The organism is Chryseobacterium sp. RR2-3-20 (assembly GCF_017808115.1).
Taxonomy (GTDB): domain Bacteria; phylum Bacteroidota; class Bacteroidia; order Flavobacteriales; family Weeksellaceae; genus Chryseobacterium; species Chryseobacterium oryzae.
Genome location: NZ_JADQBD010000008.1, coordinates 1 through 81,736 on the forward strand (window position 1 = coordinate 1; position 81,736 = coordinate 81,736).

The window sequence follows — 81,736 nt, forward strand, 5'->3', positions numbered from 1 at the left end:
TCATCTACAAGCTAAATCGAAGATATTTTGGAGATAGCCTCTTTGAAAGGCTTATTATTGCTAACATTACAGGGTTATGATTAAAAACGGATAATCAAAATTAATTTAAAACATCAATAAATTTCTTTCCTGCTTTGTTCATTTTTAGTAAATTTGTCAACCTTTAAACTTTTAAAAAATTAAATACTAAAAATAATATGAATCTTCACGAGTATCAATCAAAAGAGATTTTATCAAAGTATGGAGTAGCTATCCAACGTGGTTTCGTTGCAAACAACGTAGATGAAGCTGTAGCAGCTGCTGAAAAATTAACTGCTGAAACCGGAGCACAAGGATGGGTTGTAAAAGCTCAGATCCACGCAGGAGGTCGTGGTAAAGGTGGTGGTGTTAAGTTTTCTCCGAATATGGATAAACTTAAAGAAAACGCTCAAAACATCATCGGAATGCAGTTGGTAACACCGCAAACTTCTGCTGAAGGTAAAAAAGTAAATTCTGTTTTGGTTGCAGAAGATGTATATTATCCTGGAGAAACAGAAACTAAAGAATTTTACGTTTCTATCCTTTTAGATAGAGCTGAAGGTAAAAATACAATCGTATATTCTACTGAAGGAGGTATGGATATTGAGCATGTTGCGGAAGTAACTCCTCATTTAATTCACAAAGAAATTATTGATCCGGCATTGGGGCTTCAAGGTTTCCAAGCTAGAAAAATTGCTTTCAACTTAGGTCTTGAAGGGAATGCTTTTAAAGAATTTACAAAATTCATCTCTAATCTTTACGCTGCTTATACAGGAATTGATGCTTCTCTTTTCGAAATTAACCCTGTTTTGAAAACTTCAGACAATAAAATTATTGCTGTAGATGCTAAAGTAACTTTGGATGATAATTCATTGTTCCGTCACAAAGATTTAGCAGAACTTAGAGATACAAGAGAAGAAGATCCAATGGATGTTGAAGCTGGTGAAGCTGGTCTTAACTTCGTGAAATTGGATGGTAACGTTGCTTGTATGGTAAACGGAGCTGGTCTTGCAATGGCAACAATGGATATCATTAAATTATCTGGAGGTAACCCTGCAAACTTCCTAGACGTTGGAGGAACTGCAGATGCACAGAGAGTACAGACTGCTTTCGGAATTATCTTAAGAGATCCAAACGTAAAAGCTATTTTAATTAACATTTTCGGAGGTATTGTAAGATGTGATAGAGTTGCTCAGGGAGTTGTAGATGCTTACAAAGCTATGGGTAGCCTTCCTGTTCCGTTGATCGTAAGATTACAAGGAACTAACGCTGTGGAAGCTAAAAAATTAATTGATGAGTCTGGTCTTCCGGTTCACTCTGCAATTACTTTAGAAGAAGCTGCTAATAAGGTAAAAGAAGTTTTGGCGTAAGAACCGAAATTTTAACAATATTACAAACCGTTTCAATTTTGAAACGGTTTTTTTATGTGAAATCTTTTAATTGTTCAATTATTTACAAGGTTAAAAACACTGCGTATAAAAGCAATTATCATACGAATGAAACATTTAATGAGAAACAGAATCCGGAAACACTCATTAAAAATGCTTATTTTTGCAAAAATTTTGGAACATTATCCGAATTTAAATTTTTAAAACTTCCCTATGGAATTGATACACAGAAACCTCGCAATCGGAATTCACGATGCTTTGCAGGAAACTTTTTTTGAGAAAAATAAATATGCAGATAAAGTTATAGAAAGACTTTTAAAAGCCCATAAAAAATGGGGAAGTCAGGATAGAGCTGTTGTTTCTGAAATCTTTTACAATATCATCCGTTGGAAAAAACGTTTAGAATATTACATGGGAGAAGGAGTGAAGCCAAACAATGTTTATAAGCTGATGTTGGCTTATCTCTTGTGGAGTAAAACCAATTATAAAAAGTTTGAGGAATTCGACGGAATAAAAATCGCAGATATTCTTACCAAACTCAAAAAAGGAACTGTTCCTACCAAAGCTATAGAGCATTCTATTCCCGAATGGCTTGCAGAAACTCTGGAAAAGGAGCTGGGTTCTAAGTGGGAAAAAGAAATGATGGCATTAAATGAACAGGCTCCTACTGTTTTAAGAGCCAATTCTTTAAAAACAACTACAAAAGAATTAATTTCTGACTTATCTGATGAAAACGTAGTTTCTTATCCCGTAAGAAATTATCCAGATGCCGTTCAGCTTGAAGAAAAAAAGAATGTGTTTCTTACCACAGCTTTTAAAGAAGGTTTGTTTGAGGTTCAGGATGCGTCATCACAGAAAATCGCCTATTTTTTAGATGTTAAAGAAGGTCAGCGTGTTGTTGATGCTTGTGCTGGAGCAGGAGGGAAAACGCTTCATTTGGCTGCGTTAATGGGAAATAAAGGTCAGATTATCGCTTTGGATATTTTCGATTGGAAGCTTGCAGAGCTTAAACGCCGAGCAAAAAGAGCGGGTGCTCATAATATTGAGACAAGAACGATTACAGATAACAAAGTAATTAAACGTCTTCATGAAAAAGCAGACCGTTTATTAATAGATGCACCTTGTTCTGGTTTGGGTGTTCTTAAAAGAAATCCGGACAGTAAATGGAAAATAGATCAGGATTTTATAGACAGAATAAAAAAAGAACAGCAGCAGATAATTCAAGATTATTCTAAAATGCTTAAAGTTGGGGGTAAAATGGTGTATGCAACCTGTTCTGTACTGCCTTCCGAAAATAACGAACAGGTAGCGGAATTCATTTCGAAAAATCCTAATTTTAAACTCATAAAAGACGAAAAAGTAATGCCAAGTGAAGGTTACGACGGGTTTTATATGGCGTTAATAGAAAGGGTTTCTTAATTTTAACAATACAAAGACAAACTGCTTTATCGTTGGTAAAGTAGTTTTCTGTTTTAATAAGGATGATACTCTTTCGTGATTTCCTGTTTCGCGAAATCCTGAGAATAAAAAACTTCATTATAAAATTATTATTTATCTTTGCCTTAATATTAAAGTATTTTAAAATATGCTTAAATCACTTTTCAACTGGAAAGTTTTACTCAATTTACTTCTTGCTATCGGTGTTTTTGTAGGTCTTGTTTACCTTACTTTCCGATGGTTAGAATATCACACCAATCACGGACAAGAGGTTCCTGTTCCTAACGTGATGAATAAATCGGTGCACGATGCTGTAAAAATATTAGAAGATGCCGGGTTAGATTATGAAGTAGACAGTGCTGCTTACGATCCTAAATACAAACCGCTTCAGGTTTTAAAAGTATATCCGTCTCCGGGATCCCGCGTAAAAGACGGAAGAGCAATTCAGCTTATGGTAAATCCTAAAAGCTGGGCTCCTGTTGCAATTCCGGATGTTATCAATAAATATTCTGGTCTTGCATTCCAAAGATTAGAACAGGTTGGTCTGAAGGTTTCGGATACTATCTATGAGCCAAGCATTCAGAAAGATGCTGTTTTAAGGATTTTGTTTAAAGGAAATCCTGTGAACCCTGGTACAAAAATCCCAAGATTTTCTTTGGTAGACGTTGTAGTAGGTTCTGGTCCTCTAAGAAATATTGGTGTGCCTAATGTGGTAGGTTTAACGGTAAAAGAAGCTAAAATGGTTATTGCCAAAAATCTTTTCGAACTGGGTGCTGTAAACCATGAAGACGGAGGTAATAGTGATTCTGATATCGTTTATTATCAAGATCCTGCATCGGGAGATATTCGTGATCAGGGAATGCAGATAGATTTGTGGGCAAGTAAAAAAACGCCTGCCGAACTTCGCAGTAAGATTGATGAGCTTAATTCTATGTATCGTATGAAAGTAGATACCACACTTCCGCCCATCCGATATGAAGAAGTTTCGGAAGTAGAAGAACCAAAAATAAAGGAACCTGCACCTGTGGTTCATCAGAAAAAAGAAGCTCCAAAAACAGAAAATACAAAACCTTCGGGCGGAACTTCAGGAAAAAGCAATACACCGGCTGAAAAACCTAAAGCATCAGCTACGCCTTCTTCGGGAACTGAGGAGAAACCCAAGGCGAAAAAACCAATTATTAATTAATATAATTTCAAATATAAATACAGCTTCAACTGAAATAATGTTGAAGCTTTTTATATAAATTAATATGATGACAGAAGATAACGAAGAATTTTTGGAAGAAGAATTTTCAGATTCTCAAACATCCGATTTTGATGACGAAAACAAAGGCCTTTATGAGCACTTCAATATTACGGTGGATAGTAAGCAGGAGCCTTTAAGAATTGATAAATACCTGCAGATTTTCAGACAAAACTCTTCAAGAAATAAAATTTCTCAAACCTGCAGAGCAGGAAATGTTGTCGTAAACAATATTCCGGTAAAGCAAAATTACCGAGTGAAACCGGGTGACCAAATTTCTGTGTTACTCGCTCATCCTCCAAGAGAAAACGTTATTATTCCGCAAGATATTCCCATTAATATTGTATATGAAGATGATGATTTGGTGGTGGTCGATAAAGAAGCCGGAATGGTTGTGCATCCCGGATTTGGAAACTGGGATAGGACTTTAGTAAATGCCTTAGCTTTCCACTTTCAAAATAATGGCGAAAAATCTGATCTGGATAGAGTAGGTTTGGTGCACAGAATCGATAAAGACACTTCCGGACTTCTCGTAATTGCTAAAAATGAATATGCTTTAAGTTTTCTAGCTAAACAATTTTTTGAAAGAAAAACAAAACGGCTGTATTGGGCATTTGTCTGGGGAAATGTTCAGGAAGATCAGGGGACAATTACGGGGCATATTGGAAGACATCCGAAGAACAGAATGCAGATGTATACTTACGTAGACGGAAGCCAAGGAAAACATGCGGTAACGCATTACAAAGTGTTAGAGAGATTTAAATACATGACTTGGGTAGAATGTAAACTCGAAACCGGAAGAACACATCAGATACGGGCTCATTTTAAGCACATCGGTCATACATTATTCAATGATGAGAGATATGAAGGAAATGTAGCTTTAAGAGGGGTTAATCTCCCAAAGTATAAACAGTTCATTAAAAATGTTTTTGAAGTTTTACCAAGACATGCTTTGCACGCACATACACTTGGTTTTATACATCCCACAACAAAAAAGGAATTGTATTTTGAAAGCCCTATGCCTAAAGATATGGCGGATGCCGTAAAAAAATGGAGAAATTATTTAGAAAACTAAAAATATATTGAGATTTTTTTTATATTTGTTGAATTGAAATCAAGATTTGTTATGAGAAAACTATATGCTATCGTATGTTTAGCTCTTTTGTCGAATGCATACAAAGCACAAGAATCATTACCATACTATCAGCAATATCTTTTAGATGGTGAGTTCCTGTTCAACCCTGCACAATACGGTAAAACTGACTATGTACAGCTTAATCTAAATTATCAGCAACAATTTTCAAAATTCAGCGAGTCTCCAAACGTACAGTCTGTGGGGATTAACGCTAATATTTTTGATAGAGTTGGAGCTGGTATTTCTGTTTTTAGAGACAGCAACGGTCCTATTTCTGCCGGTGGTATTACTGCGGGAGCTTCTTATTTTATCCCATTAAGCAGTGAAGGGGAAAGAAAAGATCAGTTTTCTTTTGGTACAAGTGTTAATTTTTATAATATGAATTTCGATTATTCTAAAATTAATACTCAAGATGGTTACGATCCTTTGTTACAAGGTAATGAAAGTAATATCTTTATGGTGTATGCTAACTTCGGTTTGGCTGCTACATACAGAGGGATTTATGGAGGTGTTTCGGTAAATGATATCGCTTTAAGCAACGATCAGGCTATTGTAAACAATTACGAGCCTTCTCCAATTAAATTCTTCCTGAATTTAGGATACGATTGGAAATTGGCAGACAACATCGCTCTTACACCATCTGTTTTGGTTAATTTGAATACCAATTCTACGAGAATGACAGATTTCAACTTGATGGCAACTTTTTCTAACGACATCAACGCTTTCTCAATCGGTGCAAGTTACAGAACAGTACAAAACAGATTCGATAATCAGCAGTTAAGCATTTCACCAATTGTTAAAGTAAGATTCAACAAGTTTATGGTGGGAGCAACTTATAACCTTGGGATGTCCGATATTCAGACTTACGGAGGAAATAGCTTCATGATTGGTCTTGGTTATAACTTCGACAACTTTATCAATCATAGAGGATTTAGATATTAATATCAATTTAATTTGAATACATTTGAGCTCTGAAATTTTCAGAGCTTTTTTATTTATGATTTACCTTCACATTCCCTTTTGCAAACAGAAGTGCAGCTACTGTAATTTTCATTTTTCTACTTCTTTACAATTTAAAGATGAAATGATTTCTGCAATGAAAAAGGAAATCTTTCTCCGCAAAGAAGAACTGAAAAACAATAGCTTAAAATCTCTTTATTTTGGAGGTGGAACACCTTCCATTCTTACAGCCGATGAAATTCATTCTTTAATTGATGAGGTTTTAAAATATTTCAGCTTCGAAAAAGATATTGAGATCACCTTAGAAGCCAATCCTGATGATCTTAATAAAACTTTTTTGAAAGATCTTTCAAAATCTCCGGTAAACCGTCTATCCATCGGAACACAAAGTTTTTTTGAAGAAGATTTAAAACTCATGAACCGTGCACATAACGCTTCGGAAGCAGAAAGCTCTATTAAAAGAGCTCAGGATTTTGGGTTTGATAATTTAAGTATCGATTTAATTTATGGTTCACCAAGTTCTAATTTGGAAATTTGGAAAGAAAATCTCAATAAAACGATTGCCCTGGAAATTCCTCATATTTCTTCTTATGCTTTAACGGTAGAACCTAAAACAGCCTTAGAAAACTGGGTTTCTAAAGGTAAAATTTCTACTCCGAAAGAAGAAGATCAGAATCTGGAATTCTATTACATGACCGATTTTTTAAAAGATTATGGTTTTGAACATTATGAAGTTTCCAATTTTGCAAAACCTGGATTTCATTCCAGGCATAATTCTGCCTATTGGAAGTATAAAGAATATCTGGGAATTGGCCCTTCCGCACATTCTTATAACGGAACAGATGTAAGAAGCTGGAATGTTGCCAATAATCAGCAATATATAAAGAAACTGAATTCTAATATTTTAGCCAAAGAAACCGAAATTCTTTCAGAGCAGGATCAGTTCAACGAAATGATGATGATTGGTTTAAGAACAATTTGGGGGGTAGATTTAGAAAATTTAAATCAGAAATTCTCAGAAAACATTTTGAATTATTTTAATAAAGAAATTCAGAATAAAATAGAAGAAGGAATTCTGGAAATTGAAAATAATCACCTCAAAATTCCTGAAAAACATTGGTTTATGGCAGACGGAATTGCAGCGGATTTATTTCAGGTCTAAAAATCTTTAATCCCGAATCTCAGATTTAAAATCTTTAAGTATTTTTGCATTAAATTTCAAAGCATTTGAAAACTAAAAAACAAGATTATTCGCATCTTTCGTCTAAACAGCCCATCGGTATTTTCGATAGTGGAGTGGGTGGACTTACTGTGGCTAAAGAGATTAAAAGACTGCTTCCAAACGAAGATTTAATATATTTTGGAGATACAAAACATCTTCCTTACGGTGAGAAATCCAAAGAAGCAATTATAGGATATTCTACAAAAATTGCTAATTTTCTTCTAGAACAAAACTGTAAAGCGATTGTAATTGCATGTAATACAGCAACAGCAAATGCTTTGAATGAAGTGATGGAATCTGTAGCCGGAAAAGTTCCTGTTATTGACGTTATTAACCCTGTAGCCGAAAAGGTTTCATACGAAATTCATAATAATGTGGGCGTAATTGCGACGAAGGCAACGGTAAATTCTGGTTTGTACAAGAAAAGTATAAGAAAGCACAATAAATTTATTAAAGTAGATGAACTGGCAACTCCTCTTTTGGTTCCTGCCATAGAAGAAGGCTTTAAAAATCATCCTATTACTCATGCGATAATTTATAATTATCTAAGCAACAGTAAATTAAAGAATATTGAAACCTTGATTTTAGGCTGTACTCACTATCCGTTATTAATTGATGAAATTAAACAGTATTACGGAAACCGCGTACGAGTGATAGATTCTCCGAATATTGTTGCAAGTCATCTCAAGATTATTTTAGATAAATATCATCTGCTGAATGAAAACAATTCACATCCGGTATACCAATTCTATCTTTCGGATATCACGAAAAATTTCGAAAAAATCTCTAAAAAATTCTTCGGTAAAACAATAGATTTAGAGCTGAAAGTATTATAAAAAATCGGGATTCAAAAAAAATGAATCCCGATTTTTTTATTCTGCGGAAAGTTCTGGTTCAGTTTCTTCTGCATTAGGTTCATAAAAACTGAAGCTCACATTTCCGTATTTCCTTGTATATTTATAGTTGGGATGGTCTAGTTTCAGTCTGCTTTGGTGTTCTACAATTAGCACGCCGTTGGGTTTAAGGTATTTGTTATTCAGCACTAATGAAATAAGTTCCTGATACTTTTTTTCTTCCGTTTCAAAGGGAGCATCGGCAAAAACAATCTCAAAAGATTTCTTATTTCTGAATTTTTTCAGCCAATCGTACACATCACCACGTTGTGTACTTATTTGAAGGCTCATATCCAATTCTGATGCTGTAGAATTAATAAAAGAAGTGTGTTTGGGATTCATCTCCACAGAGGTTATGTCTTGGCAACCTCTAGATGCAAATTCAAGACTTATGGAGCCGATTCCTGCAAACAAATCGAGTACAGAAACAGACTGCATATCGTAGGTGTTTTCCAGAATACTGAAGAGTGCCTCTTTGGCGAAATCTGTGGTAGGTCTTACATCAAAATGTTTTGGTGCGGCTATTTTCTTTGCTTTCCATTTTCCGGAAATGATTCTGTACATTGTAATGGGTTTTTGAATTGTAATAGGTAATAGATAACAGGAAATCTGAGATTAATCTGTATTCTAAGCCTAATTTAGGATAAAATTCTTATTCGGAATATTATCGTAAACTACTTTAAGATTTTTTACAAACTTCTGAAGTTCAGATATAAATGTTTCGTTCTCGGTAGTTTCTCCGTAAACATAAAAGTTGGTTTCTTTTATCCCGAACCCAATTTTACTAAGTGTGAACATCACAAAGTAAAGAAAATCTACTTCAGAATTTACATCTAAGTTGTTGTAGAGAATTACTTTCTTATTCAGAATAGCAAAAAACTCGCATTGGTTATGGTAGAGATTGATGTGGATTTCTTTGCTGTTTTTATTGCTGATTGAGTTCAGAAACTTTTCTCCCGAAAAATTAAACTTTACAGGAATAGAAAGATCTTTTATTTTTTTGTAAAAATTTCTCGGAAAAGTATAATAAAACTGAACTTTGAATTTTTTATTCACAGAAAGCATCAGCTCCTCATTTTCTTTGTCTACTGGTGCGTTAAAGGCAATTAAATCATATCCAGAGTCATGATTTTCAAAACCTTCAGGCATCAAGGTAAAATGGTTGAGGGCAGAAATAACAGAAACCTCGTCATATCTCTGCTTCAGTAAGACTTCTTCCAGTTTGCCGAGAATATAATTTTCTGGAGATTCTTCGTTCACGAAAAAAGAATTTTCTTCCAGAATGCTTTTATTTTTAGCAATTTGGTAAATAAGTCCGTCTTTTGTAAAAAGTAAATGTAGTACGTTCATATTGCAATTGTTGCAAATTTAGTGAAATTCTACCATTACCGCACCCGATTGATGATGCAGAATGTCTTTATTATAAAAATCCAGACCAGTCTGGCTTTCGAGAACGTCTAATACCATTTTCTGCAAAACGCCATCACCGATTCCGTGTATAATTTCGAGCTTTTTCAAATGGTTTTTTCTGCAAAAACTAATGGTTTCCAGCAGTTTTTCTTTTTGAATAAAAAGTCTTTCAAAACTATCGTATTCATTAGTGTTTTTCACTAAATAATGAAAATGAAGATCCAAAACAAATGGATTTTTGTCGTGCTTTTTAGAACTTATTTTTCGGGGTTCTGCTTTTTTAACGATCTCAATGTTATCGTAGATTGAAGCGTTTTTCGGGACCAGTTTTTGTTTCGGATAAGAATGTGTAAAGCCATATTCATCTTTAAAAACAACAGTATTCCCATTCACCGAAGTAATTACCCCGCCTAAATCTTCATCTACCACAGAAACTTTATCTCCAATTTTCACACGATATTATTTTTTTTAGGAGCCGGGAACCTGCTTTCCGCTCATACTCCTCACTCCATTGCATTTGCCATTTCCAGTTGCGGGGTAACCGCTACAATCAGGGCTAAAATATTTCACACCAATCAAATGACGTTCAATACTACTTTGGGTAAAACTGAACTCTGCAAAAATAAGAATTCAAACTTTTTTACCCAATTCAATCACGGCTAAATCTTTTATTTCTTCACCATCTATTACAAACTGTAACATTGTTCTCATGGTATGCCATCCTTGTTTTCCGCAAGCTCCGGGATTCAGATGAAGAAGTTTGTTTTTTTCATCATACATAACCTTCAGAATATGAGAATGCCCCGAAATAAATAATTTCGGACTGTTTTCTGAAATTTCTTTCTTAGCTAAAGGTGAATATTTCCCGGGATAACCACCGATATGAATCATCATTACTTCTACCTTTTCACACATAAAACGATTTACTTCCGGGAATTCAGAACGGATTTTTGCTCCGTCTATATTTCCGTAAACACCTCGTAAAGGCTTTGTTTTTTCGAGTTGTTCTATAATTTCAAAACTTCCGAAATCTCCGCAATGCCAAATTTCATCAGCCTGCTTCGCATAATCTAAAATTCTGTCATCAATATAAGAGTGTGTGTCGGAAAGAAGCAGAATTTTAGTCATAGAATAGTAGCTTTTAAATGGAAAACTCAGATTTAGAACAATGTAAATTCAAAAATTAATTTAATGATCTATTTCTGGTTTTAATCTAAAAACAAATTTACTCAATAATACTGAATTGATTAAATTTGAGAAAATTTAAAAAAAATATGAAGCGATATTTATCTTTCTTCTTTATTGTCTTTTCTTTAATCTCTTTTGCACAAGTTGAAGAAAAAAAACTGGACGAGTTAATTCAGAATACCTTGAAAACATTTGATGTTCCGGGAATGTCTGTAGGAATTATTAAAGATGGAAAAACGGTATTTTCCAAAGGTTTTGGGGTTCGTTCTTTAACTACAAAACTTCCGATGGACGACAATACTTTGGTGGGAATAGCTTCCAATTCAAAGGCTTTTACCTGTGTTGCACTTGCCATTTTATCCGACGAAGGAAAACTGAATTGGGATGATAAAGTTTCTAAATACATTCCCGAATTTCAGATGTATGATCCTTATGTTTCTCAAAATGTGACGATTAAAGATTTGGTAACACACAGGACTGGTTTAGGTCTTGGGCAGGGAGATTTAATGTTTTTTCCTGAAGGTGGAAATTTAACGGTAAAAGATATTGTGCACAATGTGAGGTATTTAAAACCTGAAAATTCTTTCAGAACAACTTTAGATTATAATAATATCATGTTTATCGTTGCAGGAGAGGTGATTACCAGAATTTCCGGACTAAGTTGGGCAGAATTTATCGAACAGAGAATAATGAAACCAGTTGGGATGAATGCAAGCTTCGGAAGTTATAACAGAGCAAAAGCGATTGCCAATAAAATTGATGCACACGCACCGGTAGATGGTAAAGCGGTAGCCATTCCTCACGATTGGAATGAAACTGCCAACGCAGCCGGAGGAATTATGAGTAATATTAAAGACATGACAACCTGGGCACAATTTCTTCTGAATAATTTTACAACAAAAGATGGTAAAAAACTGGTTTCAGATAAAAATATCCAACAGCTCTGGAGTTTACAAATATCCAGTCCGGTTTCACTAAAAAATCCTTATGATACCAATTTTTATGGTTACGGATTGGGCTGGTTTTTAAGCGATGTAAAAGGTCATAAACAAGTTCAGCACACAGGAGGTTTAAATGGAACTGTAACGCAGTTTACATTAATCCCCGATATGAAGCTGGGAATTGTTGTTTTAACCAATCAGCAGTCGGGTGCAGCTTTCAACACGATTACCAATACTGTGAAAGATTCTTATCTTGGTATTGCAGACAGAAACTGGCTGAAAACTTACAGCGAAAGAATGAAGAAAGCAGACGGAGAATACAGTAAGCAGAAAAAGGAAGCATTTGCTAAGTCGGAAGCATTCAGAAAAGAGAAAAATCTACATCCGAAACCTGAGCAGTTTGTAGGAACGTATAATGACCAGTGGTTTGGCGATATAGAGATTTCTTCAATAGAAAATACATACAGAATTTCATGTAAAAATTCGCCAAGATTAAAAGGAGAACTGCTTCCTTTTTCCAATAATTCTTTCATCATTAAATGGGATGACAGAAGTTATGATGCCGATGCTTATCTTATATTTAATTATGATGAAAACGGCAAGGCAGAATCTGCAAAGATGAAAGCTATTTCAGATGTTACCGATTTTAGCTTCGATTTTGATGATTTGGATCTAAAAAGAAAATAAATTTTATAAATGAAAAACGGACTTTCGAGAGTCCGTTTTTTTTATGAATGAATTAAATTTTAGCAGGTTCGTAAAAGAAAAGAAGTTTTTTTCTTGCTCCTTCGAATTGAGACCACGAATCGCAGTCGATTTCAAATCCGGCAACACCACAGGTCGGAAAATGAAAAATATGATCTGTAATGGAGTTGGCAAAATTTGAAATTCCATTATTATGCGAGAAAATAGCAACAGAATTTACATCATCATGAAGATCGTAAATAACAGAATGAAAGTTATTTTCTGAAGGATTGTAAAGTTTATCATTGGTTACCAAATCTAAATGATAAGCCTCATTAAAGATTTTCCCGGTATTCAATGCTCTTACCGCAGGACTCGAAACCAAATAATCTATGTTAATACTGCTGTTTTTTAGATGTTTAGACATTTTTAAAGCATCCTGAAGACCTTTGTCTGCTAAAGGTCTGTCGAAGTCATCTGTTTCTTCCGGCCAGTCGCTTTTTGCATGTCTTACGAGTATTAGTTTTTTCATAGCATTGATTTTGAGCAACATAAAATTAAAGAAAAATTAATTAATAAATGTGATTTTATAAAAAAAACTGTGTTACAGATAAAATCAGTAAATTTTATTAAATTTGCAGACTTATGGGACAAATCCTTGCAATAGACTATGGAAAAGCTCGTTGCGGCATTGCAACAACAGATGATATGCAGATTATTGCAAGCGGATTAGATACTGTGGAAACACATTTTTTGATGAGTTTTTTATCGCAGTATTTCAGTAAGAATAGAGTAGATGCAATTGTGGTAGGACTTCCCATAGATTTAAAAGGACAGATTTCCGAGGTAGAAACCGATATTTTAAGTTTTATCGAAAAGTTTAAAAGTGAGTTTCCGGATATTAAGGTTGAAAGATTAGACGAGCGTTTTACTTCTAAAATGGCATCGTTTTTTATATCTCAAAGTGGAAAATCTAAAAAGCAGAGACAGCAGAAGGGATTAATAGATAAAGTAAGTGCAACCATTATATTGCAGAATTTTTTAGAACAGAAAATAAGATGATTTTACCGATAAGAGCTTTTGGAGACCCGGTTCTGAGAAAAACCGGAAAAGAAATAGATAAAAATTACCCTGATCTTCAGGAGCTGATTGATAATATGTTTGAAACCATGTACAGCGCAAACGGAATAGGGCTTGCTGCACCGCAAATTGGGTTAGACATCAGATTATTTGTTATAGATGTAACTCCTTTGGCTGAAGACGAAGATTATGAAGATATTGCCGAGGAACTTAAAGAATTTAAAAAAGTTTTTATCAACGCAACAATTCTAGAAGAGTCGGGCGAAGAATGGAAATTCAATGAAGGATGTCTTTCTATTCCGGATGTAAGAGAAGATGTAAAAAGAAAAAGCACCATTTTAATCGAATATTTTGATGAAAATTTTGTAAAGCATACAGAAACTTTTTCCGATATTAGAGCCCGCGTAATTCAGCATGAGTACGACCATATCGAGGGTACTCTCTTTACGGATCATCTAAGTGCACTGAAGAAAAAACTTGTAAAAGGCAAACTTGCCAAGATTACTCAGGGAGATGTCTCTATCAGTTATAAAATGAGATTCCCAAAATAGATTAACATAAACAAAGTAAATAATAAATAGAAAGCCGAAAGCTTTTGTTGAAATTAAAAAAATAAAAATTATGCTGTTAGAAAAAATAATTTCGATTTCGGGAAAACCAGGTCTTTATAAACTGGTATCGCAGTTGAGAAACGGTTTTATCATTGAAGATGTTACTTCAAAGAAAAAAGTAAGCATCGGAAACTCCAGTCAGGTAAGTCTTTTGGATAATATTGCGATGTTTACATTCGACAAAGAAGTTCCTTTGTTTGAAGTATTCGAAAACATTGCAAAAAATACAGAATATAAAGAAACTATTTCTCACAAATCTTCAGATGCAGAACTTACTGAGTTTATGACTGTATCGCTTCCGAATTACGATACAGACAGAGTATATACTTCTGATATTAAAAAACTGGCTCAGTGGTACAATATTCTTCATAAAGCAGGATACATCACACCGGAAAGTTTTGTAAAAGCAGAACCGGAAACTTTAGATGGAGAAAAAGCAGAAGAAATAAGTTTAGACAAAGATGCTCCAAAAAAAGCAGCACCAAAAGCTGAAAAACCAGCAGCACCAAAAGTAAAAGCAAATACAGGTGCAAAAGCAGCTGCGAAAAGTACACACAGAAAAATGGGATAATTTAATCCTGAAATTTACCATATTAACCTTATCAGTAATGATAAGGTTTTTTGTTTTATAATGGCTATAGGAAATGATGTAAACAGAGTAATAAGAAATTTAAAATAAGTAACTTTTTTAAAAGGTTTACAAACTCTGAACTTTTGGTTCTTTATTTAAAGATAAAAAAACTAAAGATTTACCTTAAATTTGCATTAGTTTCAAGCTTAATTATGAATACCAAACAAGAAAAACTGGACGCTTTCGGAAGATTACTCGATATTATGGATGATCTTCGGGAAAAATGTCCGTGGGATAAAAAACAGACTTTAGAATCTTTAAGACATTTAACTCTGGAGGAAACCTACGAACTTTCTGATGCGATTCTGAAAAACGATTTGCAGGAGATTAAAAAAGAACTCGGAGATGTGCTTCTTCATCTTGTTTTTTATGCTAAAATAGGTTCAGAAAAACAGAGTTTTGACATTGCAGATGTAATTAATTCCTTAAATGAAAAATTAATTTTCAGACATCCTCATATTTATGGAGATACAACTGTGAAAGATGAAGAAGAAGTAAAACAAAACTGGGAAAAACTGAAGTTGAAAGAAGGTAACACATCTATTTTAGGCGGAGTTCCTAAGAGTCTTCCGAGTTTGGTAAAAGCATACAGAATTCAGGATAAAGTAAAAGGAATTGGTTTTGAATTTCATGATGCCGAAGATGCCTGGAAAAAAGTAGATGAGGAAATACAAGAATTTCATCAGGAAACAGATCCCGAAAAAAAAGAAACAGAATTAGGTGATGTATTTTTTTCGTTGATTAATTATGCAAGGATTTCGGGCATCAATCCAGATTCTGCACTGGAGAAAACCAATAATAAGTTTATTTCGAGATTTCAAAAAATGGAAACATTAGCGGTTGAAAATAATATGAATCTTGCAGAATTATCGTTAGAAGAAAAGGATGTTTTGTGGGAAAAAGCTAAACTTTTGCAATAAATGAAAGTTCAGAATCCCGCTCATCATAGATTTCAATATTTATTGGAATTCAAACAGACAGAAAGAAAATGGCATTTTCCTTTTTTGGCAGCATTATGCATAGGAAGCTGTCTGTTTATAGGATATTTTTTAGATAAGCCCAATTATGGTGCTCTTTCAAGTTTGGGAGCATTAACCATTTTATACTTTACATCTGCACCTATCACGCAGAGAATGATTCATCTTGCCGTTTGTGCTTTCGGAATTATTTTATCGTTTGCAGTAAGCTCTTTTTTCGGATTTAATATTTATTTTGCAGCTCTTTCTGTAGGAATTGTTGCTTTTCTTGCCCATTTTATTACCTCTTACTTTAAAATTCCCCCTCCCGGAAATTTTTTCTTCATCATGATGGCTTCAATGGCAAGTACCTATAAATTCGATTTGGAGATGATTCCCACAAGGGTAGGATTGGTAGCAATGGGAGCTATTCTTTCCTGTTCGCTTGCATTTATCTATTCTGTTTTTATCGCAAAAAGTAAGGTGGTAATGGTTCCGAGGAGAAGTTTTAATAAAAGAAGATATACAAAATTTGTAGAAAGCGCCATCATCGGTTTTTTTATGGCCCTTACACTGGTGGTAGGGCATCTTCTCGAATTTAAAAATACTTACTGGATTTCTATTGCAACGGTTGCCATCATTCAGGGACGAAATTTCGAGCATGTAAGACAAAGAAATATGCACAGGATTTTGGGAACATTTGTTGGAATTGGTTTTACATGGCTGATACTTTTTTTTAATCCTGAAAAAATATTTATTATTCTCATAATTACGGTTTTGCAGTTCTTAATCGAGTTTTTTGTAATAAGAAATTATGGTTTGGCAGTTATTTTTATTACTCCGCTAACGATTCTTCTGGTAGAAGCAGCAAGTGAAGTTCATCACGATGTAGAAACGCTAATGTATGCAAGACTTCTGGATACCATTATCGGAAGTTTATTAGGTTTAACCGCCGGTTTTTTTCTCCATCATCAGAAAATAATTAACAGCATTGAGAAAAATGTGAGGTATTCTTACTTTCAGTTTAAAAAATTAAAAAAATAGATATGTTGCGCATAATCATTTTAGGAGTGTTTTTATTATGGAGTTGCAACCCGAAATCTCAGAACTCATCCAGTTCGGATGTTTTAAAGACAGAGTTTTCGTTGCCTAAAAAGCTTAAAGAAGTTTCAGGAATTGCACTTTCTCCAGATAAGAAAATAATTTGGGCGATAGAAGATGCCGGTAATAAAAATATGGTGTATGGTTTGGATCGGGGAGGAAAGCAAGTTGCCGATGTTTTGGTAGAAAACACAGAAAATAACGACTGGGAAGATATTACATCCGATAAAAATGGTAATCTGTATATTGGAGATTTTGGTAATAACGATAACGACCGGCAAAATCTTTCAATTATTAAAATTGATTTGAAAAGTGAAAATCAAAAATCGACAAAAGTTATCCAAAAGACAACATTTCATTATGAAAGTCAGACAGATTTTCCTCCAAAAAAATCGAACTGGCTGTATGATTGTGAAGCTTTTGTAGAAAAAGACGGATATTTTTATTTATTTACAAAAAACAGAAGCAAAGGATTTGACGGTACTTTTTTGGTATTCAAAATTCCTAATAAGGCAGGTGATTTTGAGGCAAAACTTATCGGCAGACTTAAGTTGGAAGGAACTTATGACGATGCTGCAATTACTTCTGCAGCGATCAATTCTAAAAATCAGATTGTACTTCTAACTCATAAAAATATTCATATTGTATCCGGCTTTGGAAATGATAATTTTAATTCAGCCAAAATTCTCAAGATTTCTTTAAATCACAATTCACAAAAAGAAGCTGTTGTTTTTCTTGATGATAAAACATTGCTAATTGCCGATGAAAGAAGCAAGAAAGAAGGCGGAAATGTATATAAATATTCCTTACAATAAGAAACTGTAAAATCTCGAAATAGCTTGAAATTATTTTTACGAAAAAAGCATCTCAATTAATCATTTTTGAGATGCTTTTTTAATGTTTTTTATCACTTAATAATCTTTTGGGTTTAGAAATTCATTCCCAGACCACCGGAAACTCTTCCACCATCTTCTCCTACAAAATACTGTATTTTTGCTGAGAAAGATTCGAGGATATTCAGCCAAAAACCTGCACCAGCACCTTGATGCCATTTGCGGGAATATTCATTATCAATCCAGACTCTTCCAACATCATAACCTACCAAGATTCCCATGTTTACCGGGACAATACTGTTCTTTATTCTGCCGAAATCCCATCGTATCTCCGAATTATTGGCGAGATAAGACTTTCCGGCAAATCTTTCATTTCGGTAAGCTCTCATGGCATTATTTCCTCCAATTGCAGCCGCCTGAAAAAATTCAAAATGATTATTATTAATCATCATCGCATAAGTAGAATTTGCGAAAACAAATTTTCCTTTCTTATCTATTCTATGGAAAATGCTCATTTTTCCTGAAAGTGATGCGAAATTCCTGTTAAGCTCCTGAAGATTGGTTTTCCAACCTGCGTTAACTAGAAATTCCATTCCCAAAGTAGGAAAAGCATTATTATCCATATTTTTGAAGCTGAATGTATAATTAACTCCTGCGAACTGCTGATTATAAAAAACTTCCGGTCTTACATCTGAAGAAACAGCAATAAAACGGTCGTTATTTCTTTGCACTTTACTGTTTTCGAAGCTAAGCTGAAACTGATGTTTTAAATTCAGCCAGTTAGTTGTAGAAATAGAAGGAGCAAATCTGAACTGTGAAATTCTTGCACGGTTAAAATTTTTGTCGTCTTCTCCGGCATCATTTACGCTGTTATTCCCCAAACCGAAGAAAGTTCGTGCGAAATAAGGCGTGGTATATGAAGCATCTATTGCAGCATCCCATCCCATAATGGCTTTTTTGAAAATTCCGTTATATTTTAGGTTGAATCCGCCTGTTGCAGTATAAAAATTGGCACTCAAACTGTGCTTTTGGGTAAAAGGATTTCGGATAAAATTGTTTACGGTATAATTGGCTAAAAACCCTAAAATTACACCGTCATCCGGATTGAAATTAGCATTTGGATATCCGGCTACAAAATTATACTTCGGATGTTTCCAATTATATGTATTCACATCATAATCATCTGTTATTCTTTTGATTGTGTTTTTTGCATTGTACGTATTTTTTTGTGATTTAAAATCGTAAATTTTTACTTTACCGCCATCCGAAACGTTATAAGTGTCGTGATTGTAGCCGCCAATAAGACGAATATTGGTTTTTGGATTTCCAGTTCCGGAAACTTCAAAAATATCATCACCTTCCAATCCGTAAATCCAGAGTTCTTTTGTTTTTTCAGATGAATAATTTTTTTCGAAAACAAGTTCTTCCGATTGGTCTTTGTTAATTTTAAATTGTTTTACATCAACAGAGTCATGATGTTTGATAATGACAAATTTATCTCGGTTAACGGTACCTGCTAAAGGAACTTTTTCCTGTAAAATCTGGTAATATTGGCTTGCGTAATGCGTTACTTTCTGCTTTCTGAGTTTTAGTTTCCTTTTAATATCCGATAGGGTCTCATCCTGTACTTCTTTTGGGAGATTTTGGAAAGCTTCATCAATATCTTTGTCGGTAAGATGTTCCTGAATGTATTTTGCCTGAATTTCCCAGTCTTTAATATCCGAAGATTTTAAAAGAATTAAATCTAATGGATAAGGTTCCATATTTATCCAACGAACATTTTTAAGATCATCTTTAAAAGATTTCATGTGGCGGATTGCAGGGATATTCATAATAATCTTAAAAGCTGCTCCGTCATAATTGCTGAAAGCCTGATCTCTGTCCCTCGGAATAGGTTTGTAAACCACTTTGTTTCCGGTTTTGTATTCTGCCCATTTCCATTGGTCTTCGTGGCGATCCCAATCACCAATCAGCATATCGAAAATTCTCGCCCGAATATATGTTTCTTTGTCTACCGAATATTTGCTGTCTTTCAGCATGTTTTTCAATAAATCCGAAGTTGAAATTATATCTGATGCATTATCCAAAGACTGAAGCGTTTTTTTATCCGAAGAAAATCTTTCTTCAATAATGTAAAGTTCATCCCCGTAGTTTTCATTGTATTTTCCTAAAGCTTTTTGTTTAGGAATAAAATAGAGTTCTGGATTGCTGTGGAAAAGATGAATTTTATCTGCCATATTATTTACAGCTAAACCTGTAAAAGGATGACTTGTAGTATAAAAATCCAGTAAGAATCTTTCCGGAAAAGTATTGGTAAGTTCATTGCCCAGATTATTTTTCTTGAATGCCTGTGCGTTAAGAAAACGAACGGCACTTTTTTTAATTCCGCGCATCACAAATTCCTGTCCGTTGTCGGCTTTCAGACGAAGACTGTTAGATTGGTTGCCTCCACCTTCTCTAAAAGGAGAATAGCCAGGATCCATATCCGAAAGATTTCGCACTTTCGCCTCAATCGGTAATGCATAATATTGTCTGTAATGATCTCCCCAAAGCCAGCGGTATATTTTTCCTTTCTGAGTAAGTTTTTCTGAATAAATGGTTGAAATCTGGGTTTTAGGCAGGTTTTCTGTGAAATTATATTCAACAGTTTTGGGCTTTTCGATCACTGAGATTTCCGTAAGCTTTTCGAGCTTATTGTTTTTCGTAGAAAAAAATTCTACCTGAGAACTTTGGTCTTTTTTTAAATTTAAAACAGCAAATCCGCTACCGCCGTAAGAGAAATCTGTATTGTTTACAATGGTAGATGGATCGGTTTTAGAACCGGCTCCGCTAATGATCTGCCGGATGTTTTTATCTTGATGATATTGGAGGTTATGATCGTGACCGGAAACCAAAATAACATTCTCTTTATCCTGAATAATGCTTTTTATCCTGTTGGCAAAATCGGTGTAATGGCTGTTGCTGAGGTCTTCCATACTCGCACCGGAAGAACTTCGCAGAATATTGATAAGTGAAGCAACTCCCGGAACAGGTATTTTACTCTTCAAAGGAAAAAGATGAGATTTTGCCGAGTTGAAACCTGCATGAACTCCCGAACTCATTACAGGATGATGTACTGCAACAATAATCCTTTTATCCTGATTTTTTATGATTAACTCTTTAAACTCTGTGAAAAAATCGTCACGGGTAGTAATATCACAATTTTTATTGATTCCCGGATATTTGTCCCAGTCTATTAATGCCCATTCTGAATCTATTACAATAAGCTTAATATCTTTAGACAGACTGATATCGTCTATTGGACATGAGTTTTTGGGAAGAAAAGATTTTTTATCTTTCAAATAGCTTTTTACGAAGTCTTCCTGTGCTTTCAGTCCTTCCAAACCATGGTACCAATCGTGATTTCCGGGAATTACTAGAGTTTTTCCTTTGAAGTTTTTGGTAATGGCAAGTTGGTTTTCCATTTTTTGTTTTGCCAACGGATATTCTTTATCGGTTTCTTTCGGCATTCCGAGTGGATAAATATTGTCTCCCAGAAAAATAACCATCGAGTTTTCGTCTGCAGAATCTAATTTGTTTTTTAAAAAATTTAAAGTCTGCTGTGCCTGTATTTCTTCTGCATTTCCTGCATCACCAATCAGAAAAATCTGGTAGTCGTTTTCCTTTTCTTCTTTTCCTTTTTGTACTTCGGGAAGATTTTTTCCTTTATTTACGGTGTAGGTTGGACAAGATAGCATGGCTGCTGAAAAAAGAATGATCTGAAATATTGCAGAAAAATATTTGGGAGTATATTTAGAAGATAAATTCATACATTTACAGTTAGAAAAATTTAGTGATGAACATATTAGACAAGGCTAAAGTGTATGTTGAAAACTTATTCAAAGATAAGTTATCTTCTGTATATTTTTATCACAATTTTATTCATACCACAAGTGCTGTAAACAAAGCCGAAGAAATAATAAAGCACTCGGATATTTCTGAAGCAGATAGAGAAAAAGTAATCCTTGCCATTTGGTTTCATGATGTGGGATTTACCGACTGCAATGCTGAAGGCCACGAAAAAAGAAGTGCTGAGATTATGAAAGAGTTTCTGCATAAAGAAAATTATCCGCAGGAGTATATAAATGATGTTTATCAGCTCATTTTATCTACTGAAAAATGTTATCAGCCGAAAAATTTATCTGAGAAAATTATAAAAGATGCAGATTTCAGTCATTTTGCAAGCCCTACTTATCACGATATTTCTGAAGCTTTGCGTAAAGAGTGGGAGCTTACCGGCGGAACCTGCTTTTCTAATGAAGAATGGGATAAACTGAATGTAGATTTCCTAAAAAACAAGCATCGGTATTTCACCAATTATGCTCAAGAAAACTGGGAACCTTTGAAGATGAAAAATGTAAAAAAGCTTGAGAAAAAACTCAATAAAGAAGATAAACAGAATAAAGATGATTCGGATAAAAAAGATTCTAAATCTGACCGAAGCGTAGATACTTTATTTCGTGTTACCTTGAATAATCATACAAGATTAAGCGATATTGCCGACAGTAAGGCTAATATTTTGCTTTCTGTAAATGCAATTATTATTTCGGTATGCCTTTCTGTTTTGGTGCCAAAATTAGATACTCCGAAAAATGTACATTTAATAATTCCTACGTTTTTACTTCTTTTATCGAGTGTTCTTACGATTGTTTTTGCAATATTGTCTACCAAGCCTAATGTTACTAAAACTCATTTTACCCAAGAAGACGTTGCCAAAAGAAAAGTAAACTTATTGTTTTTTGGTAACTTTCACCAGATGCTTTTTGATGATTTTCATTTGGCTATGCGAGATTTGCTGAAAGACCGAGATTATATTTATGATTCTATGATTAAAGATTTGTATTTTCTCGGAAAAGTTTTAGACAGAAAATATAAACTTCTTTCTACAACGTACACCATTTTCATGGCAGGAATTATTATTTCTGTTTTGGCATTTGCCTACGCATTTTTAACCCTTTAATGAAGCGAAACCCTTAAAGCCAGCAAACCGGAAATTCCCTGTAAATCTTCTACTTTCAATAATTCGACATCGTTTTTCAGAATGTTTTGTTTTTGAAGGGTATTAATGTATTGAAGATATTCTTTTTGGTTTTCCATTCCGAAATAAACAATGACGATTTTTCCCGGTGAGGTTATTCTTTCCTCACGATCTTTTATACGGGCTTTATCCAGCCTTTTTTTGATGATTTCATAGTAAGAATTATAGGCTCCGTCTACATCGAAACGTTTTTCGTCCATTCGGAAACGGATGTCTATTTTTTCATTATAAACAAAAATTAAAGAAGCAATATCCAGCGGAATAGGAAGGCTTGGCTGAAATTTTCTGAATTTAGTTTCCATTTTGCAAATGGTTTCAAGCTGCCAGAAACGCAGTTGGTTCAGATGTTTTTGAGAATATTCTAGATTCGGAGCAATCGTTTGTCCCACATACAGATTATGTTCAATTCCGTCTGATTTAAAACGTTCATAATAGTGAGGGAAAATCTGTTGGGCAATGTTCTGTCTGCTGTCTAAAATATCGGCAAGCATACGGTTAACCAACGTTATCGATTCGTCCAGATTTTTTCTTTGATGATAAAATAGCTGATTTTGAGTATTTATCTTCCGGAAATAGGATTTTATTTTTTCTTTAGCCTGAATATTGTCTGCAGTTTCCAGTTTTGCCTGTAAAAAAGGATGTATTTCAGTCTGAATCATTCGCTGAAATCTTTGTTCGGTATCTGCTTTTATTTCGTTATTAATTTCTTTTTTTAGAATTTCAACAGCCAAAATATATTTTTCTGAGTCTGAATTGAATTCGCTGAAAACGTCCAAAAGAACATCTAACTGCTCGTTGAGATCTTCTTTCATCAACATAAAACGTTTTTCCGAAGAAGAACGGATGTCCGAAAAACCGAATAGGGGAGTGAGATTTTTAAAAGATATTTCTTTAAGCGTATAAATTTTTCTGGTGAGTGATGCATTGAAATACTTTTCGGCTTCATTCCTGAATTTCCAAAATACACTATCGTGAATAGAAGTGTACTCGCGCTGAATAATCGCTTCAATATGGTTGTCTCTTTCCGAGTTGAAGCGGGAAACCGAGAAAAGAATCATTTCGGTGAAAAATTCCATTTTCTTAAGTTTTAAACCGTTCAAACTGTTGGGTAAAGAAGAAGTAAATTCCATAATGGCCATCAATTCCCCATTTTTCATCACCGGAATAATAATGAAACTCTTTATATTGGCTTCTTTGATAAGCTGAAAAGAAGGTATTTTTTTTATTTCCTCATCCAGTTTATTTACGTTTCCAACCACAATGGGCTGAGAATTATAAGTAATGTTTTCGAGCGTTGCTTTTCTTACTTCTTCATTAAAGGTTTTGAGCCAGAAATCTAAAATATAGCTTGTAAAAACATTCTCGTAAATAGGCAGATTTTCAAGTTTTTTATATTTCTTGTTGTAAATCATCAAGCCAAAATTCAAATCGGGTACATCAAAATAAGATTTGAAAATTTCAAGAAGATCTTCATTGGAAACAGGGTTTTCAGGATCAATTTCAATAATGGTTGATTTTAAATCTGAAAGTGCAATTTCCGTTGTACAGTCTACCAGACTAATGATGGTAAAACCACGCAATATCCAGGATTTTGGCGGAAAATGTTTTTTCCACAGAGAAATGTCGTCAATATTTCCCAAAAGCATTTCTGCCGTTTCCAAACTGGGGATTTTAGTTCCTTTTTCAGGATAGATATCAATAAAATCTGAATTAAATGTAATTTTATAGTGTTTTAGAATTCCGTTTTTATTTGGAATATCGTAATAGAGTGGAAAATTGGCTCTAAAATCTGTGTTGTAGTGAAGCTGCAAAATAAGACAACAGCAGAAGATGTAAAATTCGTCCGGATTAATATCTCTCAATTTAATTTCAAAATCGGTTCCGGCATCCGAAAGAATGTTTTTAAATCTTTCGGTATAGTTGAAAGTAATACTTGCCAAAGGAACACTGGCGGCTTTAATTTCGTTGTAAGTAAGTCCTTTAGGAAATAAATCTGCAAGCAGCAGTTTAATAAGTTCTGAATGTTTTTCCAGCAGTGATAGATCCTGAAATCCATCTCTTAATTCAGGGATTTTTTTAACTTTTTCGATAAGAGATTCTGCATAGTTGGCTCTGTATTCCAAACGGTCGTTATAGCGGATATGCTCCAATACATCCAAATATTTTTTGAACGAAACGAAAACCTGAAATGGATTGTCTTCTGAGAGAAACACTATCTAAAACCTCTAAAAATTCTTCGGCAAAGTTAAAGAAAACATCAGTTTGGTTTTAAGTTTTTTAATATGATTACTTTGAAAAAAAATAAACCCTTGAATATTAGTGTATTCAAGGGTTTGGTTGTGGTCCCACCTGGGCTCGAACCAGGGACCACCTGATTATGAGTCATTTAATTTCTTTTTTATTATACTTTACATTGTTTTATTATACTTTATTTTTAACTGATTATCAGTGTTTTACAAAATAAAGTTTCTTATTCTAATTTACTTTTCTTTATATTTGTAGAGCAAATGTTCGTCAAATGTTCGTCAAAAAAAAGTATAAAAAATGACCACTTTTCAGTTTACTTTAAAGAATAACGCTAAATCAAATGGTGAAAAAAGTATCATCATGTCGTTTATCAAAGACAGAAAAAATACAAGTTTGTCACTTCGACATTCATGTACTGACCAACAATGGAGCGCAGAAACGGAACGTGTAAAAAAAAGCCACCCTGATTACGAAAAACTTAATAAGTTTATTGATAAATACAAAGGAATTGCTTCAAAGATTATTGAAGATCTTGAAGATGATAATATTCCCTATACGCTGCAGGATGTAATTTATGAGATTAAGAATTATAAGGGAGACTTGAAAACAATGTCCTACACCAAGTTTCAAGAAATCGTTATTGAAAACCTAAAAAAATCAGATAAAATTGGTTCTGCGCAAGTTGACCAAGATGCATTAAACTCTCTTCAAAAATTTTTTGACAAAAAAGACATCGGTTTTAACGAGATTAAATATCTAACCCTCAAAAAATATGAGGCACATTGTATTGAAAAAGGAAATACACCTGCAACTATCGGAATCCGAATGAGGGCGATTAGAAGCGTTTTTAATCAGGCAATCAAGGCTAAAGTAATCAAGGAAAAACAATACCCTTTCAAGGATTACAAAATTTCCCAAATCAAGAGTAACAGCAAAAAAGAATTCTTGAGCGTGAGCGAAATCGACCTATTAAAAAAATATAAACCAAAGGATCAGTACGAACAATTTGCCAAAGATATGTTTCTGTTCAGTTATTACTCAAGGGGAATTAATTTCATCGATATGATGCAACTCGAAAAGAATGCACTAATTGATAAGAATATTTCTTACTACCGAGAAAAAACAGGGGTTGCCGTTAAATTCAAATTAAATGACATCACAGAAAAAATTCTAACGAAATATAAATCAGAACCCGACTCTAAATTTCTATTATCCATAGTAAAAAACAACAATCCTACAAAAACTTACTTGAAGAATAAGTCTCAAAAGTATTTGACGATTTATGTCAATAAATATTTGAAGGATATAATGAGCAATCTTAAAATCAATAAAAATATCACCTTTTATTGCGCAAGACATTCCTTTGCTACTGCACTAAAGTTTGAAAATGTTTCAATTGAAATTATTCGAGAAGCATTAGGCCACAAGGATATCAATTCGACAATGTCCTATTTGAATTCTCTTCCAGATGCAAAATTGGATAAAATTATTGAGGATATTATTAAATAATATTTTCTTCTTCACTTACAAATTTTACTAATGTGAAATTAGTAAAAGATAATCGGAAACATTCTGATTATCAATTGAATGAATTAAAGGTTATGCATAATTTGCATAATACAATTCACTAATGTTTAAGACGCATTTTTTTGAAATCTCTAATTGCTTCCTGCTCAATCTCATATTTTGACTTAGAACGACATCTTTTTAACCATTCATCAACATCTTTTCGCTTAAACATAAGGATTTTACCTGTTTTAAAAGAAGGAATTTCGCGAGTAGATTTGAGTTTGTAAATTGTTGATTTACTTAAGCGTAAATACTTTGCAAGCTCATCAATTGACATCAATTCATTATCGTGATTAACTTCGTGAACTAATGGGTTTTTTTGCACTAATTCCTGCAGTAAATCTTCGATTTTTTTGCAATCGCTCATTAATTAACTCAAATGGATTCTCCATAATTTATCATGATTTTTTTGATTATTATATTTAAAGGTACGATTAAGTAAACAGAAAAAGCAATAACCTCTAGTAGTGTTCAATGAAAATGAACATGAGAATTCATTGAACAACAACAAAACAGAATGTCTGAATTTTCAAAAAAACTCATTATGGCTCAAATTATTTCGATGGGGATAAAACTCATCCGCATTTCAAAATGCAATCCTTTTTTGCTCGAAATTTCTGATAACGCAGGGATTTCTTGGCAAATCAGATTTAATGGCTCGACCGAAGTAGGAGAATTTTGGGATATTTTCCGAAGAGGCGAAACAATTTATGCAACGACTTCAAAAGGAAGGTTTCGGTCGGTGGATTCTGGTTCGTATTGGATGCAGATTTAATATGGGAATGTTCCTTCTCCAAAGATAAGTTCGTGGCATCTTTTATGAAAGTTTTTGCTTCTTTCTTCTTTCGTCAAAGATGGTGAAAAAGGAATTTTGTTTCCTTCAGAATCTGCAACAAAACACAAATCATCATCATCCAAATCAGGATTTTCCCAATAATTTTTTATGATTCTCGCTCGACCATTTTTGGGATTGAATTCTCGAACTGGTGAATCAGAAACAAAAGGGAAAAGGATATTCTTATGGATGTCGATGATTCCAAACTTTATTTTCTGAAAATCTTTGTTAAAATACTTGAAATAATTACTATAGTGAACACCTTCTAATTCCAATTTTTCTCTGTCAAAGAATACATCGACAGTTTTTCCTGCACAAAAATTGTCACCGATAAACTCCAAATGATCCCATTCAAAATCCATGATAACATTTTGATCAAAATCAATTATCCCAAACTTATCGTCTTTACCAACAATTATCAAATCTTCGTTGAAACTATAAAAATCATCAAAATTCAAATGCAGAATCAGGTTTCCATCGATATCGATGATTTTCCACTTTCCATTAAAACAAAGTGCAACTCGTGGACTTTCGGATGAAAGGTCAGCAAAAATATTATCATAAATAAACGGTACTACAGGATTATTTTGACGGTCGAAAATTCCATATTTTCCATTTTTTCGCGCAATACAATAATCGTTTTGGAAAAAAGGATAATTAATGGTTTCGTATTCATCGGGAATCACCAAATATCCTTCTCTGTTTACAAATCCAAAACCATCATCGGTACAGACCCATCCATAACCTTCTTCATCAAAATCAGTTACTTCTTCCCAATCAGTTGGATGGAAACCTTTTTCTTCATAATCTCCTGCTAAATCATTGGCTTGCCAAGGGTGGATTTTTTTCATTTTCTGTTTTTATTAATTTCTTCTGCGAAATTTATTATTTCATTGCTTATATCACTGTTTTCTGTAAAAAAATGAGAAGGGAATTTTTTCATAAAAGCCCAAGAATTTTTATTTTCTATTATAATATTAGAAAAAAAGCTTTTATAAAAATCAACATGTTTTAAAGCATAGAAATCTTTTCCTGATGCATTTCTAACGCCTATATTTTTTTCGATATAATTTACTCTAATTAATAATTTGTCGTCCTCTATTCCATCCAGTAAAATATCTGTAAACTTTTGGTGCATATTATCTGTAATTAAAGAATGAAGAGTTTCATCTATTTCATGTCGAGATAATTTTGGCATGTTGTGTAAAGAAATAAAACCTGATTGTTTTTGCTTCAAATTAATCTGTCTTAAATTTAGGTCAATTGAACATAATTCATCATCTGAAAGCCAGGAAGGATGAGGAATTGCAAAAACTTTATGATTCCCAATTTTTCCTCTGATAATTAATCTCTTATTATCATTTCCGACAAGCAAAACTTCACCATCAATTTCAAATTCATCCATTCCCGAACTTGTTCCTAATAAAATGATGTTTTCTGGTTGAAGGATATTGATAAATTCTAAGGTTAAATCTTTACAAGTTTCTAAAATATTTACTTCCTTGATTTTCTTTATGTCAATAAATTTTTTAGAAGGGAAATAAACATAATTCATATAGTTAAAATCAAGTTCCATATCATAAATTATCTTCATTTTCATCAGTTGACGAAGTACTTTCCAATTAGTTTGATATCCATTCCATTTGGAATTTCCTTGCAAAAACTTTTGTGAATCCAATGTGCTTTCTATTCTCTTATCAACTTTTTTTGATGGAAATGCATAATTTGAAAACGGATTTAGCGCAAGAATTAAGTTCTTACTTTTTAGGTTGCAAGGTTTTTGAAAAGCATAATAATCTAAATGATAATCTTCGGCAATTGTTTTGCAGATATTTATCGCTTTCTCCGCCCAATTAACAAGTTCTGAAGCATATGTGTTTTCCATGAAATTCTAATTTCAGACAAATTTAACCCATTAAACCGCCAAAACAAGTCCCTCAAAAATATTTTTCACAGTCGCCGTTTGTCTTCATCAGCACTTATCTTTGAATAAAAAAGATATGAACATTTTAATAAAACTTAGAAATCATTTCTTCGAAGAAGTAACAGAAGAAATTGAAAAGAAACATTCTGAAGAAAGAAAAATAATTTTGAAGCAAGTAGGTTTTGTTTTGCTATTTTCAATTGCAATTTTTATCGTCGCTTATCCTATCACTTGATATTCAAGTTGGATTAAATTAGTAAGAATCATCCGTTTAACGATTGTCAAAATGGAAAAAAACGAAATCTTGTCGCAAATATCTACTAATTTTGCGACAAAATTTTCATCTTTTAATGATTCTGATTTTTTAAACTGTTAAAATTATCAAGCAATTTCTCAATATTCTCTTTTCCCACAGGATTTTGGCTATGGACTTGAAAATTGATGTCCGAAACTCCATTGTCCAAACAGAATTCAACCAAAAACTTCGCACAATCGAAACCTGTTTTTCCTTCTCCTAAATCATGATCGAAACTGATGAACTCAGGAACACCATTTTTGTTGATGAAGTTTACAAATTCATCATAGTCATAAACTCTTTCAAAATTTTCAGGAGTAGAACGAAGGTCATCCAGATATAGATTCATAATTTTCTTGCTCAAAATTTCTTATCTTTTTCATTCATTTCCAGCGCCACAGAAAGAAATTTCAAATATTCTTCCCTAACACTTTTCGGTTCCATAATTCGCAATCTTTCCGCATGTGTAAGCAATTCCTGATAGAAATCGTAGGTGGGAACTAATGTTAATTCAATTCGAAATTCTTCGTCGTTTTCAACCAATGTTTTTTGTGAATGATGGATTGGCAGCGACTTTACAAATTTTCCTTGCCACGGATCAAATGAAAGAACAATTTTCCTTGGTGTTTCACAAGGTGTAGAAACAATTCCGAATGAGTTAACAAAGAGTTTTTCAATATCTGTTTCAATATTTTTGAAAGTTTTATTATGAATTTCCAAATCGGTGAGTCGATCTAAACCGTGGGTTTTTATGAAAAAACCTTTTCCTTCATTTTCATTCGCCAACAAATACCAGCGATTTCGGAATTCTTTCACTGCATAAGATTCTACGACTTTTCTTTGAGGAATTCCATCCCAATATTTGGTGTAATTAAAACTGATGAGTTTCGAGTTCTTAATCGCATAAATAAGTCCCTCGAGATTGTGTAATCCAGATGCTTGACGCTTTTCAAAAAGCATTATTTTAGAATGATCAGCGGTTTGTCGGTAAGCGTTTACTAACAGTAAATTATCGAAAACACCTTTGGATTGCTCCAAGTTTTCATCTTCAACAATTTGGTAAGTCATGGTCGATCGCTTGAATTGGATTTCAATTCCGAAAAGTTCCCAAAGTAAATCCCTATCACGCTTGAATGTTTTTTCACTGAACGCCAAATCATTATCGAAACCATTTGAATAATGTTTTTCTTCCAAGTAATTAAGTACTTCATCATAAGTCGCACCTACATTTTTCTTGGATTGTAGCAAGTTTGAAATATGAATCAAACGCAACATTTGATCTCTTTTTGCCATTGTTTAAATTTTATAGGTCAAAGATAAACAAGCAAACGGACAAATTATGACTATTTAATTGATGTGATAGTAAATTTTCATACTAACAATTATCTAAAATATTACAAAACGTTTTTCAATCAGCTCAATATTTTCTTTCTTGACACCATATCCCTTTGCCAAGCTTTTCCAATTTCCCAATGCCGCACTTGTCTTTTGAATGATTTCATCTATAACTGCTTTTGAAAGTTTTGCTTCCAAACCTAACTTTTCAAGGTGAGTTCGAGTAATATTTCGCCCTTCTCCCATCACCATCGTGCTTTGTTCTCCACCTGGTCCATTTGAAAATGTGAGATCGTACGCGGGTGACAATTTCCATTCGCCAGATTCATCCATTAAGAAGCTGAAATTTTTAGCATGGTCGTCTCGATTGTGTGCCATGACATTGAAAACTGCTAGTCGGAACATTTTTTCAACCTCTCGAATATCTTTGGTAAGAAAATTCGTTAAAGCCAACAAATCCTCATAATCATGAGATGGAAACCGAAAGTTACTATGAATCAATCCGCTTACAGTGTGCATGTGGAAGCGCTTATTTTTATCTCTGTCAAATCTTTTTACGGCAAAATAACCACTTCCTTTTTGTGAAGGAAATAAATGTGTTGTAGGCATTTCTAATCCTGCATTTGCCGCCATAATCGAGTAAACATACTCAATAGCTCCTGAATCGTTTCCATCTTGGGTGTTCGGAAATTTCACAATCCAATGTTCAAAACCTTCGCTCAATTCACCTGTACCGTGAGAAATGTTTTTCCTTTCTGAATCAACCCCAATTAATGCTTTTGGTCTCGCTCCAGCAGAAGATCCATTTAAAGCTAATAGTTCATTTATGACTTCTCCAGATTCGCCTTCCAAAACTTGCTCAGTTTGCGATGCTAAAACATCGAGGTCAATTTTTTCATCGTAATGGTTAAGACTTTCATCAGGTTCATAAACCAAAGCTCCCATTCCGTTTAATCCAACGTAAGATAAACGATCAAGTGGTGTAACTTCATTCGGCAAAATTCCTTCAGCTCTCAGCATTCTATCAAAAAGTAGCCTTCCCCAACCGTCGGGCAAGCTGTCATTGAAAACACCTGCCAAACCTTCAAAAGGTGTTCTAGGAAGTTCAATTAATCCACGTTGTAGTGGAAGTTTTATTGGTGAAATTTCCAAATTACTTTTAAGGAAAGAATTGTCATATTCAAAATAGATGATTTCATCACGAATTACTAATCGTCCTACTGGTTGAATCTCTTGTCCAAAATTCAATCCTACTTTTAATTCTTTGATTGATGTTCTCATTTCTTACTTCCTCTTTTTTTAACAGATTTTTCATCACTCTTTAAGACTTCGTCTATAGATTTAAAAGCAGGTGTAATTGGCTTTAAACCTTCAATCATCTCTTCTAAACCACCAACAATAGAAAGAATTTTCAAAAAAGATTCTAAAGAAATCATTCCAGTTTGTTCAAACTTTCTCAAAGTTGATAATGGAACACCGGACCTTTCTGCTAAACCTTCTTGAGTAAGATCCATCTGCAATCTTCTTTCACGAACATTTTGAACTAAATTTTTTTGGGCTTTTGAAAGAGATATAAATAACATTATAAGGGTATTTATATTGACTTAGTGAATATAACTAATATCATTGTATTACAAATATACGAAAATACATTTGATAATATTGTAAATAAAAACAAGGATGAACGGAAATGAACCGATTATCAATGCAATATTTTACAAATTAGAATATCGAAGTAAAGCCTTGAAGTAAATAAAGTTTTAGAGTAAATATGAGTTAATCACAATCGTTCTTTCAATTCTCAAGAATGCATTATAATTAAAGAAAATGCTATATACCATGGGATCTTGCAAGGTGCGAGATTGAAGGTATTCTTAGGAAAACCATAGAAAATACACGAAAACAAATATTTTTTAGTTTTTTCGTAATTTTAAAAAATGGAAAAATTTTTGCAAGCGTTTCTTTCTCTTCTCCACTTTTGGTTGCAGAAGCCCACACCTTTCAAGTCTCTTTTCCGTAATGAATAAATATATAACAAATGGCAGGATATAATATTGAAGGTAAAAAGGTTATTATCTCAGATGATAAATACAAAGAAGTTTATTGGATTGAATTATCTAACTTAGTAAAAGAGAAATACTTTACAGAAAACAGAGAAATTAGAGACCCTACCGTTGTACAAGAAATATTTAAGTTTTGCTTTTCTTTTTTTTGCAATAAACTTGAAGAAAAAATTCAATCTGAAAAGAGATTTTCTTTTTATTTATTTTGCCATTTGCTTCATGAAGATTCAATTGATATTTTTTTAATGCAAACTCAAGGTTATAAACTAAGTATAAATGAAGAAAAGTTTGCGGCTTCTCGAAAAATTTTAAAAATTATCTTAGAACAATCTGTAAAATATGATTTAAATGGAGCACCACACTTCGCAAAAGAAATGTTTGACAATATTACTGAATATGCAACTTATTTGGAAGAGATGTTATATATTGGAGAATGGGCTTTTATTTCAAGTGAATATCTAGCAAAATGTCAATTGTTTCCCAAAGCAATCGGTGTTAATTATTGTGATGATTTAAATGAAATTGCGTTTTTAACTTATCAACCATATCCAATATTTTTTTCTCATATTTTTAAAGACTTACCGAATCATGAAAGCAAGGTTGCACTTTCTGACTGCATTGACGACTTTAAAAATTTAATTGAAGAAAAGTATAAAGTTAAATATGATGACTTATGCTACTTCATTGCTGAAATTATTCAAAAACCAGAACATAAATTTGGAGTTACTTTGCTTTCAGAAATAATAAAGAATATAAAAGCAAACACAACTGTAGACCATAACTTCATTGATAGCTTTTATAAAGGATTGACTTTAAATAAAGATGTAGCTTTATCAATTGAAGAATGTTTTTATAAAAATCAAGATATAAGAAGACATATCTACAGACCAATTTTAGAATATAAAATAGATGGTAAAATTTTTAATATAGTTGGAGCAAATAAATGGGGAGAAAGTATGGTTCTTCTAACTACAAATTGTTTCCCTTTTGGTATTTTTCCAGAAGAATGGAAAGAAAATATTGATTTAAAAAAATTTATAGAAAAAATTGATAATACTCATGATAAAATATTACAACTTCCCATTACTAATATTTTATTAGCTAAAAATCATCCTTATGAAATTGACATAAAAAGTTTTGCTACATATAATAAACAAAATATTAATATTGACAATACAATTGGAGACATTGACATTTTATTTTTAGACATTCAAAATAAAAGGATTTATGTATGTGAATGCAAACACAATAGGTCAAGATTTGATTATAATAATTGGAAAAGAGATTATAGTAATTTTAAATCTAAATATGAAAGCCAATTAAATAGAAAAGTTGAGTGGGTTAAACAAAACATTGAAGTAATAAGAAATCACTTTAAATTCAGAGGAAACAACCCTATAGATTTAGACATTAATCATTTCGAAGTTATTGGTATTTTTCTTATAAACGCACCCACTCTTTATATGTATAATAGCACTTACAAGTGTTATACAATAAATGATTTTGAGAGAGTTTTAAACAATGAAAATCCTTTTAATGAATTTGTAGTATATGCAGAGGATAGGAAAAAGACATACAAATTCAATCATCCATATTTTGAAGATGTAGAAAGACAATTATAACTACGGATATGTTTCGCAAGAGGTCATTTTATCATTTCCATTGCTTATGTTGAAATTCTAGTTAATTTCTGCAAGAATTAAGTTGTGATCGGATATCCGTTTCTCAATTGGCTTTTCTGTAATTTTCACTGACTTTCCAAGCAATAATTTTTTGCTCAAAACAATATGAAGTACAGAATTAGAAATGTCTTGAGTAATAATTTCAAGATTTTCAGCTTCACAAAAATCTCTAAAATCTTTCTGAACAGCTTTACTTGGATATGGATAACCAGAAAATGAAATATTCAAATCACCAGCAAAACAAAGATTTCCATTCTGAGCAATTCTTTGTAAATCTAATTTTTGCATTTTCAAATCTTCAGTAAAGTGTTTATTTCTTCCACCTGTAAAACCAATTATGCTTCCATAAAGAATTAATTTACCAATTTCTGTGTCCATTTCTACACATACACTAGAAAACCCATCATAAGTATCAATACTTTTTGATAATTGAGTTTTACTGTAAATTGAAGTTTTTGTTTCTCCTGCGTGGAATTCTATTCCGTTATAATGTGATGGAAGTTCAATTGTTGAAATTTTGAGGTATTCAGGAAACTCAATGTTTGTATTTGTTTCTGTCAGAAAAATTATATCTGCACTGAAATAGGAAATGATTTCAGTGATTTCATGGATTCGCTTTTCGTTGGTTTTTGGTCGTCTGATATTCCAAGTTAAAACTTTCATATCGATGATAAAATTAATTCAGGATAGAAGATTAAGGTTTGCAAATATGTTATATAATTTATTAAATTTTCCAAAGTTTTAGGGCAATATCCGCAAATTCATCTCCACGCTTATCTACATTAGAGAATTTAAAGTTCCCATAATCGGACAGTTCTCTTGTTATGTGAATATTTGATTTTTTATAGAATGCTTTCTTTCTAGAAAAAGGATTGTTTGAAGCCTTAATATTTAATTCACTTGCCAGTAGAGTCATATTTCCAATCCTATTAACATACTTTTTATGCTTTACAATTGATTTGTCTCCTAAGTAACTTTCCCAATCTCCAAATTTATTTTTTGAAGCTTTAGAGATAATATTCTGAGGAATAATATGTTCAAGGTGTAAATCTCTGCCAGAATTTAAGGTATATTCGTTATAATTTCCAATTTTATGATATTCTAATTGTGATAAAATATACTTCGCTCTTGTCTCCAATATACCTTTAAGTTGTTGAGTTGGAAATCTGTCAGAAAATTCATCATCATCGGGATAATCTTCTAAAAGAGATTCTTTTATCTCCTCTAAATAATTATCAGTTTCTTTGATCTTTAGCAACTTTGCAAAAATATCATCATTTTCACTAGTTCTTCTTTCACAAACGTGTCTTCTTAGCATTATTGCACCAACCATATCAAGCATTCTAAATTGTTCAGATTCCGAAAATGATTTTTGCATAAAGTGCATAAGAAATATGTAAGATGGAAAGCTCCTAATTGCAGCTAAATCTCTCAACTTAGCATTAATTTTGTCAGAGGGAAATTTTTTGTTGAATATTTTTGAATACGTTAATGCACAATTGACGATTTTTTTTAAATAATCTGCAAGGTCAATTCTATCTTCTTCATTAGATGCTTGCTCAACATTTCCAATGATAACCTTAGTGCTATTATCTGTGTTGATAGTTTCTTCGTCAATTTCGTCTTCGTTAATTTCCGTAGAATCTTTTTCTTCTTCATTATATAGATACTCCCCCAACAAATGAACATTCTTAACTTTTTTAAAATAATCTTTCTTAAAAGCGTCAATAAGATTTGTTTTGGTAATTTTTCTGTTGTAAACAGATGAAATATACTGCCTGAAAAAATCATCCGTTGAAATTCCATCTAGCGATACTATTACCTGTGACCAAAGCTCTTTAACTTCTTCCAACTTTTCTACACCCATTTTAGCAGCGTGTCCTAAAATAAAGTTTTTTAGAATATCTGTCGCAGACAACGGAAGTCCACGATTGTTGATAGTCTCAAAAAGTTTATATGCATCTTGTGCTTGCTGAACATCAAGACGTATTATTTTTGCAGTATGAACTAATTTTCGGTAAAAATCAGTCAACCAGCTTTCACCATCTTGACTTATCCTAATATTAATGAGATTTTCGAACAAGGTATATGCACCCAAAATGTTTTTATTAAAGATGTCATGAGTTTTACCTTTCATAATCTTGATCAAATCAGCATTATCGAGTTCGCCAAGGACCAATTTAGGAGAATCAAGATTTGTCCCATCAACGCATCTAAGCATAGATGTGATTTCATTAACAAAATGATCCTTTTGTTGAAGTTTAAAAAACTCTCTCAAAACTGATAATAAGATTACAACCGTTGTCAATCTTTGCTGACCATCAACAACATCAACTTTATTTAACCCACCATTATAAAGTCCAGTATGAATAATCAACATACCAAACAAGTGACCTTCATTTGATTGAAGCATATCAATATCTTCAAAAAGGAATGCGGTTTGTTTATCTTCCCATGCATATCTTCTCTGATATGAAGGAACAATTAATTGTTCAATTGGGTTATTTAGCAACATATGTATTGTTCGATCGTGGGGAATGATATTCATAATGTAAAGTTTATTTTTTTTGCCTTAAATCATATGAAAAAGCAATTTTTAAATGTAAGTAAAATGGAGAAATAATAAAAGTATCTATGGTATTTAATTCGCTAATTGTTAAATGATAATTTAGAGGCACTTGCCAAAACGATTTACGATTATTGGTTCGTTCAGTTTGATTTTCCTGATGAAAATGGGAAACCTTATAAATCTTCGGGTGGGAAAATGGTTTATAATGAAGTTTTGAAAAGAGAAATTCCTAATTGTTGGGAAGTGAAAAGCTTAGAAGATTCATTTAAGATTAAAAAAGGAACATTAATAACAGAAAAAACAGCAAATAAAGATGGAAAAATAAAAGTTGTTTCGGCAGGTGTTGATTTCTCATATTTTCATGACAGAAGCAACTTTGCAGAGAACACAATTACAATTAGTGCTTCTGGAGCAAATGCTGGACTAATAAACTTTTGGCGAGAACCCATTTTTGCTTGTGATTGCACAACCGTTAGAGGAAAAAATTTAAGCGAGACTCTTTTCGCTCTAGAATTTCTAAAATCAGTACAGGATCATATATTTAATCAAGCAAAAGGTTCTGCTCAGCCACACGTTTATCCAAAGGATATTGAAATATTAAAATATGCTGAGCCAAGCTATGTACTATTAAATGACTACGGTAAATTAGTAACTCCGCTAAATCAACAAATCTCAAATAATCTTAAAGAAAATCAGGAACTTACACAGCTTCGCGACTGGCTACTTCCAATGTTGATGAATGGTCAAGTTTCAGTAAAATAATGTTTTTTCTTTGCGGTAAATTATCATTTATCTATATTTGTTGATAACTAATCTTTATCTGAAAGCTGTTTTCCAAAGCAATTGGAGAAATTGCGCGGTTTTAACTTAACCCCAATTTCATGAATAACAATTTTATCAACGAGATTAAGATGTCAATGCAAATGATTATCAACGAACAACAGATGGAATTTCTTAATCAAACTCTTTTAAATTCTCTGCAAAATAAGATTATTAGCGACTTTCAGCCAGAGTATAACGATGATATTTTAGACAATTCTAAACTATTGTCTCTTTTTATTTCATCAAAAAAAGTTGAAGGATGTTCTGAAAAATCTTTGAAATATTATACTTCGACGATTAATCATCTTTTTACTGAAATTAAAAAAACTGTTGTAGAGATTTCTACGAATGATTTGAGATTTTATCTCTCGAATTATCAAGATATTAAAAAGTCTAGCAAAATTACAATTGACAATATCCGAAGAATTTTTTCTTCTTTTTTTGGCTGGTTGGAAGACGAGGATTATATACTGAAAAGTCCTGTGAGAAGGATTCACAAAGTAAAATCGGGAAGACAGGTAAAAGAAATCCTTACCGATGAGCAAATTGAAACTTTACGTGATAATTGCTCCGAAATAAGAGACCTTGCAATGGTTGAACTGCTTTCATCTACAGGAATGAGAGTTGGCGAATTGGTGAGATTAAATATTGCAGATATTGATTTTCACGAAAGAGAATGTGTTGTACTTGGAAAAGGAAATTCGCAACGAATGGTCTATTTTGATGCACGGACAAAAATACACCTCAAAAAGTACCTCGAAAGCCGTTTGGATAAGAATAACGCTTTATTTGTTTCTTTAGCACAACCAAATTCTAGATTGACAATTGGAGCCATCGAAACACGAATTAAAAATTTGGGTAAAAAGTGCAACATTGATAAGGTTCATCCTCACAAATTTCGGCGCACTTTGGCAACTTTAGCGATTGATAAAGGAATGCCTATTGAACAAGTTCAAAAACTATTGGGACATGTAAAGATTGACACAACTTTACATTATGCTATGGTAAACCAAGGAAATGTAAAAATTGCCCACAGAAAATTTATAGGATGATGAGGAGTAATTTTAAGTTGAGTGATTTGTTGAAAATCAAAAACGGAAAAGATCATAAATCTTTATCTGAAGGTAATATTCCTGTTTATGGAAGTGGTGGTTTGATGCGGTTGGTAGATGAATACATTTACGATAAGCCAAGTATTTTACTTCCCCGAAAAGGCTCTCTGCAAAATATCCAATACGCAAATCAACCATTTTGGACAGTTGATACGCTTTATTATACCGAAATCAATGAAAAATTAACCGCTCCGTATTTCCTTTATTATTATTTGAAAAGTTTGAATCTGGAAAACCTGAACACGGGAACAGGTGTACCAAGTATGACATTTTCAAGTTATTACGATTTAGAAATTAACTTACCGCCCTTAGAATTGCAAAAAATTGTTGCGAAATTTCTTGAAAATATTGACCGAAAAATCCATGTAAACAATCAAATAAATGATAATTTAGAGGCTCTGGCTAAAACGATTTACGATTATTGGTTCGTACAGTTTGATTTTCCAGATGAAAATGGGAAACCTTATAAATCATCAGGTGGAAAAATGGTTTATAACGAAGTTTTGAAGAGTGATATGCCGAAAGATTGGGAAGTGAAGAAATTGAAAAATTTTGCAACGACTGGTTCTGGAGGGACACCAAAATCTACTGAAGATTCATATTATGTAAATGGGAAAATCCCTTGGATTAATAGTGGAGAATTGAACAATCCAATTATTGTAAATACAAATAATTACATAACAGAAACAGGCTTACAAAATTCGTCCGCTAAATTATTTCCAGCTGAAACAATACTTATCGCAATGTATGGAGCAACTGCAGGAAAAACCAGCTTGATTACTTTTGAAGCAACTACTAATCAGGCAATCTGTGCAATAATACCAAATCAAAAAGAACTTTTATATTATTCAAAATTTACATTGGATAATCTTTACAATTATTTAGTTTCGTTGAGTTCAGGGTCTGCTAGAGATAACTTGTCCCAAGATAAAATAAAAGAACTTGAAGTAGTGAATCCTTTACATGAAATATTAAGTAAACACTATCATCTAAATTTGTCTTTCTTTGAGAAAATAAAAGTAAATTTAGTTGAAAATCAAAAACTTATGCAACTGCGTGACTGGTTGCTTCCAATGTTAATGAATGGTCAAGTTTCAGTAAAATAATGTTTTTTCTTTGCGGTAAATTATCATTTATCCTATTATTAATTTCGATTTTTTTTTCCAATTTGGAAAGAATGGAAGAAATCCTCTTCTGAATTTCAATTTCAGGCAAATGGACAGGAATAGATTTTATGATATCTATCGGTAAAGTACATCTTTGTCCACTTCCGCCTGCATTATTTTCAAAATATGTTTTTGCTAATTGCGTATTGAACCAATAATGAAGAAATCTACCATCTAAATGGTTTTCATTCGGTGTGATTAGTGATAAATGATATCCCAAAACCACATCTTCAAAGTCTTCAGAAATATAAGTTGAAATTCCAATATCATCTCGCTTTTCACTATCCTTGGTAATTGCAACTTGACCTTTTCTTAAAATAAATTTTTCGAATTCATTATCGTTGCAAGATGCAACCATGAAAGTTTCCGCTTTATGGGCGTTTATAAAATCATTCTTATAAACATCGGTATAATTACAAAGTCTGACTGAAATTTCGTCTGAATTCGTTTTCTTATCAACATTACTTAGTTTGACATCAGCAATTTCACCAAGTTTACAAATTTTCCAATCACTCATACTTCAACCCCTTCAATTGTTTCATAATCTCTAAATCCAATGCATTTCCTTCTGCAAAAAGTTCATGCAACTTACTTTCAAAACCATTTAATTTCACTTCAAATTCCTCGGCAGTAATGTCCACATATTCAATCTTCACTTCAAAATATTGACCTGCGGAAAAACTGAAATTTTTGTCTTCAATTTCTTTTGCAGTAAGAACAACAGAGAAGTCTTCCTCGGCTTGTTTTTCATTCATCGCCCGAATGATGCGTTCTTCTTCGGTCTTGGTCAAAACAGTTTTTTGATTTTTGCCATCTTTTACCGTTTCCCCTAATTTGGAAGCGTCCACCAAAACGATTTTTTCATTGTCTGCTTTTTTATCAAAAAACAAAATTGATACGTTCGTTCCTGTACTTGCAAAAATATTACTTGGCATACTTACAACACCTCGAAGCCAACCACGTTCAACCAATGCTTGACGAATCTTTTTTTCGATTCCGCTTTGTGCCGTAATAAATCCTGTAGGAACTACAATAGCCGCTTTTCCTTTCTCTGACATGCTGTGCATGATATGCTGAATGAAAAGAAGATAAATTGCCATGCTTTCCTTCTTCGTTTTTGGAATATTAGGAACTCCTGCAAAAAATCTTTCTTTGTATGCATCGGCTGAAATATCTTTCTGATAATCGGAGAAATCAAGTTTAAATGGCGGATTTGAAACGATGTAATCAAATTTTTCTCCCAAATAACTTGGATTAAGAATGGTGTTCCCTTTTACAATATTGGGAATGGAATGCGAAAGACTGTTGATAATGAGATTTAAACGCAGCATATTTGCCGATTTCTGCGAAATATCTTCGGAATAAATGGTGCAATTTCGCTCACCAATTGCGTGTGCAATATTCATCAACAAAGTTCCAGATCCTGCACTTGGATCGTAAACTTTAACCCCATTTACTTTATAGTTTACCATAATTGCCGCCATAATTCTAGCGACTGCATGTGGCGTATAATACTCAGCGTATTTTCCACCACTGTCGCTGTTGTAATCTTTGATTAAATATTCAAAAATCGTCGCGAAGAAATCATATTTCTCCGAGAACATTTTCTGAAAATTTACGTTCACCAACTTATTTACAATGGCTCTACAAAATGCATCACGCTGCGAAGCATCACGGATAAAAAGACTGATGTCGTCAAACATTTTATCTTTTACCCCTGTCGAAGATTTTACAGAATAGATGTTTACATTATCATTACTGATGTTTCTCAACGTTCCATCAAAATAAGTTTCAGCGAAATTATCTCTGTTTGAATTATTGAAAAGATATGCAATCGTTTGTTCCGGTTGAAGTTTTGCTGCTTTGTTTCCAATTCTCGCCAGCAAGAACTTTCGCTGATCTTCAGGGAGACTTTCATAAGCTTCCTGAAAGTTTTCCGCTTCGTCAAGTTTTGGATTGGCTTTTTTGGCTTCGTAAATGAACTTGTCGTTCAAATATTTGAACAGGAAAACCTGTGTGATGATATTAAATTCGCTTGCATCATTTCCAAGACCGTAGTTTGCACAAACGCTTTTCAGGTCGTCAATTAGTTGCATCGTTTTCGATACAAACTCTCTATCTGTCATAGTTTAGGCGTAGTTATAGTTGTATTGATGTAAATACTCGTTTACAATGAGATGGTTGATCTTTGAAGTAGTATCGAAATCAAGGTTTAATTTTTGCGTATCGATAAATTGATTCACCACAATGCTCATTACTTCATCTTTAAAGTATTCGTCATTTTGGAAAAGGTTCACATTGTTTAGAAAAATGCTATCGATTTTATTTTTCGTTTCCATCAAAGCATCGTGAACTTTAGATTCTTTTTCTGAAATCCCTTTTGATTCCATCAGTCTTTTATGGATTCTTGCATACTTTTCGTCGGAATCATATTTATCTTTAAGAGCTGCGTTGTAGCGATTCATTTCTTTTACTTCATCATAAATTCGGCTCAAAATTACGATATTATCACGCATATCTTCCTGCGAAACTTCGTCTAGATTTTTATTTTTAAAAATCCTTTCCAATTCTTCTCTCAATGAAACAAATTCGGGAGCGGTTTGATCAAAATTACGTCGCAGTTCTTCTCTAGTTTTTCTTAATTGATCACGTAATTGATCAGCGAGTATCATTTCTTCTTCCGATATTTTTTTGAAGTCGAAATAGATGTCCTCCAATGCTACATTGAGCAAATTTGATGTATCGGAATCTGAGTTAAGATCATCAATGAAATTCATCATATCCAATTTGCGCTGCACTTCTCCTAACATCAAATTCATTTTGTGGAAATCTAGAGAATGTAACATGTCATTCAAATCCTGAAAACGAATAATGTTGCGAAGTTCCCTTACATTGGTCAAAAGTTTAATAAGTTCGACAAGTTTTTTCTTGTCTTTAATCTCACCAATTTGTGTAGAAAAATTTTCAATATTTTTCGTGTCATACAGAAAAAGTTTCTCCTTAATTTCCGAAATATCTTTTTCGATTTCTTCTCTTGATTTGAAGAGATCGCTGTAATTTTTCATTTCGTCACCAAGTTCTTCCTGCAGTTCTTCAAAATATTGTTGGTTCGTTTCCTTAAACTCCTTTGTAATATCTGCGAAATCAACAACATGTCCAAATCGATAATTCTTATAAGGTCTATTAACACGTGTCAATGTCTGTAAAAGATTGTGATTTTTTACAACTCTTGCGAGATATAATTTTTTCAATCTCTTCGCATCAAAACCCGTCAATAGCATATTGTAAACGAAAAGCAAATCAATTTTTCCTTGCTTAAATGCGGTGATCAAATCTTTTCGAATTTCTTTATCGTTTTCGTCGTGTAGAATTAGTGCCGCTTTAAGTTTTCGGTCTTTTATCTTACTATAAGGAGCGCGTTCTTCTGCAACAAGTCTTGAAGCGTCTATTTCCTGTTCACCAAATTGATATTCAAAATGTCTGAAAAGTTCCTTCGCTTGCGCGGAAGTATCGCAAACAACCATCCCTCCGAGCGAAATATCTTGAAAATTATCTCTGAAATTTTTTAGATCATCAACAATATACTTCAGCATAGGTTCTACAAACTTCGGATGTGCAAAAATGTCGCTTTTTGAAATATCACCTTTTTGAATTTTGATTTGGTCCATAATATCCTTCATCTGCATACTGTAATGCGTGCTAATCGCTTCCCGAATCAACCGCAAAGTGTAGCCATCTGCAATAGAAGAATTGTAATAATATTTATGGATGTAATCTCCAAAAAGTGCCTTCGAATCGTACTCTTTTGCAACTTCACGAAGCAAAGGTGTTCCAGTCAATGCAATTTTTATGGCTGATTCATCAGATTTTAGAAGATTTATCAGATAACTTCCTTTTGGATTATAACTTCGGTGCGCTTCATCAATAAAATAAATGCGCTGTATATTTAGATCATAATCAATTTTTTCATTAACAGCACTATCTTCGGTAAATTTCTGAATATTAACTACGGAAATTTCCAATTCCCCAGAATTGTTTTGCACGGCATTTACCGATTTCATATCCCTTGCAAATTCTGAACGGGAATTAACCATTTTCACAATAAGCCCACGAGAACGGAATTCATTTCTTGCCTGAATTGCTAAATCCAATCTATCAACAATAAAATAGAACTTAGCAATTGTATTTTTTTTCTGAAAATAATCTGTAACGAACTTCACATTAAAAAATGCTAATGCAGTTTTCCCACTTCCTTGAGTATGCCAAATAATTCCTTTTTTAGTTCCTTCTTTAAGTTTTCTTTCAATTGCCCTAGTGGCGAAAAACTGCGGATAGCGCATGATGTGTTTTTGGATTTCAATTTTTCCATCAAATGTATTTTCCACATAAGTAATGGCGTAACGCAAGAGAAAAGCAAGTCGATCCTTTGAAAGAAGCGATGTGATAATTCTATTTGTTGGCTTATTGTAATCCTTATTCGTGATAAACTCGTCCGTGTGCTTTATTGCAACGATATTGTTATCCTTCAGAACCAAATTTTCTAAATCTTGATCTTCAGATTTCAAAATCTTGTTTAAATCCAGATTTTCCTCTTCCCTGAAATAATTGAAATGAACACCTTCTAATGCAGGAGTTGCATAATATGCACCCATTACAGGATCAACAACTCCGTCCTCATAATCCATGTTATTACTGAAGATCATAAGTTGCGTAATATTCGTAAAGGTTTTGAATGCTTTAAGAGCGAACCTTTTATTGATGCGATTTCTCTCATCAATTACACCTTGCCGATTGTGCGGTTTTTTAACTTCGATGAAAGCCAATGGCATTCCATTAACAAGAATCGTTATATCGGGACGAAATTCCTCATCACCATTCTTACAAGTGAGTTCCGTTGTAACATGAAAGCTGTTGTTTGAAAAATTTTCGAAATCAATTAACTTAATTCCTGAAGTATTGACTAGCTGTTTGTAAAAATCCCTTCCCAAATCATCATACTTCAACTTAAGCGAAATATCCTGTAATAGCTTATGAGCCTCTGATTCATTCAATCCAGGATTTATTTTCCTAATACTATCAAAAAATATATCAGGAAAAATATTATTTTCCTCAATTCTGACTTGTTGCTTTCGTGGTATATACTTGTAACCCAATCTACACAAATGCAAAATGGAGGGTATTTTCACGCGAGAATCTTCGTTAAAAGACATAGTTTACTTTAAAAAATGTAATTTTTAAAAATAGATAAAATTTTGCTCATGAGGAAATTTAATTAATAGAATTCAAGAGGTACTAAAAAAAAGAAGCACCTCACCGATGCTTCTTAAAATAGTTTAATTTCCGTTTTTTATCCAACTTTCGATTCTCTTTGATTTCTTTATCTGACCATCGGCGACATTTGATAATTTTGTTTCTATAAATCCAATAATGAGATCTACATTTGAAGCTCCAATTTCCAATTGAAGGTGACAATGAAATATAATCTCCTTCGAAAATCAATTTCCAATCGGTTGGAGAGAAAGGTGTCACTACTTCATTTTTACAACCGCAGATGCAAAAGTGCACAGCTGTTCCAAACTCTAACGAAATGTAAAGAACACCTTCATCTAAATGATTAGGAATGTACTCTACAAAATTATGCGTAAGCTTTTTCATCTGTCAGCTGATTTACATTTAGACAATACAACGAATGATTTTCATAATTTAAATCTTGATAAAAACCAATAAATTTCTTCCATTTAATAACCGCAAAAGCAGCATTAATTGAATTTAATTCCGCAATTTGAATATTAGAATTATACATATTTTCTTGTGTTTCATCAAATGGCAATCTATCTTTCAATTCAATGTCATAATCATTAAAAAAAGAACTCATCCGCACCACACCAGTTAATTTGTTATCAACCAAATTAACACCCAGTCCAACATCTACAAATGGAATCTTATTTTTAAAAAGATATTCTGCAATAATTTTTCTTGAAGAGTTTCGATCAATTGCGAGAAAAATAAAATCTAAATCATTAAGCACCTTAATGTTATCTTCATACAAGAACGTTTTATTTGGTACAATGTACTTATGCATGTTTGAATACTTTTCAGCATAATAATCAACTTTAGGCAACTCCGCACACAACTCTTTATCTGAAGCAGCACCTGGAGAGCGAAACGCATTATGAGTTGAGAATACATCATTATCAAATAAACGAATTTCTTTTACAGAAGTCTTAGCAACTAAATCTAAAATATATGCACCGGTTCCCCCCAAGCCTATTATCCCCACTTTATGATTTTTGAATTTTTCTTTCATAAAACCAATATTTGCCCTGCTTGAGTTAGTATCTTCATATTGAAAAACAGAATCTACATTTTCCGCAATTATAGGAAAATAAGGTTTTTCAGTTACACCTGGATCTAAAGATTTCGCCGGCGCAGAGATTATTTCGGCATACCTTCTAAACTTTTCATAATAGTTTGTATAGCCATTCGCCGGTTTGTTGGAAAATGACCTGCTAATTATTAAACCATTTCCAAAGTTTTGAGCGGATTCAGAATGACTTATTGAAATCAATAATGAACCATCTTTATTACATGGAGGTTCACCAATAAAATGCATTACATGCGTTTCTGGCATTGCGGTACTATTTCCTTTCAAACTTAAAGTAGAAACTAATGTTCCCATTTTTATCTCGGTTAGACTATTGACATAAGGAATGTGGTGGACAAGTAAATGTCCACTCTTAAATTCCAAATGATAACCTTCGTCAATTAATTGACGAAGGTCGGGACTATGATTTATCAGTTCTTGTGACATTAAATATCATTTTGTCTTTAACTTTAACTGATTCACCGTACGTCAATACACCTTCTGGTTTATTGCCTCGTCCTCTTTTAAATGCCATTGTGTAAGCGGCACTTGGAGAAGTGTCATAAGATCCGAAAGCTAATTCTATTACCTGAACAAAACTGATTTCCTTATCCCTCCAATTAAACTCTCTACCATTAACAAAAATCATATTGTTATGGCTATTTTCTTGACCATTGCTTTGGTCTTTTTCTGGTTTCTTATTAATTTCCACTGGTTCAATTTTTTTTAAATTAATTATTATTTTCTTTTCTCACACCCTTGTGAGGCTTCCCGTTTTGATTTACATCCAAAAACCTTCCTGTTGTAGTGTCTCTCTTCACCCATTGGCTGGTTTTGGGATTAAACACTTGACTTCTTTGGCGGACAGCACCAATTCTGCTGTTATCACCTATTGGCTTGTTTACTGCCATAATTTTAAATTGTATTTATTTGGTGCTCAATTAGAACAGGATGCACACCTTTTCCCGGGCGGGTGTTGTGAATTATGTAAAATGTATTACATTTGTACAACAAAACAGAGAGGTAGCCAGGGTGACAAGCCCTGCTAAAAATTCACGCAATGAAAAAACTCCTCTAAACTCGACCGATAAGCGCCAACTTATCGGTTTTGTTATTTACTATTCTTTGTCTACATTATCTTAAAATAATTTTAAATCTATTGCATATTTATAGTCAATCAAAGCACAACTCTTCTCATTTTCAATCCAACCATTTTCCTCATGACTTAAGTCAACTATTTGTTTTGTGGTTTTATTTTTCAGAAAAGAGCTAACTGCATGTAATGTCTGCAATTCGCTTTCAGTAAAAACATCCTTATTAAATTCTTTTAATGGGAAAAATTTCTCCCCTTCATATCCATAAAAATATTTAGTTTCAATCCTGATATATTTATCTTCTACCATTTTTTCAAAAAGACTACTAAATCTATCTGGTACAGGACCTTTAGGTATTGCTGCATACCGACAACCCGAAATTGAATTACCATATTTTTTAAAATGAGAAAAATCCGCATAAAACAAATCTTTATTTAGTTCCGTTTTAAAAGGGTTTATTTGCTCCGCAAAAAAAACTACCATATTAGCCAGCTTCTCATAGTTCGGAACTGTGAAACCAGAATAACTATCGGGTTTGCTATCACCTAATAAATAATCTTCCAAAAAATCCCAAGAATGATTATGGATAGATTCATTCGCTATGTTCAAAAGTTTGAAAAATTCCTTTTCTTTAAACATGCCATCATTCTCCTCCAGCATTCTCCTAAAAACAATAGGATCTAAGGCCAAAGAAATAGCTTTTGCATTAGATAAACTTGGAATATCACCATTCTCATATAAAGTATATTGATTAGGACCAAAACCAAATAATTCACTCATTTTTAAAGCAGAAATACCATACTTCGCTCTCAAATCTTTAATTTCATCAGGAAATGGAATGTTATTCATTTCTCTGTAAACGTTTTGAATCTGTTTTAAATTCAACTCATCCAATTCTGTAGTTGTAAACATTTCACCTGATTCGTCACATAAATATGCACGGTGAGCGTATTCAACATCTTGTTTTTTAAAACTTACAGTTTGCATCTCACTTACAAGTTTCATTTCTTTTCCCGTAATAGGACTTTTCATAAAATTTCTCACTTAAATGGATAATTCATAGGATACTGTGAGGTATGGAAAGAGATACATATAACGTCCAACGCTGAGATTGTAACTTTAATGTATATTTCCTTTGCATTAATTATTTTACCAAAGACCCACATTGGTTCATCACCAAACTGATCATTTTTAAGTGGACCTTCGGAATAATCTTCCAAAACAATTTTTCTGATATATTCTTCTCTTTGTTTTGGTGTAATCTCCAAATCAACCAGAGTTTGTATGTTTACTCCTCTGCTAATAAAAAGCAAATTACCCGTTGAAAGGACAGCCTGTAGTTCTTGTAAGAACTTCTTAACCTCATCTTTGGTGGTTGACTTCATTTTTCTTGATGCAAATATAATGCTAAAATAAATATAAAGTGGTAAAAATTTAATTTTTAATATAAAATTGCCACTTTAAAGTTGAATATCACTATTTCTAATGAATTTACCCCTTGTCTTCAACGTCAAAAAAACCATAAATTCACAATAACAAAAGTAAGCACGTTGCTTCTAATATCACTAATCCATAGATCAAAACTTTTCCACAATAAAATTTCTGTGATATGTAAATCTTGAACAACCATTTTGTGGAGGAAAATTTCCCTTTCACTATTCGCTCAAAAACCGGAAATGTGAAAAAAAAATTAGCACTATATATCCTCAGTCCATCTAACTTGCTTAAGATTAGTTAGCGGAATGGACTGTGACAATTATTAACAAAAATGTCCAGTTAATTAATCAAAAAACTGGACATTTTCAAATTTGCTGACTACTTACTCTCAAACCCCTCCTTAAATTTCATAAACCGTTCGCCATCTTTCGGATTCTTCTTCATCCATTTGTTCATTAAATCTGTATTGTACTTCAATTGGTCGTAGTCTTTAATTTCGAAAATCGCTTTTCCATCTCTCTTGATTTCATCCAAAATATCTTGCCGAATTTCACTTTTGGCGCGGATGCTTTCGGAGTACCATTTGAAAGCAAAATGTCCAGTCCCGAACAAGATTATCGCTGCCAAAGACAAAATACCGATGCTTCCTGGAAAAATAAATTTGATGTGTTTTTCAATTTTTTCAAAAAAATTGACCGTGGTTTCCGACAAATGCGCAGGAATGCTTTCAGGAATTGAAGTTTTGTAATCCCAAATATAATCGAGTTCCTTTCTAACAAATTGAATCGCTTTCTGCATCATATTGGTTGAACCAATAATCGCATTTTGTGCAGATTGATAAAAATTACGTGCTTCTAAATGAACGGATTCAGTTTGTTTCGTGGATTTTATGTTTTCTTCATTCGTTTCAACCACCTTTCTCAGCAGTTCATAAATATCGTTTTGTGGTTCGTTTGGTGTTGTCTTTTTATTTTCCATTTTATCTAAATTTTCGTTTTTTTCGTTTTAATAATTCGTCGTCCGGAGTGGTGTAAGTTGGTTTCAAAAATTCATCAACCGTTTTTCCAATCTCTTTGGAAATATTGGCTTTAGAAATTTCCGTTTCTTCACTTTCCCTCACTTGTCCGAGTAAGGTTTGTATATGTTCAGCTCTCTCAAGGTTGGAGTTCAAAGTCGTTTTGATATCCGCAATTTTCAGTTTGTTGGTAATTTCTGAAAGTTTATAGCCGGGCTTGTATTGTCGCTCGGTTTGGTGGTTGATGTCCTCGTAACGCACAATTCTCATTCCCGAAATCCCATCCTTCACATTTTGAGAAAGTGTCACTCGATAACCTTTCAGATGCATTTTCATTACTAGGTCATCGAAGTTTTTGGCGTATTTCAATGAGTTTGTCAAAGCATAATACATCATCTGTTTCTTCTCTTTTCCAATCTCAATGTCGGTTTTCAGATTCAGTTCCTGACAAACGTCACGGACTGCCTTACCAAAATTCTCTCCGATTTTGTGTGCGGTAATCGTGTTTTCACCAAAAGTATTCACTCGATTTAGGATGAAATGAATGTGTTTTTGCTTCGTGGAAGAATGAATATCCAAACGAATTTGATTGTTGTCTGTAACTCCAACTTTTCTTAATGACTTTAAGGCTAAATCGGTCAGTTCTTCATTCGTCAGTTTATCAGCAACCGATTTTTCAGGAGAGATATATCCCGTCAATGCCCAATTTTTTACATTTTTGTTTCGGTTGGCGACGACTTTCATTTCTTTGAACTGCATTTCGGGATCCTCGCTCAAAAGATTATTGCTGTAAATCATTTCCGCAGTTCCTTTGTCGTTTCCATTGTATTCCACAGCGATTTTGGAAATTCTTCTTGTGGTGGCACTGTTATTCATCTTCTTGCAAGTTCTCTTCTGTTCTCGTGTTCATTTTATTGTAGAGATATTCGTAAATCAGTTTCGTGACAATTTCAACCTCTCTTAAAATCACTTTGGTATGATCGAGTTGTGAAAACTCCCGATGTCTCAATAAATTCTTGATTCTGATGAAATTATTTCCATAACTGAGTAATGTTTCATCTTCCTTAAATTCATTAATTCTGAGTTCTTTTTCGGTAATCAGGAATCGAAAATATTTTGAAACTGATAGTTTAAATCGTTTTGCTATTTTTTCAATTTCTTCATATTCCTTTTCAGTAATTCTCGTCGAAACGACTCTCGTAAATAGGTTAGAAGTCTTCTTTTTCAAACCTCCTTTTCTGCCAATTTCTTTGAAGTAATTTCTTCGTTTTTCTTGTGCAATTTTCTTTTCCTGTTCCCTTGAAATTTGCTGTACAAATTGTCTTAATTGATCGTTTTCCATTTGATATTTTTTTCTTTTCTGAAGCAAAAATTTCTATTTTTTGCAGTTAATTTTTTTTGAATTTTGTCTGATTTTTTATTGAAATTTTCTTTGAAATTTTTTCTAAATCAACGTTCTGTTTTAATGTTTTCGACGATAGGAGAAAACCAAAATGTTCCAATTTTACGATGAGCGGATACGCTTATTGTAAACATTGGGTACTTTTTGCACTAACTATCTGCCGATTTTACGTGTAGTTATTTTACGCAACTCTTCATTTTCGATACCTGCATCTATTTTACGCAGGTCTGTTTCTTCAATACCTGTATCTATTTTGATCATCCCACCTGTATGTATTTTACGCAGGTTTCCACTGATTAAAAACTCATTTAAGTCTTTGTGATTTTTGAATAATATCCGCTCATCTGAAACATTGGGATTTTGCTTTTTTAGAATCTCGGTTACAGAATCTCCCGTCCTGTCATTGTCCAAAAAGAGTTCAACATTTTGATAATTTTCGAGTTGATTTTTGACCTTTGAAATCATAGTGACGGAATTTAAAATGAGGTAATCCGAAGGTTCTTTTTCGAGTGATTTTTCCAAAATTTTGAACGATAGATAATCTGCAAATCCTTCAAAAATCCTTAAAGTTTGGGATTGATTTTTCACTGAAGTGAGGTCTTTTTTACCAAGACAAAGTTTGATGTATGGATTCCTGATTTCATATCCGTCAGAATCATTTTTGAATCCCAAACCGAAATACTTTTTTCCGTTGAGTTCGTAATGAATTTCTTTGAGTTCGGATTTCAGGGAATTGAGTTTTCGGGATTTTAGATATTCAATCAAACTTGGATGTTCTACTTCCTTGATTTCTAAAATCTCGTAAACTGATTTTGGTTTGAAATTATCAGTTTCAATTATCTGCTTATTCGGAATTGAATAATCAAATCTTTTCAGATATTCCAATGCTTCGGAAACTGAGCATTTCTTAATTCCTTGAACCAAGGAAACATTATCGTATTTCATTCCTGTCCCAAAATCGAAAGCAGTGTTCTTTTCATAATTCACCGAAAGACTTGGCGTTTTTTCTTCTCGGTCAAAGGCAAGATAAAAAGCGGTTCTTCGGTTGTCTTTGCTCGGGAAAAGAGAAAAGCTCTCCAAGATTTCCCTGATGCTGATATTTTCGTTTGCCTGTTTACAATTCATAATTTTGGGTTTTTGTGTTGTGCGTTTTGTGTTTTGTTTTATAAAGTTTTTTGGTGTTTTTACCGACCTTCTTACCTAAGCCTTTTGCAGAAAGTGTTAAGAGTGATTTGGTTGACTTACCTTGACTTACCTTTCTACCTGTATTTTTTATTTCTAAATTCTATTAATAGGTAACTTTAGGTAAGTCTAAACATCTATTCTTACCTCTTATAAAAATGTCTATTCATAATGGTTTCAAGGGATTTTTGGTAAGCAGGTAATTAGGTAGGAGGATTTTTAATTATTTTTTATTCATTTTTTTCGTCCTCAATTTTTCTTTTGATTAAATAGCCATAAACCTGCTTTTTGGAATGCTTTATCCTTTCAAAGTTTAAGGCGGTTAATGCTTTCCCAATTTTCACATTGTTCATTCTCACTCCCAAAGCATTACTCATTGCGAGCATAATCTCCGTTGCGGTGAGAAAGTCGTTTTTGTTTTCCGATTTTTCAAAATGGGAAATGAGGATTTCCTGCTCAAGTGTGATTTGCTTGAATTTCTCGTTTCGTTTTTCATTTTCGACAAGGTCTTCTACAGTGAGTTCGGGATTGTAATTTTTCCTTTCAAAAGCATTGTGATACGCTTGAGCCCAAACTTGGTTGATGTTGATTTTCTTTGAGTATCCAAAATCAATTTCCAATACCTCAAAAATGATCCATCTCACGCTTCCTGTTTCATCGGTCAAGAAATCGGAGCGGTTTGTAGAACCACAGAATGACGAGGTTCTGTACATCAATGACGATTTTCTGTCGTAAGGCAATCTTGCATTTACCGTGTTTTTGGAAATAAATGCCTTCAAAATATTGACGTCCGTTTTGGACATCACCGAAAGTTCATCGATATTGATGATGAAGTTTTTGCAGAGCGCAATGAGTCCGTCTTTATCCACACCAATATCTTCGGTGTAATATTTCTCCAAACTTGGCGGAATCAGGAATCTTAAAAAACTTGTTTTTCCACTGTTTTGCTTGGTATTGTAGAACACGAAGCATTGTTTGTTGATGTATCCTTTTTTCAATGCACACAAGACAGATCTTGTCAACCATTTTTCAAAATGGATTTGGAAAGGTTCTGCATCAGTGGTCTTGACAAAACTTGTCAATCTTTGGATATGGTTTTCACCATCCCATTTTTCAAGGTTTTGAAAATAGTTCTCGAATGGATTGAATATCGAAATCAAATGGCTTCGCATCAATATTTCAAGTTTGTTGAAGGCAATGTTGATTCCCGCCTGTGTAAGTTCGATGTACAGAGAGTTCAAGTTCAGCTCTGTCCAATCACCATTCTCAGTTTTTATCTCGAATTCCAAGGCGATTTCGTTGAAACGGAGTTGGTATTTCTTCCCGATGTACTTGATAATTTTGTCGAAAACCGTGACCGAACCTTTACTGCTTTGATAGAGTTCTTCTTCCGAATTCATAACCAATTACTTTTTCCATTTTTCTAAAATATCCCCCTCAAAATCATCGTAGTCATTACTATCTTCAACATCATCTGATGAGCTGTTGGAAATGAGATACTCTTCCAAATCTTCTTTTCGGAAATAAATTTTCTTTTGCCCTTTCTTTTTGTAAGCTTTCAACTTTCCGTGAAACTTCAATTGATAGAGATAATCGGGGTCAAGATTTAGAAACAATGCTGCTTCTTCTTTAGAATAAATGGTTTTTGCACTAAGAGCTAGAAGCTGTAGTGCTTTCGATGTAAATTCCTTTTGGGAATTTACTAGAACTGAAACTTGGGTTTCAATTAACTGTAATCTTTCTTGGTCATTCATGTTGTTGAATTTTGTTGTGACCAAGATATTCTAGGATGAAAATACCACCTAAAAGCGACTAAAAAAGTTTTTTGTAAAATAAAGTATAATAAATAATTGAACTTGTACGAGCAATTTATTCTTTATGATGTTTTAGAATGGTTTGAAGTGAACACGAAAAAATATCGTGTTTATAAAGCTGATAATCAGTAAAATAATTTTTGAAAAATTTTTGAGTTCGAATGAATTTTGATGAAATTTTCAACAAAAAAGTGACCTAAGAAAGGTATTTTGAGAAATTCTTCGGATCTATGGGGTCTTTTTTCGGCATTCCGTGCTTATCGTTTGCCAAAACAATTTCATTGATGATTTTTATGGCTTCAGATTGAGTAGTTGTTTCTTCCTCATTAATTTCTTTGTTCTTGCACTTTTCAATCAAATCTGTATATTTTGAAAAGAAGTCCAAAATTGGTTGAACGCTCACGCCATTTCTTGCAGTTTTTGTAAAGATTATTTTACCACTTTTTCTTTTTTTAAGCAAAAAATCTGAAAGGATCTCCTCAGAATCTTTACTGATAAAATAATCTTCCATCACATCTGCCAAAATCAAATTGGCGTTATTCCGAATTTCAAAATCGAAATCTGAAGTTTTTAACAGTTGATTGTTTTCGGTCGCCAATTGATGAATTTCTTCACTTACATTTTTTTGTTGCAGGATTTCTTGAGATAAACTTTGCTTTGAAATTTGAATCTCTTTTTTTATTTCTTCAGAATGAAGGAGAATAGCATCATCAGTTCTAACTTGCTTTGCAAAAACAAAACGCTCATCATATTTATTTTCACGAAATTTTCTATAAGCGGCGAATGGCTTGAATGAATGATCCATTTTTCCTTCCAAAAGAACGAAACATAGTATTTGTAATAAAGTGTAAAAAAGAATTGACGTAAAATCGATTTGAGCTTCTTTGATTTTCTCTAAAATTGATAATCCCCAAAATAAAGAAAGTACAGATGAAATGAGAAATAAACATAGTACTATTATAAATCGGTTGGTATTCCAGTCATTATACCAATTTTTCTGTTCAGAAGAGTAGTAGTTGATTACAAATGGACTAAAAGCGAACCAAACCCTTCCTGCGAGATAAAGTGGAAAAAATATTGTGAGCAATAACACAATTAAATATACCGCTATATAGAAGGTGTCCATTTTTTTACTAAAGTATTATAATGCTAATATATGGAGAAATAAAATTCAAATGTTCGTCAAATGTTCGTCAAAATAAAAAAGAAGGGATTTTACATTGCTGCAAAATCCCTTAAAAAGTGGCCCCACTTGGGCTCGAACCAAGGACTTGATGATTATGAGTCATCTACTCTAACCAACTGAGTTATAGGGCCTTATGAATTTTTATATCTAAAAAATTCTAAAAATTTGTTTCCACTTTTTTCAACCTCGTTTTTCCCTTCAAAATGGCTTCGGGCTACTGATTATGAGTCAGGTGCTCTAACCAACTGAGCTATAGGACCTCAAAATTTGGTTAAATTTTGTGATTGCAAAAATAGTAAAATTTCTTTATCTGCAAAACTTTTTAAGGTTTTTCTTGACATAGTTCTACCAAAACTCCATTTGTAGATTTAGGATGTAGAAAGACAACTAATTTGTTATCAGCGCCTTCTTTAGGTTCTTCGGAGATAAAAATAAATCCTTCTTTTTTTAATCTTTCTACTTCTTCTAGGATATTTACTACTCCAAATGCCAAATGATGGATGCCTTCTCCTTTCTTATCTATAAATTTTGAAATTGCACTTTCTTCTTTACTGGCTTCCAAGAGTTCAATTTTGCTTTCGCCAACTTCATAGAATGAAGTGATAACCCCTTCTCTTTCTACAGATTCTTTTTTATAGTGTTCTTTTCCCAATAGCTTAGCGAATAGTTCGTCTGAAACGCCTAAAGATTTTACCGCAATACCAATATGTTCTAGTTTCATATATCAATAATAGTTTATTTGGTTATTAAGCCAAATTTTCAAGTTAGCAATTCAAACAAAAATACTAAATTTGCATGAATTATGGAAAGTAACAGACAAAGAAAAGTATCACAGATTATTCAGGAAGATTTCGCAGAACTTTTCCGCAAACAGGCATCAGAAAGTAAACAAAGTATTCTTGTTTCTGTTTCGGATGTTAAAGTAACGCCCGATCTTGGTATTGCTAAAATCTATCTTAGTATTTTTCCTCAGGAATTTCGACAAGCTGTAATGAAAGAAATCGAAGAGAATAAAGCACAATACAGAAACTTTATCGGAAAGAAAATGGCGAAGCAAGTGCGTATTATTCCTCAATTAAACTTCTATCTAGATACAACACTGGATGATGTGGAAAAAATCGAAAGAGAACTGAGAGGAGAAGGCGATAATCCTGTTTTATAATCATTTTGAAAAACATTGCGTTTTATATAGCATCCCGTTACCTCTTGTCTAAAAAGGGGAGTACGGCTGTAACTTTTATTACATGGCTTGCAGCTGTGGCAATGAGTGTTGCGGTGGCTGCAATGTTTGTTATTATTTCGGTGTTTTCCGGACTGGAAGATTTCAATAAAACTCTTATATCTAACCTCCATGCAGATCTTACTGTAAAAAGCACTTCTGGTAAAACCATTAAAAATTTCCAGAGAATAAATGAAATTTTAAAAAAGGATAAAGAAATTTCAGATTTTTCACGCGTAATTGAGGAGAAAGTTTACGTAAACTTTAATGGAAAAGGAGATATTGCTTTTTTGCGCGGGGTAGATTCTTCTTATACAAAAGTAAATCCAGTTAATAAAACTATTTTTTTTGGTAATTATCCGTCTTTTGAGTATAAAAACGAGGTAATTATGGAGCATTCTCTAAAGATAAGATTGGGAATACCTGTGGATTCGGACAGAGATTTTGCTACTATTTTTATGCCTAAATCGGGAACGGGAATTATTAATAAAGAAGAAGATATTTATAATAAAAGAGATATTATCGTTACAGGGATTTTTCCGGGTAATGAACAATTGAATAATTATGTAATAGCACCGATTGAATTAGCCGAGGAACTTCTTAACCTTCCCAAAAATTCTGCCTACCAAATTGTAATAAAACTTAAAAATCCAGAAAATGCAGATTCTGAAAAGGAAAAACTGCAAAAAGAAATTGGTGGTAATATTGAAATAAAAACAAAAGAAGAAGAAAATGCAGCTTTCTGGAAAATGATTAATACCGAAAAGCTGTTTATATATCTTATTTTTGCTTTGGTTATTTTCATAACAACGTTTAATCTTGCCGGAGCAATTATTATTCTTCAGCTTGATAAAAAACAGCAGGCAAAATCGTTAATTTCTCTAGGATTCCCCTTAAAGCATCTTAGGATGACTTATTTCTATACAGGAATTCTTATTGTTGTTTTGGGGATTTTGTCCGGTTTGTTGTTAGGAACAGCGTTGTGTTATTTTCAGCTATACACAGAATTGTTCAAAGCGGTTGAAGATCTTCCTTTCCCGGTGAAGATTGTTGGTGAAAATTACCTTATTGTTTCTGCTATTGCGGCGTTGTTTGGTGTTTTAATTTCTTGGTTTTTCTCCAAAATAAGTAAAAATTATATTACTAAAAATTAATACATTATAGATTAAGAATATTTGTAAATTTGCCGTCCAATTCAAAAAAATGAAGCAAATTTTTTATTCTTTAATCGCGGTGTTTTCTGTGAGTGTTTCTGCCCAAATTCCTACAGGGTATTACAATAATGCAACGGGTACAGGAGCTACGCTTAAGACCAACCTTAAAAATATTATTACTGCAGGGCATTCAACCAATATATCTTACGGTGATTTATGGACGGCCTATCAAACGACCGATAGAGACAAATACTACGAGGGAGACAACTCAATTTTAGATATTTATTCTGAAAGTTCAACAAATCCTGATTCTTACAATTATAGAATTACCACAGACCAGTGCGGAGGCAACGGTTATAGCGCAGAAGGAGACTGTTACAATAGAGAGCATATTGTACCTCAAAGTTTGTTCAGTGAGAATCTGCCTATGAAATCTGACGTACATTTCATACGTGCCACAGATGGTAAAGTAAATGCAGAACGAGGAAATTTTCCTTTCGGACTTGTAGGAACTCCAAATTACCAGTCTCTAAATGGTTCTAAAAGGGGGAATTCCATTTCTGCAGGTTACTCGCAAACTGTATTTGAACCTATCGATGAATTTAAAGGAGATGTCGCAAGGATGATTTTTTATTTTGTTACCAGATACGAAAATCAGCTAAGTTCATTCGCTTCAGGAGATATGCTGGGTAATAGTGCATATCCAGGACTGCAAACTTGGGAACTCAATCAGTTATTAGCTTGGCATAATCAGGATCCTGTTTCTCTTACCGAAATTGAAAGAAATAATAAAACATATGCTTTTCAGGGCAATAGAAATCCTTACATTGACAATCCTAATTTTGCAAATCTTGTGTGGAATACTGCTGTAACTGAAACTCAGGCTCCTACCTCACCAACCAATCTTACAGTAAATAACATAACTTCTAATTCGGTTGTTTTAAACTGGACAGCTTCTACAGATAATGTTGGAGTATCAGGTTATATAGTGTATGTAAATGGAGTGCTTTATCCAACTTCGGCAACCAATTCTTCTACTATTGTCAACTTAAATCCATCTACAGTTTACAGTTTTGCCGTAATTGCACAAGATGCTGCAGGAAATTTATCTGCACAAAGCAATACTGCAACTATTACTACTTTGGTGGGATCTTGTGGTTCTGAATATTTTGATAATATTCCTGCTGCTTCATCCACTTACAGTACAAGATCTTGGACGGGTAGTAGTGCTTCTTGGACGGCAACCAATGCAAGAACGGATCAGATGATTACTAATAAGGCAATAACTTTCAAAAATGGAAATCTTACAAGTTCTTCAATTTCAGGAGGAATTCAGGGTTTAACAGTTACTGCTCAACAAAAATATTCTGGAAATCCCGGAAGTCTTGCTGTGGAAATAAACGGAGTAAATGTAGGAAGTATTCCTTATGGTAAAAATCCGATTACCACTACTTTGAACAATCTTAATGTTTCAGGGAATTTCACTATAAAATTAATCAACTCTGTTACTTCTAATGCTGTTGCTGTAGATAATATATACTGGACTTGCAGTACATTGTCTACGTCTGAAGCTACTCGCAAAGATGTTTTCGTAGTTTATCCGAACCCTGTGAGAAACCATGAGATTTTTGTAAAAGGTGAGAATGTAAATAAAATTACAAAAGCTGAGATTTACGATCTTTCAGGGAAATTGGTGATGAGTGTTGCCAATCCTTTTAAAGATTCCAGCAAAATCAGCTTAAACGGACTTGTTAAAGGAAGTTATATTTTAAAAACGGATACTTTTTCAACAAAATTTATAGTGGAATAAGTTTAAAAATCATCCATTTTAATTTCATTAAAAGATCAATTGTTATGGGTCTTTTTTTTATTTTTGATACATGGAATCTAAACATAAACTAGGGCTGATCGGGAAGAATATTTCCTATTCTTTTTCTAAAAACTATTTTGAGCAAAAATTTAAAAAAAAGAACCTTACAGAATATTCTTACGATATTTTTGATATACAGGAAATTGAAGAAATTGAAAGAATTTTCTCCGATACAAATATTTTTGGGCTGAATGTAACGATTCCGTATAAAGAAAAAGTTATTCAATATCTTGATGAACTGAGCGATGAGGCAGAAAAAATAGGAGCTGTAAACTGTATTGGTATAGTAGATGGAAAAAGAAAAGGTTATAATACAGATGCTTTCGGATTCGAAAAAACTTTGGCTGCCCATCAGAAATCTCACCATCAATCTGCTCTTATTTTAGGAGATGGCGGAGCTGCTAAAGCGGTTAAGTATGTTTTAAATAAACGCCAGATTCCTTTTAAAACAATCTCAAGAAAATCTGAATTGAATTTTGATAATGTTGATGCCCATATTGTTTCTGAACATACATTAATTATTCATTGCACACCTGTAGGAACTTTCCCGAATGTGGAAGATTGTGTTCGTTTTCCTTTCGAAGCACTTACGAAACAGCATTTGGTAATAGATTTAATTTACAACCCAGAGTGTACGCAATTTCTTATAAAAGCTGCAGAAAACGGAGCAAAAACAGTTAATGGATTGTATATGCTCGAGCAACAGGCAGAAAAAGCTTGGGAAATTTGGTCGTTTCAAAAAAAATAACATAAATTAGTAACTTAATTGGTGGCTTGCTATCATGGGTAAGTAATTTAAAGCCATTATCATAAAAGATTTGCTATGACAACAGAAAATAATCTTTCTGAAAACGAAGAAAACAGACCTTCTGTAGAAATTCAGGAAAACGAAGCGAAAATCGAGAAAACTGAAGAAAACAATCATGAAGAACAACAGTCTGATGAAGATCAGCACGTTGTTGCCGAAGAATTGTCTCTTGCAGACACATTAAAGGAAATGGAGAAAATCATCAATTCCAGCGATGCAGGAGAGAGGTTTAGGGAGTTCAATGCGTTGAAGGATAAAGCAAATCATTATATTCACGATGAGGTGGAAGATAAAAAACATGAATATGTAGATGAAGGAAATGCACCGGAAAATTTCAGTTTTGAACATCCTTCTCAGTCCAAACTTTCCGCGCTAATCAATATTTTTAAGGAAAAGAACGATCATTTCCAGAAAAATCAAGAAGAAGAGCAGAAAAAAAATCTTGATCAGCGACAGGGGATTATCGAACGTCTAAAGAATCTTTATACCAATTCTGAACCGGGAACCAATCTTTTTAAATCTATAAGAGAAATTAAAGAAGAATGGTCTAATGCAGGTCAGGTTGCAAAATCCGAATTTAAAATACTCAATAACAATTATTTCCACCATCTGAACCAGTTCTATCAGATGTTGGATATGAATAAAGAATTTTTGGAACAGGAGTACAGCCATAATTTAGAAAAAAGACAGCATATTATTGCTCGTGCTAAAGAGCTTGAAAATGAACCTGCTGTGCAAAAAGCACTCAACGAACTGCAATATTTGCATAAACTTTGGAAAGAAGAGGCAGAACCGGTTGCAGAAGAATTTCGTGAAAAAACCTGGGATGAATTTAAAGAGATTTCCAACAAAATTCATGAAAGAAAAACTGAGCTTTCAGCAACAATTGAAGCAGAACAGAATGCTAATCTTGAGAAGAAAAATGAAATTATAGCCAATATAAAAAAGCTTGCAGAGAATCTGGAAAATGCCAATCATAATTATTGGCAAAATGCCATTAAGCAGGTTGAAGCTCTCCGTACAGATTTTCTGAAAACAGGAAGTGTACCAAGAAAGCTTTCTAATGTGAATTGGAATGATTTTAAAACGACATTGAGGAATTTTAACACTGTTAAAAATAACTACTATAAATCTCTTAAAGGTTCTCAGCAACAGAATCTTGAAGAAAAACTGAAACTCATCCAAACTGCTAAAGACAATATGTTGTCTGAAGATTGGGATATTGCTGTGAGTTTGTTTAAAAAACTTCAGGAAGACTGGAAGAAAATTGGTCACGTACCCAAAAGTATGACCAATAAAATTTGGGATGAATTCCGTGAAGCGTGTAATACATTTTTTAATAATTACAGAGAAAAAAGCAGTGCTTCTACCGATAACTGGAAGGAAAACTACAAGCTTAAAAAAGATATTCTTGAAGAACTTAAAGCAATCTCGGACGAGGAAGGCAGTGTAGAGAAAATTGAAGCACTTAAAACTTCTTGGAACAATATAGGGAAAGTTCCGAGAGATAAAATGGCAATAAATTCTGAATTTAACCGTACGCTAAGAGAAAAACTGAAGCTTAATAAAATTAATGAGCTGGAACTGAAAGAAGAAGGTCTTTCTGAAAATCAGCTAACGGATAAAGCTAGAAAAATTAAAAATCAAATCGCTGATTTGGAATCTGAAATCGTTAAACTTGAAAATAATTTAGCGTTTTTCAATAAACCAACGAGAGATAACCCGCTTTTGAGAGATACTTTTAACACCATTGATGATAAAAAAGCTCATCTTGAAACTTTAAAACAAAATCTTCACAGCATTATTTCTGGTGAATAAAAAAAATAAACTTTAATAATGTAAAGCGAAGCAAAGAAATTTGTATTCGCTTTTTTGGTCTTATGCAGCACGAATTTTTTATCAGACGGTGTATTGAATTGGCACAGAAAGCTACCGGAAATACATATCCAAACCCTTTGGTGGGAAGCGTTATTGTACACAACGGAAAAATAATAGGAGAGGGATATCATCAAAAAGCAGGAGAAAATCACGCAGAAATTAATGCTATTAATTCTGTAAAAGACAAAAGTCTTATTCCGGAATCTATCATTTATGTATCATTAGAGCCATGTGCTCATTTTGGGAAAACTCCACCTTGTGCTCTCAAAATTGTTGAGTTGGGTTTTAAAAAAGTGGTTATTGGAGCATTAGATTCCCACGATAAAGTAAACGGGAAAGGAAAAAAAATAATTGAAGATGCAGGAATTGAAGTAATTTCGGGAGTTTTGGAACAACAATGCATCAATTTAAACAAAAGATTTTTTACTTTTCACGAAAAAAAACGTCCTTTTATCATTTTAAAATGGGCGGAGTCGGGCGATCATTTTATGGATAAAGATTTTAAGCCCACTCCGATCAGTAATTCTCTTACCAAACAGTTTGTGCATCAGCTTAGAAATAACGAGCATGCTATTCTTATCGGAACCATGACGGCAATGAGGGATAATCCAAGTCTTACTACAAGAGAAATCGTTGGAAGAAATCCTGTTAGAATTCTTATTGATATGGATTTGAAAGTTCCTGAAAACTATCATATTTTTAATGAAGAAGCAGAAACTTTAGTGTTTAATTCTGTAAAAGAATCACACGAAAAACACGTAACATTTATTAAAATAAGCAGAGAAAATTTTATTCAAAATCTTTTGAATAAACTTCATGAAATGCAGATTCAATCGGTAATTGTTGAGGGTGGAAGCATTGTTTTGCAACAATTTATAGATGCCGGTTTGTGGGACGAGACTTTGGTTATCAGAAATAATAATCTCACTTTAGAAAATGGAACTCCGGCTCCGAAATTTTTATTTACTCCTTCTTTTGTGCAGGATTTCAGAGATAATGTTATTGAGTTTTATAAAAATTCTAATTAGAAGCGTGAATGTTGTACGAATATCAAACCATCGAAAAACCTGTTGAAAATATTCTGCTGAAAGAAAAAGGCAGCAAGTTTATAGGATTTGCGTTCCCGGTTCAGGATGAAACCGAACTTAAAGAAACCTTAGAAAAAGTGAGAACAGAGCATCCTAAGGCAACGCATCACTGTTATGCATTCCGTTTGGGTTTGAAAGGCGAGTTGTACCGTGCCAATGATGATGGAGAACCTTCCGGAAGCGCCGGTTTGCCAATTTACAATCAGCTTCTTGCTAACGAACTTACCAATATTCTTCTTGTTGTGGTGAGGTATTATGGAGGCACAAAACTGGGAGTTTCTGGTTTGGTAAAAGCATATAAAGAATCAGCAAAAGTTACTTTGGAAGAAGCTGAAATAATTACAAAAGAACTCGAAACAAAGATTGAAATTACATTCAACTTCAATCAGCAAAACATTATTTTTACCTTACTCTCAAAGTTTGATGCTAAAGTGTTGAACTTCGATGCAGAACAGAACGCCGTTATTTTAGCAAGAATAAAAACCAAATATACAGACGATATTATAGATTCTATACACAATATTCAGCACACCAATTGTATCATTATTAACTGAAATAATTTATAAAATAACATCTCAGACATTTTGTCCGAGATGTTATTTTTTATTTTAAAATCTGTCTTAATTTAATCTCTTCTTCCACCCATTAATAGAGAGGCAAAGTAAAGTAACTGAGCTAATGATCCTATCGCAGCAACTACATAAGTTCTTGCTGCCCATTTTAAGCTGTCTTGTACTCCAACAAATTCTTCAGAAGTAACTGTTCCGGTATCTTTTAGCCATTTCATTGCTCTTTCACTCGCATCATATTCTACAGGAAGTGTTATAAAAGCAAATAGGGTTGTTGCAGCGAACATAATTACTCCAATTGTTAATAATAATTTGCTTCCACTTGCAATCATTACCGCAATTCCTGCAAAAATAACGAACTGCATTAAGTTGGAACTGATATTTACAACAGGAACAAGTTTAGATCTCAATTGTAACATAGAATAACCCACTGCATGTTGCACTGCGTGACCGCATTCATGTGCTGCAACTGCCGCCGCTGCTGCATTTCTCTGCATATAAACTGCCTCAGAAAGATTTACTGTTTTATCTTCAGGATTGTAATGATCGGTTAATTGTCCGGGAACAGAAATTACCTGAACATCATTTATATTGTTGTCTCTGAGCATTTTTTCTGCCACTTCCTTTCCAGACATTCCGTTTCTCAGGTGGACTTTGGAGTAGTATTCAAACTTGGATTTTAATCTTGAGGAAACCAGCCAGCTAGCCAGCATAATAATTCCTATAATAAGATAATAACCATTCATTTTTTATAAGTTTAAAATTTAATAATCACTGAATTCATATAAAAATTGTGCCAAAACATTGGGTATTATTAATTATATTTGTCATTCACTTTACCCGAAAATCATGTCAGAAATTTCAATTTTTGAAGTAAAAACTCAAGATGATCTCAATCATTTTGTGAAATTCCCTATGGATTTGTACAAAAATAATCCTTTTTTTGTGCCTTCATTCGTTAATGATGAAAAAAATATTTGGAATTCTGATGAGAATCCTGCACTTAGTTATTCTGAAGCTAAAAAATTTTTAGCCAAAAAAAATGGTCAGATTGTGGGGCGAATCGCTGTAATCATCAATCATAAGGAAGAAAAAGAGCTTGGAATAAGAAAAGTGCGTTTTGGCTGGATAGATTTCATTGATGATCTGGAAGTGTCTAAAGCCCTTATTAATGCTGCTGTTGATTTTGCAAAGGAAAATCAAATCAATATGATTGAAGGTCCGATGGGATTTACAAATCTTGATAAAGCCGGAATGCTCACATTGGGCTTCGATAAACTGGCGACAATGATTGGTATTTACAACCATAAATATTATCCCGAACACCTTGAAAAACTAGGTTTGGTTAAAGAAAAAGAATGGGTAGAATTTGAACTGAAATTTCCGGAAATTCTTCCTGAGAAAGTACATAAATTTAATGATCTTATTTCGCAGAAATACAAACTGAAAGTTCTCCATTTTAAAAATAAAGAGGAAATATTAGAGTATGTAGATCCTATGTTTGATTTGCTCGATGAAACCTATAAACATCTTTCTACCTATACGCCAATTTCCGATGAACAAAGGAAAACCTATAAAGAGAAATACTTTAAACTTATCGATAAAGATTTTATTGTCTGCGTTGCCGATGAGAATAATCAACTGGTATCTTTTGCGATCACAATGCCTTCCTATTCCAGAGCTTTACAGAAGTCTAAAGGAAAACTTTTACCGTTCGGATGGTGGTATTTTCTTCAGGCAGGCAGAAAAAACGACAGAGCTAATTTTTATTTGATAGGGATTCATCCCGATTACCAAAGACGCGGGGTAACTTCTATTATTTTTAAAGAAATATGGAAGATTTTCCGCAAAAAAGGTGTTAAATATCTGGAAACTAATCCCGAACTTGAAGACAATAAAAGTATTCAGCTTTTATGGCAAGATTACAATCCGGTGAATCACAAAAGAAGAAGAACTTATTCCTTAAAATTTTAATATGAAAATACATCTTTTCATCTTTGCTGTGCTTATTGCGGGTTTTGTATCGTACAATTTATTTCTTAAAGTAGATGATGATAAAACGAATACTGTAATCAATATCGTTTATGCGAGTATTCTTTTTGGTTACATTTCTTTTATGGCATTTACCCTGTTAAAAAAAATGAAGAAATAAATTATTTTTATTCATTCTAAATTATCGCTTTTTCCTAATTTAATCAGACTTTTAAGTTGATTAATTTCACCCTTTATTGTTTATTACCTAAATTTGCAACTTGAGATAATAATGTAAAAATGAATTTACCTGAAAGTTATATTCCGATACTTATCCAAGCTGGTGTTGCAGTGGGCTTTGTAGTCATTTCTCTATTAGGTGCACATTTCTTGGGACCCAAACAAAAGAAAGGAAATTCTGTAAAGAACCAAAGTTGGGAGTGTGGTGTGCCTGTTGAGGGAAATGCCAGAACTCCTTTTTCTATTAAATATTTCTTAACAGCAGTATTATTTGTGCTTTTCGATATCGAGATTGTATTCTTCTATCCTTACGCTGTTAACTTTAGAGAATTTGGTCTTGAAGGTTTTTTTGCAGTGCTTACCTTCGTAGCGATATTCTTTCTAGCGTTTTTCTACGTTTGGAAACGCGGAGCATTAGATTGGGATAAATAAATTCGGATTATTTTAAAGAATGCGAAATCGCAAAACCGATGATTTGTTTTCACTAAGAAGCGGTTAAACAATTTAAGAATTAAAAAAAATGTCAGATCAAAAACCAATTATACGAACAGATGCGCCGGCTCCTGAAGGATTTGAAGGAGAAGGTTTTTTTGCAACGAAACTGAGCAGCGTAATCGGGATGGCGAGAAAATTTTCTCTATGGCCGCTTCCGTTTGCTACCTCATGTTGTGGTATCGAGTTTATGGCGACTTTAAATCCTACTTATGATGCCTCAAGATTTGGGATGGAAAGAAACTCTTTCTCACCAAGACAGGCAGATATGCTGATGGTTTGCGGAACTATTTCTAAAAAACTGGGACCTGTTTTAAAGGAAGTTTACACTCAGATGGCAGAACCGAAATGGGTGGTAGCTGTTGGAGCATGTGCTTCCAGCGGTGGTATTTTTGATACATATTCTGTTTTACAGGGTATTGATAAAATTATTCCGGTAGACGTTTATGTTCCCGGATGCCCGCCAAGACCGGAGCAGATTATTGAAGGTGTTATGCAGGTTCAGGCTTTGGCAGAAAGCGAAAGCATCAGAAGAAGAGATACACCGGAATATCAAGCCCTTTTGGATTCTTATAATATTAGCAATTAAAATTCAGTACACGAATTTTTAATTTTGAATTGAATTATGACCAACGAATATGTATTAGAAGCCATTACGAGAGAATTTCCTGAATCGGTGCTGTCGCATTCAGAACCTTACGGAATGCTTACGATGGAGATAAAAAAAGAAGATATTAAAAAAGTTATTCATTATCTTAGAGATTCTTCTTTAGAATTTAATTTTCTTACAGACATTTGTGGAATCCATTATCCTGAGATTAAGAAAAAAGAAATTGGAGTAGTATATCATCTGCATAATATGATGACGAATGTTAGAATACGTCTGAAAGCATTTATGACAAGAGAAAATATGGAGGTAGATTCTATGACAGAACTCTTTGCAGGAGCCAACTGGATGGAACGAGAAACGTATGATTTCTTCGGAATTAAATTCAAAGGTCACCCGGATTTGAGACCTATCCTGAATATGGAAGATCTTGGCTATCATCCTATGCTGAAAGAATACCGTTTGGAAGATGGTACAAGAACCGATAAGAATGACTCCATGTTCGGAAGATAAAAAATATAATGATTAATGATGATGGATTAATATCGATTATCACCTATCAATTATCAATTATATATTATGAAAGACAACTCTTTATCTAACATACTTAACCAATACGACAGTAAAGAACAGATTGATGGGCAACTTTATACCCTGAATCTGGGACCTACTCACCCTGCAACTCACGGAATCTTTCAGAATGTTCTTACCATGGACGGAGAAAGAATCTTGCATTCTGAGCAAACTGTCGGGTATATCCACAGAGCATTTGAAAAAATTTCCGAAAGAAGAAATTTCTCTCAAATTACTACACTTACAGACCGTATGAACTATTGTTCTGCACCTATCAATAATCTTGGTTGGCATATGACAGTAGAAAAGCTGATCGGCGTTGAAGTTCCTAAACGTGTAGATTATATGCGTGTTATTTTGATGGAATTGGCAAGAATCGGAGACCATTTAATCTGTAACGGTGTTACAGGGATGGATTCTGGTGCGATTACAGGTCTTACCTATATGTTCATCGAAAGAGAGCGTATCTATGATATGTATGAGCAAATATGTGGAGCAAGAATGACAACCAATATGGGAAGAATCGGAGGTTTTGAAAGAGATTTCACTCCGAAGTTTCATGAATTGCTCAAAGATTTCTTAAAAACCTTTCCGCCAAGATTTCAGGAGTTTTGTAATCTTTTGGAAAGAAACAGAATATTTATGGACAGAACCATCGGTACCGGAGCAATTTCGGCAGAAAGAGCTTTAAGCTATGGTTTTACAGGTCCTAATTTACGTGCAGCAGGTGTAGATTATGATGTAAGAGTTGCACAGCCTTATTCTTCTTATCAGGATTTCGATTTTATCATTCCGGTAGGAACTGCGGGCGATACTTATGATCGTTTCATGGTTCGTCAGCAGGAGATTTGGGAATCTATTAAAATCATTAAGCAAGCTTACGAAAATCTTCCTGAAGGACCTTTCCATGCGGATGTTCCGGATTTTTATCTCCCGGAAAAAGCAGACGTTTATCAAAAAATGGAAGCTTTGATTTATCACTTCAAAATTGTAATGGGAGAAACAGATGTGCCAAAAGGAGAAGTTTACCATGCAGTAGAAGGCGGAAACGGAGAACTAGGTTTCTATTTGGTAAGTGACGGTGGAAGAAGCCCATACAGACTGCACTTCAGAAGACCTTGCTTTATCTACTATCAAGCTTATCCGGAGATGATTACAGGTTCTGTAATATCGGATGCTATCGTAACGATGTGTAGTATGAATATTATTGCGGGCGAATTAGACGCATAAAAATGTAAAATGTATCATTGTAAAAGGTATTAACGATTTGCAATGAAACAAAATAAAAAGTCATTAGTACATTGTACTTTGTACAATAATACATTAAGAAAATGAGCGAAACAATTGCTTTTAAACCTGAAAGTTTAGCACAGGTACATAAAATTATTGCGAGATATCCTGAAGGAAGACAAAAATCTGCCCTTATTCCTGTTTTGCATTTGGCACAGAAAGAATTTGGGGGTTGGTTAGATGTTCCTGTAATGGATTATGTTGCAGGATTATTAAGCATTAAACCAATTGAAGTATATGAAGTAGCCACTTTTTATACCATGTTCAATATGAAACCTGTAGGTAAATATGTATTGGAAGTTTGCAGAACAGGACCTTGTATGGTTTCCGGTAGTGAAAAAATCCTTGACCATATCAGAACAAAACTGAACATTAAAGACGGACAAACTACAGAAGATGGGATGTTTACCTTAAAACCTGCAGAATGTCTCGGTGCTTGTGGCTATGCTCCGATGATGCAGTTGGGGAAATTTTTCCACGAAAATTTAACGATAGAAAAAGTAGACGAAATCCTTGATCTTTGCAGAGAAGGACAGGTTGACTTAGGCTAAATAAATTTTAAACTAATAAAAAAGCGAATAGTTATAGCCGAAAGCTATATCCAGTCGCTAAAAGCATATAACAATGAGTAAAAAACTTTTACTTAAAGACGAACATATAGAAGGAATTCGCTATTTTAAAACCTACCGTAAACAAGGAGGGTATAAGTCAGCGGAAAAAGCCCTGAAAATGACTCCCGATGAAATTCTTGAAGAAGTAAAAACTTCAGGACTTCGTGGTCGTGGCGGAGCTGGTTTCCCTACGGGAATGAAATGGAGTTTCCTTGCAAAACCGGAAGGCGTTCCAAGACACTTGGTAGTAAACGCCGACGAATCTGAACCGGGAACTTTCAAAGACAGATATTTGATGGAATTTCTTCCTCATCTTTTGATTGAAGGGATGCTTATTTCATCTTACACTTTAGGATCAAACACTTCATATATCTACATCCGTGGAGAATATTCCTGGATTCCTGATATTTTGGAAGAAGCCATTGATGAAGCTAAAGCAGCAGGATTTTTAGGTAAAAATATTTTAGGAACAGGTTTCGATCTTGAAATTTATGTTCAGAGAGGAGCCGGAGCTTATATTTGTGGTGAAGAAACCGCTTTGCTGGAATCTCTTGAAGGTAAAAGAGGCAATCCTAGATTAAAACCACCATTCCCGGCTGTAAAAGGACTTTGGGAAAGACCAACGGTGGTAAATAATGTAGAATCTATTGCAGCTGTTGTCCCAATTATTGAAATAGGCGGTGCAGAATATGCCAAAATTGGTGTAGGAAGGTCTACGGGTACAAAATTGATTTCTGCATGTGGAAACATCAATAAACCTGGCGTTTATGAGATTGATATGACCATTACCGTTGAAGAATTTATTTATTCAGACGAATATTGTGGAGGTATAAAAGATGGGAAAAAGCTGAAAGCCTGCATCCCGGGAGGAAGTTCTGTTCCGATTGTTCCTGCCAATTTGTTATTGAAAACCGTAAACGGAGAACCGAGATATATGAACTATGAATCTTTGGCAGACGGTGGCTTTGCTACCGGAACCATGATGGGTTCCGGTGGGTTTATCGTTTTGGATGAAGATCAGTCGGTTGTAGAACATACGATGACTTTAGCTAGATTTTATAACCACGAAAGCTGCGGACAATGTACTCCTTGTCGTGAGGGAACAGGTTGGATGTATAAAATTTTAAAGAAGATTTGGAAAGGCGAAGGAAAAATGGAAGACATAGATTTGCTTTGGGATATCCAGAGAAAAATTGAAGGAAACACCATTTGTCCTTTAGGTGATGCGGCAGCTTGGCCTGTTGCAGCCGCCATCAGACACTTCAGAGACGAATTTGAGTGGTATGTGAAAAATCCTGAGCTTAGCCAGACACAAAATTACGGATTAGCACATTATGCAGATCCAATTCCGGCAGTTGAAAAAAATGCTTAAGATGAAAAATTTATTGGTTGTCGGATTAATGATGTCGGGTTTAGTTTTTGGTCAAACCAAAGAAAGAGATACATTACGAGAAAGATCATTGGACGATGTGTATACTGCTCCTTATGCGAAAAAGGAAAAGCCTTTGCCCTTAAGCAAAAAAGGTCAGGTATTCGTTTTCTTTGGGTGGAATAGAGGAGCATTCAGTAATTCTGATATTCATTTTACAGGGAACGGTTATGATTTTCAGCTGAATAATGTACAGGCGACAGATAAACCAACAAAATTTGGAATCGTTTATTTCGATCCGGGTTGGTTTACAGTAACACAATATAATTTCAGACTGGGATATTTTATTAAAGATAATTTAGCTTTGGTTCTTGGGATAGATCATATGAAATATGTAATGAAGCAAAACCAGACGGTTGATTTTTCAGGAACTATTTCTGATCCCAAATATGCAGCAATGGTACAAAACGGGCAGGTAGCTTTATCTGATACACAGTTTCTTACTTTCGAGCATACAGATGGGTTGAATTATGAAAATTTAGGGTTAGAAAAATATCATAACCTTATTCATAAAAAAAATATAGATCTGGTATGGTCTTACGGAGCCGGAATTGGCGTAATGTTCCCGAAAAGTAATATTAAACTCTTCGGAAATGAAAGAAGCGACCGTTTTCACGTAGCAGGAATGGGAACCGATATAAGATCCAGCTTAAATTTGGTATTCTGGAAAAACTGGATGTTGAGAGCAGAAGCAAAAGCCGGATATATTAATATGTGGGATATAAAAACCACATTGAACAACAAACCGGATAAAGCCCGTCAGGATTTTGTTTTCGGGCAGGTTGTGGCAGGAATAGGATATACATTTAATACGAAAAAGTATAATTAAACAGAGCTTAATGGCTAAGGCATAAGCGAAAAGCATAGAATATGAGCGAAGAGGTTAAAAAATTCAAAATAACGATAGACGGACAAACTACCGAAGTTTTGCCTGGAACTTCTATTTTGGAAGCTGCAAGACAAATCGGAGGGAAATCTGTTCCTCCGGCAATGTGTTATTACAGTAAGCTGGAAACCAGTGGCGGAAGATGCAGAACTTGTCTTGTAGAAGTTTCTAAAGGGTCTGAAGCAGATCCTCGTCCTATGCCAAAACTGGTAGCAAGTTGCAGAACCAATGTGATGGACGGGATGGAAGTAAAAAACCTTTCTTCCGAAAAAGCTCAGGAAGGAAGAAAAGCCGTTACCGAATTTCTTTTGGTAAATCACCCGTTAGATTGCCCGATTTGTGACCAGGCCGGAGAATGTCATCTTCAGGATTTGGGGTATGAACACGGTGTAGAAAATACAAGAACTGAATTTGAAAGAAATACGTATGATGCAGACGATTTAGGTCCGCACATCAAACTTAATATGAACCGTTGTATCTTGTGTGCAAGATGCGTTTTAGCAGCAAATCAACTTACCGGAGAAAGAGAACACGGAATTCTTTTCAGAGGAGATCACGCTGAAATTTCTACTTACTTAAATAAAGCTTTGGATAATGATTTCATCGGAAACGTTATAGATGTTTGTCCGGTAGGAGCATTAACAGACAGAACAGCACGTTTTGCGAGCAGAGTTTGGTTTACAAAACCTTTAAATGCTACCTGCAAATGCGATAAATGTTCAGGAAAAGCAGTGGTTTGGATGAAAGGTGAAGAAATCGTGAGAGTTACTGCCAGAAAAGACCAGTGGGGAGAAGTAGAAGAGTGGATTTGCGATACTTGTCGTTTTGAAAGAAAAAATGTTTCCGATTGGAATATAGAAGGACCAAGACATTTAGACAGACATTCTGTAATTTCTTTAAATCATTACGAAAAGAAAACAGATAGCTATAATGTGCTAGAAAATACAGATGCAAAAGAAATTGGTTCTCAAGACGAAAAAGAAATTCAAAAATTGATAACGAAGTACTTTAATGAGAGATATTCTCCATTAAAATTCAAATAAATTAATATGGATTTAATTACATTTAAATTAATACTTGTACTTGCGCTTTTCCTTTTATCGCTAACTATAGCGGCTTACTCTACATGGGCAGAAAGAAAAGTAGCATCTATCATGCAGGACAGAATAGGACCCAACAGAGCAGGACCTTTCGGTTTGCTACAACCTCTTGCAGATGGAGGTAAATTTTTCTTTAAAGAAGATTTTACACCGGCAAATGCAGAAAAATTTCTCTTTGTATTAGGACCTGCATTGGTAATGTTTATCTCATTAATTACAGGTGCGGTTATTCCGTGGGGAAAAACATTAAATTTTGGTGGAATTTCTTACGATTTACAAGTTGCTAATATTGATGTTGGTGTACTTTTCATCATTGGTATGGCTTCAATCGGAGTTTATGGAATTATGATCGGAGGCTGGGCTTCTAACAATAAATATTCATTATTAGGTGCCATCAGAGCTTCTTCACAGATGATTTCTTACGAATTGGCAATGGGACTTGCACTGCTTTCTATCATTATGATGACAGGAAGTTTAGATTTAAAAGTAATTACCGAAAATCAGACTGAAGGTAAACTTTGGGGAATTATTCCTTTTGGTTCCGGGATGAACTGGAATATTTTCTATCAGCCATTGGCATTCTTAATTTTCTTTGTAGCCGCTTTGGCAGAAACCAACCGTCACCCTTTCGATTTACCTGAATGTGAATCTGAATTGGTAACAGGATATTCTACCGAATATTCTTCAATGAAATTAGGTTTATACATGTTCGGGGAATATGTGAATATGTTTATTTCCAATGCTTTCATGGTCGTTCTTTTCTTCGGAGGATACAATTATCCGGGAATTGAATGGGTTACCCAAAACTGGGGAGAAAATACTGCAGGGATTTTGAGTATTGTAGCATTTTTAACCAAAACAGTAATAGGAATCTTAATTTTTATGTGGATCAGATGGACGTTACCAAGATTCAGATACGACCAGTTGATGCACTTAGGATGGAAAACTTTAATTCCTTTGGCATTAGTAAATTTGATGATTACAGGAGCAGTGATTCTTGCTTTCGGTAATTAATTTGAAAATGAAATAATTTGAGAATGTTGAAAATGACATAAACTTTTTTAACATTCTCAAGGAGATATAAATTTGAAAATGAGCTGATGAGGAGCAGCGATGGAATACACTTCCATCACCCCGGCTTCCATCTTCCAACATTTAATAATAAAAGAAAATGAAACTTACAAACAGATCGAAAGTTGTTTCAAATAAAGAGATGACCTTTTCTGAGAAAATCTACCTTCCGGCGATTTTTAAAGGAATGGGAATCACCTTTAAGCATGCTGTAAGAACCGTTGTAAAACGTGCTCCGGCAGTTTATGCCTATCCCGAAGTACAGAAGCCAAGAGCGGATATATGGAGAGGGCAACATGTTTTAAAAAGAGACGAAGAAGGGCGAGAAAGATGTACTGCTTGCGGATTGTGTGCTGTAGCTTGTCCTGCAGAAGCTATTACAATGACTGCCGCTGAAAGAACCAAAGAAGAGAAAAATCTTTACAGAGAAGAAAAATATGCTTCAATATATGAAATCAATATGTTGAGATGTATCTTTTGCGGAATGTGTGAAGAAGCTTGTCCGAAATCTGCAATATATCTTACAGACAGATTGGTGGATGTTGAGACCAACAGAGGATCTTTCATCTATGGTAAAGATAAATTGGTTGAGAAAATAAATGAAAGGATTGATATCACCGAAAGACAATCCGAGAAACAAAAAAATGCGGTAAAATAATGGATCAGTTTTTATTTTTCTTGGTGGCGTTTTTAGCAGTGGCAAGTGCGGTTTACTTCGTTTTTGCAAAAAATCCTTTATATGCTATTCTGTCATTAATTGTTACAATGTTTTCTATTGCAGGAATGTATATTCTTCTGAATGCGCAGTTTCTTGCTATTATTCAGATTATTGTTTATGCAGGTGCCATTATGGTTCTGTTCCTTTATATTCTGATGATGCTTAATCTTAATAAGCAAGACGAAAGTAAGAAGAACAATACTTTAAAATTTATTGGAGTTTTTACAGCAGGTCTTCTATTGGTCGGAATTTTAGGCGTTTTCAGAGGTGTTCAGGAAAAACACGTATTGGTAGAAAATGTAGATCAAGGAGTTGGTCTTACAAAAAATCTTGGAAGACTTTTGTTTAATGAATATGTTTTACCGTTCGAACTTGCTTCCATCCTGATTTTGGCAGGTATTGTAGGTGCGGTACTAATTGGTAAAAAAGATTTATAAAATTATGGGAGAAGTAAATACATTTATGCAAAGCATCCCTTTGGAATATTTCATTACTCTTTCTTCGGTATTATTCTGCCTTGGAGTTTTGGGAGTATTAATCAGAAAAAACGCGATTGTAATTTTGGGCTGCGTAGAGCTTATGCTTAATTCTGTAAACCTTTTACTGGCTGCATTTGCTGCTTATAATGGCAACAGCGACGGTCAGCTTTTAGTTTTCTTTATTATGGTAGTTGCAGCAGCAGAAGTTGCGGTTGGGTTGGCTATCATTGCAATGCTGTATAGAAACACCCGTTCTGTGGATGTAGGAATTTTTAATAAATTAAAAGGATAAGAAAGAATGGAGAATTTAATTTATGCAATAGTACTTTTACCACTAATTGGTTTTCTTATCAACGGACTGTTTGGAAAAAATCTTCCAAAAATTGTTGTCGGAAGTTTAGCAACAGCTGCTGTTTTTGGATCTTTCTGTATTGCAGTAAGCTTATTTTTGAAATTTGATTCAGAAAGCCCTGCTGTAATTGTTAAAGCTTTTGAATGGTTCAGAGTAAATGGGGTTTTAATTAACTTCGGGTTTCAGATTGATCAGTTATCCTTAATGATGGTGATGATTATTACCGGAATCGGATCTTTAATTCACTTGTATTCTATTGGATACATGAGCCATGATAAAGGTTTCTATAAATTTTTCACGTACTTAAATCTTTTTATCTTCTCTATGTTACTTTTGGTAATGGGAAGTAATTATATGATTTTGTTCATCGGTTGGGAAGGTGTAGGTCTTTGTTCTTATTTATTAATCGGATTTTGGTATACCAATCAGGAATATGGTAAAGCTGCAAGAAAAGCTTTCATTATGAATAGAATTGGTGACCTTGGCTTACTTATAGGAATCTTCATGATTGCGGCTCAAACCAATTCTGTAGATTATATTTCGGTTGCACAAAATGCTGCTAAATTTGAGTTGGATGGAAATATCATCATATTCATTACAGCGAGTTTATTTATTGGAGCTATCGGTAAATCTGCACAGGTCCCATTATATACTTGGTTACCGGATGCAATGGCGGGACCAACTCCTGTTTCTGCATTAATCCATGCGGCTACGATGGTTACAGCGGGTATCTATTTGGTAGTGAGATCTAATTTCTTATTTACACTTGCACCAACAGTTCAGGACGGAATTTTATTAATAGGGTTCTTAACTGCAGCATTGGCCGGTTTCTACGCTTTGCGTCAGAACGATATCAAAAAAGTTTTAGCCTATTCTACAGTTTCTCAACTTGGTTTTATGTTCATTGCTTTAGGATTGGGAGCTTATACAACAGCAATGTTTCACGTAATGACTCACGCTTTCTTTAAAGCTTTATTATTCTTGGGAGCAGGTTCTGTAATCCATGCGATGAGCAACGAACAGGATATGAGATTTATGGGAGGTTTAAAGAAATATATTCCATTAACGCACATCACTTTTCTTATAGGAACATTGGCAATTTCAGGATTCCCTTTCTTTTCAGGGATGATTTCTAAAGATGAAATTCTAGTGGCGGCTTTTGCTAAAAATCCTATCTACTGGGTAATGTTGTTTATATTGGCAGCAACTACAGCTGCATATATGTTCAGACTGTATTACTTAACTTTCCACGGAGAGTTTAGAGGAACAGAAGAGCAGAAACATCATTTGCATGAAAGCCCAATGAATATGACTTTGCCTCTTATCATTTTGGCTATACTTTCAGTAATTGGAGGTTTCATCAACTTGCCGCATTTCATTGGGCATGGTCATTATGCTAAACTTATGGAGTGGCTGAAACCGGTACTTACTGAAGAAAGTTTCAAAAAAATGGAAGCAACTCTTTCCGGAGTTGATTTTAATACGGAAATGATTCTTTTGGGAGCAACAGTTTTAATGTTCTTTGCCGTTTGGTTTATTGTTAAAAATATGTATGTCAACAAAAAGAAATTGGCGAAAGCTGAAGAAGATTATACTGGCTGGGAAAAACTTTCTGCGAAGAAATTATATGTGGATGAACTTTACAATGCCTTAATTGTAAAAACTTTTGAAGGACTTGGACGCGGAGGAAAAATGTTCGACAAAGGAGTTTTAGACCGTTTTGTGAATTACGTAGGTGAAGGTGCCGAAGATAGCGGAAAATCTATGAAACGTATTCAGAACGGTAATGTAGAGAACTATGTTCTTATCATGGCCTTAGCTGTGGGAATTATACTGATTGTTAACTTTATACTACAATAATGTCTTATTATTTACTATTAACATTATTACTATTACCTCTCGTTGGTTCGGGATTAGTTTTTGCGTGGAGAAATACATCCAGCAAATATTTGGCGCTGGGAATTGCATTGGTTCAAATGTTCGTTACATTTTATATGCTTTCGGATTTTGATTTCAATCTTACTGTAGACAGTAGTTTGCAATATGAGATTACCTATCCTTGGTCTAAATTCATTAAAAGCAGCATTCATCTAGGAATAGACGGAATGAGCATGCTTCTGCTGTTGCTCACCAACATTCTTTCGCCTTTAATTATTCTGTCATCTTTCAACGAAAATGTAAGCTACAAAAATTCTTTTTACGGACTTATTTTGATGATGCAGTTTGGTCTTGTGGGAGTTTTTACTGCTTTAGATGGTTTGTTATTTTACATTTTCTGGGAAGTAACTTTAATTCCGATTTGGTTTATTGCGGCACTTTGGGGGCAAGAAAACAAAAGATTTGAATTTACCACAAAATTCTTTGTATACACATTTGTAGGATCATTATTTATGTTGGCGGGGATTATCTATGTAGGTATTCATTCGGCTTCATTTGCGGTTACCGATTTGTATAATGCAGATCTTACAGATACACAGCAGATTGTAGTATTTTGGTTTATTTTCTTTGCATTTGCAGTAAAACTTCCGGTTTTTCCATTTCATACTTGGCAACCAGATACTTATACTTATTCTCCGACTCAGGGATCGATGCTATTGTCGGGAATTATGCTGAAAATGGCAATTTATGGAGTAATCCGATATTTGCTTCCTATTACGCCAACAGCAATCTTAGGAATTTCAGGACAAATTGTAATTATCCTTGCAATTATTGGGATTGTTCATGGAGCTTTAATTGCAATTATTCAGAATGATATGAAGAGAATCATTGCATACTCATCATTTTCACACGTTGGATTAATGGTTGCAGGTATTTTTGCTTCTGCGGTGCTTACTTTAAGAGGAACTTTTACAATAGAAGGTGCGGAAGGAGCATTAGTACAAACTTTTGCACACGGTGTAAACGTTGCGGGTTTATTCTTCTGTACAGATATTTTGTATAAGAGATTTAAAACAAGAGACATCAGACAAATGGGTGGATTGGCAAAAGTGGCTCCTAAATTTGCAGTACTTTTCCTTTTAATTATATTAGGATCTATGGGAGTACCTTTAACCAATGGGTTTATTGGAGAATTTATCCTGATTAAATCTATTTTTGATTTTAATGTTTTAGCCTCTGTAATTGCTGGTCTTACCATTATTTTGTGTGCGGTTTATCTTTTAAGATTTTACGGAAAAGCAATGTTTGGAGAAGGAGATGCTTCAGTTTTGAGTACTGCTAAAGATTTATCTCCTGTTGAGTTTTCAGTTTTAGCGAGTATAGCTGTTTTTGTAATTCTTTTGGGAGTTTTTCCTCAACCGATTATTGATATGGTAGGTACTTCGTTAAAATTTGTTTATACATCTTTAATTAATTAAAAGATCGTAAGATTCAAAAATTAAAAGATTAATTAAATAATTTAAAAAATAAGAGAATAATGAAATTGAGATGTATAGATTTCTCTGAATCTCAATTCTCGAATCTCAAATCTATATTATGAGTGTTTTAATTATTGTTTTCCTGACAGCCGTTGCTGCATTATTCACGGGAGTTTTTGAAAAAGGAAAATTCGCAAGATACATTGGGATTTTTGGATTAATAGTCGCTTTGTATGTAAGTTTTTTACCCGAAGCTTCTTTCTTCGAAAAGTACAGATTAATGTATGAATACGGAGCCAATACAGCTTTGTTTACCAAAATTTCAATTGTAGTAACGCTGCTTTTATTCTTTTTAGGAGGTTTTGCATTCAGCAATCACAGAAACCATCAGTCCGAATTATATGCATTAATGCTTTTTGCATTATGCGGGAGTTTCATACTGTTCGGATATCAGAATTTAGTAACATTATTTATTGGTATCGAAATTCTGTCTATTCCTTTATATGTAATGGCAGGAGCGAATAAAACTGATTTGAGATCCAATGAAGCTTCATTAAAATATTTTTTAATGGGTGCTTTTGCAACAGGTTTTTTACTGTTAGGAATTGCATTCATATACGGAAGTACAGGAACGTTTGATTTATATAGAATTCAGGATTTTACCACAGTAAACCCTAAAAACGGAATGCTTATTCTTGGAGCTGTTTTAATGCTTTGTGCTATGGCTTTTAAAGTGGCATTAGCTCCGTTCCACATGTGGAGCCCAGATGTTTATCAGGGATCACCCTCTTTAATCACTGCTTTTATGGCAAGTGTTGTTAAGATTTCAGGATTTTTTGCTTTATTCAGATTAATGACTATCGGATTTTCTGGAGTAACACATGAATGGATTAATATTCTTGGAGTATTTATCATCATAACATTACTGTTGGCAAACGTAATGGGATTGGCTCAAACCAATGCAAAAAGAATGTTGGCATATTCGTCTGTATCACATGCGGGTTATATTGGTCTAGTTTTCTTTGGAATGAATACTTTATCTACTTATACTTTAGCATTTTATTTATTTGCATATTCTTTAGCTACAGTAGGTGTTTTTATGTGTTTAATTTGGGTAGAAAAACTAAAAAGAGAAACATCTTATGGAGCTTTTAAAGGATTGGCGAAATCTGAGCCGCTTTTGGCTGTTGTAGCCACTGTTTCTTTACTCTCCATGGCAGGAATACCATTAACCGCAGGTTTTATGGGTAAATTTTCATTATTTTCTCAAGCTTTATCAAGAGACAACAATGCATTTTTAGTTATAGTAGCGGTATTAGGTTCTGCAATTTCAATTGCTTATTATTTAAGGTTGATTATTGCTATGTTTTTTTATAAAGAATCTAGTTTTAAAACAACAGAAAGAGTTACAGTTACTTATAATATTGTAGCAGTTGTTATTATTGCATCATTGGTTATTTTGGGTATTTTCCCAGACTTATTTGCTAAGCAATTTGGATTATAAATAATTATTATTACTAATAATAAGAATAAAGCACGGCTATTAGCTGTGCTTTTTTCAAGTGATGCTAATTCTATCTTAAAGTTATTAAAATTGGCATTCAATTAATTTTTGATATTATGTACTTTGTAAATTAATACTCGAATGAAATAAATATTTAAAGAATATTTGAAATTTAAGTTTCTGAAATATAGTTTTATAGCGTGTTTATGGGAATTTTCTTGAAGAAATATTTGGTTAATATTATTTTTCATTTTATATTTGCACCACTTAAAAACAAGGACATTCCTCCTTAGCTCAGTTGGTTAGAGCATCTGACTGTTAATCAGAGGGTCGCTGGTTCGAGCCCAGCAGGAGGAGCAAAAAGACTTACAGAAATGTAAGTCTTTTTTATTTTAAGAATGATTATTGCTATTAAAATTTTTTTGAATAGGAAAAGGCTATGGATCAGTAACAAAAGTTGGGGATTAATATTAAAAATTGATATTTTTGCAGAGGATGAAAACAGAAGACCTACTCAAGTTATTATTGCCTGAATACTTAATCGAATACT

The 81,736-nt window shown here is 33.6% G+C and carries 80 protein-coding genes and 2 tRNA genes; 47 read left to right on the forward strand and 35 right to left on the reverse strand.

Features of this window, described 5'->3' with window-relative positions; genetic code table 11:
- The first annotated feature begins 197 nt into the window (after positions 1–197).
- The 7 genes from sucC (at position 198) to murI (ending at position 8,239) form a co-directional block, all read left to right on the forward strand.
- Positions 198–1,388 carry an ADP-forming succinate--CoA ligase subunit beta gene (sucC, locus tag IV513_RS03300; RefSeq protein WP_209389097.1) on the forward strand — a complete coding sequence of 397 codons (1,191 nt, stop codon included), beginning with the start codon at positions 198–200 and terminating at the stop codon, positions 1,386–1,388.
- A 231-nt stretch (positions 1,389–1,619) separates the two neighbouring features.
- Positions 1,620–2,825, forward strand: coding sequence for an RsmB/NOP family class I SAM-dependent RNA methyltransferase (locus IV513_RS03305; protein WP_209389098.1), 1,206 nt, complete (start codon positions 1,620–1,622; stop codon positions 2,823–2,825).
- 166 nt (positions 2,826–2,991) lie between these two features.
- Positions 2,992–4,029 (forward strand): PASTA domain-containing protein, encoded by a 1,038-nt coding sequence (locus IV513_RS03310; protein WP_209389099.1) that lies wholly within the window; start codon positions 2,992–2,994, stop codon positions 4,027–4,029.
- A gap of 67 nt (positions 4,030–4,096) precedes the next feature.
- Positions 4,097–5,161 (forward strand): RluA family pseudouridine synthase, encoded by a 1,065-nt coding sequence (locus IV513_RS03315; protein WP_209389173.1) that lies wholly within the window; start codon positions 4,097–4,099, stop codon positions 5,159–5,161.
- Positions 5,162–5,212: 51 nt separating this feature from the next.
- Positions 5,213–6,163, forward strand: a complete 951-nt coding sequence (locus IV513_RS03320; protein ID WP_209389100.1) for a type IX secretion system membrane protein PorP/SprF — start codon at positions 5,213–5,215, stop codon at positions 6,161–6,163.
- Positions 6,164–6,218: 55 nt separating this feature from the next.
- Positions 6,219–7,343: a radical SAM family heme chaperone HemW gene (gene hemW / locus IV513_RS03325; protein WP_209389101.1), complete on the forward strand. Its 1,125-nt coding sequence runs from the start codon at positions 6,219–6,221 to the stop codon at positions 7,341–7,343.
- Positions 7,344–7,408: 65 nt separating this feature from the next.
- Complete coding sequence (gene murI, locus IV513_RS03330) at positions 7,409–8,239, forward strand: glutamate racemase (protein ID WP_209389102.1); 831 nt, start codon at positions 7,409–7,411, stop codon at positions 8,237–8,239.
- A 36-nt stretch (positions 8,240–8,275) separates the two neighbouring features.
- Here the strand turns inward: murI and rsmD are convergent, their stop codons facing one another.
- From rsmD to IV513_RS03350, 4 genes are all read right to left on the reverse strand, one after another.
- On the reverse strand, positions 8,276–8,866 hold the full coding sequence (gene rsmD, locus IV513_RS03335; protein ID WP_317196398.1) for a 16S rRNA (guanine(966)-N(2))-methyltransferase RsmD: 591 nt from the start codon (positions 8,864–8,866) through the stop codon (positions 8,276–8,278).
- Positions 8,867–8,929: 63 nt separating this feature from the next.
- Entirely contained in the window at positions 8,930–9,646 is a 717-nt protein-coding gene (locus tag IV513_RS03340; RefSeq protein WP_209389104.1) for a DUF3822 family protein, read from the reverse strand.
- An 18-nt stretch (positions 9,647–9,664) separates the two neighbouring features.
- Positions 9,665–10,159 (reverse strand): Smr/MutS family protein, encoded by a 495-nt coding sequence (locus IV513_RS03345; RefSeq protein WP_209389105.1) that lies wholly within the window; start codon positions 10,157–10,159, stop codon positions 9,665–9,667.
- Positions 10,160–10,336: 177 nt separating this feature from the next.
- Entirely contained in the window at positions 10,337–10,834 is a 498-nt protein-coding gene (locus IV513_RS03350; RefSeq protein WP_209389106.1) for a metallophosphoesterase, read from the reverse strand.
- Positions 10,835–10,980: 146 nt separating this feature from the next.
- Between IV513_RS03350 and IV513_RS03355 the strand changes: the two genes are divergently transcribed.
- Positions 10,981–12,522: a serine hydrolase gene (locus tag IV513_RS03355; RefSeq protein ID WP_209389107.1), complete on the forward strand. Its 1,542-nt coding sequence runs from the start codon at positions 10,981–10,983 to the stop codon at positions 12,520–12,522.
- Between the two features lie 52 nt (positions 12,523–12,574).
- Here the strand turns inward: IV513_RS03355 and IV513_RS03360 are convergent, their stop codons facing one another.
- On the reverse strand, positions 12,575–13,051 hold the full coding sequence (locus tag IV513_RS03360; protein WP_209389108.1) for a histidine phosphatase family protein: 477 nt from the start codon (positions 13,049–13,051) through the stop codon (positions 12,575–12,577).
- A 113-nt stretch (positions 13,052–13,164) separates the two neighbouring features.
- Here IV513_RS03360 and ruvX point away from each other — a divergent pair, with 113 nt between their 5' ends.
- From ruvX to IV513_RS03390, 6 genes are all read left to right on the forward strand, one after another.
- On the forward strand, positions 13,165–13,581 hold the full coding sequence (ruvX, locus tag IV513_RS03365; protein ID WP_209389109.1) for a Holliday junction resolvase RuvX: 417 nt from the start codon (positions 13,165–13,167) through the stop codon (positions 13,579–13,581).
- Positions 13,578–14,150: a peptide deformylase gene (gene def, locus IV513_RS03370; protein ID WP_209389110.1), complete on the forward strand. Its 573-nt coding sequence runs from the start codon at positions 13,578–13,580 to the stop codon at positions 14,148–14,150. The genes ruvX and def overlap by 4 nt, the downstream gene beginning before the upstream one ends.
- A 70-nt stretch (positions 14,151–14,220) precedes the next feature.
- Positions 14,221–14,781, forward strand: a complete 561-nt coding sequence (locus IV513_RS03375; RefSeq protein WP_209389111.1) for a DUF5606 domain-containing protein — start codon at positions 14,221–14,223, stop codon at positions 14,779–14,781.
- 212 nt (positions 14,782–14,993) lie between these two features.
- Positions 14,994–15,761, forward strand: coding sequence for a nucleoside triphosphate pyrophosphohydrolase (mazG, locus tag IV513_RS03380; RefSeq protein ID WP_209389112.1), 768 nt, complete (start codon positions 14,994–14,996; stop codon positions 15,759–15,761).
- On the forward strand, positions 15,762–16,841 hold the full coding sequence (locus IV513_RS03385) for an FUSC family protein (RefSeq protein ID WP_209389113.1): 1,080 nt from the start codon (positions 15,762–15,764) through the stop codon (positions 16,839–16,841). It begins immediately after the preceding gene.
- A 2-nt stretch (positions 16,842–16,843) separates the two neighbouring features.
- Positions 16,844–17,713, forward strand: a complete 870-nt coding sequence (locus IV513_RS03390) for a hypothetical protein (RefSeq protein ID WP_209389114.1) — start codon at positions 16,844–16,846, stop codon at positions 17,711–17,713.
- Between the two features lie 113 nt (positions 17,714–17,826).
- Here IV513_RS03390 and IV513_RS03395 read toward each other — a convergent pair whose 3' ends face one another.
- Positions 17,827–21,540: a metallophosphoesterase gene (locus tag IV513_RS03395; protein ID WP_209389115.1), complete on the reverse strand. Its 3,714-nt coding sequence runs from the start codon at positions 21,538–21,540 to the stop codon at positions 17,827–17,829.
- A 26-nt stretch (positions 21,541–21,566) separates the two neighbouring features.
- Here IV513_RS03395 and IV513_RS03400 point away from each other — a divergent pair, with 26 nt between their 5' ends.
- Positions 21,567–22,730, forward strand: a complete 1,164-nt coding sequence (locus IV513_RS03400; protein WP_209389116.1) for a Pycsar system effector family protein — start codon at positions 21,567–21,569, stop codon at positions 22,728–22,730.
- On the opposite strand, the gene IV513_RS03405 is transcribed toward IV513_RS03400, so the two are convergent.
- Positions 22,727–25,021 carry a GAF domain-containing protein gene (locus tag IV513_RS03405; RefSeq protein ID WP_317196397.1) on the reverse strand — a complete coding sequence of 765 codons (2,295 nt, stop codon included), beginning with the start codon at positions 25,019–25,021 and terminating at the stop codon, positions 22,727–22,729. The genes IV513_RS03400 and IV513_RS03405 overlap by 4 nt on opposite strands.
- A 331-nt stretch (positions 25,022–25,352) precedes the next feature.
- Here IV513_RS03405 and IV513_RS03410 point away from each other — a divergent pair, with 331 nt between their 5' ends.
- Positions 25,353–26,564 carry a site-specific integrase gene (locus tag IV513_RS03410; RefSeq protein ID WP_209389117.1) on the forward strand — a complete coding sequence of 404 codons (1,212 nt, stop codon included), beginning with the start codon at positions 25,353–25,355 and terminating at the stop codon, positions 26,562–26,564.
- 118 nt (positions 26,565–26,682) lie between these two features.
- On the opposite strand, the gene IV513_RS03415 is transcribed toward IV513_RS03410, so the two are convergent.
- A complete protein-coding gene (locus IV513_RS03415) occupies positions 26,683–26,991 on the reverse strand; it encodes a helix-turn-helix domain-containing protein (RefSeq protein WP_165136776.1) in 309 nt (102 codons plus the stop codon).
- Between the two features lie 177 nt (positions 26,992–27,168).
- Between IV513_RS03415 and IV513_RS03420 the strand changes: the two genes are divergently transcribed.
- Complete coding sequence (locus IV513_RS03420) at positions 27,169–27,399, forward strand: hypothetical protein (RefSeq protein WP_209389118.1); 231 nt, start codon at positions 27,169–27,171, stop codon at positions 27,397–27,399.
- Here the strand turns inward: IV513_RS03420 and IV513_RS03425 are convergent.
- On the reverse strand, positions 27,396–28,310 hold the full coding sequence (locus IV513_RS03425; protein WP_209389119.1) for a WG repeat-containing protein: 915 nt from the start codon (positions 28,308–28,310) through the stop codon (positions 27,396–27,398). The two genes, IV513_RS03420 and IV513_RS03425, sit on opposite strands and share 4 nt — an antisense overlap.
- Entirely contained in the window at positions 28,307–29,344 is a 1,038-nt protein-coding gene (locus IV513_RS03430) for a hypothetical protein (protein ID WP_209389120.1), read from the reverse strand. Before IV513_RS03430 ends, IV513_RS03425 begins: the two co-directional genes overlap by 4 nt.
- Positions 29,345–29,459: 115 nt before the next feature.
- On the opposite strand from IV513_RS03430, the gene IV513_RS03435 reads away from it, so the two are divergent.
- On the forward strand, positions 29,460–29,618 hold the full coding sequence (locus IV513_RS03435) for a hypothetical protein (RefSeq protein ID WP_209389121.1): 159 nt from the start codon (positions 29,460–29,462) through the stop codon (positions 29,616–29,618).
- A 112-nt stretch (positions 29,619–29,730) separates the two neighbouring features.
- On the opposite strand, the gene IV513_RS03440 is transcribed toward IV513_RS03435, so the two are convergent.
- From IV513_RS03440 to IV513_RS03455, 4 genes are all read right to left on the reverse strand, one after another.
- Positions 29,731–30,027, reverse strand: a complete 297-nt coding sequence (locus IV513_RS03440; protein ID WP_209389122.1) for a cyclic-phosphate processing receiver domain-containing protein — start codon at positions 30,025–30,027, stop codon at positions 29,731–29,733.
- 11 nt (positions 30,028–30,038) lie between these two features.
- The gene (locus IV513_RS03445) at positions 30,039–30,971 is read right to left on the reverse strand and encodes a YafY family protein (RefSeq protein WP_209389123.1); all 933 of its coding nucleotides are present in this window, start codon (positions 30,969–30,971) and stop codon (positions 30,039–30,041) included.
- Positions 30,972–31,064: 93 nt separating this feature from the next.
- A complete protein-coding gene (locus IV513_RS03450) occupies positions 31,065–32,294 on the reverse strand; it encodes a type II toxin-antitoxin system HipA family toxin (RefSeq protein WP_209389124.1) in 1,230 nt (409 codons plus the stop codon).
- Positions 32,291–32,596 (reverse strand): helix-turn-helix domain-containing protein, encoded by a 306-nt coding sequence (locus tag IV513_RS03455; protein ID WP_209389125.1) that lies wholly within the window; start codon positions 32,594–32,596, stop codon positions 32,291–32,293. The genes IV513_RS03450 and IV513_RS03455 overlap by 4 nt, the downstream gene beginning before the upstream one ends.
- Positions 32,597–33,051: 455 nt before the next feature.
- Here IV513_RS03455 and IV513_RS03460 point away from each other — a divergent pair, with 455 nt between their 5' ends.
- A complete protein-coding gene (locus tag IV513_RS03460; protein WP_209389126.1) occupies positions 33,052–34,698 on the forward strand; it encodes a hypothetical protein in 1,647 nt (548 codons plus the stop codon).
- A gap of 57 nt (positions 34,699–34,755) precedes the next feature.
- On the opposite strand, the gene IV513_RS03465 is transcribed toward IV513_RS03460, so the two are convergent.
- Together IV513_RS03465 and IV513_RS03470 are read right to left on the reverse strand one after the other, a co-directional pair.
- Entirely contained in the window at positions 34,756–35,421 is a 666-nt protein-coding gene (locus IV513_RS03465; RefSeq protein WP_209389127.1) for an endonuclease/exonuclease/phosphatase family protein, read from the reverse strand.
- Between the two features lie 61 nt (positions 35,422–35,482).
- Positions 35,483–37,306: a DUF262 domain-containing protein gene (locus tag IV513_RS03470; RefSeq protein WP_209389128.1), complete on the reverse strand. Its 1,824-nt coding sequence runs from the start codon at positions 37,304–37,306 to the stop codon at positions 35,483–35,485.
- A 105-nt stretch (positions 37,307–37,411) separates the two neighbouring features.
- Here IV513_RS03470 and IV513_RS03475 point away from each other — a divergent pair, with 105 nt between their 5' ends.
- The 3 genes from IV513_RS03475 to IV513_RS03485 all read left to right on the forward strand — a co-directional run bounded on the left by IV513_RS03475 (position 37,412) and on the right by IV513_RS03485 (position 40,367).
- Positions 37,412–38,089 (forward strand): restriction endonuclease subunit S, encoded by a 678-nt coding sequence (locus IV513_RS03475; RefSeq protein WP_209389129.1) that lies wholly within the window; start codon positions 37,412–37,414, stop codon positions 38,087–38,089.
- A gap of 119 nt (positions 38,090–38,208) precedes the next feature.
- Positions 38,209–39,201: a site-specific tyrosine recombinase/integron integrase gene (xerA, locus tag IV513_RS03480; protein ID WP_209389130.1), complete on the forward strand. Its 993-nt coding sequence runs from the start codon at positions 38,209–38,211 to the stop codon at positions 39,199–39,201.
- Positions 39,201–40,367: a restriction endonuclease subunit S gene (locus IV513_RS03485; protein WP_262897315.1), complete on the forward strand. Its 1,167-nt coding sequence runs from the start codon at positions 39,201–39,203 to the stop codon at positions 40,365–40,367. Before xerA ends, IV513_RS03485 begins: the two co-directional genes overlap by 1 nt.
- On the opposite strand, the gene IV513_RS03490 is transcribed toward IV513_RS03485, so the two are convergent.
- The 18 genes from IV513_RS03490 to mce all read right to left on the reverse strand — a co-directional run bounded on the left by IV513_RS03490 (position 40,306) and on the right by mce (position 56,642).
- Positions 40,306–40,944: a restriction endonuclease subunit S gene (locus tag IV513_RS03490; RefSeq protein WP_209389132.1), complete on the reverse strand. Its 639-nt coding sequence runs from the start codon at positions 40,942–40,944 to the stop codon at positions 40,306–40,308. The genes IV513_RS03485 and IV513_RS03490 overlap by 62 nt on opposite strands.
- The gene (locus IV513_RS03495; RefSeq protein WP_209389133.1) at positions 40,937–42,553 is read right to left on the reverse strand and encodes a class I SAM-dependent DNA methyltransferase; all 1,617 of its coding nucleotides are present in this window, start codon (positions 42,551–42,553) and stop codon (positions 40,937–40,939) included. The genes IV513_RS03490 and IV513_RS03495 overlap by 8 nt, the downstream gene beginning before the upstream one ends.
- Positions 42,554–42,556: 3 nt before the next feature.
- Entirely contained in the window at positions 42,557–45,637 is a 3,081-nt protein-coding gene (locus IV513_RS03500) for a type I restriction endonuclease subunit R (protein WP_209389134.1), read from the reverse strand.
- A gap of 100 nt (positions 45,638–45,737) precedes the next feature.
- Positions 45,738–46,082, reverse strand: coding sequence for a DUF6527 family protein (locus tag IV513_RS16035; RefSeq protein ID WP_369074862.1), 345 nt, complete (start codon positions 46,080–46,082; stop codon positions 45,738–45,740).
- Positions 46,063–47,238, reverse strand: coding sequence for a ThiF family adenylyltransferase (locus IV513_RS03505; RefSeq protein WP_209389135.1), 1,176 nt, complete (start codon positions 47,236–47,238; stop codon positions 46,063–46,065). The genes IV513_RS16035 and IV513_RS03505 overlap by 20 nt, the downstream gene beginning before the upstream one ends.
- Positions 47,213–47,503 carry a multiubiquitin domain-containing protein gene (locus IV513_RS03510; RefSeq protein WP_209389136.1) on the reverse strand — a complete coding sequence of 97 codons (291 nt, stop codon included), beginning with the start codon at positions 47,501–47,503 and terminating at the stop codon, positions 47,213–47,215. Before IV513_RS03510 ends, IV513_RS03505 begins: the two co-directional genes overlap by 26 nt.
- Positions 47,504–47,522: 19 nt before the next feature.
- A complete protein-coding gene (locus IV513_RS03515) occupies positions 47,523–47,702 on the reverse strand; it encodes a hypothetical protein (RefSeq protein ID WP_209389137.1) in 180 nt (59 codons plus the stop codon).
- 228 nt (positions 47,703–47,930) lie between these two features.
- Positions 47,931–48,917, reverse strand: coding sequence for a type II toxin-antitoxin system antitoxin SocA domain-containing protein (locus IV513_RS03520; protein WP_209389138.1), 987 nt, complete (start codon positions 48,915–48,917; stop codon positions 47,931–47,933).
- Between the two features lie 8 nt (positions 48,918–48,925).
- A complete protein-coding gene (locus IV513_RS03525) occupies positions 48,926–49,270 on the reverse strand; it encodes a hypothetical protein (RefSeq protein WP_209389139.1) in 345 nt (114 codons plus the stop codon).
- 430 nt (positions 49,271–49,700) lie between these two features.
- Entirely contained in the window at positions 49,701–50,300 is a 600-nt protein-coding gene (locus tag IV513_RS03530; RefSeq protein WP_209389140.1) for a hypothetical protein, read from the reverse strand.
- A gap of 1 nt (position 50,301) precedes the next feature.
- Positions 50,302–51,213 carry a relaxase/mobilization nuclease domain-containing protein gene (locus IV513_RS03535; RefSeq protein WP_209389141.1) on the reverse strand — a complete coding sequence of 304 codons (912 nt, stop codon included), beginning with the start codon at positions 51,211–51,213 and terminating at the stop codon, positions 50,302–50,304.
- Positions 51,206–51,679: a special sigma factor gene (locus IV513_RS03540; RefSeq protein ID WP_209389142.1), complete on the reverse strand. Its 474-nt coding sequence runs from the start codon at positions 51,677–51,679 to the stop codon at positions 51,206–51,208. The genes IV513_RS03535 and IV513_RS03540 overlap by 8 nt, the downstream gene beginning before the upstream one ends.
- Positions 51,680–51,892: 213 nt before the next feature.
- Positions 51,893–52,864 (reverse strand): toprim domain-containing protein, encoded by a 972-nt coding sequence (locus tag IV513_RS03545; protein WP_209389143.1) that lies wholly within the window; start codon positions 52,862–52,864, stop codon positions 51,893–51,895.
- 287 nt (positions 52,865–53,151) lie between these two features.
- On the reverse strand, positions 53,152–54,321 hold the full coding sequence (locus tag IV513_RS03550; RefSeq protein WP_209389144.1) for a VapE domain-containing protein: 1,170 nt from the start codon (positions 54,319–54,321) through the stop codon (positions 53,152–53,154).
- A 6-nt stretch (positions 54,322–54,327) separates the two neighbouring features.
- Positions 54,328–54,675 (reverse strand): helix-turn-helix domain-containing protein, encoded by a 348-nt coding sequence (locus IV513_RS03555; protein WP_209389145.1) that lies wholly within the window; start codon positions 54,673–54,675, stop codon positions 54,328–54,330.
- A gap of 256 nt (positions 54,676–54,931) precedes the next feature.
- The gene (locus tag IV513_RS03560; RefSeq protein WP_209389146.1) at positions 54,932–55,861 is read right to left on the reverse strand and encodes a hypothetical protein; all 930 of its coding nucleotides are present in this window, start codon (positions 55,859–55,861) and stop codon (positions 54,932–54,934) included.
- A 117-nt stretch (positions 55,862–55,978) separates the two neighbouring features.
- Positions 55,979–56,052, reverse strand: a tRNA-Ile gene (locus IV513_RS03565).
- Positions 56,053–56,243: 191 nt separating this feature from the next.
- A complete protein-coding gene (gene mce, locus IV513_RS03570; protein ID WP_209389147.1) occupies positions 56,244–56,642 on the reverse strand; it encodes a methylmalonyl-CoA epimerase in 399 nt (132 codons plus the stop codon).
- An 81-nt stretch (positions 56,643–56,723) separates the two neighbouring features.
- Here mce and rbfA point away from each other — a divergent pair, with 81 nt between their 5' ends.
- The 7 genes from rbfA (at position 56,724) to IV513_RS03605 (ending at position 64,492) form a co-directional block, all read left to right on the forward strand.
- On the forward strand, positions 56,724–57,083 hold the full coding sequence (rbfA, locus tag IV513_RS03575) for a 30S ribosome-binding factor RbfA (protein ID WP_209389148.1): 360 nt from the start codon (positions 56,724–56,726) through the stop codon (positions 57,081–57,083).
- A 5-nt stretch (positions 57,084–57,088) separates the two neighbouring features.
- Positions 57,089–58,294, forward strand: a complete 1,206-nt coding sequence (locus tag IV513_RS03580; RefSeq protein WP_209389149.1) for an ABC transporter permease — start codon at positions 57,089–57,091, stop codon at positions 58,292–58,294.
- A gap of 49 nt (positions 58,295–58,343) precedes the next feature.
- Entirely contained in the window at positions 58,344–60,104 is a 1,761-nt protein-coding gene (locus IV513_RS03585; RefSeq protein ID WP_209389150.1) for an endonuclease, read from the forward strand.
- Between the two features lie 70 nt (positions 60,105–60,174).
- Entirely contained in the window at positions 60,175–60,912 is a 738-nt protein-coding gene (locus IV513_RS03590; RefSeq protein ID WP_209389151.1) for a shikimate dehydrogenase, read from the forward strand.
- A gap of 75 nt (positions 60,913–60,987) precedes the next feature.
- The gene (locus IV513_RS03595; RefSeq protein WP_209389152.1) at positions 60,988–62,790 is read left to right on the forward strand and encodes a DUF349 domain-containing protein; all 1,803 of its coding nucleotides are present in this window, start codon (positions 60,988–60,990) and stop codon (positions 62,788–62,790) included.
- A 62-nt stretch (positions 62,791–62,852) separates the two neighbouring features.
- Positions 62,853–63,878 (forward strand): bifunctional diaminohydroxyphosphoribosylaminopyrimidine deaminase/5-amino-6-(5-phosphoribosylamino)uracil reductase RibD, encoded by a 1,026-nt coding sequence (gene ribD, locus IV513_RS03600; protein ID WP_209389153.1) that lies wholly within the window; start codon positions 62,853–62,855, stop codon positions 63,876–63,878.
- An 8-nt stretch (positions 63,879–63,886) separates the two neighbouring features.
- Positions 63,887–64,492 (forward strand): YigZ family protein, encoded by a 606-nt coding sequence (locus IV513_RS03605; protein ID WP_209389154.1) that lies wholly within the window; start codon positions 63,887–63,889, stop codon positions 64,490–64,492.
- 71 nt (positions 64,493–64,563) lie between these two features.
- Here IV513_RS03605 and IV513_RS03610 read toward each other — a convergent pair whose 3' ends face one another.
- The gene (locus tag IV513_RS03610; protein WP_209389155.1) at positions 64,564–65,253 is read right to left on the reverse strand and encodes a zinc metallopeptidase; all 690 of its coding nucleotides are present in this window, start codon (positions 65,251–65,253) and stop codon (positions 64,564–64,566) included.
- 103 nt (positions 65,254–65,356) lie between these two features.
- Here IV513_RS03610 and IV513_RS03615 point away from each other — a divergent pair, with 103 nt between their 5' ends.
- The 18 genes from IV513_RS03615 (at position 65,357) to IV513_RS03700 (ending at position 81,543) form a co-directional block, all read left to right on the forward strand.
- Entirely contained in the window at positions 65,357–66,481 is a 1,125-nt protein-coding gene (locus IV513_RS03615) for a GNAT family N-acetyltransferase (RefSeq protein WP_209389156.1), read from the forward strand.
- A gap of 1 nt (position 66,482) precedes the next feature.
- The gene (locus IV513_RS03620; protein WP_209389157.1) at positions 66,483–66,659 is read left to right on the forward strand and encodes a hypothetical protein; all 177 of its coding nucleotides are present in this window, start codon (positions 66,483–66,485) and stop codon (positions 66,657–66,659) included.
- Positions 66,660–66,778: 119 nt separating this feature from the next.
- Complete coding sequence (locus IV513_RS03625) at positions 66,779–67,150, forward strand: NADH-quinone oxidoreductase subunit A (RefSeq protein WP_209389158.1); 372 nt, start codon at positions 66,779–66,781, stop codon at positions 67,148–67,150.
- An 88-nt stretch (positions 67,151–67,238) separates the two neighbouring features.
- Positions 67,239–67,799 carry an NADH-quinone oxidoreductase subunit B gene (locus IV513_RS03630; RefSeq protein ID WP_209389159.1) on the forward strand — a complete coding sequence of 187 codons (561 nt, stop codon included), beginning with the start codon at positions 67,239–67,241 and terminating at the stop codon, positions 67,797–67,799.
- A gap of 36 nt (positions 67,800–67,835) precedes the next feature.
- Positions 67,836–68,330, forward strand: coding sequence for an NADH-quinone oxidoreductase subunit C (locus IV513_RS03635; protein ID WP_209389160.1), 495 nt, complete (start codon positions 67,836–67,838; stop codon positions 68,328–68,330).
- Between the two features lie 66 nt (positions 68,331–68,396).
- Positions 68,397–69,620 (forward strand): NADH-quinone oxidoreductase subunit D, encoded by a 1,224-nt coding sequence (locus tag IV513_RS03640; protein WP_209389161.1) that lies wholly within the window; start codon positions 68,397–68,399, stop codon positions 69,618–69,620.
- 101 nt (positions 69,621–69,721) lie between these two features.
- Positions 69,722–70,231, forward strand: coding sequence for an NAD(P)H-dependent oxidoreductase subunit E (gene nuoE / locus IV513_RS03645; RefSeq protein ID WP_209389162.1), 510 nt, complete (start codon positions 69,722–69,724; stop codon positions 70,229–70,231).
- A 73-nt stretch (positions 70,232–70,304) separates the two neighbouring features.
- The gene (nuoF, locus tag IV513_RS03650) at positions 70,305–71,663 is read left to right on the forward strand and encodes an NADH-quinone oxidoreductase subunit NuoF (RefSeq protein ID WP_209389163.1); all 1,359 of its coding nucleotides are present in this window, start codon (positions 70,305–70,307) and stop codon (positions 71,661–71,663) included.
- A gap of 1 nt (position 71,664) precedes the next feature.
- On the forward strand, positions 71,665–72,549 hold the full coding sequence (locus IV513_RS03655) for a hypothetical protein (protein ID WP_209389164.1): 885 nt from the start codon (positions 71,665–71,667) through the stop codon (positions 72,547–72,549).
- Between the two features lie 41 nt (positions 72,550–72,590).
- On the forward strand, positions 72,591–73,649 hold the full coding sequence (locus IV513_RS03660) for a 2Fe-2S iron-sulfur cluster-binding protein (RefSeq protein ID WP_209389165.1): 1,059 nt from the start codon (positions 72,591–72,593) through the stop codon (positions 73,647–73,649).
- A gap of 6 nt (positions 73,650–73,655) precedes the next feature.
- Positions 73,656–74,720: an NADH-quinone oxidoreductase subunit NuoH gene (gene nuoH / locus IV513_RS03665; RefSeq protein ID WP_209389166.1), complete on the forward strand. Its 1,065-nt coding sequence runs from the start codon at positions 73,656–73,658 to the stop codon at positions 74,718–74,720.
- Between the two features lie 157 nt (positions 74,721–74,877).
- Positions 74,878–75,435 carry an NADH-quinone oxidoreductase subunit I gene (locus tag IV513_RS03670; RefSeq protein WP_209389167.1) on the forward strand — a complete coding sequence of 186 codons (558 nt, stop codon included), beginning with the start codon at positions 74,878–74,880 and terminating at the stop codon, positions 75,433–75,435.
- Entirely contained in the window at positions 75,435–75,932 is a 498-nt protein-coding gene (locus IV513_RS03675; protein WP_209389168.1) for an NADH-quinone oxidoreductase subunit J, read from the forward strand. The genes IV513_RS03670 and IV513_RS03675 overlap by 1 nt, the downstream gene beginning before the upstream one ends.
- A 4-nt stretch (positions 75,933–75,936) precedes the next feature.
- Positions 75,937–76,266: an NADH-quinone oxidoreductase subunit NuoK gene (gene nuoK / locus IV513_RS03680; protein WP_209389169.1), complete on the forward strand. Its 330-nt coding sequence runs from the start codon at positions 75,937–75,939 to the stop codon at positions 76,264–76,266.
- A gap of 6 nt (positions 76,267–76,272) precedes the next feature.
- Positions 76,273–78,186, forward strand: coding sequence for an NADH-quinone oxidoreductase subunit L (gene nuoL, locus IV513_RS03685; protein WP_209389170.1), 1,914 nt, complete (start codon positions 76,273–76,275; stop codon positions 78,184–78,186).
- Positions 78,186–79,682, forward strand: a complete 1,497-nt coding sequence (locus IV513_RS03690; RefSeq protein ID WP_209389171.1) for a NuoM family protein — start codon at positions 78,186–78,188, stop codon at positions 79,680–79,682. The genes nuoL and IV513_RS03690 overlap by 1 nt, the downstream gene beginning before the upstream one ends.
- 118 nt (positions 79,683–79,800) lie before the next feature.
- Complete coding sequence (locus tag IV513_RS03695) at positions 79,801–81,186, forward strand: NADH-quinone oxidoreductase subunit N (RefSeq protein WP_209389172.1); 1,386 nt, start codon at positions 79,801–79,803, stop codon at positions 81,184–81,186.
- Positions 81,187–81,469: 283 nt separating this feature from the next.
- Positions 81,470–81,543 (forward strand) — tRNA-Asn (locus IV513_RS03700).
- Positions 81,544–81,736: the final 193 nt, after the last annotated feature.

Coding starts and splice junctions, on each gene's coding strand:
- IV513_RS03620 (WP_209389157.1), top strand. CDS start 66,483: ATGAAAATACATCTTTTCATCTTTGCTGTGCTTATTGCGGGTTTTGTA.
- ruvX (WP_209389109.1), top strand. CDS start 13,165: ATGGGACAAATCCTTGCAATAGACTATGGAAAAGCTCGTTGCGGCATT.
- IV513_RS03625 (WP_209389158.1), top strand. CDS start 66,779: ATGAATTTACCTGAAAGTTATATTCCGATACTTATCCAAGCTGGTGTT.
- IV513_RS03630 (WP_209389159.1), top strand. CDS start 67,239: ATGTCAGATCAAAAACCAATTATACGAACAGATGCGCCGGCTCCTGAA.
- ribD (WP_209389153.1), top strand. CDS start 62,853: ATGCAGCACGAATTTTTTATCAGACGGTGTATTGAATTGGCACAGAAA.
- mce (WP_209389147.1), bottom strand. CDS start 56,642: ATGAAACTAGAACATATTGGTATTGCGGTAAAATCTTTAGGCGTTTCA.
- rbfA (WP_209389148.1), top strand. CDS start 56,724: ATGGAAAGTAACAGACAAAGAAAAGTATCACAGATTATTCAGGAAGAT.
- sucC (WP_209389097.1), top strand. CDS start 198: ATGAATCTTCACGAGTATCAATCAAAAGAGATTTTATCAAAGTATGGA.
- IV513_RS03550 (WP_209389144.1), bottom strand. CDS start 54,321: ATGAATTCGGAAGAAGAACTCTATCAAAGCAGTAAAGGTTCGGTCACG.
- IV513_RS03610 (WP_209389155.1), bottom strand. CDS start 65,253: ATGAATGGTTATTATCTTATTATAGGAATTATTATGCTGGCTAGCTGG.
- IV513_RS03595 (WP_209389152.1), top strand. CDS start 60,988: ATGACAACAGAAAATAATCTTTCTGAAAACGAAGAAAACAGACCTTCT.
- IV513_RS03690 (WP_209389171.1), top strand. CDS start 78,186: ATGTCTTATTATTTACTATTAACATTATTACTATTACCTCTCGTTGGT.
- mazG (WP_209389112.1), top strand. CDS start 14,994: ATGAATACCAAACAAGAAAAACTGGACGCTTTCGGAAGATTACTCGAT.
- IV513_RS03560 (WP_209389146.1), bottom strand. CDS start 55,861: ATGGACACCTTCTATATAGCGGTATATTTAATTGTGTTATTGCTCACA.
- IV513_RS03495 (WP_209389133.1), bottom strand. CDS start 42,553: ATGACAGATAGAGAGTTTGTATCGAAAACGATGCAACTAATTGACGAC.
- IV513_RS03465 (WP_209389127.1), bottom strand. CDS start 35,421: ATGAAAGTTTTAACTTGGAATATCAGACGACCAAAAACCAACGAAAAG.
- hemW (WP_209389101.1), top strand. CDS start 6,219: ATGATTTACCTTCACATTCCCTTTTGCAAACAGAAGTGCAGCTACTGT.
- IV513_RS03640 (WP_209389161.1), top strand. CDS start 68,397: ATGAAAGACAACTCTTTATCTAACATACTTAACCAATACGACAGTAAA.
- IV513_RS03360 (WP_209389108.1), bottom strand. CDS start 13,051: ATGAAAAAACTAATACTCGTAAGACATGCAAAAAGCGACTGGCCGGAA.
- IV513_RS03355 (WP_209389107.1), top strand. CDS start 10,981: ATGAAGCGATATTTATCTTTCTTCTTTATTGTCTTTTCTTTAATCTCT.
- IV513_RS03545 (WP_209389143.1), bottom strand. CDS start 52,864: ATGAATTGTAAACAGGCAAACGAAAATATCAGCATCAGGGAAATCTTG.
- IV513_RS03535 (WP_209389141.1), bottom strand. CDS start 51,213: ATGAATAACAGTGCCACCACAAGAAGAATTTCCAAAATCGCTGTGGAA.
- IV513_RS03435 (WP_209389121.1), top strand. CDS start 29,460: ATGAACATTTTAATAAAACTTAGAAATCATTTCTTCGAAGAAGTAACA.
- nuoE (WP_209389162.1), top strand. CDS start 69,722: ATGAGCGAAACAATTGCTTTTAAACCTGAAAGTTTAGCACAGGTACAT.
- IV513_RS03400 (WP_209389116.1), top strand. CDS start 21,567: ATGAACATATTAGACAAGGCTAAAGTGTATGTTGAAAACTTATTCAAA.
- IV513_RS03670 (WP_209389167.1), top strand. CDS start 74,878: ATGAAACTTACAAACAGATCGAAAGTTGTTTCAAATAAAGAGATGACC.
- IV513_RS03590 (WP_209389151.1), top strand. CDS start 60,175: ATGGAATCTAAACATAAACTAGGGCTGATCGGGAAGAATATTTCCTAT.
- IV513_RS03505 (WP_209389135.1), bottom strand. CDS start 47,238: ATGTCACAAGAACTGATAAATCATAGTCCCGACCTTCGTCAATTAATT.
- IV513_RS16035 (WP_369074862.1), bottom strand. CDS start 46,082: ATGAAAAAGCTTACGCATAATTTTGTAGAGTACATTCCTAATCATTTA.
- IV513_RS03350 (WP_209389106.1), bottom strand. CDS start 10,834: ATGACTAAAATTCTGCTTCTTTCCGACACACACTCTTATATTGATGAC.
- IV513_RS03390 (WP_209389114.1), top strand. CDS start 16,844: ATGTTGCGCATAATCATTTTAGGAGTGTTTTTATTATGGAGTTGCAAC.
- IV513_RS03695 (WP_209389172.1), top strand. CDS start 79,801: ATGAGTGTTTTAATTATTGTTTTCCTGACAGCCGTTGCTGCATTATTC.
- IV513_RS03320 (WP_209389100.1), top strand. CDS start 5,213: ATGAGAAAACTATATGCTATCGTATGTTTAGCTCTTTTGTCGAATGCA.
- IV513_RS03455 (WP_209389125.1), bottom strand. CDS start 32,596: ATGTTATTTATATCTCTTTCAAAAGCCCAAAAAAATTTAGTTCAAAAT.
- xerA (WP_209389130.1), top strand. CDS start 38,209: ATGAATAACAATTTTATCAACGAGATTAAGATGTCAATGCAAATGATT.
- IV513_RS03525 (WP_209389139.1), bottom strand. CDS start 49,270: ATGAAGTCAACCACCAAAGATGAGGTTAAGAAGTTCTTACAAGAACTA.
- IV513_RS03430 (WP_209389120.1), bottom strand. CDS start 29,344: ATGGAAAACACATATGCTTCAGAACTTGTTAATTGGGCGGAGAAAGCG.
- IV513_RS03340 (WP_209389104.1), bottom strand. CDS start 9,646: ATGAACGTACTACATTTACTTTTTACAAAAGACGGACTTATTTACCAA.
- IV513_RS03460 (WP_209389126.1), top strand. CDS start 33,052: ATGGCAGGATATAATATTGAAGGTAAAAAGGTTATTATCTCAGATGAT.
- IV513_RS03410 (WP_209389117.1), top strand. CDS start 25,353: ATGACCACTTTTCAGTTTACTTTAAAGAATAACGCTAAATCAAATGGT.
- nuoF (WP_209389163.1), top strand. CDS start 70,305: ATGAGTAAAAAACTTTTACTTAAAGACGAACATATAGAAGGAATTCGC.
- IV513_RS03315 (WP_209389173.1), top strand. CDS start 4,097: ATGACAGAAGATAACGAAGAATTTTTGGAAGAAGAATTTTCAGATTCT.
- IV513_RS03425 (WP_209389119.1), bottom strand. CDS start 28,310: ATGAAAAAAATCCACCCTTGGCAAGCCAATGATTTAGCAGGAGATTAT.
- IV513_RS03310 (WP_209389099.1), top strand. CDS start 2,992: ATGCTTAAATCACTTTTCAACTGGAAAGTTTTACTCAATTTACTTCTT.
- IV513_RS03470 (WP_209389128.1), bottom strand. CDS start 37,306: ATGAATATCATTCCCCACGATCGAACAATACATATGTTGCTAAATAAC.
- def (WP_209389110.1), top strand. CDS start 13,578: ATGATTTTACCGATAAGAGCTTTTGGAGACCCGGTTCTGAGAAAAACC.
- IV513_RS03445 (WP_209389123.1), bottom strand. CDS start 30,971: ATGGCAAAAAGAGATCAAATGTTGCGTTTGATTCATATTTCAAACTTG.
- IV513_RS03585 (WP_209389150.1), top strand. CDS start 58,344: ATGAAGCAAATTTTTTATTCTTTAATCGCGGTGTTTTCTGTGAGTGTT.
- IV513_RS03675 (WP_209389168.1), top strand. CDS start 75,435: ATGGATCAGTTTTTATTTTTCTTGGTGGCGTTTTTAGCAGTGGCAAGT.
- IV513_RS03440 (WP_209389122.1), bottom strand. CDS start 30,027: ATGAATCTATATCTGGATGACCTTCGTTCTACTCCTGAAAATTTTGAA.
- IV513_RS03490 (WP_209389132.1), bottom strand. CDS start 40,944: ATGAGTGATTGGAAAATTTGTAAACTTGGTGAAATTGCTGATGTCAAA.
- IV513_RS03500 (WP_209389134.1), bottom strand. CDS start 45,637: ATGTCTTTTAACGAAGATTCTCGCGTGAAAATACCCTCCATTTTGCAT.
- IV513_RS03415 (WP_165136776.1), bottom strand. CDS start 26,991: ATGAGCGATTGCAAAAAAATCGAAGATTTACTGCAGGAATTAGTGCAA.
- IV513_RS03520 (WP_209389138.1), bottom strand. CDS start 48,917: ATGAAAAGTCCTATTACGGGAAAAGAAATGAAACTTGTAAGTGAGATG.
- nuoL (WP_209389170.1), top strand. CDS start 76,273: ATGGAGAATTTAATTTATGCAATAGTACTTTTACCACTAATTGGTTTT.
- IV513_RS03305 (WP_209389098.1), top strand. CDS start 1,620: ATGGAATTGATACACAGAAACCTCGCAATCGGAATTCACGATGCTTTG.
- IV513_RS03655 (WP_209389164.1), top strand. CDS start 71,665: ATGAAAAATTTATTGGTTGTCGGATTAATGATGTCGGGTTTAGTTTTT.
- IV513_RS03375 (WP_209389111.1), top strand. CDS start 14,221: ATGCTGTTAGAAAAAATAATTTCGATTTCGGGAAAACCAGGTCTTTAT.
- IV513_RS03395 (WP_209389115.1), bottom strand. CDS start 21,540: ATGAATTTATCTTCTAAATATACTCCCAAATATTTTTCTGCAATATTT.
- IV513_RS03635 (WP_209389160.1), top strand. CDS start 67,836: ATGACCAACGAATATGTATTAGAAGCCATTACGAGAGAATTTCCTGAA.
- nuoK (WP_209389169.1), top strand. CDS start 75,937: ATGGGAGAAGTAAATACATTTATGCAAAGCATCCCTTTGGAATATTTC.
- IV513_RS03615 (WP_209389156.1), top strand. CDS start 65,357: ATGTCAGAAATTTCAATTTTTGAAGTAAAAACTCAAGATGATCTCAAT.
- nuoH (WP_209389166.1), top strand. CDS start 73,656: ATGGATTTAATTACATTTAAATTAATACTTGTACTTGCGCTTTTCCTT.
- IV513_RS03420 (WP_209389118.1), top strand. CDS start 27,169: ATGGCTCAAATTATTTCGATGGGGATAAAACTCATCCGCATTTCAAAA.
- IV513_RS03450 (WP_209389124.1), bottom strand. CDS start 32,294: ATGAGAACATCAATCAAAGAATTAAAAGTAGGATTGAATTTTGGACAA.
- IV513_RS03530 (WP_209389140.1), bottom strand. CDS start 50,300: ATGGAAAATAAAAAGACAACACCAAACGAACCACAAAACGATATTTAT.
- IV513_RS03555 (WP_209389145.1), bottom strand. CDS start 54,675: ATGAATGACCAAGAAAGATTACAGTTAATTGAAACCCAAGTTTCAGTT.
- IV513_RS03515 (WP_209389137.1), bottom strand. CDS start 47,702: ATGGCAGTAAACAAGCCAATAGGTGATAACAGCAGAATTGGTGCTGTC.
- IV513_RS03385 (WP_209389113.1), top strand. CDS start 15,762: ATGAAAGTTCAGAATCCCGCTCATCATAGATTTCAATATTTATTGGAA.
- IV513_RS03660 (WP_209389165.1), top strand. CDS start 72,591: ATGAGCGAAGAGGTTAAAAAATTCAAAATAACGATAGACGGACAAACT.
- IV513_RS03540 (WP_209389142.1), bottom strand. CDS start 51,679: ATGGAAAACGATCAATTAAGACAATTTGTACAGCAAATTTCAAGGGAA.
- IV513_RS03605 (WP_209389154.1), top strand. CDS start 63,887: ATGTTGTACGAATATCAAACCATCGAAAAACCTGTTGAAAATATTCTG.
- IV513_RS03485 (WP_262897315.1), top strand. CDS start 39,201: ATGAGGAGTAATTTTAAGTTGAGTGATTTGTTGAAAATCAAAAACGGA.